107 protein-coding genes, 2 pseudogenes and 4 other annotated features (2 of these 113 cut by a window edge) are annotated in these 115,343 nt (G+C 36.8%); of the genes and pseudogenes, 90 read left to right on the top strand and 19 right to left on the bottom strand.

What is annotated here, in order from left to right:
- On the bottom strand, positions 1-371 hold the start of the coding sequence (locus tag EJN90_RS02895; protein WP_227872603.1) for a BglG family transcription antiterminator. It extends 1,114 nt beyond the left edge of the window; 371 of the gene's 1,485 nt are visible here — the first part of the coding sequence; it begins with the start codon at positions 369-371; its stop codon lies off the left edge, out of view.
- Positions 372-419: 48 nt separating this feature from the next.
- Positions 420-917 carry a kinase gene (locus tag EJN90_RS02890; RefSeq protein ID WP_126108792.1) on the bottom strand — a complete coding sequence of 166 codons (498 nt, stop codon included), beginning with the start codon at positions 915-917 and terminating at the stop codon, positions 420-422.
- 194 nt (positions 918-1,111) lie between these two features.
- Here EJN90_RS02890 and EJN90_RS02885 point away from each other — a divergent pair, with 194 nt between their 5' ends.
- From EJN90_RS02885 to EJN90_RS02705, 37 genes are all read left to right on the top strand, one after another.
- On the top strand, positions 1,112-1,708 hold the full coding sequence (locus tag EJN90_RS02885) for a ribonuclease H1 domain-containing protein (RefSeq protein WP_126108791.1): 597 nt from the start codon (positions 1,112-1,114) through the stop codon (positions 1,706-1,708).
- A 43-nt stretch (positions 1,709-1,751) separates the two neighbouring features.
- On the top strand, positions 1,752-3,563 hold the full coding sequence (pepF, locus tag EJN90_RS02880; protein WP_126108790.1) for an oligoendopeptidase F: 1,812 nt from the start codon (positions 1,752-1,754) through the stop codon (positions 3,561-3,563).
- 212 nt (positions 3,564-3,775) lie between these two features.
- The gene (locus EJN90_RS02875) at positions 3,776-4,354 is read left to right on the top strand and encodes a histidine phosphatase family protein (protein WP_126108789.1); all 579 of its coding nucleotides are present in this window, start codon (positions 3,776-3,778) and stop codon (positions 4,352-4,354) included.
- 30 nt (positions 4,355-4,384) lie between these two features.
- Entirely contained in the window at positions 4,385-4,816 is a 432-nt protein-coding gene (locus EJN90_RS02870; protein WP_126108788.1) for a MerR family transcriptional regulator, read from the top strand.
- A 31-nt stretch (positions 4,817-4,847) separates the two neighbouring features.
- On the top strand, positions 4,848-5,696 hold the full coding sequence (locus EJN90_RS02865; RefSeq protein WP_126108787.1) for an aldo/keto reductase: 849 nt from the start codon (positions 4,848-4,850) through the stop codon (positions 5,694-5,696).
- 130 nt (positions 5,697-5,826) lie between these two features.
- Positions 5,827-6,513 (top strand): phosphatase PAP2 family protein, encoded by a 687-nt coding sequence (locus EJN90_RS02860; RefSeq protein ID WP_126108786.1) that lies wholly within the window; start codon positions 5,827-5,829, stop codon positions 6,511-6,513.
- A 234-nt stretch (positions 6,514-6,747) separates the two neighbouring features.
- Complete coding sequence (locus EJN90_RS02855; RefSeq protein ID WP_227872561.1) at positions 6,748-7,089, top strand: ArsR/SmtB family transcription factor; 342 nt, start codon at positions 6,748-6,750, stop codon at positions 7,087-7,089.
- Positions 7,067-8,146: an ACR3 family arsenite efflux transporter gene (arsB, locus tag EJN90_RS02850; protein ID WP_174919246.1), complete on the top strand. Its 1,080-nt coding sequence runs from the start codon at positions 7,067-7,069 to the stop codon at positions 8,144-8,146. Before EJN90_RS02855 ends, arsB begins: the two co-directional genes overlap by 23 nt.
- Before the next feature lie 389 nt (positions 8,147-8,535).
- Positions 8,536-9,459, top strand: a complete 924-nt coding sequence (gene cysK, locus EJN90_RS02845) for a cysteine synthase A (protein ID WP_126108784.1) — start codon at positions 8,536-8,538, stop codon at positions 9,457-9,459.
- Between the two features lie 161 nt (positions 9,460-9,620).
- Positions 9,621-9,870, top strand: a binding site (T-box leader).
- Between the two features lie 43 nt (positions 9,871-9,913).
- Complete coding sequence (locus tag EJN90_RS02840; protein ID WP_126108783.1) at positions 9,914-10,363, top strand: GNAT family N-acetyltransferase; 450 nt, start codon at positions 9,914-9,916, stop codon at positions 10,361-10,363.
- Between the two features lies 1 nt (position 10,364).
- Positions 10,365-11,333, top strand: a complete 969-nt coding sequence (locus EJN90_RS02835; RefSeq protein WP_126108782.1) for a glutathione S-transferase family protein — start codon at positions 10,365-10,367, stop codon at positions 11,331-11,333.
- A 17-nt stretch (positions 11,334-11,350) separates the two neighbouring features.
- Positions 11,351-12,319 carry a glutathione S-transferase family protein gene (locus tag EJN90_RS02830; RefSeq protein WP_126108781.1) on the top strand — a complete coding sequence of 323 codons (969 nt, stop codon included), beginning with the start codon at positions 11,351-11,353 and terminating at the stop codon, positions 12,317-12,319.
- Between the two features lie 2 nt (positions 12,320-12,321).
- Positions 12,322-13,335 carry a glutathione S-transferase C-terminal domain-containing protein gene (locus EJN90_RS02825; protein WP_126108780.1) on the top strand — a complete coding sequence of 338 codons (1,014 nt, stop codon included), beginning with the start codon at positions 12,322-12,324 and terminating at the stop codon, positions 13,333-13,335.
- The gene (locus EJN90_RS02820; RefSeq protein ID WP_126108779.1) at positions 13,332-14,168 is read left to right on the top strand and encodes a transporter substrate-binding domain-containing protein; all 837 of its coding nucleotides are present in this window, start codon (positions 13,332-13,334) and stop codon (positions 14,166-14,168) included. Before EJN90_RS02825 ends, EJN90_RS02820 begins: the two co-directional genes overlap by 4 nt.
- Before the next feature lie 13 nt (positions 14,169-14,181).
- Complete coding sequence (locus EJN90_RS02815; RefSeq protein ID WP_126108778.1) at positions 14,182-14,922, top strand: amino acid ABC transporter permease; 741 nt, start codon at positions 14,182-14,184, stop codon at positions 14,920-14,922.
- Positions 14,919-15,677 carry an amino acid ABC transporter ATP-binding protein gene (locus tag EJN90_RS02810; protein WP_126108777.1) on the top strand — a complete coding sequence of 253 codons (759 nt, stop codon included), beginning with the start codon at positions 14,919-14,921 and terminating at the stop codon, positions 15,675-15,677. The genes EJN90_RS02815 and EJN90_RS02810 overlap by 4 nt, the downstream gene beginning before the upstream one ends.
- 15 nt (positions 15,678-15,692) lie before the next feature.
- On the top strand, positions 15,693-16,118 hold the full coding sequence (locus EJN90_RS02805) for a GNAT family N-acetyltransferase (RefSeq protein WP_126108776.1): 426 nt from the start codon (positions 15,693-15,695) through the stop codon (positions 16,116-16,118).
- A 16-nt stretch (positions 16,119-16,134) separates the two neighbouring features.
- Positions 16,135-17,307 (top strand): amidohydrolase, encoded by a 1,173-nt coding sequence (locus EJN90_RS02800; protein WP_126108775.1) that lies wholly within the window; start codon positions 16,135-16,137, stop codon positions 17,305-17,307.
- 242 nt (positions 17,308-17,549) lie between these two features.
- The gene (locus EJN90_RS02795; RefSeq protein ID WP_126108774.1) at positions 17,550-18,464 is read left to right on the top strand and encodes a LysR family transcriptional regulator; all 915 of its coding nucleotides are present in this window, start codon (positions 17,550-17,552) and stop codon (positions 18,462-18,464) included.
- Positions 18,465-18,651: 187 nt separating this feature from the next.
- On the top strand, positions 18,652-19,092 hold the full coding sequence (locus EJN90_RS02790; RefSeq protein WP_126108773.1) for a MarR family winged helix-turn-helix transcriptional regulator: 441 nt from the start codon (positions 18,652-18,654) through the stop codon (positions 19,090-19,092).
- A gap of 24 nt (positions 19,093-19,116) precedes the next feature.
- A complete protein-coding gene (locus EJN90_RS02785; protein ID WP_126108772.1) occupies positions 19,117-20,853 on the top strand; it encodes an ABC transporter ATP-binding protein in 1,737 nt (578 codons plus the stop codon).
- A gap of 4 nt (positions 20,854-20,857) precedes the next feature.
- The gene (locus tag EJN90_RS02780; RefSeq protein WP_126112227.1) at positions 20,858-22,726 is read left to right on the top strand and encodes an ABC transporter ATP-binding protein; all 1,869 of its coding nucleotides are present in this window, start codon (positions 20,858-20,860) and stop codon (positions 22,724-22,726) included.
- A gap of 216 nt (positions 22,727-22,942) precedes the next feature.
- On the top strand, positions 22,943-23,653 hold the full coding sequence (locus tag EJN90_RS02775) for an EAL domain-containing protein (protein WP_164543987.1): 711 nt from the start codon (positions 22,943-22,945) through the stop codon (positions 23,651-23,653).
- Between the two features lie 63 nt (positions 23,654-23,716).
- Positions 23,717-24,826, top strand: coding sequence for a GGDEF domain-containing protein (locus EJN90_RS02770; protein ID WP_126108770.1), 1,110 nt, complete (start codon positions 23,717-23,719; stop codon positions 24,824-24,826).
- Positions 24,827-25,241: 415 nt separating this feature from the next.
- Entirely contained in the window at positions 25,242-25,661 is a 420-nt protein-coding gene (locus tag EJN90_RS02765) for a type IV pilus modification PilV family protein (RefSeq protein ID WP_126108769.1), read from the top strand.
- On the top strand, positions 25,609-26,079 hold the full coding sequence (locus tag EJN90_RS02760) for a PilW family protein (protein ID WP_164543986.1): 471 nt from the start codon (positions 25,609-25,611) through the stop codon (positions 26,077-26,079). Before EJN90_RS02765 ends, EJN90_RS02760 begins: the two co-directional genes overlap by 53 nt.
- A gap of 1 nt (position 26,080) precedes the next feature.
- Positions 26,081-27,589: a PilX N-terminal domain-containing pilus assembly protein gene (locus EJN90_RS02755; RefSeq protein ID WP_126108767.1), complete on the top strand. Its 1,509-nt coding sequence runs from the start codon at positions 26,081-26,083 to the stop codon at positions 27,587-27,589.
- 14 nt (positions 27,590-27,603) lie between these two features.
- Entirely contained in the window at positions 27,604-29,229 is a 1,626-nt protein-coding gene (locus tag EJN90_RS02750; protein WP_126108766.1) for a GspE/PulE family protein, read from the top strand.
- A gap of 12 nt (positions 29,230-29,241) precedes the next feature.
- Positions 29,242-30,258: a type IV pilus twitching motility protein PilT gene (locus EJN90_RS02745; protein WP_126108765.1), complete on the top strand. Its 1,017-nt coding sequence runs from the start codon at positions 29,242-29,244 to the stop codon at positions 30,256-30,258.
- An 18-nt stretch (positions 30,259-30,276) separates the two neighbouring features.
- Complete coding sequence (locus EJN90_RS02740; RefSeq protein ID WP_126108764.1) at positions 30,277-31,482, top strand: type II secretion system F family protein; 1,206 nt, start codon at positions 30,277-30,279, stop codon at positions 31,480-31,482.
- A 99-nt stretch (positions 31,483-31,581) separates the two neighbouring features.
- On the top strand, positions 31,582-31,932 hold the full coding sequence (locus EJN90_RS02735; RefSeq protein WP_126108763.1) for a prepilin-type N-terminal cleavage/methylation domain-containing protein: 351 nt from the start codon (positions 31,582-31,584) through the stop codon (positions 31,930-31,932).
- Between the two features lie 59 nt (positions 31,933-31,991).
- Positions 31,992-32,735, top strand: a complete 744-nt coding sequence (locus EJN90_RS02730; RefSeq protein ID WP_126108762.1) for a prepilin peptidase — start codon at positions 31,992-31,994, stop codon at positions 32,733-32,735.
- A 40-nt stretch (positions 32,736-32,775) separates the two neighbouring features.
- Positions 32,776-33,771: a type IV pilus biogenesis protein PilM gene (pilM, locus tag EJN90_RS02725; RefSeq protein WP_126108761.1), complete on the top strand. Its 996-nt coding sequence runs from the start codon at positions 32,776-32,778 to the stop codon at positions 33,769-33,771.
- Between the two features lies 1 nt (position 33,772).
- Complete coding sequence (locus EJN90_RS02720) at positions 33,773-34,312, top strand: hypothetical protein (protein WP_126108760.1); 540 nt, start codon at positions 33,773-33,775, stop codon at positions 34,310-34,312.
- Positions 34,309-34,869 carry a hypothetical protein gene (locus EJN90_RS02715; RefSeq protein WP_126108759.1) on the top strand — a complete coding sequence of 187 codons (561 nt, stop codon included), beginning with the start codon at positions 34,309-34,311 and terminating at the stop codon, positions 34,867-34,869. The genes EJN90_RS02720 and EJN90_RS02715 overlap by 4 nt, the downstream gene beginning before the upstream one ends.
- Before the next feature lie 273 nt (positions 34,870-35,142).
- A complete protein-coding gene (locus tag EJN90_RS02710; protein WP_164543985.1) occupies positions 35,143-35,685 on the top strand; it encodes a helix-turn-helix domain-containing protein in 543 nt (180 codons plus the stop codon).
- Between the two features lie 27 nt (positions 35,686-35,712).
- Positions 35,713-36,351 carry a cysteine hydrolase gene (locus EJN90_RS02705; protein WP_126108757.1) on the top strand — a complete coding sequence of 213 codons (639 nt, stop codon included), beginning with the start codon at positions 35,713-35,715 and terminating at the stop codon, positions 36,349-36,351.
- A 211-nt stretch (positions 36,352-36,562) separates the two neighbouring features.
- On the opposite strand, the gene EJN90_RS02700 is transcribed toward EJN90_RS02705, so the two are convergent.
- A complete protein-coding gene (locus EJN90_RS02700; RefSeq protein ID WP_126108756.1) occupies positions 36,563-37,207 on the bottom strand; it encodes an HD domain-containing protein in 645 nt (214 codons plus the stop codon).
- Between the two features lie 948 nt (positions 37,208-38,155).
- On the opposite strand from EJN90_RS02700, the gene EJN90_RS02695 reads away from it, so the two are divergent.
- From EJN90_RS02695 to EJN90_RS02675, 5 genes are all read left to right on the top strand, one after another.
- A complete protein-coding gene (locus EJN90_RS02695; protein ID WP_126108755.1) occupies positions 38,156-38,593 on the top strand; it encodes a hypothetical protein in 438 nt (145 codons plus the stop codon).
- A gap of 135 nt (positions 38,594-38,728) precedes the next feature.
- Positions 38,729-39,181, top strand: coding sequence for a MarR family winged helix-turn-helix transcriptional regulator (locus EJN90_RS02690; protein WP_126108754.1), 453 nt, complete (start codon positions 38,729-38,731; stop codon positions 39,179-39,181).
- An 18-nt stretch (positions 39,182-39,199) separates the two neighbouring features.
- Positions 39,200-39,718, top strand: coding sequence for a GNAT family N-acetyltransferase (locus EJN90_RS02685; RefSeq protein ID WP_126108753.1), 519 nt, complete (start codon positions 39,200-39,202; stop codon positions 39,716-39,718).
- A gap of 452 nt (positions 39,719-40,170) precedes the next feature.
- Positions 40,171-41,205 (top strand): ROK family protein, encoded by a 1,035-nt coding sequence (locus EJN90_RS02680; RefSeq protein ID WP_227872560.1) that lies wholly within the window; start codon positions 40,171-40,173, stop codon positions 41,203-41,205.
- Positions 41,206-41,223: 18 nt separating this feature from the next.
- The gene (locus EJN90_RS02675) at positions 41,224-42,081 is read left to right on the top strand and encodes an AAA family ATPase (RefSeq protein ID WP_126108752.1); all 858 of its coding nucleotides are present in this window, start codon (positions 41,224-41,226) and stop codon (positions 42,079-42,081) included.
- Positions 42,082-42,479: 398 nt separating this feature from the next.
- Here the strand turns inward: EJN90_RS02675 and EJN90_RS13840 are convergent, their stop codons facing one another.
- The 4 genes and pseudogenes from EJN90_RS13840 to EJN90_RS02665 form a co-directional block, all read right to left on the bottom strand.
- Positions 42,480-42,620 carry a hypothetical protein gene (locus EJN90_RS13840; protein ID WP_164543984.1) on the bottom strand — a complete coding sequence of 47 codons (141 nt, stop codon included), beginning with the start codon at positions 42,618-42,620 and terminating at the stop codon, positions 42,480-42,482.
- Positions 42,621-43,221: 601 nt separating this feature from the next.
- Complete coding sequence (locus EJN90_RS02670; protein WP_265415847.1) at positions 43,222-43,929, bottom strand: site-specific integrase; 708 nt, start codon at positions 43,927-43,929, stop codon at positions 43,222-43,224.
- Positions 43,912-44,160: pseudogene (locus EJN90_RS14165) on the bottom strand (tyrosine-type recombinase/integrase); the annotation flags it as partial. The pseudogene EJN90_RS14165 and the gene EJN90_RS02670, both read right to left, overlap by 18 nt.
- 15 nt (positions 44,161-44,175) lie before the next feature.
- On the bottom strand, positions 44,176-44,370 hold the full coding sequence (locus EJN90_RS02665) for an Arm DNA-binding domain-containing protein (protein WP_126108750.1): 195 nt from the start codon (positions 44,368-44,370) through the stop codon (positions 44,176-44,178).
- Positions 44,371-44,510: 140 nt separating this feature from the next.
- Here EJN90_RS02665 and EJN90_RS02660 point away from each other — a divergent pair.
- The 3 genes and pseudogenes from EJN90_RS02660 (at position 44,511) to EJN90_RS02650 (ending at position 54,019) form a co-directional block, all read left to right on the top strand.
- Positions 44,511-45,473, top strand: a pseudogene (locus tag EJN90_RS02660) (IS256 family transposase).
- A gap of 271 nt (positions 45,474-45,744) precedes the next feature.
- Entirely contained in the window at positions 45,745-46,287 is a 543-nt protein-coding gene (locus EJN90_RS02655; protein WP_126108749.1) for a hypothetical protein, read from the top strand.
- 229 nt (positions 46,288-46,516) lie between these two features.
- On the top strand, positions 46,517-54,019 hold the full coding sequence (locus EJN90_RS02650) for a pullulanase (protein WP_126108748.1): 7,503 nt from the start codon (positions 46,517-46,519) through the stop codon (positions 54,017-54,019).
- A gap of 303 nt (positions 54,020-54,322) precedes the next feature.
- On the opposite strand, the gene EJN90_RS02645 is transcribed toward EJN90_RS02650, so the two are convergent.
- On the bottom strand, positions 54,323-55,066 hold the full coding sequence (locus tag EJN90_RS02645; RefSeq protein WP_126108747.1) for an ATP-binding protein: 744 nt from the start codon (positions 55,064-55,066) through the stop codon (positions 54,323-54,325).
- Complete coding sequence (gene istA / locus EJN90_RS02640) at positions 55,059-56,300, bottom strand: IS21 family transposase (RefSeq protein ID WP_126108746.1); 1,242 nt, start codon at positions 56,298-56,300, stop codon at positions 55,059-55,061. The genes EJN90_RS02645 and istA overlap by 8 nt, the downstream gene beginning before the upstream one ends.
- A 63-nt stretch (positions 56,301-56,363) precedes the next feature.
- On the opposite strand from istA, the gene EJN90_RS02635 reads away from it, so the two are divergent.
- The 4 genes from EJN90_RS02635 to EJN90_RS02620 all read left to right on the top strand — a co-directional run bounded on the left by EJN90_RS02635 (position 56,364) and on the right by EJN90_RS02620 (position 59,524).
- Positions 56,364-56,804, top strand: coding sequence for a hypothetical protein (locus EJN90_RS02635; protein WP_076765049.1), 441 nt, complete (start codon positions 56,364-56,366; stop codon positions 56,802-56,804).
- Between the two features lie 455 nt (positions 56,805-57,259).
- Positions 57,260-58,618, top strand: coding sequence for an MATE family efflux transporter (locus EJN90_RS02630; protein WP_227872559.1), 1,359 nt, complete (start codon positions 57,260-57,262; stop codon positions 58,616-58,618).
- A 286-nt stretch (positions 58,619-58,904) separates the two neighbouring features.
- Positions 58,905-59,174, top strand: coding sequence for an AbrB/MazE/SpoVT family DNA-binding domain-containing protein (locus tag EJN90_RS02625; RefSeq protein WP_164543983.1), 270 nt, complete (start codon positions 58,905-58,907; stop codon positions 59,172-59,174).
- Positions 59,174-59,524 carry a type II toxin-antitoxin system PemK/MazF family toxin gene (locus EJN90_RS02620; RefSeq protein WP_126108744.1) on the top strand — a complete coding sequence of 117 codons (351 nt, stop codon included), beginning with the start codon at positions 59,174-59,176 and terminating at the stop codon, positions 59,522-59,524. The genes EJN90_RS02625 and EJN90_RS02620 overlap by 1 nt, the downstream gene beginning before the upstream one ends.
- 278 nt (positions 59,525-59,802) lie before the next feature.
- Here the strand turns inward: EJN90_RS02620 and EJN90_RS14095 are convergent, their stop codons facing one another.
- On the bottom strand, positions 59,803-60,369 hold the full coding sequence (locus tag EJN90_RS14095; RefSeq protein ID WP_179950343.1) for a sugar O-acetyltransferase: 567 nt from the start codon (positions 60,367-60,369) through the stop codon (positions 59,803-59,805).
- 11 nt (positions 60,370-60,380) lie between these two features.
- On the bottom strand, positions 60,381-61,115 hold the full coding sequence (locus EJN90_RS02610; RefSeq protein ID WP_126108742.1) for an SDR family oxidoreductase: 735 nt from the start codon (positions 61,113-61,115) through the stop codon (positions 60,381-60,383).
- Between the two features lie 123 nt (positions 61,116-61,238).
- Here EJN90_RS02610 and EJN90_RS02605 point away from each other — a divergent pair, with 123 nt between their 5' ends.
- From EJN90_RS02605 to EJN90_RS02550, 12 genes are all read left to right on the top strand, one after another.
- Positions 61,239-62,129, top strand: coding sequence for a LysR family transcriptional regulator (locus EJN90_RS02605; RefSeq protein WP_126108741.1), 891 nt, complete (start codon positions 61,239-61,241; stop codon positions 62,127-62,129).
- A 107-nt stretch (positions 62,130-62,236) separates the two neighbouring features.
- Entirely contained in the window at positions 62,237-64,012 is a 1,776-nt protein-coding gene (locus tag EJN90_RS02600) for a sensor histidine kinase (protein ID WP_126108740.1), read from the top strand.
- Positions 63,990-64,700, top strand: coding sequence for a LytTR family transcriptional regulator DNA-binding domain-containing protein (locus EJN90_RS02595; RefSeq protein WP_126108739.1), 711 nt, complete (start codon positions 63,990-63,992; stop codon positions 64,698-64,700). Before EJN90_RS02600 ends, EJN90_RS02595 begins: the two co-directional genes overlap by 23 nt.
- Before the next feature lie 136 nt (positions 64,701-64,836).
- Entirely contained in the window at positions 64,837-66,318 is a 1,482-nt protein-coding gene (locus EJN90_RS02590) for a carbon starvation CstA family protein (RefSeq protein WP_126108738.1), read from the top strand.
- A 335-nt stretch (positions 66,319-66,653) separates the two neighbouring features.
- Positions 66,654-67,334, top strand: coding sequence for a response regulator transcription factor (locus EJN90_RS02585; protein WP_126108737.1), 681 nt, complete (start codon positions 66,654-66,656; stop codon positions 67,332-67,334).
- On the top strand, positions 67,324-68,373 hold the full coding sequence (locus tag EJN90_RS02580) for a HAMP domain-containing sensor histidine kinase (protein WP_126108736.1): 1,050 nt from the start codon (positions 67,324-67,326) through the stop codon (positions 68,371-68,373). Before EJN90_RS02585 ends, EJN90_RS02580 begins: the two co-directional genes overlap by 11 nt.
- A gap of 58 nt (positions 68,374-68,431) precedes the next feature.
- A complete protein-coding gene (locus EJN90_RS02575) occupies positions 68,432-69,274 on the top strand; it encodes a DegV family protein (RefSeq protein ID WP_227872558.1) in 843 nt (280 codons plus the stop codon).
- A 357-nt stretch (positions 69,275-69,631) separates the two neighbouring features.
- On the top strand, positions 69,632-72,460 hold the full coding sequence (locus EJN90_RS02570) for a sigma 54-interacting transcriptional regulator (protein ID WP_164543982.1): 2,829 nt from the start codon (positions 69,632-69,634) through the stop codon (positions 72,458-72,460).
- 191 nt (positions 72,461-72,651) lie between these two features.
- Positions 72,652-73,143, top strand: coding sequence for a PTS sugar transporter subunit IIB (locus tag EJN90_RS02565; protein WP_126108734.1), 492 nt, complete (start codon positions 72,652-72,654; stop codon positions 73,141-73,143).
- Positions 73,144-73,154: 11 nt separating this feature from the next.
- Positions 73,155-74,129, top strand: coding sequence for a PTS sugar transporter subunit IIB (locus EJN90_RS02560; protein WP_126108733.1), 975 nt, complete (start codon positions 73,155-73,157; stop codon positions 74,127-74,129).
- 24 nt (positions 74,130-74,153) lie between these two features.
- Complete coding sequence (locus EJN90_RS02555; protein WP_126108732.1) at positions 74,154-74,954, top strand: PTS mannose/fructose/sorbose transporter subunit IIC; 801 nt, start codon at positions 74,154-74,156, stop codon at positions 74,952-74,954.
- 19 nt (positions 74,955-74,973) lie between these two features.
- Positions 74,974-75,912: a PTS system mannose/fructose/sorbose family transporter subunit IID gene (locus tag EJN90_RS02550; RefSeq protein ID WP_126108731.1), complete on the top strand. Its 939-nt coding sequence runs from the start codon at positions 74,974-74,976 to the stop codon at positions 75,910-75,912.
- A gap of 99 nt (positions 75,913-76,011) precedes the next feature.
- On the opposite strand, the gene rpoN is transcribed toward EJN90_RS02550, so the two are convergent.
- Complete coding sequence (rpoN, locus tag EJN90_RS02545; protein WP_126108730.1) at positions 76,012-77,310, bottom strand: RNA polymerase factor sigma-54; 1,299 nt, start codon at positions 77,308-77,310, stop codon at positions 76,012-76,014.
- Positions 77,311-77,472: 162 nt separating this feature from the next.
- Between rpoN and EJN90_RS02540 the strand changes: the two genes are divergently transcribed.
- The 5 genes from EJN90_RS02540 (at position 77,473) to EJN90_RS02520 (ending at position 81,056) form a co-directional block, all read left to right on the top strand.
- Positions 77,473-78,282, top strand: coding sequence for an aldo/keto reductase family protein (locus EJN90_RS02540; RefSeq protein WP_126108729.1), 810 nt, complete (start codon positions 77,473-77,475; stop codon positions 78,280-78,282).
- A 362-nt stretch (positions 78,283-78,644) separates the two neighbouring features.
- Positions 78,645-79,088 (top strand): glycoside hydrolase family 3 protein, encoded by a 444-nt coding sequence (locus tag EJN90_RS02535; protein ID WP_126108728.1) that lies wholly within the window; start codon positions 78,645-78,647, stop codon positions 79,086-79,088.
- Between the two features lie 189 nt (positions 79,089-79,277).
- The gene (locus EJN90_RS02530; protein ID WP_126108727.1) at positions 79,278-79,952 is read left to right on the top strand and encodes a hypothetical protein; all 675 of its coding nucleotides are present in this window, start codon (positions 79,278-79,280) and stop codon (positions 79,950-79,952) included.
- A gap of 2 nt (positions 79,953-79,954) precedes the next feature.
- Entirely contained in the window at positions 79,955-80,512 is a 558-nt protein-coding gene (locus tag EJN90_RS02525; protein WP_126108726.1) for a hypothetical protein, read from the top strand.
- Positions 80,513-80,720: 208 nt separating this feature from the next.
- On the top strand, positions 80,721-81,056 hold the full coding sequence (locus EJN90_RS02520) for an ATP-binding protein (protein WP_227872602.1): 336 nt from the start codon (positions 80,721-80,723) through the stop codon (positions 81,054-81,056).
- 609 nt (positions 81,057-81,665) lie between these two features.
- On the opposite strand, the gene EJN90_RS02515 is transcribed toward EJN90_RS02520, so the two are convergent.
- On the bottom strand, positions 81,666-82,517 hold the full coding sequence (locus EJN90_RS02515; protein WP_227872601.1) for a DegV family protein: 852 nt from the start codon (positions 82,515-82,517) through the stop codon (positions 81,666-81,668).
- A gap of 444 nt (positions 82,518-82,961) precedes the next feature.
- On the opposite strand from EJN90_RS02515, the gene EJN90_RS02510 reads away from it, so the two are divergent.
- Both EJN90_RS02510 and EJN90_RS02505 read left to right on the top strand, forming a co-directional pair.
- The gene (locus tag EJN90_RS02510) at positions 82,962-83,735 is read left to right on the top strand and encodes an HAD-IIB family hydrolase (RefSeq protein WP_126108723.1); all 774 of its coding nucleotides are present in this window, start codon (positions 82,962-82,964) and stop codon (positions 83,733-83,735) included.
- 135 nt (positions 83,736-83,870) lie between these two features.
- Positions 83,871-85,025 carry an AI-2E family transporter gene (locus EJN90_RS02505; RefSeq protein ID WP_126108722.1) on the top strand — a complete coding sequence of 385 codons (1,155 nt, stop codon included), beginning with the start codon at positions 83,871-83,873 and terminating at the stop codon, positions 85,023-85,025.
- Between the two features lie 360 nt (positions 85,026-85,385).
- Here EJN90_RS02505 and EJN90_RS02500 read toward each other — a convergent pair whose 3' ends face one another.
- Positions 85,386-86,651, bottom strand: coding sequence for an HdeD family acid-resistance protein (locus tag EJN90_RS02500; protein WP_126108721.1), 1,266 nt, complete (start codon positions 86,649-86,651; stop codon positions 85,386-85,388).
- 80 nt (positions 86,652-86,731) lie between these two features.
- Entirely contained in the window at positions 86,732-87,307 is a 576-nt protein-coding gene (locus EJN90_RS02495; protein WP_126108720.1) for an alpha/beta hydrolase, read from the bottom strand.
- 43 nt (positions 87,308-87,350) lie between these two features.
- Between EJN90_RS02495 and EJN90_RS02490 the strand changes: the two genes are divergently transcribed.
- Entirely contained in the window at positions 87,351-88,295 is a 945-nt protein-coding gene (locus EJN90_RS02490; protein ID WP_126108719.1) for a VOC family protein, read from the top strand.
- A gap of 205 nt (positions 88,296-88,500) precedes the next feature.
- Here the strand turns inward: EJN90_RS02490 and EJN90_RS02485 are convergent, their stop codons facing one another.
- Together EJN90_RS02485 and epsC are read right to left on the bottom strand one after the other, a co-directional pair.
- Complete coding sequence (locus tag EJN90_RS02485) at positions 88,501-89,334, bottom strand: MetQ/NlpA family ABC transporter substrate-binding protein (RefSeq protein WP_126108718.1); 834 nt, start codon at positions 89,332-89,334, stop codon at positions 88,501-88,503.
- Positions 89,335-89,454: 120 nt separating this feature from the next.
- Positions 89,455-89,698 (bottom strand) — a binding site (T-box leader).
- Between the two features lie 77 nt (positions 89,699-89,775).
- Positions 89,776-90,303, bottom strand: coding sequence for a serine O-acetyltransferase EpsC (epsC, locus tag EJN90_RS02480; protein WP_126108717.1), 528 nt, complete (start codon positions 90,301-90,303; stop codon positions 89,776-89,778).
- 238 nt (positions 90,304-90,541) lie between these two features.
- Positions 90,542-90,769 (top strand) — a binding site (T-box leader).
- An 82-nt stretch (positions 90,770-90,851) separates the two neighbouring features.
- On the opposite strand from epsC, the gene EJN90_RS02475 reads away from it, so the two are divergent.
- The 16 genes from EJN90_RS02475 (at position 90,852) to EJN90_RS02400 (ending at position 111,622) form a co-directional block, all read left to right on the top strand.
- Positions 90,852-92,054, top strand: a complete 1,203-nt coding sequence (locus EJN90_RS02475) for an argininosuccinate synthase (protein ID WP_126108716.1) — start codon at positions 90,852-90,854, stop codon at positions 92,052-92,054.
- 2 nt (positions 92,055-92,056) lie between these two features.
- The gene (argH, locus tag EJN90_RS02470; RefSeq protein ID WP_126108715.1) at positions 92,057-93,382 is read left to right on the top strand and encodes an argininosuccinate lyase; all 1,326 of its coding nucleotides are present in this window, start codon (positions 92,057-92,059) and stop codon (positions 93,380-93,382) included.
- Between the two features lies 1 nt (position 93,383).
- Positions 93,384-93,601: a binding site (T-box leader), on the top strand.
- A gap of 230 nt (positions 93,602-93,831) precedes the next feature.
- Complete coding sequence (gene argB / locus EJN90_RS02465; RefSeq protein WP_227872557.1) at positions 93,832-94,725, top strand: acetylglutamate kinase; 894 nt, start codon at positions 93,832-93,834, stop codon at positions 94,723-94,725.
- Positions 94,706-95,914: an aspartate aminotransferase family protein gene (locus EJN90_RS02460; RefSeq protein ID WP_227872556.1), complete on the top strand. Its 1,209-nt coding sequence runs from the start codon at positions 94,706-94,708 to the stop codon at positions 95,912-95,914. The genes argB and EJN90_RS02460 overlap by 20 nt, the downstream gene beginning before the upstream one ends.
- 2 nt (positions 95,915-95,916) lie before the next feature.
- Positions 95,917-96,453, top strand: coding sequence for a GNAT family N-acetyltransferase (locus EJN90_RS02455; protein WP_126108714.1), 537 nt, complete (start codon positions 95,917-95,919; stop codon positions 96,451-96,453).
- Positions 96,453-97,499, top strand: coding sequence for an N-acetyl-gamma-glutamyl-phosphate reductase (gene argC / locus EJN90_RS02450; protein WP_126108713.1), 1,047 nt, complete (start codon positions 96,453-96,455; stop codon positions 97,497-97,499). Before EJN90_RS02455 ends, argC begins: the two co-directional genes overlap by 1 nt.
- A gap of 29 nt (positions 97,500-97,528) precedes the next feature.
- A complete protein-coding gene (argF, locus tag EJN90_RS02445; RefSeq protein ID WP_126108712.1) occupies positions 97,529-98,533 on the top strand; it encodes an ornithine carbamoyltransferase in 1,005 nt (334 codons plus the stop codon).
- 734 nt (positions 98,534-99,267) lie between these two features.
- Positions 99,268-99,894 (top strand): GntR family transcriptional regulator, encoded by a 627-nt coding sequence (locus EJN90_RS02440; RefSeq protein ID WP_126108711.1) that lies wholly within the window; start codon positions 99,268-99,270, stop codon positions 99,892-99,894.
- 109 nt (positions 99,895-100,003) lie between these two features.
- On the top strand, positions 100,004-101,191 hold the full coding sequence (locus EJN90_RS02435) for a quaternary amine ABC transporter ATP-binding protein (protein WP_126108710.1): 1,188 nt from the start codon (positions 100,004-100,006) through the stop codon (positions 101,189-101,191).
- A 2-nt stretch (positions 101,192-101,193) separates the two neighbouring features.
- The gene (locus tag EJN90_RS02430) at positions 101,194-102,912 is read left to right on the top strand and encodes an ABC transporter permease/substrate binding protein (protein WP_126108709.1); all 1,719 of its coding nucleotides are present in this window, start codon (positions 101,194-101,196) and stop codon (positions 102,910-102,912) included.
- Between the two features lie 90 nt (positions 102,913-103,002).
- The gene (locus tag EJN90_RS02425; RefSeq protein ID WP_126108708.1) at positions 103,003-103,851 is read left to right on the top strand and encodes an aldo/keto reductase; all 849 of its coding nucleotides are present in this window, start codon (positions 103,003-103,005) and stop codon (positions 103,849-103,851) included.
- A gap of 423 nt (positions 103,852-104,274) precedes the next feature.
- A complete protein-coding gene (locus EJN90_RS02420) occupies positions 104,275-106,353 on the top strand; it encodes a copper-translocating P-type ATPase (RefSeq protein WP_126108707.1) in 2,079 nt (692 codons plus the stop codon).
- A gap of 540 nt (positions 106,354-106,893) precedes the next feature.
- Entirely contained in the window at positions 106,894-107,859 is a 966-nt protein-coding gene (locus tag EJN90_RS02415; protein ID WP_126108706.1) for a glycosyltransferase family 2 protein, read from the top strand.
- Positions 107,859-108,278, top strand: a complete 420-nt coding sequence (locus EJN90_RS02410) for a GtrA family protein (protein WP_126108705.1) — start codon at positions 107,859-107,861, stop codon at positions 108,276-108,278. Before EJN90_RS02415 ends, EJN90_RS02410 begins: the two co-directional genes overlap by 1 nt.
- Positions 108,279-108,280: 2 nt before the next feature.
- Positions 108,281-110,947 carry a YfhO family protein gene (locus EJN90_RS02405; RefSeq protein ID WP_126108704.1) on the top strand — a complete coding sequence of 889 codons (2,667 nt, stop codon included), beginning with the start codon at positions 108,281-108,283 and terminating at the stop codon, positions 110,945-110,947.
- 96 nt (positions 110,948-111,043) lie between these two features.
- On the top strand, positions 111,044-111,622 hold the full coding sequence (locus EJN90_RS02400; RefSeq protein ID WP_126108703.1) for a YdhK family protein: 579 nt from the start codon (positions 111,044-111,046) through the stop codon (positions 111,620-111,622).
- 113 nt (positions 111,623-111,735) lie between these two features.
- Here the strand turns inward: EJN90_RS02400 and EJN90_RS02395 are convergent, their stop codons facing one another.
- Complete coding sequence (locus EJN90_RS02395; protein ID WP_126108702.1) at positions 111,736-112,338, bottom strand: hypothetical protein; 603 nt, start codon at positions 112,336-112,338, stop codon at positions 111,736-111,738.
- Between the two features lie 251 nt (positions 112,339-112,589).
- On the opposite strand from EJN90_RS02395, the gene rpsN reads away from it, so the two are divergent.
- From rpsN to EJN90_RS02375, 5 genes are read left to right on the top strand one after another with little or no spacing between them, the layout of a single operon-like run.
- Entirely contained in the window at positions 112,590-112,859 is a 270-nt protein-coding gene (rpsN, locus tag EJN90_RS02390) for a 30S ribosomal protein S14 (RefSeq protein WP_126108701.1), read from the top strand.
- 26 nt (positions 112,860-112,885) lie between these two features.
- Entirely contained in the window at positions 112,886-113,908 is a 1,023-nt protein-coding gene (locus tag EJN90_RS02385) for a CobW family GTP-binding protein (protein ID WP_126108700.1), read from the top strand.
- Between the two features lie 11 nt (positions 113,909-113,919).
- A complete protein-coding gene (locus tag EJN90_RS13835; RefSeq protein ID WP_164543980.1) occupies positions 113,920-114,042 on the top strand; it encodes a putative metal homeostasis protein in 123 nt (40 codons plus the stop codon).
- Between the two features lie 17 nt (positions 114,043-114,059).
- Entirely contained in the window at positions 114,060-114,227 is a 168-nt protein-coding gene (rpmF, locus tag EJN90_RS02380; RefSeq protein WP_126108699.1) for a 50S ribosomal protein L32, read from the top strand.
- A complete protein-coding gene (locus tag EJN90_RS02375; protein WP_126108698.1) occupies positions 114,224-114,607 on the top strand; it encodes a hypothetical protein in 384 nt (127 codons plus the stop codon). The genes rpmF and EJN90_RS02375 overlap by 4 nt, the downstream gene beginning before the upstream one ends.
- Positions 114,608-114,865: 258 nt before the next feature.
- Here the strand turns inward: EJN90_RS02375 and EJN90_RS02370 are convergent, their stop codons facing one another.
- On the bottom strand, positions 114,866-115,343 hold the 3' portion of the coding sequence (locus tag EJN90_RS02370) for a GntR family transcriptional regulator (RefSeq protein ID WP_164543979.1). It continues 224 nt past the right edge of the window; 478 of the gene's 702 nt are visible here — the last part of the coding sequence; its start codon lies off the right edge, out of view — the gene reads right to left on this strand; the stop codon is at positions 114,866-114,868.

Below are 115,343 nucleotides of genomic sequence, written 5' to 3'. Positions count from 1 at the left end.
ATTTCTTGGATGGTTCGGATTAATGTTGATTTACTCGTATATAACTCGCTCGCCAGTTCAACAATCGTTTTTTCTTCGTTAAAAAATAAAAACTCTAATAACTGGAATGCTAGACTTTCTTTTAAGGTAGCTTGATAAATCACTTCTAGATTCAAGTTAGAAGGAAAAACGAGACGAATACCTTGGTTAGAAGTAAAGAGAATTTCATCCTGAAACAAGTCTTTTAAGTCAGCAATATCCTGCTTTAGAATCCGTTCCGAGCATCCTAATTCATTAGCTAAGGAAGAAATGGTCATCCAACTATCTTTAAAATATAGAATTTCAAGTAATGTCAAATGTCTGTTTTCTCTTTTTTCCAAAAGATGACGCATCAATTGCAACAACCCCTCTTTGTTATTAATAAAATATCGAACTACCTTTTACTTTCCTAAATCTTCTAAGATAAGGTCTACAACCTCTTCTAGCGTAGAATTTTTCGTAATAATCCGTTCGTTTGAAACACCTAAATAATCTTTTTCGTTCCACCAACTCCGCATTTCTTTTTCTCCAAATTCATTAACTTTCGCTCGGTTGCTATGTCTGATGAGTGTTTCATCGAATGGGATATCAAAGTAGTAAACATAGGCATTTTGTTCGAAAATATTTATTAACTCTAATAACATATTTTTGTATCTTTTATTGATTAAAATCCCCTCTACAATCACAAAGGGGCATTTCCCTAACCCATACTCTGCAATTTGTTTGATTAGTTCGATGGAGAGATTTCCCTCTCGGTCAGGAACCTTAAGCATGTCTCTTCTGATCATATCTTGAGAAACAAGCAAAGTATTTTCACCTAATACTTTTTGCAATTTGGAAGCAGTTGTCGTTTTGCCACTTCCGGAGTTGCCACGCAAAATAATCAGTTTTGAAATCATATTTTCAACTCCTATTTGATGTATACGGTTTTAGTGTCATTATTTATTATACATATAAAGTACTCGGGATTTAAAAAAATAGTTAATAAATGTATCTTTATAAGAATGAGAATCACTTATCCTTTTAACTACATAGACATTTTCAACTTGTTTCCGTAAAATAAAAATTAGTGAAGCAAAAGAAGGAGAATAAAATGGCAAGTAAATTTTATGCAGTAAAAAAAGGACGTAAACCAGGAATCTATCATTCATGGCCGGAAGCACAAAAGCAAGTAGCCGGCTTTTCAGGAGCTCAATTTAAATCTTTTACAACAAAAAAGGAAGCTCAAGATTTTATAGAGCCACCAAAAGAAGAGGCGATTGACTGGACGGCAGATGATACAATTGAAGCATATGTAGATGGTTCTTTTGATCGTATTTCTAACCGGTACAGTTATGGCGTGGTCATGGTAAAAAATGGCGAGGTTGTCGAAACTTTTTATCAAGCTGGTAGTGATTCCCGATATGTAGAAAGTTTTCAAATAGCAGGAGAAGTATTTGGTTCAATTGCAGCAATTCGGTGGGCAATTCAAAATGGTTATAAAGCGATTAATGTTCGCTATGACTATATGGGAATCGAACAATGGGCAACTGGAATGTGGAAAGCCAATAAAGCTGTCTCCCAAGACTATATAAAGCAATTTAAAGAAGTAGCGCCACAAATTACCGTTCGCTTCAAAAAAGAAAAAGCCCATACAGGTGTTACCTATAATGAATTAGCAGATCAACTAGCAAAAAAAGCATTGCAATAAAAGAAATACAAAAATCGTTATTCAGGAAAGGAAATTTAGTTACATGACACAAAAGATGAGAAAACGAAATGAAGTCGAGGAAGAAATGAAATGGGACCTCGCTGCTTTATTCCAAAATAAGGCAGAAAGTAATCAAGCTCTTGAAGAAGTAAGACAAGATATTGAAAAATTTAATGAAAAATACAATAATGATTTGAAGGATGTCTCATCGATTCTATCCGCAATAAAAGATTATGAAAAGATACTGCAGGCTGCAGGGAGAATTTCTCAATATTCGTATTTGCCTGTATCAGCAGATATTACGGATACAGAAGCAATGAACTACTCACGCACTATCCAAAATGAGATTGCTAAAATGAGTGCTTCCCTCAGCTTTTTTGAATCACAATTGACAGCAGCAAATGAAACTGTTTTAGATCAAGTTGCGGAAGAAGAACCGTTATTTGCTGCTTATATCAGAAAAATCAAAAAAAGAAAAAACATGCAATTAGATCCTGCGGTTGAGAAAGCACTCGCGCAACTGGGACCCGTTTTAAATGCTCCCCAAGCTATCTATGAACAAGCACGCTCAACAGATATGGATTTTGGCACGTTTGTAGTGGATGGAGAAGAGTACCCATTAAGTTATGTATTGTATGAGGATTATTATATGTATCATCCTGATATGAATATTCGCCGATCGGCTTTTAAAAAGCTGTCAGAAGTAATGAGTCAGTATCAAAATGTGGTGGCAACTGCCTATTACACCCAATTACAGAAAGAAAAAACAATTGCTAGTATGCGTGGGTTTGATTCGATTTTTGATTATTTACTGGAAAATCAAGAAGTAGACCAAGAGCTTTATCACCGTCAGATTGATTTATTGATGAAAGATTTTGCACCGGTTATGCGAAAATTTATTACACATGTAAAAGAGGAAAACGGTCTGGACCAAATGTATTACGCTGATTTGAAAATTGATTTAGATTCAGATTACTCACCGACTGTTACCATAGACGAATCGAAAGAATTGGTAAAAGAAGCGTTGGCCCCTTTGGGAGAAGACTATGTGGCATTAATTCTGCGTTCTTATCCTGAAAGATGGGTCGATTTTTCTCAAAATATCGGTAAGCGTTCAGGTGCATTCTGCTCAACTGCTTATGGTAATCATCCTTATATTTTGATGTCTTGGGCAGGACAATTGTCTGATGCTTATACTTTATTCCATGAATTAGGACACGCAGGCCAAGGGATTCTATCGAATGAAAACAATTCCATGTTGGGAGCACGTCCTTCACTTTACACGATTGAAGCACCGTCTACTTTCCATGAATTATTATTAACCAACTATTTGAAAGAGAAAAGTAATGATGCTCGAATGGAACGGTCAGTTATTTCGAAAATGATTTCAAAAACTTACTTTCATAATTTCGTTACTCATTTATTAGAGGCCGCTTATCAAAGAGAAGTTTATCGTTTGGTTGATGCTGGTCAAAGCTTTGATGCAGCGAAATTAAGTGAACTCAAAAGAAGTGTCTTAGAAGAGTTTTGGGGAGATTCAGTAGAATTAGAAGAAGGAGCCGAACTGACCTGGATGCGTCAAATCCACTATTACATGGGCCTCTATTCTTATACATATTCTGCAGGTCTTACGATAGCTACTCAAGCGTTCTTGAAAATGAAAGAAGAAGGACAACCAGCAGTTGATGGATGGTTAGAGTTTTTAAAACTAGGCGGAAGACATATACCGGCTGAAGCGACTATCGTTGCAGGAGTCGATATTACTACAGAAAAACCTTTACAAGATACGATTCAGTATCTGGACGAATCCGTGAATCAAATCATTGCGTTGAGTAAAGAGATCAGTCACGAATAAAAATAAGTATGCGAACAGGAAAAGACTTTATTTAGAAGTCTCTTCCTGTTTTTTTAAGGATTTTATTTATTAAGGCAATTGGCTATAATATTTTCCACCATATCTTTATTAAAGAGGTTATTTCAAAAAACATTTACTTAATACTTGCTATGAAGTCCACTCCATAGTTTATGATAAAGATATAGTTAAAAATAAGTATGGAAGGAGATAATATGAGGAGAGTTTTATATTTAATGAGACATGGAGAAACGCTGTTTAACCAGCAAAAGAAAATCCAAGGGTGGTCTGATTCCCCATTAACAGAAAAGGGAAGAAGACAGGCAATGATTGTGAGGGAATATTTTATTAAAAATAAAATTAACTTCGATGGCGCTTATTCGTCCACTTCTGAACGAGCATGTGATACCTTAGAGCTGGTAACAGACAGAGATTATAGAAGAATCAAAGGATTAAAGGAATGGAATTTTGGAACAATGGAAGCTGAACATGAATATTTGAATCCACTTTTACCATATGAAGATTTTTTTGTAGCTTTTGGAGGCGAAGGGGAGTTGGCCTTTAGAGAAAGAATTTCAAATTCCTTGGTAAAAATAATGAAAGAAGACCAGGGCGAAGTAATACTGGCAGTTTCTCACGGAGCTGTGTTACGCCAATTTATGAGACAATGGGCACACACAAGCAAGGTTGATCAAAAAGAACGTTTGGGAAATTGTTGTCTTCTGAAATTTGAATTTATGGATGAAGCTTTTAAGCTTCTTGAGATTATTAATCATGACTACTCAGCGCTATAAAGTATAAGTTATGAGCGAGGTGTTTGAGAAATGAACAGTAAAGATGTTGCGAAAATGTTTGGGATAACAGTAGACACCATTCGTTACTATGAACGTGTGGGGGTTATCCCACCAATCGAAAGGGAAGAAAACGGCTATCGTATTTATACAAAGAGAACATTAAATTGGATATTTTTAGCTAAAAGTTTACGTAACGCTGGTTTATCAGTAGAATCTTTGATTGAGTTTGCGTCTCTTTCACAAATGAAAGGAAACAGACGATATGCTCAAAAACAAATCTTAAAAGATCAGTTACAAGAAATTGATGAAAAAATCGATGAGATAAATAAAACGAGAGAATTACTTCAATACAAAATTGATACCTACGACGAGCATATTGCGCTTTTTGAAGCAGGTAAACTGTCTGATGATCAAGTAGAAGAATTATGGAAAATGAAACATTTCAAAAATAATGAAACATAACGTTCATGAATACTCATTGGAGGGAAATAATATGCAAAAAGTAAGATTGAATAACGGAGTGGAAATGCCTATTTTAGGATTTGGCACTTTCCAAATACCAGATAACGAAACAGAACAAGCTGTAATACAAGCCATTCAAGCCGGCTATCGTCATATCGATACAGCTCAGTCCTATATGAATGAAGAAGCTACTGGTCTTGGAATTGCAAACTCGGGTGTAGCACGAGAAGAATTGTTTATTACCACTAAAATTTGGATAGAAAATACCTCTTATGAAGGCGTCCAAGCTTCTTTCCAACGTTCATTAGAGCGGCTAGGTCTTGATTATGTTGATTTGTTACTGTTGCATCAACCGTATAATGATGTGTACGGTGCATGGAGAGCTATGGAAGAATTGCAAAAAGAAGGAAAGATTAAAGCAATTGGCGTGTCAAATTTTGCTGTGGATAGAGTGGTGGATTTAGCACTGTTCAATGAAATCACACCACAAATCAACCAAATTGAAATCAATCCGTTCCATCAACAAAAAGAGGTCATTGACGCATTAAGACAAGAAGAAGTTGTCCCAGAAGCATGGGCACCATTCGCAGAAGGAAAGAATAATATTTTCCAAAATGAACTTCTTTCCGAAATCGGGAAGAAGTATAACAAATCGGTTGCACAAGTCATTATTCGCTGGTTAGTAGAACAAGATATAGTTGTGCTTGCGAAAACGGTTAGTCCTCAACGAATGAAAGAGAATCTGGATGTCTTTGATTTTTCCTTAACGAAGGAAGATAAAGAACAGATTTCTACGCTGAATATCGGAGATAGTCAATTTTTCTCTCATTCAGATCCGAAAATGATTAAAGCGCTGGCTAGCAGAAAAATAAATGTATAGATTGTAGTAAAAGAAGGTCTGTGGGGCATGGGAAAATGTCACAGACCTTCTTTTTGCGATCAAAAGTGTTGCAAATACTGAACAATCATTTATGATTTAATAATGAAACATGATGAAGGGGGATTAGAGAGTGTCAATAAAAAGAAATAATCATATCATTAATTTTAGCAAAGGGTATTTAATTATCGGAATCATATGTAGCTTAATTTTTGGAATCACTTGTTTTTTAATTCAGACTAATTTTCAGCCCCTTATAAATATGGAACAAAGTTTAATGGAATCATTTCAAAAAACATTTAATTATCCACAAATGAATTATGATGGAGAATTTTTACAAACTTTTATGACTTTTTCAGCAACGCTGGGTAATCCGATTGCTTATATAATAATTACTGCTACTTTTGCACTGGTTCTCTTTATCAATAAATTTAAAGATTTATCTCTCTGGTTTCTGGGAGTCATTTCAACGGGCGGCCTCCTAGGAGCAGTAATGAAACGAATCTTTCAACGCCCCCGACCAATGGGACATTTAATCCAAGATAAGGGATTTTCTTTTCCAAGTGGTCATGCTATCGGTAGTACTCTTTTCTTTTTAACGATTCTTTTAGTTTTTATTCCATTAATAAAGAATAAGGGGATTAGGATTTGTATAAGTATGCTGTCTATTGGTTTATGGGCAGCTATATTATTTTCACGTCTTTACTTTAATGCACATTATTTGGGCGATCTCATAGCAGGTATTTCTTTTGCTTCTTTTTGGGTATTAGCAGGGCTGTATGTATATAACGTCACTTCGAAGGAGAAGTCAGCTAAATAAAGGGAAGTTTAAGCAGATTTGATTTGTTGGTTCTATCTGATTAAGAATACTTTTCAACTTCTAGTCCATTTTCGATGGAGATAAATTTATATTCTTGACACTAGATAGATAATCTTCTATATTTAGATAGAAGATTATCTATCTAGTGGTTTTTATATGAAATTATTTTTATCGTTCTGTAGATTGAATTAGAAAGGGAGATATAAAATCGACTATACAAATTATGCAAAAGTGATGAAAGCAATGTCCGAACCGAAACGAGTAAAAATTTTAGATTTATTATCTTGTGGAACGTTATGCGCTTGTGATGTGTTGAATCATTTTGATTTTACGCAGCCCACTCTATCACATCATATCAAAGTACTGGTGGAAGCAGAACTTGTAACAGCAGAAAGGAAAGGAACCTGGCACTACTATTCAATCAAGAAAGATAGTGTGGAGCAATTGCTTTCTGATACAAAGATCTTATTTTCTTCGGATAAGCACTGTATCTGTGTGACGGAAGAAAATCAAAAAAAGGATAACCAACATATAGAGTTATTGGAGGAGAACGATGAAAAAGAATACATTAAATAAAGAAGTAGAAAATACAAAAAGCAGTATGAGTCTTTGGGAAAGATATTTAACTGTCTGGGTAGCTCTCTGTATGTTTGTAGGAGTTCTGATTGGCCGCTTTCTTCCTACGGTTCCAGAAACTCTGAGCAAGTTTGAATACTTCAATGTTTCGGTACCAACAGCGGTTTTAATTTGGTTGATGATTTTTCCAATGATGTTAAAAATTGACTTCACTAGTATCCTTAATGCGACTAAGAAGCCAAAAGGATTATTTTTAACTACTACTGTTAATTGGTTGATTAAGCCTTTCACTATGTTCGCTATTGCATCCTTTTTCTTCTTAGTTGTATTTAACAATTTTATTGGGCACGAGCTAGCTCGCGAGTACATTGCAGGAGCAGTGCTTCTTGGTGCTGCGCCGTGTACAGCAATGGTATTTGTCTGGAGCCACCTCACCAAAGGGGACGCGGCCTATACTCTTGTTCAAGTTTCTATAAATGATATTTTGATATTAGTTTTATTTGCGCCGATTGTAGCTTTCTTATTAGGAATCGGAAATGTAGATGTACCGATGGATACGCTGCTGTTTTCAACTTTACTATTTGTAGTTGTACCACTTGCTTTGGGATTCATAACCCGTAATGTAGTTGTGAAAAAGAAAGGGATAGAGTATTTCGAACACATCTTTTTAAAGAAGTTTGATGGAGTTACGATTGTAGGATTATTGCTTACTTTAATCATTATTTTTTCTTTTCAAGGAGAAAGGATTTTGAATAATCCCTTCCATATCCTATTAATTGCTGTTCCGTTGATTATCCAAAATCTTTTTATTTTCTTTATCAGCTACGGTGGAGCGAAAGCGTGTCGCCTGCCATTCTCTATTGCAGCGCCAGCTGCTATGATTGGGACCAGTAATTTTTTTGAGCTTTCTGTAGCGGTTTCTATCTCACTATTTGGTTTAGATTCAGGAGCAACGCTGGTTACAGTAGTGGGAGTTTTGGTAGAAGTTCCCGTCATGCTGCTTCTAGTTAAAATAGCTAATAGCACTCAGCATTGGTTTAAAGGATACGAGTATTAAGGGAAATATAATAAGAAGGAGGAAGGCGAAAAAGCTTTCTCCTTTTTTGATCGAAAATTTTGTCTTATAGCAGAAATTGTAAAGTACAGAAATGAAAAGAGCTCTGTATTTTAAAAATTCCCGAAAAAACAAAGTACAGCAACAAATAGAGCCCTGTACTTTACAAAATAGAGAAAAAGTAAAGTACAGCATCGAAATTTGCTTTGTATTTTAAAATAGGGCAGAGGATAGTAGAATACTGTCTTAATTTTCTAAACAGTCATAGAAAGAATTAATGGCTAGCCATTATAATTACTAATAATAAGAACGGTTACATTCATGTTATAATGTTAGCTATATATTAAAAAAATTCAGTAACCGACTTTCAAAAGAGAAAAGGGGAATAAACAATGGTAAAGATAGTAGATAGCATTCTAGAATTAACAGGAGACACACCAATCGTGAAGTTAAACAAAGTGGTTCCAGAAGGCGCTGCGGATGTCTATGTAAAATTAGAGTCCTATAATCCAGCCGGGTCAGTAAAAGATCGTATTGCATTAGCGATGGTTGAGCAGGCAGAAAAAGATGGCTTATTGCAACCAGGCGGAACAATTGTAGAACCTACATCTGGAAATACAGGTGTTGGATTAGCTTTTGTGGGAGCGGTAAAAGGATATAAAGTTGTTATTGTATTGCCGGACACATTTTCAATCGAACGCCGTAAATTGATTCAAGTCTATGGAGCAGAACTGGTATTAACACCAGGAGCGGACGGAACAGTGGGTGCTATTAATAAAGCTACGGAATTGTCGGAAGAAAACGGCTGGTTCATGCCTCTTCAGTTTGATAATTTGGCAAATCCAACCATTCACAAGAATACAACAGGGAAAGAAATTGTTGAGGCATTTGGAGAAGATGGAGTAGATGCATTTATTTCTGGAGTTGGTACTGGCGGAACGGTCACGGGTGCAGGTGGAGTGTTGAAAGAAACATATCCAGATATTGAAATATATGCAGTCGAGTCAGCAGAATCTCCTGTATTATCGGGTGGAAAGCCCGGTCCGCATAAGATTCAAGGGATTTCAGCAGGATTTGTCCCAAAAGTTCTGGATACAGAAATTTACCAAGAGGTATTGCAAGTTACAGCTGATGAGGCAATCGAAGTTGCTAGAGAAGTAGGCAAGTCAGAAGGAATTCTAGTCGGTGTATCGGGTGGTGCTGCGATAAAAGCAGCAATCGACATCGCTAAAAAATTAGGAAAAGGAAAGAAAGTTCTAACAGTTGTTCCTGATAACGGTGAGCGTTACTTATCAACGGTTTTATACGATTTCTAAATGAGAAAAGAGAAGAAATATGGGTTACGCCATATTTCTTCTCTTTTTTTGATTCAGGCTTATCTATAAGAAAAATTAATAGATGATGATAAAATTTATCAATTATCATTATTTTCTAATCAATGCTATTCTAGTATTCAACTAAAGAAATGAAATATCAAAAGAATGCATTGATAAGATAAGTAGTTTTGTTCGTTTGCAAAGAGAGTCTATGTTTGGTGCGAATAGATGAAAGGAACAAGAAGAAAATGGTCTTTGAGCAATCAATGGCAAGTGTGGTTACATGAGCTATTGACGGTAGTACCCGTTAAAAATACTGAGTATAAAGCATTTTTTGTGATGTACTTAATGAGGTTGTTTCTGTGAAGAAGCAATAAATGAAGGTGGTAACACGGAAAATCCGCCCTTCTCTATGAAGATAGAGAAGGGCGGATTTTTTTGGAGGTGATTTTTATTGTTGGAAATTTATGTTGTTGACCAAGTCTGGCAGTTGGCTCTTGTTTATGAAGTTCGGAAGGAAACGTTTGTTGTTGGACAAGGAATTCCCATTGAACTTGAATTTGATGAAAAAACTGGCAAAACGTATCAGTATGTTTTGCTTGCAGAGAAAGGTAACGGTATAGGAACAGCGAGGATCAACACCACCCACTCAGACTTTGCAAAAATTGAAAGAGTCGCAATTGTTCCTAAATTTCAATTCCAAGGATATGGCAGAAAATTGATAGAAGCGGTAGAAGAAGTGATTCGGACACAAGGATACGAAAAAATTGTAATTACAAGTCAAGTGCAAGCTAGAGGATTTTATGAGCGCTTGGGTTATCAAGTGAATGAAAGTATCAAATTGGAATCCAGTATTCCTACTATTTATACAGAGAAAAATTTGAAAAAGATAGGAGCACATTAAAATGGCAGAAAAGATAAAAGTTATTACAGTTGCTACTACAGAGGATGCCCATGAAATATCAAAAGAAGGTGCATTCGTTCGCCAAGGAAATCATTTCGATACCCCATTTGGAGACGGACCAGGAGATTTACCGGTAGAAGCAGGTCGCTATCGACTGTTGGTGGCTGGAATTTGTCCTTGGGCACATCGTTCCATCATCGTTCGTGAGTTACTTGGCTTGCAAGATGTTATCAGCGTGGGTACTGCAAGTCCAATAAGAACAGACAAAGGTTGGGAGTTTTCGTTAGATGAAGGCGGAGTTGATCCTGTACTGAATATTCGCTATCTACCAGAAATTTATGCACAAACGGATCCAACTTATGAAGGACGGGCAACAGTACCAACAGTTGTCGATGTAAAAACAAATAAAGTAGTAAATAATGATTACTTTAAATTGACGAATTATTGGGAAACAGCTTTTAAGAAATTCCATAAAGAAGGCGCACCTGATTTGTATCCTGAAGAATTACGCGATGAGATTGATGCTTTTAACGAAATTTTATTTCATGAAGTGAATAATGGAGTATACAAAGCTGGTTTTTCTAAAACACAAGAAAAATATGAAGAAGCTTATGATGCTCTGTTCGCTAGGTTGGATATATTAGAGGAACGATTGTCTACACAACGTTATTTATTTGGAAACAAGATTACCGATGCTGATGTTCGTTTTTATGTGACACTTGTTCGGTTTGACGTTGCATACTATTTAGTGTTTAAGACAAATCGCAATCGGATCATTGATTTTCCAAATATCTGGAACTATGCGAAAGATCTTTACCAAACACCTGGCTTTGGTAATACAACTGATTTTGATGCAATAAAGAAAGGCTATCAATTGGGAAATCATGGTAATAATCCCTATGGCATTGTCGCAAAAGGGCCAGAGATTTCCATTTGGAATGAACCACATGACCGTCATCGATTTGAATAAACGGAGGAGGAAACTCAATGAGTGCAATAAAAACTGTTGAGATAGAAGCGAACGGAAAATACAATCGACAAAAGAATCAGTTCCATACTCCTTTTGGAGAAGGACTAAATGAGTTGCCTGTTGCACCAGGAAAATATCGTATTTTATGGTCAGCAGTTTGTCCTTGGGCTCATCGTTTGATTATTGTCCGCAAGTTGCTTGGGTTGGAATATGTCATCAGTGTCGGCGAAGCTGATCCATTACGCCCGCCATTAGATCATATTGATTGGGCATTTACATTAGACGAAAATCATCTAGACCCTCTATTGGGAATTCAATATATCAGTGAAGCCTATTTAAAAGCGGATCCACATTACAAGGGAAGGCCAACTGTACCTGCCGTTGTCGATATGGAAACAGGAAAAGTGGTGAACAATGACTATCATGAATTAACGTATCAATTGGAGACAGCATGGTCGAAGTTTCATAAAAAAAATGCCCCAAATTTATTTCCCGTAGAGCTTCAGGAGCAAATTCGGCAATTAAATGAGCGTATATTTCATGATATTAATAATGGCGTTTATAGAGCTGGGTTTGCTCGATCGCAAGAGGCCTATGCTGAGGCATATGATGGTGTATTTCAATGTTTGGATGAATTAGAAGAACGTTTGGCTACACGACGATATCTATTCGGCAATCAACTAACCGATTCAGATGTTAGGTTGTATGTTACCTTAGCAAGATTCGATGTTGCGTATTATACCGCATTTCGAGTAAATCAAAAACGTATTAAAGATTATCCAAACTTATGGGCTTATGCTCGTGATTTATACCAGACACCAGGTTTTGGTGACACAACTAATTTTGAAGCAATTAAAAAACATTATTTTTTATCGACAACAATCGATGCAGAAAGTACTGTTTCGAAAATTCTTCCAAAAGGACCATCCTTAGAGGATTGGAATATGGCACATGGTAGAGAAAAATTAACTAGAAAAGAGGAATAAATATGGTACAAGAAGTTCGGGAAAGGCCAAGCGAATTAGTAAATGAAATTGATGAAAAGGGGTATTTTCATCGTCAGAAAAATCATTTTGACACGCCCTTTGGATCAGGAAAAGAACACAATCCAGTTGAAGCTGGACGATATCGTTTAGTTTGGGCAAAGGGATGCCACTGGTCGAATCGTGCATCGATTGCCATTGAGTTATTAGGACTTCAAGATGTCATTAGTGTAAATTTAGTAGGCAGAACGCCCCGTGAAAAAGATCTAGGATGGGAATTTGTTTTTGATGAAGGAAACAAGGATCCCGTTTTAGATGTCCAATTTTTAAGCGAACTATATGCTAATGCAGATCCAGAGTATAAAGGTCGTGCTACGGTACCAGCAGTCGTGGATGTAAAAACGAAAAGAGTCATCAACAATGACTATGTCTGGCTAACAAATTATTTTGAAACAGAATTTCGTCCTTTTCAAGCACCAGATGCACCGGATTTGTATCCGGAAGAATTGCGGGAAGAAATCGATGCATATAATGATTATCTATTCGAACATGTGAACAATGGCGTTTATAAAGCAATGTTTGCTCAATCTTTAGAAGCATATAATGATGCATACAATAACTTGTACCAAGCATTTGATGAGATTGAAGAGCGCCTAGAAAACAATCGGTTTCTATTCGGTGATTATGTAACGGATTCAGATATTCGTTTATTTGTAACGTTAGCGCGTTTCGATACTCGTTACTTTAAAAACTTGGGTCCAATTCGCAATCGCATTGTGGACTTTAAAAATATCTGGGGATATGCCAGAGATTTGTATGAGATTCCGGCTTTTAAAAACAACACTTATTTTGCTGATTTAGCAAAGAGCACAGAAAAGCCAAAGTCAATTTTTATTGATTACAACACCCGTTTTTGGGACAAAATTGATTATGAAACCTTATGGAACCAGCCACAAGAACGTTATTTATTAAGTAAGACTCCTAGTGAAAAATTCAAACGGAATGAGGAAGTCAAATGAAAAAGAATCAAATAGTTAAAACATTTTTAACTCTTACAGGAGCGTTGCTCTTAGCAGCTTGCGGAAGTACAAATGCTGCAGAAACGAGTGAAGAAAGCAGCAAAGAAAAAATTGTTATTGCGACTTCTGGTGCGCCAAAACCCTTTACTTATGTAAATGAAAATGACGAGCTGGTTGGTTATGATATTGAACTTGTAGAAGCGGTATTTGAAAAAATAGATAAATATGATATTTCTTTTGAAAAAGCAGAGCGTGCTTCTGTATTATCTGGTCTTGATACAGATCGTTATCAAGTAGGAGCAAATAATTTTGCAAGTAATGATGAGCGGAGAGAGAAATACATCTTTTCAGACGCAATTTTCAAAAATCAATATGTGATTGCAGTGGCAGAGGAATCAACAGAAATTAATAATTTCAATGACCTTGTAGGCAAATCAACAGAAGTATCACCTGGTTTGAATTATGCCACGGCTTTGGAAAAGTATAATGAAGAAAATCCAGATGCACTCATCGACATTAATTACTCTGAAGCAGAACTGTTAGTTGTTTTACAAGGCGTTGAGAGTGGTAAGCACGATTTTCAATTGATTGATAAAGCGATGGCTTCTTTGTTTATTGAAGAACATGGCTTAAAATTAAAGCTAATCGAATTGAGCGAAGAAGACTCATCTAGAATCGGTGCTCCTTACAGTTATCTGTTAATTAGTAAAACAGATGATGGTGCAGCTCTTGTAGAAGAAATCAATGCAGCTTTAAAAGAAGCGATTGAAGATGGAACAATTACTGAGATTAGTGAGAAATATTTTGGAGAAGACTTTGCACCGAAAGAATAGGAGTAGGGATTAAATGGGAAAAATATTTGATTTTGAAACGGTTCTTACTTCGATTCCAAGGTTATTGGTATATTTGCCGATGACCTTGGAAATTACTATTTTATCGATGTTACTTGGACTGTTACTAGGTTTATTGATTGCAATCGTAAAGATGAATAAAATACCCGTGCTATCACAGATATTTGCTGTATTTGTATCTTTTGTACGAGGGACACCATTAATCGTACAATTGTATTTGTCCTACAATGGAATTCCATTATTGTTAAAATATTACAATTATAATAATGGCACAGATTTTAATATTAATAATATTCCTTCGCTGCTTTTTGTGTTAGTGACATTTGCGGTTAATGAAGGAGCATATAATTCAGAAAATATTCGTGGAGCACTGCAATCGGTTAATAAGGGGCAAATCGAAGCAGCACAATCTTTAGGGATGACTTATCCACAAGTGTTGGCACGCGTGATTATACCAGAGGCATTTGTAGTAGCTTTGCCAACTTTAGGAAATACATTAATCGGACTGTTAAAAGGAACATCATTGGCCTTTGTTTGCGCGGTTGTGGAGATGACAGCGCAAGCTAAAATTATTGCTGGTGCTAATTATCGCTACTTTGAAGTTTATTTGGCACTAGCAGTAATCTACTGGGGAGTAACGATTATGATTGAACAATTAATCCAGTTTGTAGAAAAGAAAATTAGTATTCCGGACAACGTTCAGCTACGAGCAAGAAAGGCGGGAGATTGGTTATGATACAGATTAAAAACTTAACAAAAACATTTCATCAAAATACGGTGTTGAATGATATCTCATTTGATATTTTGCCGGGACAAGTAGTGGCGATTATTGGTTCATCGGGTGCTGGGAAATCAACTTTGTTACGCTCGCTTAATTTCCTTGAGCAAGGAGAGTCTGGTACGATTCAGCTAAATAATTTCCACTTAGATATCGCCCAAGCAAAGAAAGTTGATGTTTTACAATTGAGAAAATTAACGGCAATGGTTTTTCAGCAGTTTAACCTTTTTCAACAGAAGACAGCTTTAGAAAATGTGATGGAAGGATTAGTGATTGTAAAAGGTCTTCCTAAGCAAGAGGCAAAAGAAATTGCAGAGCAACAGCTGAAAAAAGTTGGTATGATTGAGCGGGCAGACTTTTATCCAAAACATCTTTCCGGCGGTCAACAACAACGTGTAGCTATTGCACGTGCTTTAGCAATGCAACCAGAATTATTACTACTAGATGAACCAACCTCTGCACTTGATCCGGAATTAGTAGGCGAAGTTTTGGATACCATAAAAAAAGCGGCAAAAGAAGGAAACACCATGTTACTAGTATCTCACGAAATGAATTTTGTGCGTAAAGTTGCTGACCGTGTCCTATTTTTAGATCAAGGGAAAATCATCGAATCCGGCACTGCTGAAGAAGTCTTTGAACACCCAAAACAAGAACGAACCAAGCAGTTTTTGTCTACTTATTATCGAGATCATATTCATAAACTTGCTATTTAAGGAGACGAAGAGAGTATGGATTTTCAAGTAAAACGAAACATACAAGACATCAACTGGGCGGAAGTAAATCAGCTTTTAAAAGGATTTGGATTGACTAATCACACGGTTCTGGAGACAAAATTTGTCTTTGAACATAGTCAGGAAGTGGTATTTATTCTCTTGGATAATCAGCTGATTGGGTGTGGACGTGCACTGACTGATTATATTGCTCAAGCGGCGATCTATAATATCGCTGTTGACAAGGACTATCAAGGACAGGGAATCGGAAAGTTTATTATTAAGACGTTTGTTGATCATCTTTCGAAATGTAACATTACATTGTATACTCATCCAAACACGGTTAGCTGGTATAAACAGTTAGGTTTTGAATCTATGAAAACAGGAATGGCGATTTATCATGAGAGTCATATTGAAGAACTAAGAAAAATGAATTTTGTGTAGGAAAGGATTTGAAACAGTGAATGTATCAGAAGAATTGTTAGCAGAAATCATCTCGATTCGTAAAGATATTCATCAATACCCAGAACTTTCTGGAGAAGAGTATCGAACGACGGAAGTCATCAAGTCATTTTTGAAAGAAAGAAGTATTCCCATTCTTCCATTGGATCTAGCAACAGGTGTAGTAGCGGAAATCGGGAAAGAAGGACCCGTTATTGCATTACGTGCAGATATTGATGCTTTACCAATTACAGAAAGTACACAATTATCTTATCAATCAAAAGTACAAGGAGTTATGCATGCGTGCGGGCATGATTTTCATACTGCATCACTTTTAGGAGCAGCTGCTATTTTGAAAGAACGAGAAGAGAAGCTGAAAGGACGTATTCGCTTAATCTTTCAGCCGGCAGAGGAACAAAATCTTGGGGCCAGACAAGTGATTGAAGCAGGAGCTTTAGAAGGTGTAGAACAAATCATTGGCTACCATAATAAACCGGATTTACCAATAGGAACGATAGGACTCAAGTCTGGACATTTGATGGCGGCAGTTGACCAATTTGAAGTGATTATCACAGGCGTTGGTACGCATGCAGCTGCCCCGCATAATGGGAATGATCCTTTAGTAACCGCAAGTCAAATTGTGACAAGCTTACAAACTATTGTGAGTCGTCACGTTTCTCCCCTAGATACGGTGGTGGTCAGTGTTACAAAAATTGATGGTGGAAACACATGGAATGTCATTCCAGAATCAGTTGTTTTAAAAGGAACGATTCGAACATTTAAAGAAGATATTCAACAAAAAACGAAACAGCTTTTTGAACAAATTGTAACCGCCTATGCTGGAGCAGTAAACCAAAAAAGTGAGATTATTTGGATACCGAGCCCTCCTTCTGTCCATAATGATTTAATATTAACCGAACAAGTAAAAGAAGCAGTTTCGATTTTTGCAGATATTGTCGAGCCTGAAGTAACGCTTGGAGGAGAAGACTTTGCTTTTTATCAACAGGAAATACCTGGAATCTTTGCTTTTATCGGGACAGGTGCCCCCTATGAATGGCATCATCCCAATTTTTTAGTTCAAGATGAGGCGTTGGTATACGCAATTCAATATTATCTCTATTCTGCAACACATATCATTAATCATCTGAAAGCAACTTCTAAAAAAAGACTTACAGAAGAGGCTCTCCATTGACAATCTCAAATACTATGCTAAGATAAATCTAATCAAATTCTAATGTCGAGGTGAACAAGATGGCAAATGAACTTATTTCTATAAATGAATATGCAGTTGCTGCTAACATGATGTGTATGTGCCATCATGTTCTTTGGCGAGTCATTAGATAAGTGTACTGTATACAAATCTAACTTAGCCAAGGGACTCGATAATTTATTTATCGGGTCTTTTTGTTTGTTAGAACCGAAGAGGGTGGAATAATGAATATTCAACAATGTCGATATGTCGTAACGATTGCTAAAGCTGGGAGTTTTAGTGAAGCAGCAAAACAATTATTTGTGACACAACCAAGTTTATCCAGTGCTATTAAAGATTTAGAAATTGAATTAGGTGTTCGTATATTTTTACGCTCGAAATCAGGGGTTCGATTGACAGAAGAAGGCAGTGATTTTCTCGTTTATGCCAATCGTATTTTGGATCAAGTGAACTTATTAGAAAAACGCTATCGAACGAATTTCAAGAAGGATTTTACGATTACAACACAACGGTATGATTTTTTATCTCAGCCTTTTTTAGAAGTAATCGAACAATTTAAAGATGACTATCAGAATTTTCACTTAGTAGAAACAACTACTCAAAAAAATCTAGAGAGTGTCCGAGACTTCAAAAGTGAATTAGGCATTCTTTATATAGATGAAGGGAATCGCCGTGTATTAGAACGTTATTTTCAACAAGAAGGATTACAGTTCGAGCCATTAGGAGATTTTCAAACACAAATTTTTTTACGACAAGATCATCCACTTGCAACAAAAAATGAAATCACACGCCAAGATTTATGGGATTATCCACAAGTTCGATTCAGTCAAGAAGAACAAAGCGCACCTGATTTTAATGAAGACCCGATTGAAGCTTACGAATCACAACCGGTCATTTATACCAATGATCGAGGAACGCTTATGAATTTGCTGTGTGAATCAGATGCTTACGCTTCTGGTTTGGGGATTGTAGATGGATTCATCAATCAACACATCGTTTTGAAACCGTTAGTGGACGCAACTACTCACACCCTGGGAATTGTCACGAATTCAAAACGTGCACTTACACCCATAGCAAAGCTGTTTATGGAAAAAGTAAAAGTGACTTTATTGAGAAGAGAGTGTGTCATCATAAAATAGAAAGAGTCACTAAAATTGAATTTACTAACAAGAGAGAGGAGCTAAATACAGCTTCTCTCTTCTTAATTAAAGAGTTTTGAAATAAGTACATTTTTAAAGGAAAGAATACTATCTATTTATTCTTTTTTTTGCTAATATAGTTACCTGAGGTAATTATGTTAGGTAATTTGTTTGAAAGGAGATTGAAATGAATAGTAAACTGTCGGATGACTATATTCATGCTTGCATGAGCGCAAAACGTACGACACAATTTTTACCTGAACCGCCCGCTGAATTACAAAAAAGACATGTGCATATCATTAAAATTTGCCATGATTTATCACTCAAACTAGATGAAGTAAGAGTGAGCGATGTTGCTGTAGCAATCAATGTGACACTCCCAAGTATTACAAGAAATATAACTACTTTGGAAAAAAATGGGTATTTACGAAAAGAAGAAAACAGCAAAGATAAGCGAGTAGTAAATATTGTATTAACTGATAAAGGACTGGCTTTATACAAAAAAGATGTCCATGACTTCCATAAAAGAAATACTGAGCTGCTGGCAGAAATTCCCGAAGAGGATATTCAAATCACAATAAAAACAATCCACAAAATTTATCATTTGATGGAACAAGAATATATATAGAGTAAGAAGGAGAGAATGCAATACATGTATAAAACAATCGTGAAATCATTACGGCAATATAAGAAGCCGTCTTATTTAACCATGCTTTTTATGGCATTGGAAGTTTCAACGGAAATATTTATTCCTTTTCTAATGGCAAAAGTTTTAGATAAAGGATTATTAACAGGTGATATCCAATACGTATTAAAAATAGGTTCTTTAATGTTTGTCATTGCCTGTCTATCAATGCTGTTTGGTGTTTTGGGAGGAAAGTATTCATCAGATTCAGCAGTTGGTTTTTCCACCAACCTACGCCAAGACATCTACAAGAATATTCAAACTTTTGCATTCGATAACATTGATAAGTATTCATCCTCGAGTCTGATTACTCGTTTAACCACGGATATCTCTAACATCCAAATGGCCTTTCAAATGATTTTAAAAACCATAATACGAGCGCCTTTTATGATTGTTTTTGCCTTTATAATGGCGGGTTATACGAACTTTAAACTAGCGTTAAATATCTTGTTAGTAGTACCTATTTTAGGAATCGTACTAATAGGGCTCGTTTATAAAGTCCATCCTTATTTTATTAAAGTTTTTAAAAAGTATGATCGCTTGAATAGAACAGTACAAGAGAATATCAACGGAGTCCGAGTAGTAAAATCATTTGTTCGGGAAGAAAAAGAGATTGAAAGATTCAAAGATTCATCGGAAGATATCAAACGTCTTTTTATGAAAGCAGAAAAAATTATTGCCTTAAATTCACCTGTTATGCAGATTGCTATTTATTCTACTTTACTATTGGTGTACTGGTTCGGTGCAAGATATGTGGTGGGCGGAAGTATGACTACTGGTGAGTTGACGAGCTTCATTACTTATATGATGCAAATTCTAAATAGCTTAATGATGATTTCCATGATTTTTGTCATGATTGTTATTTCAGAAGCATCGGTAGAGAGAGTTGCGGAGGTTCTTACAGAGAAGGCATCTCTTACAAATCCGGAAAATGCTGTGACAACGATTGAAAATGGCGATATTGAATTTAGAAATGTTCAATTCAAATACAATCTACTCTCTGAGGAAGCTGATTTGGATAACATTAATTTAACAATTCGTTCCGGTGAAACAATCGGAATCATCGGTGGAACGGGCAGCGGGAAGAGTACGCTGATTCAATTGATTCCAAGATTGTATGATACAACTGAAGGTGAAGTGTATGTTTCGGGACGTAATGTAAAAGAATACGATCTCGTTACTTTACGGGATCAAATTGCAATGGTTCTGCAAAAAAATGTGCTGTTTTCGGGTACCATTAGTGAAAATTTACGATGGGGTGACCAAACAGCATCTGATGAAGAAATAAAGCGCGTTGCTGAGTTAGCGCAAGCAGATAGTTTTGTTGAAGCATTTCCAGATGGTTATGAAACGCAACTGGATCAAGGAGGAACGAACGTATCTGGCGGCCAAAAACAAAGATTAACGATTGCCAGAGCATTGTTGAAGAAACCAAGGATTTTAATTTTAGACGATTCAACAAGTGCAGTTGATACAAAAACCGATGCGTATATCCGACGTTCATTCTCGCAAGAGATTCCAAATACAACAAAAATTATTGTTGCGCAGCGTATTTCTTCCATTCAAGATTCAGATCGAATTATTGTATTAAATGAAGGGAAAATTGATGGAATTGGAACGCATGAAGAATTGTTAGGAAATAATGCGATTTATAAAGAAGTATATGAATCTCAAGTAAAAGGAGGGACAATCATTGAAGAATAAACCGATGAGTAAAGCAACCGTAAGTCCCTTGAAAATATTAAAAAGAATCCTTTCTTATGCAACAAAAGAATACAAGTTACGTCTAATCGTTGTTGTTGTCAGTATTTTAATCAGTGCAGGAACAAATGCAATTGGAATCAGTTTTACAAAAGTATTGATTGATGATTATATTGCTCCGTTAGTTTTACAAGAAAATCCTGATTTTTCTAACTTAGCTCGTGTAATTGGGTTGATGGCAGGATTGTATTTAACCGGAGCACTGTTCACCTATGTTTATAATCGTTCCATGGTTACAGTAGCGCAAGGCATATTGAAAGATATTCGTGACGAAATGTTTGAACATATGGAAACTTTACCGATACGCTATTTTGATAGCAATGCTACCGGAGATATCATGAGTCACTATACCAATGATATCGATACATTGAGACAGATGATCAGTCAGTCTGTTCCGCAGACTTTCTCTTCCTTTATTATGATTCTATCTATTGTAATTGCGATGTTTATTATTAATGTTCCAATGACTCTATTTGTTTTAGTGATGGTTGGATTGATGGTCTATGTGATTCGTTTCTTAGGAAGCAGGAGTGGTCGCTACTTCTCTATTCAACAATCTGCATTGGGAGCTTTAAATGGATATGTAGAGGAAATGATTGAAGGACAAAAGGTTGTTAAAGTATTTAATCATGAAGATGAAGCAATTGCTGATTTTGATAAGTTGAATGAGGATTTAAGGGAGAATGCAACAAAAGCAAATACTTATGCAAATATATTAATGCCAATTATGGGGAATATCGGAAACTTTACTTATCTATTAACAGCAGTAGTGGGTTCAATTTTTTCTATTACAGGCGTTACGGCATTGACAATTGGTAGTATTGCTTCTTTCGTACAGTTCACCAAGAGTATCACGATGCCCGTTTCTCAGATTTCGCAACAATTTAATGCGATCGTTCTTTCGCTGGCAGGAGCACAACGGATTTTCCAACTATTGGATGAAGAACCAGAAGAAGACACGGGAACGATTGAATTGGTGAATATAAAGAAAAATCTTGATGGTGAAATTGAAGAAGTAAGTGAACGGACAGGACATTGGGCTTGGAAAAAGACTTCGGACAGTGCTATTAACTATATAGAACTGACTGGAGATGTTCGCTTTAAAGATGTGACATTTGGTTATAATGAGAACAAAACAGTTCTCCATAGCATTAGCTTGTTTGCTAAACCAGGGCAAAAAATCGCCTTCGTTGGAGCAACAGGCGCTGGAAAAACAACCATCACGAACTTGATTAATCGTTTTTATGATATTCAACAAGGAATGATTACTTATGATGGGCTTGATATCAAGGATATCAAAAAAGATGATTTAAGAAAATCACTTGGGATTGTCTTACAAGATACGCATTTGTTTTCAGGAACAATTAAAGAAAATATTCGATACGGAAGATTGGATGCAACGGATGAAGAAGTTGAAGCAGCGGCAAAATTAGCAAATGCAGACTTTTTTATCAAGCAATTACCACACGGCTATGATACAGAATTGACCGGAGATGGCGGGTCGCTATCACAAGGACAACGCCAATTGTTAGCAATTGCCAGAGCAGCTGTCGCAAATCCTCCTGTATTGATTCTGGATGAAGCTACTTCAAGTATCGATACAAGAACAGAGGCAATTGTTCAACGCGGGATGGATGCATTGATGGAAGGACGAACGGTATTCGTTATTGCTCACCGACTGTCCACCATCCGAAATTCAGATGCAATCATGGTAATGGAACAAGGTAGAATTATTGAAAGAGGAAATCATGATGAACTGATTGATCAAAAAGGAGAGTACTATCAATTATATACCGGTGCGTTTGAAATGAGTTAAATAGAAAAAAGGAAGAGCTGGGATTAATCTCAGCTTCTTTCTGTCTTTCTATGAAATTAGTCTTTTTTCGAAAACTAAACTTAAAAAAGTAAAATTTGAACCGATTACTATAGTATGCGGTATGTTTTACTATCTAAAGATACAAAACAATTTATTGAATGCTGCTAAAAGAATCTCCTTCATCCGAAGGCTTTATAGAAAGGAAAATATACTATTTTGAGTTCAAATGCGATAAAAGAAAAGATAGATGATTTGTATTTTGTTTTTCAACCTATCATCCAAGCTGTATCTTCACTAGAACAAGATGTATGTTCTTATGAAGTCTTATTACGATCAAAAGAAAATTCTTCCTTTCCTTTTGAACTATTTATGACGTTAATAGCAGATGAGGATAGTAATGAATTGCTATTAGAACAATACACTGAGATGGTATATGATTATATGGAAAGAATACCAAATGCTGACTTATCACTCAATCTACATCCTCAACAACTAACTTATGAGTCCACTTGGGAGTTTTTAAAATCGATTCAAATGTATAGTGACCGGATCACGATTGAATTTACCGAGTTTCCACCAGAGGATTATACTAGAAGAGTTTTTTCAACAAGACAGTGGATGAACCAAATCAATGAAATGGGTTTTACAATTGCATTGGATGATGTAGATTGTGGTCTGAATAGTATGCAATTTGTCATGGAACATATTGATGTCCTCTCTAGTATAAAGTTTTCAATCCTGCCTTTTCGAAAGATGAATAGAAGTACATTGCTTCATTTTCTGAAGGGATGGATAGAAATAGCCAGGCACCATCAAGTCAAGCTGGTAGTTGAAGCAGTAGAAGATGCAGAACTAGCTGCTAAGTTACACGAGATGGGCGTTATTTTTCAACAGGGCTATTTTTGGGGGAGAGGAAGAAGGCTGTAAAAAATATTAGTTGCTGCTATGCAAGGCAGCACTGGAAAATAAGTTTTTGAACGGGAGTTTGTTATGTTCGCTAATATCATTGCTAATATCGCTGTTATCATGATTCCAATATATCTCTATTATCGTATAAATAGCGGAGTGTCGGATAAAGAATTTTTTACTAGAAAAGAATTTTTTCTGTTTATACTAGTAGAGACGATTCTCGGCATCGCGCTATTAGAATTATCGATCTTTTTTATGGGAGCATATCTTGATTTTCGACCTTTGCTTTTTAGTATCTCCATGATATACCTAGGCTGGAAGATTACCATTCCAAGCATGCTGCTAGTTGAAATTGTTTATCTCTATTTTACGATGGACAAAAATCCTCTGATAGGAGTACTTGGCTGCCTTTTTCTTGCTCTATCGATGTGCGCAATCAAAAAGATAGCTGAAAAGAAATTCCAATCATATGGTCAATTAATAGCTTTAGTTACCTTTAATTTAATAATCACAGCTATAAGTAGCTACTTCTTTCTACAAAATTTGGATCAAACATTCTTATTTTATCTTATCATCTCCATTTTTGGTTATGCGATGATAACTGCTTTATATTTTATGATGGATGATTTACGGATTTTGCGTGAAAGAACAGATTATGATTATCTAACACATTTGTTAAATGTACGAAAATTTAAGGAACGGCTAAATAAATTGGAAAACAATCGTCAAACGGATATGAGCGTAGCTGTATTGGATATTGATTGGTTTAAATCATACAACGATCGGTACGGACACGATGCTGGCGATAAAATCCTATGGGGGATTGCCCAAGTTTTTTCTGCTTATTCGACAAATAATACAACTATATATCGTATTGGTGGAGAAGAATTTGCGATTATTATAACAGGTCTATCCCTGAAAGAAGCAGAATTAGCTGTTGCGGATATAATGGACAACGTTGTCAATCGGCCGATTCCAATCAATCGGCACCATACCATTTCTGTTACCCTTTCAGTGGGATTGGCCTATGCACGGGAGGACGAGAGTTTTCATAAAGTATGGAAACGAGCTGATAGTGCCATGTATAAAGCGAAGAATAATGGACGCGATCAGTTGTATGTCAGCGATAGAAATAATGATAAATATGTGAACCCCGATGATATCATGTCAACGCAGGAAATTAACTCCTAATGGCAGTTGGTTATCTATAATCAGCAATAAATATTTTTAAAGGATACTTTCATTTTGTGAAGGTATCTTTTTTTATTTACAAAATGAAAAGAAGTGTCTTTTATTATAAAAAAGTTATAAAAACTTTAAATAATTTTAGTGTAAGGTGAGTAATAAAAACACAAATAAACAAATGTTAATAAAATATGTCCTATTTTATCTTGTTATTTCTTTAGCAAGCGCTTTATTGTAATTAAATAAGACAATATTTTTTCAAACCGATGTTTCCAGCAATATACGTGAAACAAAAGTCATTGACAGTTTGCCGGTGTGATAATATAATTATATTTGACGTTTTTAATAAAATTGAATCAATAAAAAGAAATGGAATTATCAAATTATAAGTAAATATTATTCTTCAAGAAGGAAGAAAACGATGAAATATAATTATGGAAAATCTCCTATAACTATTACCAAAGATGAGTCAGGAATGACATTGGTCGAAGTACTGGCTTCTATTGTTTTAATCTCATTGATTGTAACCACATTCCTATCCTTTTTTATTCAAGCATCAAAGACAAATAATCAAACGAAGGATGTTAATTTTGCAACTTTTATTGCACAGGCTGAACTAGAAGAGCTCAATCAATATACAAAAATTGAAGACATTGATCTGGATGAAAACGGCGAAATTGTAAAAACAAGTCCAGAGAACGACTTTACAATTAGAGTAAAGATAACGAAATTACCAGATATTAATCTTTACAACGCATTTGTAACTGTAAGGAAGGGAGAGAAAACCTATGCGCAGATGGAAACCTATCTCACGCTTGAGAAGCAAGATGCTGGAGATTGATTTAGTCGAGGAAGAAGGGATGACACTCGTTGAATTGTTGGCTAGTTTGACCCTCTTATCAGTAGTCATCTTACTTGTAGGATCGATTCATATCTTCGGTCAGAAGCAGTATGTCAAGCAAGCTTCTGAAGCAAGTCAGGCCAATGAGTTATCAGCAGGTTTATCTTCAATGTCTAGGGAATTACGCGGGCTATCAGCTGATAAAGTAGCAATTGAAGAAGGGGCAATTTATGTAGATGGCACAATCCTTTTTGAATTAGTCGGTAATCAAATTATTTCAAAAGGAACAGCAATCATTGCGGAGAACATCGAACGTTTTGGCTGCGAAAAATCTGAAGATGGTTCCTCAATTGAATTGACACTCATGGGTGAAAATCTAGAAGAATATGTGACCATGATTTACTTTAGAGGTGAGTAAGGTGAAACGAAAAAGCACAGTTGTATCTGGCGAAGAAGGCAGTGGATTAGTTTTGACCTTAATGGTTCTATTGGTGCTATCGGTTTTGGGAGCATCGATTGGCGTTCTGACGTTGGGAAGCTTCCGCTTGAGCGATATCAACCGAGATGATACTTCTGCTTATTATATTGCCGAGGCTGGTGCGAAGAGAGCGTATGAAGATGTTTATGTCCAAGTGTTAGCTGAGTATCACAATGCTCAGACAGAAAACTCTTTTTATAACAATGTAAATTCTGTTATATCTTCCATAGATGGAGAAGTATACCAAGATTTTGAAACACAATTTGGTGATTCTCCTGAAGTTGCTATAGAAATAAAAGCTGGCGCGAATCCACAAGAATATATCATTCAGTCGACCGGAATAATAAATCGGAAAAAAAGGGTAGTAGAGAAAAAAATGACTGTAAAGTGGTTTGATAAAGATAGCGGGGGCAGTTTGCCTGAACTTCCTAAAAATGCATCCTTATTGGCAGATAAAAAAATTAATTTGCTAAATGGTACTTTAATAGGGAACGCCTATATCAGTTCTAAGGATAAGAATTCAGTAAAGTTGGCAGGAGGACAAGGAGGAAATCAAGCGACTATTTTTTACCCAAAAGGAGTCAGCTATGAAGATATGTTAGATGCTTCTGAAATATACGCCCCTACTCAAGCATTTACACAGATGGACGTAACGATTCCATGGACAGATTATAGAAGTATTTTAGCAGCAACAGTAGAAGCTAAGATACCCATTATTGAAGAAAAGTTAGATGATGAAGTTAGAAGTATTGATGATTGGAATAGCTATAATATTGTGAAAGATGGAAGTATTTATTTAAATAGTTATATTGCTGATGAGTATAACTTAGTTTTAAGGTCAGATATCTACGTTCCTAAAATTGATATTGATTCAGGTAAAACTCTAAAGATAAATCCTAATGGTGGTAATTATATAATTCTTGTTGATGATTTGTCAGTTCTTTCAGGGAATTTAGATATTGTGGGAGAAGGCAGTGTGATGATTATAGTGACAAATTCAATTCAGTTTAACCAAGCATCTTTCATTAATCAGTCTGGAAGAATTGATCAACTATTACTTAAATATACTGGAGATTCACCTAATTTCAGTGACATCACCTCCATAAGAGGAAATATTGTATCGGTAAATAATAATGCGAATATTACTATAACGAATTCAAGTATTAACGGAGTTTTTTTAACGGATAACCCGACTGTCAGTTATACAGGTGGAAATAAAGGAAGGTCCTCAAATATGGTAATGATAGCACCGAATTCTGATGTCATATTAGAATCAGGATACAATATCGACGGAACGATTATTGCCAACAGAGTTACTTTGAATGGGGGAGGCCAATTGAGATACAAAGAAATTGACACATCTAGCTTTACTTCTGGGTCGTCAAATGGTGGCGTTGAAGTATCTCCCGAAGATATAATAAGTTCAGAACCAATTGTAGAAGCAAAGTAAAAAGGGGTGAGGATATGGCAGCTTTCGAAAAGAAAAAATTAGGGGATTTGTTGAAAGAAGCGGGACTCGTAACGGAAAGCCAAATCATGGAAGTCCTTCAACAAAAAAAGAAAGAACAAAAGTTAGGAGATGCTTTGGTTGAACAAGGCTATATAACAGAGAAGCAGCTCCTGGATGTACTGGAGATTCAGCTGAAATTAGAAAGCGTCTCGCTCTATCAATACCCAATAGATGTTTCATTAACGGATTTGGTAACGAAAGATTTTGCAAGATCGAAGTTATTGATTCCGATTAGAAAAGAACAAACACGTTTAGTAGTAGCGATGAATGACCCGCTGGATTTTTATGCAATTGAAGAATTAGAGTTTTCTACTGGTTACATTGTCCGCCCGGTAATTGCAACAAGAGATGACTTATTGCAGACCATCAACCGCTTGTACGACTCTGAAGAAGTTTCAATTGAATATGTTGAAGGTGAAGATGCTCCGGCCGTAAAAGTCTTTAATCAGTTGTTGGAGACAGGTGTGTCCTTGAGAGCTTCTGATATTCACTTAGACCAAGCTGAACATCACGTTATGGTGCGCTACCGTATCGATGGCTTGCTGAAAAGTGAACGTCCTTTACCAAAATTATTGATGAATTCTTTAGTGGCGCGTATCAAGATTATGGCTGGTTTGAATGTTACAGAGACAAGATTACCACAGGATGGGCGGATTAATACCAATGTTTTAGGAAAAAAAGTAAACCTGCGTATTTCAACATTACCAACCGTATATGGTGAAAAAATCGTTATTCGTATTTTAGATATGTCAAATGTTTTTAAAAAAGTGGATGATATCGGGCTGGAAGAGAATATTCTAGCCGATTACAAGTCATTGATTAAACAACCATCGGGATTGATTTTACTGACTGGTCCAACTGGTTCAGGAAAAACATCTACTTTGTATGGATCAATCAACGAATTGAACCATTCTGACAGCAATATCATCACTATTGAGGATCCGGTTGAATATCAGTTAGAAGGAATCAACCAGGTTCAAGTTAATAGTCAAATTGGGCTAACTTTTGCAGCTGGATTAAGATCGATCTTACGTCAGGACCCTAACATTATTATGGTGGGGGAAATCCGAGATAAGGAAACGGCAGAAAATAGTGTTCGTGCCGCTTTGACCGGCCACCTGGTTTTTAGTACTTTGCATACCAACAGCGCAATCGAAGCAGTTCCGCGTTTGCTGGATATGGGTATAGAGTCTTACCTCATTGTTTCTGCTTTAAGTGGTGTCGTGGCGCAACGTCTAGTAAAAACGATTTGTAAGGACTGTGAGTATACACGACCGGCAACGCTTGTGGAGAAAGAAATATTTGAAAGACGAAATCAAACAATCGAAGAGCTGACAGTTGGAAAAGGCTGTGACGCTTGCCGGCATACGGGATACCGTGGTCGGATGGCCATTCATGAGTTAATTGTTATGACAGAAGAAATGAAACAGCTGATGATGAACCGCGCTTCTATTCAAGAACTTAAGAAGTATATTCGAGATAAAGGAACACGATTTTTAATTGATGATGGTTTGATCAAAGTAAAGGCTGGAAAGACGACTCTTGAAGAAGTTCTGCGGGTTGCATCAACTGATGAGTAGAGGAAAAAGTTTATGAGACAACTAGATGAAATACTAACAGATGCCTATCACAAGAATGCCTCAGATGTCCATCTAGTAGCTGGATCACCGCCCATATTTAGGATTAATGGTGAATTACTTTCCCAAAAGAATAAAAAACTTACTCATGATGTAACAAAATTATTTGTTCAAGAAATTTTAACGGCAGATATGCAGGATATTTTGGAGGATAAGCGCGAGCTCGATTTTTCATATGGTATTAACGGGATTGCTCGTTTTAGAGTAAATGTCTTTTATCAAAGAAGTTCACTTTCACTAGCTTTTCGAATTATTTCAACGGAAATTCCAACCATTGAAAGCCTGGGGATTCCAGCGATTACCAAAGAGTTAGTTGAAAAACCTCATGGGTTATTTCTAGTAACAGGTCCAACAGGAAGTGGCAAAAGTACTACACTGGCATCGTTAATCGATTATATGAATCAAACAATGACCCGGCACATCATTACATTAGAAGATCCGATTGAATACTTACATGCTCACAAAAAATCGATTATTGAACAAAGAGAAATTGGTTTTGATACCCTCTCTTTCAAGAGTGGTTTGCGAGCGAGTCTAAGGCAAGACCCTGACGTTATTTTAGTGGGGGAATTGCGAGACCTAGAGACAATTTCTACGGCAATAACCGCATCTGAAACAGGTCATTTGGTGCTGGGAACCTTACATACTTCAAACGCAATCGGGAGCATTGAAAGAATGATTGATGTTTTCCCGGCTGAACAGAGAAGTCAGATTAGGATGATGCTGGCGAATGTTTTAATTGGGGTCTTATCGCAACGATTGATTCCAACTATCAAAGAAGCAGGACGGACAGCCGCGACGGAAATGCTGATTAATAATAGCGCGGTTAAGAATCTAATCCGCAGTGAAAAAATGCATCAGATTCAAAATGTTCTGCAAACTTCAGCCAGCCAAAGTATGCATACCATGGAAATGAGTATTAGCCGACTGGTAAAAGAAGAGAAAATTAGCCGATTTAATATAGATATTTAGCTGAAGGGAGGGAAACCAATGGCTGTATTTGCTTATAAAGCCAAGACAAAAGAAGGGAAAATTATGCGTGGAAAAATCGAAAGCTTCAGCAAAAAAGAAGCTTTGGATGAGTTGCGCCTGATGAATTTAATTGTCTTTGAAGTGGAACCGTTAAATACGATTTTGAATATGGAAATCAATCTGCGAGCAAGTCTGAAAATGAAAGACTTTATTGTCTTTCTAAGGCAGTTCTCTTCCTTAATCAGCTCAGGTATTCTGCTTGTTGATGCCATTGACCTGCTGAGAGACCAATCGACTAATCTTCTATTGAAAAGAGTTTTAGAAGATTTATCGATTGACGTCAAGGAAGGTTTGCTTTTGTCAGATGCTATGAAGAAACATCCAAAGATTTTTCCAGACTTGTTGATTCATATGATCCAGTCGGCTGAAGTGAGTGGGCAATTGGAAGAAGTATTGAACCAAATGGCCACTTACTACGAGAAGCAATATCGGATTAAACAAAAAGTCTCCACTGCTATGACTTATCCAATGGTTGTTGGTATCTTAGCCTTGTTGATTACCTCCTTTCTGCTTGTGTTTATCGTGCCTATATTCGGTGATATGTTTGCTTCCATGGGAGAAGAATTACCAGCCATAACACAGTTTGTTTTGACGATGAGCGGTTGGTTCCAAAATTATTGGTTCCTGATTTTATTGTCAGTAGCGGGTATTGTTATAACGTGCAGCTACTTAAGTAAGCAGGAGAAAACAGCTTATTATTTTGATTATATGCAATTAAAGATTCCGGTTATCGGTGTATTTGTCCAAAAGACATTGTTGGCTCGCATGACGCAAACCTTGAGTTCTTTGATCAATAGCTCGGTTCCTATTTTACAAGCGCTGGATGTAACTAGCCAAGTTGTTGGAAATCGGGTCGTAAAGGATGTTTTACTGGCGGCGAAAAAAGATGTTGAGCAAGGCGAATCCTTGGCGAAGCCTATGGACAGTCACTGGTTCTTTCCGAACTTGATTATCCAAATGATTCAAGTTGGAGAAGCCAGTGGATCCTTGGATGAGATGCTGAAAAAAGCATCAGATATCTACGACCAAGAAGTTGAAGAAGCTTCAGAAAAACTTCAATCAATGATTGAGCCCATTTTGATCATTTTTCTTTCGGGCATAGTCGGCGTAATTGTTTTATCCATAGTTGTTCCAATGTTTGGAATGTTTGAAAGCATCCAATAGTTGGAATAAAGTTAATCTGATGTAGATAACCTTTTGCCGGTCAAAAAGATGATTGGCAAAGTTAAATATCTAAAAACAAAAAAGATAGGGGAAAAAGAAATGAGAAATAGAATGAAACAGTTGTTGAACAAAGAAGATGGATTTACGTTGGTGGAACTATTAGGGGTTATTGTTATTTTAGGACTTATTATTGCGATTGCGATTCCAGGAATCGGTAAAATTGTAGAGAATGCTAGAGAAAAAACAGCAGATGCGCAACAAGAGTTAATTTTAGATGCGGCTCAACTGTATTTTCTTCAAGAAGGTGATAATGCAACAAGCGTTACTGTAGAAACGTTGATTGAAAAAGATTATTTAGAAGATAAACCTGGCCTTTCCGATAATGAAACTGTGATAACTCAAGAAGAAGCAAAAAGTGGTAAATTGACAAACAAAGAATCTGGCAATTAATTTGAAAAAAAGCAGGAAAGACTCCGTCTGGGGTCTTTCCTGCTATATAGGAGATTTTTATGTGTGAAATAACAACTTTTATTTTTTTCATATACGGTATTATATTTGGTTCATTTTTTAATGTTGTCGGCCTGAGAGTCCCTAACAACAGTCTGTTTTCGCCAACACGGTCTTATTGTGATACATGCCAGCGTACGTTGACATGGAAGGAACTGATTCCAATAGTGTCATATATTTTTCAAAAAGGAAAATGCCGTAAATGCAAGGAATCAATTTCAGCTATTTACCCCATTATGGAACTAACAACCGGACTGTTGGCAGCTTATACTTTCTATCGTTATGGTTGGAGCAGGGAACTCCTTTTCGGATTAGTTCTGATCAGCTTAGTTGTTCCATTAACAGTATCGGATCTGGCTTATAGAAAAATACCCAATAAGATTCTACTGTTTTTTTGTCCATTATTTTTGTTGTTAAGAATGGATGATTTCGTGCAGGCCTTGCTTGGAGCAACAGTTGCTTTTGTTATCCTTTTTCTAGTCACGTTGTTATCGAAGGGGGGAATGGGGGCAGGAGACTTAAAGTACTTTACATTACTGGGATTCATTTTCGGAACCTATCCGTTTTTGCTCCTATTTTTCTTATCAACTCTTTATGGTGCTGTGGGTGGAATCATTGTGATGGCAGTAAAAAAGAGTGGGAGAAAAACAAAAATTCCCTTTGGTCCATTCATTGGCTTAGCTGCACTAACCGTTTTTTACTTTGGCGAAGGAATTATTCAGTGGTATCTTGTTCTGCTTAGCTAAGTTTTCTTGACAATTGAAATTCTGACCACGGAGGTAAAACATGATATTTAAGAAGAAGCCGATATTATTTTTTGAGTTTTTAGAAAGACGAATTCGATACATAGCCGTGGATTCCCAATCACATTCAATCATTGAAAAAGAAGAAATTCTATTCGACACAGAGATTGTTTACGAAGGAAAAATTATGAATCCATCACTCGTTGTGAATCGTTTAAAAGCGCTTGTGGCAGAGAAAAAATGGAAAAATTCAAGAACTTCCATACTTCTGCCTGATGATTTTGTCATTATAAGAGAAGAAAAAGTTCCTTCTCAACTTACTCCATCCGAGATAAGAGACTATATTCGCTTACATATGAACCATTTGATTCGCACCCCTTTTAAGCAGACGAATTTCCATTTTGAAGTGTTAGAAAAAGAAGCAACAGAACAGACAATCTTGCTGATGCTCTATTCAAATGAGGTCATTATGCAATATGAATCGTTATTAGAAGATGCGGGCTTAAAGCCGGTTGTTGCTGATATTTCCTCTTTAAGCCTCTATCGAATTATCGAAAAACAGCAAGAAATCGGATTGGATGAAGAAAAGCATGTGCTTGTTTTACAATGGAGCCCTGTTAATAATTGTATGAGTGTGTTTCATCAAGGAATGCCAAAGTTTATTCGTCATTCACGGTCTGCTCGTCTTACGGATTTGTGGAATGTGACCAAAGAGGGCGAATGGAAATGGAAAGGTAGCGAAGAGTCCCTTCATGAAACCATTAGCGACATGTTGGATATCTTAGAACGTTTTCTGGAGTTTTATCGGTATTCGGTTATGGACGGAAAAGAAGGTGTAACGGATATTTTTTTATCGGGAGATTTTCCTAATATAAAAAATTTACAACACCAGCTCTCCAAACGTTTTTATCTTCCGATTCATGAACTAGGTATTTCTGAAGAAGTCGGGGCTGCCTTTCTTCCATTATATGGGCTATCTTTGAAGGAAAAGAAAAATGTAGTTCAAGCATTGAAAAAAGGGAAAGGGGAGAAAGACTAGTATGTTTGAAGTCAATTTTTTTGAAAAGAAACAAAGAAACCTTCTTCCTCACTTAATGAGCGGAATTTTTGCGATCCTTTTTATTGCGATGGGAATTTATTTTTTCCTTTCCTATACTCACTATGTCCAAACAGACGAAACAAATAAAAATTGGCTTCGGGAAGAAGCAGATCAATTAGCAATTTCTCGCCAGATGGAAAAATATGATCAACTAACGAAACGATTGACAGAAAATAAAGCAATATTTGAAGGAAAACAATATCCAATGAGTGGGGTAGTCAGAGAATTAGCCGCTCAAGTTCCTAATGAAGAAAAATCTATTTCAATATTTGGCTTGAATGAATCAAATCAAGCAACATTAGTTCTTGAAAAAATGTCTATTGACGAAATATCTGAAACAATCAATCGATTCAATGAGCTTCCGTATATTAAGAATACACATTTGATTCGTATCGAAAATCAAACCTCCGAACCAGAATCTCTCGTCGAATTAAGAGTAGAACTGGATGAAGAAATTCTGCGAGAGGAGGTTCGTCCATGAGACTAAAATGGGACCGATTATCTATATCCCTCTTGCTCATTTTCGTGATTGTCCTTTTGAGCGTGTTCTTTTACGGGAATCGATATTTACTCAGTCCAATAAAAGAGCAGGCGGATCGGACAACAAGACTGGTAAACGAGCAAAAAGAGTTAATGGCTCTGTATCCCTCGGAAGAAGCGCTGCTTGAGGAATACCAAGAATACTATGAAGAAACGTGGAATTTTTTACCTGAAGGAGAAATGGTTAATCAAGAAATCGTTGCTTTAGAGAAACTTGCCACAGAAGAAAAGGTAGCTTTAAGGCAAGTTTCACGTGTTAGTGAACCTCAATCAATCGAAGAATTGGATGAGAGCTATATGAAAAGCGGCTATCAGGTAGAAATCAGCAGTGATAATTCTGAAAATATGCAAAATTTAATTGAACGTCTAATGGAATTTGAGCGTATTTGGAATATATACTCCTTTAACTTCGAAAAAAATGGAGAGAATGGCTACCAAGGAGCCTTTATCTTCGAATTATTTTATCACATAGAATCAGTTCCGCGGAGTAAAGAATAATAATTGTATTGTACCTTTTTGAATGAGGAGATTGTTTGTGTGAAGCTATGAAGATTTTGGGCTCGTGTCCCATTTTTTTCTTCCTATAGCTACAAGCAATCGCCTATTTTTTAGTAAATAAAAGATTTATTTTAAAAATAGTTCAGCCAAAAAGCAAAGACCCTATTCAAACAGGGTTCTTCTTTAATCTCAGTGGTTAGGACTTCTTGTTGACTTCATTGTTATCAAAATGATAATATTATCATAAAGATAACAATGAAGGAGAAATTATTGATGGAAATAAAAAAATTATTACAATGCATGAAAAATCCCATAAAGTCTCAAATAGTATTGAGTTTATACCAACACCCCGTTTTAACCCCACAAGAGCTTTTAGAACTTAATGATTCTATATCCCAAGCGACTTTATATAGAACTTTAAAAAAAATGGAAGAAGAAGAAATTCTAGAAGTTGCCTCCAAAACTCAAAAAAGAGGGGCTATCGAAAAAAGTTACAAATTAGCGGAATCCATGTTGAATTTTGGTAATTCAGTTATATCATTAAACGACGGGGATGCTTATGCAAAGATGTTTTCTGATTTTGTTACCGAATTATTAGTAGAGTTCGACAATTATTCTAAGCAAGAACCTATTAACATTGCCGAAGATGGTTCAGGATTTAGTGCTGTTCCTATTTATGCAACGACTGATGAACTAGCAGTATATGGGAAAGAAATAAAAAAAATCTTAGAACCAGCTTTCAAAAGAACCAATCCTGAACAAGATTTACATACTTTTGCAACAATAATTACCCCTCCAGGAAAGGAAAAAAAGTAAAAGAAACAAAAAGAAGGAGAGAAAAAAATGTTTAAAGTCTTGTTATCTATTGTAGGAGTGTTGCTGATAATTGGGGGGATTTTTGGATTTAGAATTTATAAACTGTCAAAAATAACTACTGGAGAAAAGATAGTAGAAAATTCGCGTCCTAAGAGTGCGTTATTAGTTCTTGATATTCAAAATGATACATTGGGAATTAAAGAATACGGCAATACAGATTCTTTAATGAATAATATCAATTCTGCAATTACGTATGCAGAAAATAATCATATTGATATTCTTTATTTAACACAAGGTTTTTCCAATCCTATTGATAAATTGCTGTCTGGAGGATTATATAAAAAAGGTTCAGTTGGTGCAGAATTGAGCAGTCAACTTCGTGTATTATCTCCACATATTTTCAGCAAAGAAAAAACAGATGCATTTTCTAGCAATGAATTAGAAGAATATTTGCTAAAAGAAGGTATAACTACTCTTTATCTGATTGGGGCAGATGCTTCTGCCTGTGTATATAAAACCGCACTGGGAGGAAGAAATAGGGGATATGAAGTGATCGTTTTAAGCGATGCTGTTTTTTCAATTAATGATACATTTCTTGATAGAGCCCTTGCTAATTACAAGAAAAATAAAATTAAAACACGTGTCTTGTCAGAGTTTATGAATTAAAAAATTGGTGAAGAACGTGGAAGTATAAATAAATAAAAAATCTACGAATACACAAAATAACAGAAACATTATTCACTTTACGCTGTCTCATATAGGACTCTCAATATGACGGTGTAAAGTGAATGATAAGGGTCAAATAAATTGAGAAATTCATGTGTGCTCCTGCGAGAGCGTTGGGCTGAAATTCCTTAGTGCTAATCGACAGATAAGTTTATAATGCAAGTCGACGTATTTCTTTTTGATAGATTTCGTTGCAAATTTTTTCAAAATCATTTTTATTCCGTAATAGGTAATGGATGTGATTTAGTTTATTTACATTTTTAGAATAATTCAGCCAAAAAACGATTCCGCTATCTGGTCCATATTTTGTATTCATATACTCGTATGCTTCTTTAATCAGTGTCGATTGGGAAGTGATTTTTTTCTTTTGGACTGCATACTGCATGGTTCTAATAAGAATACGTTCAAAGTCGATATCTCGATCGGCTTCAGAAATAATCTTTCCGTAAATAGAACGCGGCTCATAATCAATCGAAGCACGATGATCCTCGATTGCTTCTCCAATTATTTTTATTTCATCCAAACTAAAATAAGTCCTCATATATTCATCAGACTCGAAAATTTCTTTCGACTTTACTTCATGTAATTTTCTACCGTAAAGCATACCAATATCATGAAAGGCAGCAACTGTATAAACCACATCTTGGTTCACTTGATAGCTGGTCATAATTTCAAAACTATTTTGGATAACTTGTTCAACATGAATGCTTGAATGACTTTCATCAAGTAAATCATATTGAGGAATAATGTGTTGCTCGATATATAATTGTAACTCTTTGTTAATAACATCACTCAATGGACTAGTGCACAACCTTTCTATACATTGCTTCTCTGTCTTTTAGTTGATACTCTAATTGCTCAATATAGTATTCTGTAGTTTTCATTTTATTCATTTCAATCGATTATACTATATTCAAATATTTTCACATAATTTATTCTTCTGTTAGATACTAGTTGTAAATGAAGCAAGGGTGTTTTTGAGTGTTAACTGAAATATTGAGTATACTTGAACTAATTGGTTTAGGTTAAATAGAAAACTGTACTAATGATTTACTATTTCAGAGAAATTAAAAGAAGCTTATGCTGGCATATAAACATTTAAGACTGAAAATGAGTGATATATTGCTAAAGAGATTAATCATGATGAAAAGAGAAGGAAACTGAAATTCATTTTCTTCTCTTTTTAAAGTATTTTTTTGTAGCTCTCATGAGTTATAATTGTATTGAAAAACAAAAAATAAATTAAAAAAATGAACTATCACTTCCTCTATACAAAATTCATATGAAAAGTTTTCTCGTTCAACCGATTTGGTTTCCATCCTAGTTAATTTAAGGATGACTTACAAGCTTCTCTTTCATTTAGCCAGCGTCAGCAACACAGCATCTTACTTCGTCTTGTTTCGCACGAGCTATATCGATTTTCTAGTGGTCATAGATTTCTCAAGAACCTCTTATTGAGCGGTTCTCCTTACCGAACATTTTGGGGTTTTAGGCAAACTTCCCCTTGGCTCTGTCTAGTTTTTTTGTGAGGAGTATTTAAATATATTATTGGATATGTAAAACACCGTTTGATAAACTTTCGTATTAGAGAGTTTTACATACATTTATCTTGTAGTACTCATAGCTTCCTAACTATTTTGATTGTACTAAGATGACTCGTTCATTAATTTCTTTTGAAGAGAACAATTTCCAATATTTATAGTAAGATATATAAATAGTAATAAAAACTAGGAAGGGACAAAAAATGAACATTCAATTATTTTTACTGGATAATGCTTATATATATTTGCTGATTATCTTTATTTGTACATTCATCTACTATGTTGCATTAAAATTAAAAGGTTCTGGTTCACAGTTAGTGGTTGTTCTTGGTTTTCTTTTTGTTTTTATTATCTTTTTCTTTTTAGGAGGCACGATCCCATTTTTTCAGTGGAGGTATTCAGAAGGATTAGGCCGAGTGATGTTTACAGGATTCTTGATAGCTTTTGTTTGTTCATCGCTTGTCTATCTGCTAGTGAGGAAACAAAAGATTCTTATCCATTCTCTTGAGCTTGCACTACTGATTCTTTTGTATGTCGGATTAGTACGATTGTACAACCACGATCTTCTGATGACGATCATTCAACTTTCACTAGTCTCTTTGTTTCTGATGAAAAACAAACAAATCTATGAGGCGAAATAAAATAAAAAATTGAAACTGTTAGATGAAATATATGTCCTATTATTTCATTTAACAGTTTTTTTGTTAGTTTATTTTTGTTGTATTTGCAACAAAAATAACTTAAAATAAGTAAAGAGTATGCGAAGGAGGTAAGTTGTGACTAAGATATTAAGAGAAATCGGAATGATTGCTAGAGCGTTGGACTCAATCGCAAATATTGAGTTCAAGGAATATGATTTGACACGTGGGCAGTATTTATATCTTGTGCGGATTTACGAGAATCCAGGAATCATTCAGGAAAAATTAGCAGAAATGATTAAAGTAGATCGGACGACTGCTGCGCGGGCGATAAAAAAATTAGAAACGAATGGTTTTATTGAAAAACGATCTGATAAAGAGAATAAAAAAATCAAAAAGCTTTTCCCAACAGAAAAGGGAAAGGAACTTGCCCCCTATATTATAAAAGAAAACAACTACTCGAATGAAGTTGCTCTACAAGGTTTATCGCAAGAAGAAGTGGCCACCCTAGCTTCTCTTTTAGAAAAAGCACGGAAAAATGTAGAAATTGATTGGGAACAAGTAAAGAAAGGCCATAAACGAAATTACTAAGAGAAATGAGGGTCATTCATGACGATTGAACTAAAAAAATGTACGATAGAGGATTTACAAGCTTTACAAAAAATCAGTATTGAAACATACCGCGATACTTTTGACGAACACAACACCGAAGAGAATATGAAAGCCTATCTAGATAAAGCGTATAACGTACAACAACTAGAAAAAGAACTACTTACGAAAGATACATTCTTTTACTTTTTGTACGATGAGAATCGATTAGCGGGATATTCAAAAATTAACATCAACCAAGCACAGACAGAAAAAAGAACGGCAGATTCCTTAGAAGTAGAGAGAATCTATATCAAGCCTCTTTTTAAAGGAAAAGGATTTGGCAAAATGTTAATAAATAAAGCAATTGAACTTGCTCAAAAAAATAGCAAAAATAGTATTTGGTTAGGCGTATGGGAACATAATTCTCCTGCTCAAGCTTTTTACGAAAAGATGGGCTTTACCCGAACGGGTGCTCATTCATTTTTCATGGGTGATGACGAACAATTAGATTTTATAATGACGAAAAAATTAAGTTAAATGAAGAAAACTGAAATAAGAGGTTAACACCACTAAGAAAGAAGACGAGCAGATCAAATGCTTTTCTTCTTTTTTTATTTCATATAGTAAGGCAGTCTTTGAGCACCACTGAATGAAATTAAAGTGGAATTTCATTCAGTGGGAAGCTTTTTAATAGTCTACTAGACGAATAAGTGCTATTTATTCGTTTAGTGAGAGGAAATCGTACTTTGACTAGAAGAATAAATGAAGTTAGTTCCATTTTAAAGCTGAAATTTCTTGAGGATGTATCAGATCGCTTAAGGTAAAATTAAAATACACTTCATTATTTTGATAACACTAGCTCGGAAGTTGTGATGATAAGCAATGTTACAAAAACTTGCTCGGTATTAAAAAACTTCTTCGCTTTTTCAAGATTGAAATTGGATAATCATCCAATATGCGCGAAAATATTGATATAATGAGAAACAAGTATGGTAAATATTTTAAAGTTTAGCTTTTATAGTTCGATTATTGAGGAGGAAAATATGTATTACTGTGGGATTGATCTGGGCGGGACCAATATTAAAGTCGGTATCTTCGATCAGGAATTTAATCAAGTATGTGAAATTAGAAAGAAAACCAATGAGCATTTAGGACCGAAAGTAGTTATTTTTACTATTGTTGAGGCAATCCACCAAGCAATACATACTATGGAATTATCTGAAAAGGATTTGTACTCAATTGGAATGGGTGTTCCAGGAATCATGGATATTGAAAAAGGAATATCTATTTTCTCTCCCAATTTTACCGATTGGTCAGATGTTCCGATTATTCAAGAAATAAAAGCACATATAGATGTGCCAATTTTTATTGATAATGATGTCCGTGTGAATTTATACGGCGAGTGGTTTTTTGGTAAAGGGAAGGGGAAGGAAAACCTGGTCTTGTTAACGATTGGAACTGGCTTGGGTGCTGGTGTGGTAGTAAATAATCAGGTTTTGTATGGAGCCAAGAATAGCGCTGGCGAAGTGGGACATATGAACGTTGTCATCGGCGGACGAGAATGCAAATGTGGAAGCAAAGGTTGCTTAGGACGATACGTGTCTGCGAGAGGGATCCAGAGGACTTTTATGGAAAAAGTGGAGCATCGTGAAAGTATTGTGACAAAGTGGCTTAACGATGATTACTCTTTACTGACACCGGAAATTATTTCTAAAGGGTTCGATAGTGGAGACGCAGTATGTGTGGAGGTTTTTCAGGAGAGCGGAGAGTTTTTAGGATACGGCTTAAAAAATATCATGAACCTTTTTAATCCAGAACGCATAATCATTGGTGGAGGTGTATCAAAAGCTGGAGACAGGTTATTGAACAGTGCCAAAGAGATTGTATCTAACCATGCTTTGAAGGTTTCTCAAACGGCTTGCGATATCGTGATTGGTGAATTAAGTGACTTTGCTGGAGTTATTGGCGCGGCTGCGTATGGTAAAATGAAAGCTGAACAAGGAGAGTTAAACGAGCTGATTTAAACAGGAAGGAGTCTGGTTATGCGATATCTACAATCTATCACCTTTCCTGACCGAGAAAGAGAATTCGATTTTTTTATCGAAATCAAGCGAACGGTCTATGATTCATTTTATCCTTTTCAAATTCTGTCTAAGCACCGATTTGAAAGAATAGATTTTGAACCGATTACCTTATTATATGGTGGGAACGGTTCCGGGAAAACAACAGCATTAAACATTATTGCAGAAAAACTGGAGCTGCAACGAGATTCCAACTTTAACAAATCAAACTTTTTTTCAGATTATCTTTCTTTTTGCGATGTGGAATTCGAACGAGCGATCCCTGGTCATAGCAGGATTATTACCAGTGATGATGTGTTTGATTATATTTTAAATGTTCGTTCCTTGAATGACGGGATCGATTCAAAACGTGAAGACTTATTCGAAGAATATTTAGAAGTGAAGCACTCAAAATTTCAAATGCGTTCCCTGGAAGATTATGAACAATTACGAAAAGTAGTCTTATCAAGAAGCAAGACCCAATCACGTTATGTGCGCAATGAATTGATGGATAATGTTCGAGAATTTTCAAACGGTGAAAATGCCTTCCATTACTTTACCAATAAGATCGAAGAAAACGGGCTCTACGTATTGGATGAGCCAGAAAATAGCCTGTCTCCCGCCAGACAATTGGAGCTGATGAAATTCATTGAAGATTCAGCCCGTTTTTTCGGCTGCCAATTCATCATTTCAACTCATTCACCTTTCTTCTTAGCCATTCGTGAAGCAAAAATCTATGATTTGGATTCTGATCCAGTTGATGTAAAAAAATGGACCGAATTAGAAAACGTCCAGGCTTATTATCAATTTTTCAAAGAGCATGGGGATGAATTTGAATAGTTTAAAAATGGAGAAGGGAATGGGACAAAAGTCGTTGCAATCTTCAAAAATTTAGAGCTTGACGAGCTGGATCAAATGGTCGATAGAATTATGTAGCAGTCTTGGAACGAGAATGAGTTAGTTCCAAAGTTTAGATAGAAGAATAAGATGAAGCTCCTGCCCGTAACCGGACAGGAGCTTTTCGTTGTAGACTAGAGAATTATAAGTTCAGCCATCAATGTCTAGCTCCCAAGTCCTGCCCTAGTGAAAAAAAGATAAATTTGCCCCATTGCGCGCTTCGCTGCTCGCTAACGCATATCATTCGACTAACCCGCTGAAGCGTGAAGTCTCCTGACAATTCAGGGTCAAATTTCCTATTTTTTCATAGGTCAAGGCGGACTTGTTCGCTTTTCTTACTATTATTCATTAGCTAAAAATGATAGAATCTCATTTTCAGTTGTCAGAATGAGTGAGGGAATCGTAAAACCATCATCATACTTTCTTGTTCCGTAAACCCCTGTCACTTCTATTTTGGGGTCTGTAAAAATTAATTCGACCATGTAGGAAGTACACATTTTTTATATTGTGTAGCTTCCTTCCCATTTTTGTGGGTTTGTTTGGTCAGATAAAATAAATGTCTCAACTCCATAATAGCTTTACTAAGCATTGCTAAGAGCCTTCAAACTCCGGTTTGAAGGCTCTTTTGCTTTTTACACTTTGTTAGCAAATGCTATAAACGATTACCATTTCCATTACTAGTAGAAAAAGGGTAATGGTTTTTGATTTGTCTGTTGAGACGGCGTTTCTAAGATGATTTCAAGTTGGTTGGTGCATAGTTGCTCGTTAAAATCTTTCGGAATCGCTGTCATATAAACGTTCATGAACGATTTTTTTTAAAAATCAGGTGATTAAGAATTATAACCAAGAATAATTGTCCAATACAAAGTGTATATCGAAACCAGTGCAATTACTAAACCTATAATCATATTGAGTAAGGATGAGATTTTGCTTTGTTTACGTATTTTTCTTCCACTAACTATAAGCAAAATTCCCCCAATTAAAAAAATAAGTTCGAATAATAATACAGGCCATCTGAGCTCTATTGCTCGTTGTATCAAGTCCATAAGACGTCTCCTTTATTTAATATTTTATAACTAGTCATTAATTTTCCATAAACTTCGCAAATTTATCTGCGGTATCTTTCTTCTCTTCTTTTGTGACATGAGCATAGATATTTATTGTTGTTTGAATATCCGTGTTCCCTAGACGAGCCTGAACATCTTTTATTGAAGCTCCCATAGAGAAGAGGACACTACAATGCGTGTGTCGCAACCCATGAACGGTAATTTGTTTGAGTCCATTACGCTTTTGCACATTTCTCATACGGTCATTCGGTACGTTAATAGAATAAAAGTTATTTCTCGTATTCGCAAAAATATGTTGATCGGGTGTATTTGTATTAAAGCCAAGTTTCAGCATGAATTGAGCCTGATACATCTTCCACTGCTTTAAAAGCTTCATCGAATCATAATCCATATCAATTACTCTTCGACCGTTCACTGTCTTCGTAGGTTGCACGATAATCTTGTTATTTAAGCCTCTAGTGAGTGTTTCGTTGATATTGAGTGTAGATGTATCAAAATCAATATCGGACCATTTAAGAGCCAATAGTTCTGATTTACGAGCACCGCTATAAGCTAATAATCTGAAATAGGTATACCAATTCAATTCTAAATCTTCTTTTACATAATCTAAGAACTCGTTTAATTCTTCTTTGCTATAGAAATTCTCAAATTCACTTTCTTCAATCGTTTCAATCCGTTTTGGAATTGTCACTTTATCAAATGGATTGCTGTCGATAATATCCATTCTTAACGCATAATCAAACACACGATTTGCATAATTCTTTATACGTCTATAATTGACTAGCTTATCACGCCACTTATTTAATTCAGACTGGCAATGATCAGGTTTTATTTCACGAATGTTCATCCCATCAAAAGAGGGGACAATGTGATTTTTGAAGTCACGCATCGTTTTGTTGAGTGTGGACTCTTGAACGTTATCTATATATTCAGATTCTAACCACAAATCATAAACATCGTTAAAGGTACTTCATTTCCTCTGAGATGGAAAACCATTTTTATGAAAATCATTAATTAATCTTGCTTCAGCAATTTCTGCTTCTTTCTTCGTTTTAAAGCCACTTCGTTTACGATAAACATCTTTATCTGTGACTGGATCCACCCCAATGTAAGAATGAAACATATATCGAGTGTCGCCATTTTTTAAACTGTATTTCTTTATCATTATTATCTTTTCCTTTCATTCACGCACACGCCTATGCTTTATGAAAGAGAGTGTAAAATATTTTGTGTAAATAGAAAAAAAGAAGTCCCTTCTGTAGAATAGAGTTACCACAACACATTCACAGAAAAGAGGATTTCCATATGAACGATTTTACTACAGAAATTCTAAAGACTCTAGTGAACAAAGGCGATTTGAATGAATTATTCCGTGTCCATTTGGAAAAAGCTGTCAATACGCTTCTCAAAACGGAGTTAACGGCTTTCCTCGATTACGAAAAGTACGATCGCATTGGTTTTAACACGAGTAATTCTCGCAACGGCTCCTATGACCGTACGGTCAAGACCGAGTACGGGGAACTTCATCTCCAGATTCCACGCGACCGCAACGGCGAGTTCAAGCAACAGACTGTTCCTGCTTATAGACGGACGAATGATACCTTAGAGGAGACCGTCATTCACCTCTTCCGAAAAGGTATTACCATGTCGGAAATCGCAGACTTGATTGAGAAAATGTATGGGCATCACTACACGCCCCAAACCATGTCCAATATGACTAAATCATTTACGGAAGAAGTCACTTCATTTAAGGAACGTGAGCTTCATGACCGTTATGCCGCTATTTATATGGACGCAACCTATATCCCTTTAAAGCGGAAAACCGTCGCCAAGGAAGCCATTCATATCGCAGTTGGCATTCGCCCGGACGGTTCAAAGGAAGTCTGTGATGATTTTAAAATGGTGTATCAAGCGTCATCTAAAAAGGCGGCATGGGAAGCTCGTGGTGCTTTTGCGGAAAAATGGAAAACCAGCTATCCAAAAATGGTGGAATCGATCCTTTCGAACGATTACCTGCTCACTTTCTATGATTTCCCATTAGCCATACGCAAGACTATTTACTCTACGAACGTGATTGAATCCTTTAATAAGTAAATCAAGAAATACAGCCACCGCAAGGAACAGTTCCAAAATGAAGAGTCGATGGAACGTTTCTTAGTCTCGTCTTTTGATACTTACAACCAAAAATTCCTAGGTCGCAGTCATAAAGGTTTCCAACAGGCCGAAGGCGAGCTCGAACAAATGCTGAGTCAACCGATGGAGAATTAGAAACAATCTACAGTAGGGAAGAACCATTTACACAAAATTATTGACGCTCCCGATTAATACTTAATCAAAGTTTATACAATAACTTTAATTAACTATTTATATCAAGCCATCTAAAAAATTATTAACTAATGGAATACATAGTTCTGAACTTCCCATTTAAATAATGCTGAGCATAAATTATTTTAAGAATTCATTTTAGCCCTTTATAAAAGGTATGAATTATTCAGGTTAATATTATAATCTTAAAATTTTGAAAAATTAGGAGAATAAAATGAATTGGATTGAAATTCTAAATTTAGTGATATCAATATTTGCAATAGGTGTTTCTGTTTACTCTATTTATTTAACAGATCAAAATAGACAGAAACAGCAAAATTTAGAAAAAGAAATGCAAGATAATGAGTTCAGATTTTCTAGAAGAAAAGTTTGGTATGACAAACAAAATATCATAATAGATACTACTCTAGAGAAAATTACAGAAATTAATGGAAATCTCTTAAGAATCAGAATGCTAGTTAGGAAACAGACCAATCAAGATGGTAATCTTAGTGAAATTGACCAAGAAAGATTACGTAATTACCTTCATACTATTGATAATCATATTGATTATATCTCTGCAAAAAAGCATTATTTCCCCAAAAAATTTGATAAAAATATTGAATCCATCATTGATTCAACCAACTTTTTATTTTCAGAATTAGGTGACAATACGAAGTTTAATGAAGATGAAGTAAAGTTACAGCTAATAAATATCAGTGTTGAAACCGAATTTTTGATTGAGGAAATTCGGAATAAATTCATTGAAAGAGAATAGTTTTATTATTTTATAATTTAAAACCATTACCATTTTTGGAGTAGTAATGGAAATGGTAATGGTTGGTAATGGTTTATAGCAATTGTAAGCAAAGCTTTAGAATTAAAAAAATATAAAAGCCCTTGAAAGTGTAAGCGATTTCTGATACATTTTAAGTGCAACCGGTTTCACTTTATTGCGTTTTTTATTGCGTAATTATACACATCAAATTAATTAGGAGGAAGAAATATTGTCGAATAAGATTAGGTACAAAGTGTTCTCTTATCTAGCTTCAATGATTATGCTGCTGAATGTTATTGTTCCAGCCATTATACCCATTCAGGTTATGGCCCAAGAAGCTACGGAGAATGTCGCGCAAACGATTTCGATAGATGCGAAAAAAGACGATTGGGAAGGAATCGATCCAATTGAACCGTCAGTTGAGGAATTTGATGAGTCTCTTATTGGAAACTTACATTTACACAATGATGATGAGTTTCTATATTTTTGGGTAGATGCAAATAATATTCCAAACTGGGGTGACGATGGTCACTACTTGAATCTCGCATTGCAGGTAAATGATGAGGATTCAGAAAATAGTGGGAATCCTTGGGCGTCGAAGTTTAATTATTCAGGAATGGATAATAAACCACAATATCAACTATCTTTCAGAATCAAGAATGATACAGAAGTTAATTGGGTACAGTTTAGTAAAGCGAATAAAGAAGGCTTTGAAAAAGTACTAGATTCTGAAGATCTCGAAGGTGCTGAATTTAGCGTTAATCGTGAAGTCGGTTTTGAAGGGAAAATACCTTTAGAGCACCTGGACTTAAAAAACGATGATGCTGTCAGTGTACATGCTGTCTTAACAGGTAATAACGATGGACATGGTGCTTTTGATGTTATTCCGAAAGTTGACGAAAATCACATCGATTCTACTACAGATGGTAAAGAAAATTCAGATATACAGTCTACTTATACGGCACCTTATACGGTTGTCATTTCAGAAGGGGTTGAGGTTCCAGAAACTCCAGTAGTTCCTGAAGAACCTGAAGTACCGGAGGAACCTGAGACTCCAGAAGAGCCCGGAGAAACAGAGGAGCCAAAAGAAGACGAATCAGAAATTAGCGATTTACCGGCAATTGAAGAAGGACATTTCCGTCTACACTTCGAAAAATTATTGCACGAAACACCCTCCCAAAATGGTCTTTGGTTATGGGAAGATGTTGAAACACCGTCATCTAGCTGGCCAACTGATGCAATGTCATTTGGTGAAGCAACGAAAACAGAGTACGGATATGCTATCGATATTCCGTTAGCTGAAAATCCAGAACAAATTGGGTTCTTAATCAATTCACTTCAAGGCGCATCAGGTCAAGTAGATAATATGTTCGTTGATATCCTCACACCTGAAATGAAGGAAGCTTGGGTTACTGCAGAATATGAGATATTCCCTTATGAACCATTAAAAATAGAAAACACCATCCGAGTGAACTATTTAGGTAGTGACTATGAACAATTAGGTTTATGGACTTGGGGGGACGTAGAGGCAACAACAGATGGTTGGCCAAGTGGAGCGCATGATATGGCCTCAGGTGGTCGTTATGGTGCTTACTATGACTTACCAATCAAGGCAGACGCGTCATTAGTTCAATTCCTATTTTTAGATAAAGCTGGTGATGCTCAAACAGGTGATTATTCATTAGATAAATTCGACCACACGCAAATATTCTTACGCGCAGGGGACGATACAGTTTATACGAATCCATACTTTGCGAGTGAAGTTGGTATTGTAAGTGCTGAAATTGTAGCGGCTGACCAATTAGAAATTGGTTTTCACTCATTAGAAGGCGTTACAGAAGAAATGATTCGAGAAGGCCTGTCATTACTCAATTCAGACGAAGACATTGATCTATCAAATTATACAATCACAATGGATACAGAACGTAATGTTGTCATCTTAGAAGGCGCATTTGATTTTGAACAGGGTGCCTATAAAGTTATTTATAACCAACGCAAGATTTTAGTAAACGTTGGATGGCGCTTGAAAGATTCTCTTTATGCCTATGATGGCGAATTAGGCTTAGTTTTCGGTGAAGACGGTACGCCAACACTGAAATTCTGGTCGCCAAGTGCGAATAACGTAAACGTTATTTTATACGATAAAAATGACCAAGATGAAATTGTTAAAAATGTTGAAATGACAAAAGGAGACCGTGGTGTTTGGGCAGTCGAATTAGACGATTCAACAACTGGTTTATCAGATGTCACAGGTTACTTCTACCACTTTGAAATTGATCGAGGCGGAGAAAAAGTTTTAGCTCTTGATCCTTACGCTCGTTCAATGGCGCAGTGGGATAATGAAAGAGAAGGTCAGAACTATATTGGGAAAGCAGCAATTGTAAACCCAAGAGACATTGGTCCTGATCTAGACTTTGCAAATATTGAAGGATTTGAAAAGCGTGAGGATGGTATTATTTATGAAGTGCACGTTCGTGACTTTACGTCAGATCCTACTATCGCAGATGACTTAACAAGTCAATTTGGTACATTTGCGGCGTTTGTTGAAAAACTAGATTATATCGAAGATTTAGGAGCGACTCACGTTCAATTATTACCAGTGATGAGCTACTTCTTCGCGGATGAGTTTAACCGCCATGAACGTATGCCGGAGTATGCGGCAAGTGGAACCAATTATAACTGGGGTTACGACCCGCAAAGTTACTTTGCGTTAACGGGTATGTATTCAGAAGATGCAGCGGACCCAGCGAAACGTATTGAAGAATTCAAGAACCTAATTAATGAAATCCACAAGCGTGGTATGGGTGTTATTTTAGATGTTGTTTATAACCATACAGCTCGTGACTACATCTTTGAAGACTTAGAACCAAACTACTACCACTTTATGGAAGCTGACGGTACGCCGAAAACGAACTTTGGTGGTGGCCGTTTAGGAACAACTCATGAAATGGCTCGTCGTGTATTAGTCGACTCAATTACTTACTGGGTTGAAGAATACAAAGTAGATGGATTCCGTTTTGACATGATGGGTGACCACGATGCGGAGTCGATTCAAAAAGCTTATGACGAAGCAGCAGCGATTAACCCGAATATTCTAATGATTGGTGAGGGGTGGGTAACATACGCTGGAGATGACGGCGATAATGTACAACCTGCTGACCAACAATGGATGAAAGATACAAAAGCAGTTGGATCATTCTCTGACGAAATGCGTAATGAATTAAAATCAGGATTTGGTAGTGAAGGTGAGCCACGTTTCTTAACCGGCGGAGCTCGTTCAGTTGAAAGTATTTATAACAACTTAACAGCCAACCCTGGAAACTTTGAAGCGGACGATCCAGGCGACGTTGTTACATATATTGCGGCGCATGATAACTTAACCTTACATGACGTTATTGCACAATCGATTCAGAAAGATCCAAAAAATCACCAACAAGAAATTCACGAACGAATTCGTTTAGGAAACTTGATGGTTCTAACGGCCCAAGGAACACCATTTATTCATGCCGGACAAGAATTTGGACGAACAAAACAATTTAGACATCCAGACTTTAAAACGACTGTACCAGCAGATCAAATTCCAGATAAAATTACTTACATGGAGGATACAGACGGAAACCCGTTTGAATATCCATACTTTGTGCATGACTCGTATGACTCGACGGATGCGGTAAACAAGTTTGATTGGAACATGGCTACAAACACAGCAGACTTCCCGATCCATACAACAACTCGTGCTTATACAAAAGGGTTAATCGAGTTAAGAAGAAGTACGGATGCATTCAGCAAAGGGACAATGGCGGAAATTGATGACATGGTTTCGTTTGTTAGAGTACCTGAAATCAAGAAAACAGACTTAGCAATTGTCTACCGCGCAACAGATTCAGCAGGTGATACTTACTTTATTTTAATCAACTCTGATGATAAAGAAAGACATTTAACGATTCCATTTAATTTATCAGATGGTGAAATTATAGTGGATGCTGAAACAGCAGGAACAACTACGATTGCTAACCCAGAAGGCATTTCAGTTGATGGAAATGAAGTCGTACTAGATGCTTTATCTGCAGCTATTATTCGTGTAGACGAGTTAGTTCCAGTTGAAGTAGAGTCCCCATCAAGTGTTGAATCACCAGTAATTAATGAAGATGGCACCGTGACATTTAGCTATGAAGGTGACGAAACAACAGAGACTGTCAATGTTGCTGGGAGCTTTAACGGTTGGGAAGCAACTGCCTTCTCAATGGAAAAAGGCGAGGACGATGTTTGGTCAGTTACGGTTGACGTAACACCAGGTGTTTATGAATATAAATTCGTTGTGAATGGTGATAACTGGATAAACGATCCAGCTAACGATATAATCGCTGGTAACGATGGAAATAACCAATTAATCCTTCCAGGTTTAATTATCGAAGGAGATAAGGACGTTGAACCAGGTGCTACTGTTACATTAACAGCCACTTATGTGAATGACGAAGGCGAAAAAGAAGTAGTAGATGCAGACTTTGCATTAGCAACTGAAATCGCTGGTGTTACAATCGCTGGCAACAAGGTAACGATTTCGGAAGATATTTCACCAGCAACTGAAATTATAATTGATGCTACTTTTGATGGAGATAAAGCAACGCACACAATCTTTGTCGTAGGTGAAATGTATGAATATACAATCAACTACATGCGTCCAGATGGGCAACAAGCGGATTGGGGCTTATGGTTGTGGACGGCAGATGTCGACGGAAGTGCTTATGCATTTGGCGAAGAATCAACAGGTGGTTATGTACAATCAACTGTGAGCTTTGCTTCAGATAAATTGAATTTAATTACTCGTTTAGGAAACTGGGACTCTCAAGAAGCAGATCGAGTGATTACGATTCCAGAAGGTGAAAAGTCTGTTGAGGTTTGGATTGTCGGTGGAAACCCAGAAGTTTACTACTCACTAGATGATGTTGAATTATTAGATCAACGCTACATCGAGTTAACGTATGTTCGTAAGAATAATGACTACGAAGACTGGAATTTATGGGTGTGGGGAACAGGCGTTAAAGATGACGAGATTCTCTTCGATGAAATTACAGACAAAGGTGCCGTTGTCCGAATCCCAGTTGGTTATTTAACAACTGAAGTAGGTTTCAAGATTCGTAAAGGTGACTGGGTAGAAGAAGATCCATTTAATGAAGACCGTTATATTGAAATTCCTATAGGGGAAATGATTTCAAAAGTAATAATCGAAGAAGGAAAAGGTGAATATTTTGCCGTTCCATCTATCAATGGTCCAGTTTTAGAAGATGGGAACGCTACATTCTTCTACCGTGATCCAGAATTATTCTTGGCAAGTGAAATGGATAAAATCGAACAAGTACAATTAAGCATTACAAAAGAAGAAACAGCGGATGCCGGTGCGTTTGCAACATTTATGCGCAACATCGTTGAACTATTCCGAACAAATGCGAATACAGAAGTGTATGATATGACGTATGACGCAGTAAACGAATACTATGTTCACACGATTGAAGACATTGAAGTAGGGAACTACGACTATACGTACCTTGTTACTATCGATGGCGAAACAGAAGAAGTTGCAGATCCATATAACACAAACGAAGATGGTCGCTCAACATTATTATTTGCGCAGCCGACTGTTACAGCTGAAACATCGATCAATCCAAAAACTATTTCATACAATGAAAATGCAGTGGTAACGATTGATTCAGAAGTATCAGATGACTATGAGTTAAGAGCAGCTTATATCGACTTAACGCCAATAGGAGGACCAGAACGTGTCGCGATTAACACAGAACTCATGGAACATACCATAGCTGTTAAAAATACGATAGAACCAGGTGTGAAAACATTAAATATCGTATTAGTAGACGAGTTTGGTAATCGACACAATTCAACAGTCGATGTAGAAGTGAAGTCACGTCAAATTAAAGACGATGCAGACTTTGATTGGGATGAAGCACGAATTTACTTCATGCTAACGGATCGATTTAGTAATAGCGAAAAACCAGAAGGTATGCCATCAAATGAACTATCTGAAAGCTACCATGGTGGAGATTTCCAAGGTGTTATCAATAACTTAGACTATCTAGAAGAACTAGGCATTAACACAATCTGGATAACACCAATTGTTGATAATATTGACGATGGCATGGAAATGGCCAATGGTGAAGATCGATACGGTTACCATGGTTATTGGGCAAAGGATTTCACAAAAATTGATGAGAATCTTGGTGACAAAGAAACATTTGCTACACTGATTGATGAAGCGCATGATCGTGGTATGAAGATTATGGTTGATGTGGTGTTAAACCATGCTGGCTATGGTATGAATAACGCTGACCAATTTGAGGGTATGATCCGTGAAAACCCAGTAGCGACTGATGATATTCTTGGAGAATTAGATGGCTTACCTGATTTTAAAACAGAAGATCCAATAGTTCGTGATCGAATCATTCAATGGCAAGTTGATTGGATTAAAGAGCTTGATAAATTTACGACAAAAAATAACAACACAATTGATTATTTCCGAGTAGATACAGTGAAACACGTAGACAACACAACTTGGAATGCATTCAAGAATGAAATTACAAGAGAAAAACCGGACTTCAAGATGATTGGAGAATGGTATGGGGCAAGTGTGAATAGTACAGGTGATCAACTAAGAACAGGTCGTATGGATTCTCTTCTAGACTTTAACTTTAAAGGACAAGCAGAACGATTCATCAACGGAAATATCTCTCAAGTTGAAAAAGAATTGTCAGACCGAAATGGTAAGATAGATAATACTGCTATGTTGGGTCAATTCTTAAGTAGTCATGATGAAGATGGATTCTTATATAGTCTAACACAAGGTGAAAATGCCCTTACAGAAGAAGAGGCTAGAAACAAGTTTAAAGTAGCCGCTGCCCTTCAAATTACAGCTAAAGGACAACCCGTTATTTACTATGGTGAAGAACTTGGACAATCAGGATTAATGCATGATGATTCAGTTGGTAGATATTACGACGAGAACCGTTACAATCTTGATTGGAGTATTGCAAACGACGATAACGATATGTTAATGCACTACAAGAAACTATTAAATATTCGTGCCGACTACTCAGATGTCTTCTCAAAAGGAACACGTCAACATGTAGCTGGAACAAACGAAACAGGCTACTCAGTGTTTGCTCGTACGTACGGTAATGAACAAATATTTGTTGGGTTAAACACGAATGAAGATGCAGTAGAATCAACATTTGCAGTAAACTCGACAAGTAGCGCAAGAGTTTCAACGTTTGCACTAGGATTAGCGGCTGGTTCAGAAGTTATTGATGTATATAATGACGTAACTTACGTAGTCGCAGCAGATGGTACAGTAACGATCGACATCCCTGGGAACGCGGATGGCGGTACAGTTATCTTAGTTGCAGGTGATACGGTTGAAGAACCAGACGGATCGGACACAGATGATTCAACTGAAGAAGACGCAGCTACAGACAGTGAAGAAGACGCAGCTACAGACAGTGAAGAAGACGCAGCTACAGACAGTGAAGAAGACGCAGCTACAGACAGTGAAGAAGACGCAGCTACAGACAGTGAAGAAGACGCAGCTACAGACAGTGAAGAAGACAATTTACCTTTTACAGGAAAAACAAACGATCTAATGGTTTCAATCATTGGATTAGTCTTCATCGGAAGTGGAGTTGCGTTAGCATTTACGTTTAAGAAAGACGAAAGAAAAGAATAGAATACTATTAATTAAATGAATGACTCCCCTTTGAAGCAGAAATGCGGATGAGGGGATTTTTTTTGTTAGAGAGAAGTTGGACTAGGTAATATCCTAATCTATTTCGAAATAAATCATTATAGCCAAGAATATAATGACCAAATTAAAAATAGAGACATCAGACTGATTATTACGCGCCTTCAGGCCCACCTATCCACTCTCTTGAGTCTTTGGATATCCAATTGGAGTCCGCTTATACGTGCTTTGAGTCCAGCAAAATAGCCATGCCAGTTTCAGCATAGCTATTTTAGGTGATTTTTCTATTTATTGTTGATTGAAGGAATGGTGTTCGCACATATTTAGCTGACCGGTGTCATACCAAACCGCATTATGAACGATTCTGTCCATTATCGCGTCCGCATGGACACCGCCACCTAGTCTTTGATGCCAATCCGATTTTCTAAATTGTGTACAATAAATAGTGGAGCCGGAATCGTATCGACGCTCAATAATCTCAAAGAGAAATTTTAAATCTTCTTCCAATAAGTCATCCAGTAACCATTCGTCTATAATAAGCAAACCATAATTGGAAAACTTTTTGATGAGATTCGTTACGCCTTTAGGTTTGAGGGTCGCTTCATCTCGCTCGATTAATAGATCAGGGAGGCGGACATAGCGCGTTCGAATTTCTTGTTTACAGGCCTCCTTGCCTAAAGCACAAGCTAAGTATTTTTTTCCTGAACCTGTAAACCCTTGGAAAATAACATTCTGTCGGTGATTGATGTAATTGCAGGTTGCCAGTTCTTGAAGGGTTTGACGGTCAATCTCGCGTTTTTCATAGTGGATTGAAGCAACATCTGCGTCTTGTATTCGGAACTTGGATCGTTTAATTAATCCACTTACTCGTTTATTGTATTTTTCTTGGTAAAGGTAATCGATGGATATCTGTAGGCGTTCGTCAAAAGGCAAGTGTCTGGTATCCTGATCCATTTCTTGCATCTCTAATGTATCTACAAATTCGCTTAAGTCTAATTGTCTTAATTTGCGTACTGTTTCGTTGTCAATCATTGATATCTCCTCCATAGTATTCTGGGCCTCTCACAAAACCTAGGGTTTCTTTTTGGGCACTTTCTGCTTCTTCTAAAATCTCTTTATTATTGGGGTTGTTTAAAATGGTGTTTAACTGACGATACCTTGGCGAGTGAAGTCGTTCTAAAGCAATTTGACATGCTTTCTCTAAGGCTTCATTGGAGTGTTTCTTTGATAGATTTAAAACAGACAAACAAGACTGATACCCTTGTTCTTTGAGTTGTAATCTCTCAAAAATACGTTGAATTACTTTATAAGTAAAAGGACCAATCGTTTGTGCCCAATTTAGTAACCTCTGTTCGTTCCATTCTAGTCGATTAAATTGATCTGGCAGGTGTTCAGGTAAGGTTGAAAAGGTATATTCTTTATAGGTGGGAAATCGTTTGTGAGTAGCAATTCGTTCATTTTGATAATAGATTTCAAGAAAATGAGCGGTTACTTTTAAATCCACTTTCTTTTTTACATATTGGTAGGGGCAGGAGTAGTTGTTTTTTTGAAAGGTAATATGGCAATCGAGTTTAACGGTTCTTCCGTAAACCCACTCAGCAATTTCATAAGGGATTGAAGGCAACGGTCGGAGTTTTTCCTGTTCTGTCTCTGTGAATATGAGCCGTCGGCTTCCTTCACGTTTCTGAAAAGGTTTGGCATTATAGAACTCCAGTTTTTCACGAATAGCTGCCTTTAACTCGCCCATAGTCGTAAAGATTTCATTTCGCAGTGGAGCAATCACGGCCATGGCTATTTTACCAACTGCGCCTTCTACAGCTGCTTTCTGTTTTGGTTTACGTACTTGAGCAGGCATGACAGCCATTACGTAATGATTGGCTAAAGACTCATACTGCTCATTTAAGACAATATCTCCTTCTTTTGGATGGCTGATCACACCTGTCTTTAAGTTGTCACTTATAAGCCGGATAGTCGTTCCGCCAAAATATTCAAACATGTTTATGTGGCAACGAAGCCAAGTGTCGCTTTTCATATCAAGTGTGGGTTCTACATAGGTGTATTGACTGTAAGGCAGGGTTCCTACAAAGAGGTAAACAGTTATTAATTCACCGGTGTCAGTATCGAGCAAATCCATGGTTGAGCCGCTCCAATCGACTTGAATCGATACACCGGGTTTATGTTTTAAGTGATTCGTCAAGCGGTATTGATCAATATGTCTTTGATAGTCTTCACAAAATTTAGTGTACCCAACCGGAGGCTGACCCAAAAGTCTCTTTTATTTGATTACATTGTGGATAAATAAAATATAAAACGAAAGGAGTTTTCCACAGTGGATAACTTTGAGAAAAATATGATAACAATAAAAGAGCTTCAACTGAGCCAATTGTTTTTATCGCATACGAAGATTGTGAAAATAAATGAATGGTTTTCGTCTGATTTGACGAACTTTTCACCAATCACGATTCATTCCTTTTCGTGGAGTGAAAAACCAGTCCTCATCGACGGCCATACACGAGCCTTTGTAGCGGCCCAAAATGGCATTCAAGCGTTACCTTTTATCCTAGAAGAGGACGTTATCTCTGACGATTTAGAAAATCTGTATCACCAATGTGTGGAGTGGTGTAAAGTGGCACAACTCCACGAGATTCTTGATTTATCGACTAAAATTATTTCGCAAGCAGAATATGAAGATTGTTGGATTGGCTGTTGTGAGACATTTTTGGCGAAGCAGGATAAATCGCAGGAACCTCTTAGTGACTCAACTATTTGAGGGGGCTCAACTGAACCCCCTCATCTCTTTGAAAATCAATCATCATCTGGTATCGTTCCTCAGAAGGAGTATGCTCGTTATTTTCTGTAAGAATAGCTCCTATTTTATCTGTGATTCCTTTCATGACCCATTCGATCTGAACTGTTTCCTGCTGTCTGAATTGCACTGCATCCAAACAATATAAAAACAAAGTGACTCATCGATAGAATCAACACGATTATTTTTCACGAAATCAATCCTTTCAACCAAGCAATTATTATGATAATTAGCTATAATAGATAGAAGAGTAATCTTATAAAAATGACAACGCTTTCTGTTTTGCTGTACGATTTAAACAATCTTTTTGAATGAAAATAAATTTGAAAGGAATGCGTTGCATCATTGTGAGTTTCTAGCTGACAAACTTATATTTGAGATTTGTAATAAAAAGGTTTAGTAAAAAGGAGATTTTATTTTTGGCAAAAGGTGAATTGGCAGACGAAAAATTATTATTTAGTCCTCAAGCTTTGAGGAAATTAATTGTCCCTTTGATTTTTGAACAGGCACTTGCTTTATCGATTGGTTTCTTTGATACGATGATGGTCGCTTATGCGGGGGAGCAAGCCGTATCTGGAGTTGCTTTAGTAGACAGTGTCAATTTCCTGGCGATTAACTTTTTCTCTACTGTTGCGGCCGGGGGAGCCATTATTGTAGGTCAGTATCTAGGGAAAAAGGAAAGCAAAATGAGTAAGCATGCAGCAAAACAGCTATTTTTGGTTGTTGCCTTTATTGCTACTCTTGTAGCAGTTATTTCTCTTGTTTTTAACCGCCAGATTTTACAAACTTTATTTGGAAATGTGGAGGCGCCCGTTATGGATAGTGCCGTCACTTATTTTTACGTAACAGCTGCTTCGTTTCCATTTTTAGGCCTTTTTAATGTATCTGCTTCATTGCTAAGGGTGATGGGCGATTCTAAAAAAGCAATGATTAATGCACTTATCATGAATGTCATTAATATAGTAGGAAATTCTATTTTTATTTATATTTTCAAATGGGGTGTATTTGGAGCCGCATTATCGACTTTAATCGCAAGGGTGATTAGTTCCTTCTCCATGATGTATGTGTTGCGGAATCCTAAATTGCCTGTCTTTATAAGTTCTTACAATCCACGCGATATTGATTTTAAAATGATAAAAAGAATTTTGCGAATCGGGATTCCGAATGGTTTGGAAAATAGTATTTTCCAAATTGGGAAAATTATTATGACAGGATTAGTGGCGACGTTCAGTACTGCCTCCATTGCAGCACACGCAGTGGCAAACAGTTTAACTGGATTAGAAATTATACCGGGTGCTGCCATGGGACTTGCTATTACTACCGTCGTTGCTCGCTGCGTCGGAGCAGGGGAATATGAGCAAGCTAAGTATTATACAAGACTATTGATGAAAAAAGCCTATTTATACATAATTGTGCTTAATATTCCGATTCTGTTTGTATTAAAGCCGGTTTTGAATTTTTATAGCCTTTCGCCAGAAGCGATCAATCTGGCTTTCCAAGTCATGATTCTTCATGGAGTAGCTGTGATGTTGATTTGGCCAGCCTCTTTCACACTTCCAAATGCACTGAGAGCAGCAGGAGATGTTGTTTCAACGATGTACGTATCGGTATTCTCAATGTTTGTCTTTCGTGTAGGATGTAGTTTTCTCCTTGCTTATGTTTTTGATATGGGGCTAATGAGCGTTTGGATTGCGATGATTGTCGACTGGACTTTCCGCTCCATTTTCTTTGTAATAAGGTGGCGTTCCAATAAATGGCAACGGTATTCGATAATATAACAAAAACAACTTATAAAACATAATAAGAAAAGCGGACAAGTCCGCCTTGGCCTATGAAAAAATAGGAAATTTGACCCTGAATGAGCAGCGAAGCGCGCAATGGGGCAAATTTATCTTTTTTTCACTAGGTCAGGACTTGGGAGCTAGACATTGATGGCTGAACTTATAATCCCCTAGTCTATAAAAAAATTCAATGAAATTTCTATATTAAATGAGCTCTTTATTCCTTACATTTCCTTACTTTGTGATATAATATAAGTAAATAATCGATTAGGAGATGAGGAAATTGAGGACAAAGAATAAACCACTTATCTACGCAAAAATGACTTCAAAGAATCAAGTTACAATCCCTAAACAAGTAAGGGAAATCTTACAAGTTGATTCTCATGACGAGCTTGAATTTGAATTGCAGGATACTGGGGAAGTTTTAGTAAGAAAAAGAGAAGATTCAGATAACTTTTGGAATAAAGTAGCAGAACTTCAAGAAAAGTATGATGTTGTGGAAGAAAAAGAGCTTTATTGGGGGCCAGATGTAGGAGCGGAGGAGTTTGATTAATGTTTAATTTTAGACAAGGAGATGTTATGGTAATTGATTTGAACCCAACAAAAGGAGTAGAAACTCAAAAAAAGAGGCCATGTGTAGTCGTCAGTAATAACCATTACAACCGCCATCTGAACACAGTCATTGTGGCTCCTATCAGTAGTTCCGAAAAATATACAGAAGAATATTATTCTCAATCACCTTTTTTTATTCAGATACCAGATAATGATATTGTTCATGGCACAATTCTTTTGCAGCATTTACGCAGTATAGATCCAAAAGCAAGAACAAAGAGTGTAGTTTTATATCAGCTTCCCAAAGAAATTATTGAAAAAATGAAAGCTGTCGTGCATCATTTTTTCTGACAAAAAGGAACTAAATTAGTAAAGCAGAAAGAAAACATCCTCTCAAAATAGAGGATGTTTTGATTTTAGAGTATAGTTTGATAAATTTTTTCTAGCATCAATGTCTAACTAGCAAGCTCTGGCCTCACATAAAAAAGAATATTCTATTCTTCACACTAATTTTTGAAAGTGCAAGGTTAGACTGGAAAAAAAGACTTGAACCTACCAGTTTTTTTAAAAGTGTAAGCTTGGGCTAATAAAAAAGCTCTGAAGCTACCAAAATCACATTGTTTCAGTACTCAAGTCCTTGGTATTTTTTTAATCAGCTTGGCGGGTACACCACCAAAAATAGAATTGGGAGGAACATCCTTTGTCACGACTGCTCCTGCAGCAATAATAGAATTCTCTCCAATCCGAACGCCAGGCAAAATAGTCGCATTAGAACCAATCCACACATTCTTTTCAATGATAACGGGTGAAGAATAGGTTGTATTTCTAGTTTCCAATGGGATCCCATGATTCAAGGTTGCTATGGTAACATTCATCCCAATCTGACTTCCATCTCCAATAGTAATGCCGCCTCGATCTTGGAAAGAACAACCAGTGTTAAAGAAAACATTCTTCCCAATACTGATATTTTTTCCAAAATCAGTATGAAAAGGTGGGAAACACATGAAAGAAGAATCTACTTCTTTTCCAGTCAATTCACTAAAAACTTCAACAATTTCTTCTCTTGTATGAAAGGAAGTATTTAATCTCATTGTCAATTTCTGAGCCTCTTCGCTGCATTGAACTAATAAGTTATGAAGATCGTCTCCAACAGAAATAGGATAACCTTGCCTGCAATATTCAATAAAACTTTTCATATCCACTTTTTTCACCCCCTTTGTTTAGAAGCTCGTATAATCATATCACTAATCGATACTTCAGCAGGAGTATCGATTGCGTAGACAACGGCTTTAGCGACATCAATTGATTGCATGCCAATTTCCTTTTGAAGCTTTAAAATTTGATTCGAAGAATCTTTATCTGAAATAGATTGATAAAGTTCGGTATCGGTTGTTCCCGGTGAGATGAGGGTTGATTTGATATTATTGTCGATTTGCTCCTGTCTGAGACCCTCCATAATTGCCCGTACTGCGAATTTGGTACCGCAATAAACAGCAGAATTTGGATAAACAACATGGCCGGCAACAGAGTCAGTAGAAATAATGTGACCCGATTTCTGTTGGATCATAGCAGGAAGAACCGCGCCAATTCCATATAAGACACCCATTATATTAGTATCCAGCATAGCTTTCCATTCATGCACTTGTTTTTCTTCTAAAGGAGCAGTAGGCATAATTCCAGCATTGTTAAACAAAACATCAATTCGTCCAAATTTATCCCGTGCCAATTTTGCCAAAAATTCAATGTCCGCTTGTTTTGTAACGTCAGTAGTTTGATAATAAATTTCTGCTTGAGGGTATTTCTCTTTGATGGCTTTTAATCGCTCCACTCGACGAGCTCCTAAGACGAGCTTCGCTCCTTGTTCAGCCAATAAGGATACTGTTGCTTCTCCAATACCACTGGAAGCTCCGGTAATCATAACAACTTTGTTCTTAAGACTCATTTAAACTCCTCCTCAAAATATATCCTTTTCAATGTCTATTATAAGCTGTTACAATAGATGAAACTAATACCTATAACAAATATCCAGGCATGCTTAAAAGTTATAGGAAGAAAGGAGAATAAATTGGAATTAAGAGTAGTGCAGTACTTCATTGCTGTAGCGACAGAGAAAAGTATTTCATCTGCTGCAAAAGCGCTACATCTTTCTCAGCCAACTTTATCACGGCAATTGAAAGAGCTGGAGGAAGAATTGGGCGTTTCGCTGTTTCTCAGAGGAAATCGCGAAATAACACTGACGGAAGAAGGCGTTTATTTTCTAAAAAAAGCAAAAGAAATCGTGGAATTGGTCGATAAAACGACAAATGATTTTAGTAGAAATTCGACAGATATTAGTGGCGAAATTTTTATTGGTTGCGGAGAAACAGAAGGTATGCGGATGATTGCGAAAACGTTAAATAAACTTCAAAAACAATACCCAAATATCCGTTTCCATCTATATAGTGGTAATTCTGACGATATTTCAGAAAAATTGGATAATGGTTTATTAGACTTTGGAATTTTTATTGAGCCTACCGACAAGAATAAATACAATTATCTAAAACTTCCTTATCAGGATCGCTGGGGTGTTCTGATGAGAAAGGATAGTCCATTAGCAGAAAGGGCAGAAATTCAGGCTCAAGATATTATCGAACAACCACTTCTAGTTTCTCGCCAAAGCATGGTTAATAATGAAATATCAGGCTGGCTAGGAAAAGATGTTGATACAATCAATATTGTGGGAACTTACAATTTAATTTACAATGCAGCAATTATGGTAGAAGAAAAGATTGGGATTGCTCTTTGTTTAGATAAGTTGATTCCCGTAAAGGACAATCATGAACTTTGTTTCAGGCCTCTCTATCCTTCTTTAAAAGTGAACTTAAATATCGTTTGGAAAAAGAATGAAGCTTTTTCATTAGCAAGTAAAAAATTTTTGGAACAACTAAGAGAAGATATTGCAAAAGATACTGAATAGATTTAAGAACAATACTTTAAAGAAAAGGAGGAGAATTCTTCAATAAAAGACCACTCTTTTGATTTATTTGGTGTAGACTGATAATGAAGAGGAAGGAGGGAATAAGAATGTTTTCATTGTTTGTTTTAATGCTTGAACGTGGCGGACTCATTATTATCCTTGCCTACTTGTTAATTAATATTCCCTATTTAAAAAATGTATTGGTAAATCGTTATCAAATGAGTGCAAAACTAAAATTAATCATCCTCTTTAGTTTATTTGTTTTTATTTCAAATTTCACGGGTGTTGAAATCAGTCAAAATCAAATGATTGAAAATCAATTTGTAACCGAGCTTTCTGCAGGTTCTGCTCTAGCTAATACACGAGTGTTAACGATCGGTGTTTCTGGTTTGATTGGGGGATCCTCGGTAGGAGTAGTTGTTGGGCTTATTTCGGCGACTATGCGTTTTTTCCAAGGGGGAAGAGATGTTCATATTTACATGATTTCTTCTATCCTCATTGGACTGTTTTCTGGCTATTTTGGCAGTAAATCCATGAAAAAGAATATGTATCCTTCTGCTTCTGAAGGTTTGGTTTTAGGTGTTCTAATGGAAGCAATTCAAATGATTTGCATCTTTATTTTTGGAAGTGATTATATAGAATCATGGAGTTTGATCCAATTCATTGCCTTGCCTATGATGTTGACAAATAGTATTGGTACGGGGATTTTTATGTCCATTATCGAAACGACCTTGCGGCAAGAAGAACAAACCAAAGCCGTACAAACACATGATGTGTTGCAACTGGCAAATCGAACCATGCCTTATTTTCGTTCTGGATTGAATAAAGAATCCTGTGAAAAAGCAGCTCAAACCATCCAACAATTTATGAAGGTGGATGCAGTGAGTATAACAAATCAAGAAAGAATTTTAGCTCATGTCGGCGCAGCAAGCGATCATCATATTCCAACTACTGAGATACTGACAGAATTGTCTAAAAAAGTTTTACAGACTGGGGAAATCAGTGAAGTGCATTCGCAAGAAGAGATTGGATGCAACCATAGTGGATGTCCGTTAGAAGCTGCTATTGTGATTCCATTAAAATCGAAACAGAAAACCGTCGGAACGTTAAAAATGTATTTTACAGATAAAAACAAGCTCACATTCGTTGAGCGTCAGTTAGCAGAAGGTTTAGGAAATATATTCTCGCAACAAATTGAATTAGGAGAAGTAGAATGGCAAAGCAGATTGCTGCAAGATGCAGAAATCAAATCACTTCAATCTCAAGTGAATCCACATTTCTTCTTTAATACGATCAATACAATTTCTGCATTGATTCGCATCGATAGTGAAAAAGCTCGTTCATTACTGATTCAACTAAGTAATTTTTTTCGTTCTAATTTGACAGGCGCTAGAACCAACTTAATCCCATTAACGAAAGAACTAGAACAGGTAGAAGCCTTTCGAACATTAGAGGAAGCTCGTTTTCCTGATCGTTATCAGCTAGAAGTTCAATATGATAAAGAACTGGAACAAGTTTTACTACCACCATTTTTGATCCAGGTTTTAGTAGAGAATGCTTATAGGCATGCGTTCAAGGGGAGAAAAAAAGACAATCGAGTTTTAGTATCTATTCGGCGTCAAGGAGAGTCTATTCGAATCAGCGTCCAAGATAACGGGGCAGGGATCACACCTGAAGTTTTAGGGAAATTAGGAAAAGAAATTGTACATTCAGAAAAAGGGTCGGGATCAGCCATCGAGAACTTAAACAAACGGTTGCTTAGTTTATTTGGAGAAAATGCTCAATTACAATTCGAATCGACGCATAAGGGAACAACCATATTCTGCGTGATTGGTCGCCGTGAAATAGAGGAGGAAAAAGATGCATACGCTAATCGTAGATGATGAACCTTTAGCAAGAAATGAATTAACTTATTTATTGAAACAGTGTCCTGAGATTTCTTCTATAAAAGAAGCAGATTCTATAGACGAAGCAATCAGCATATTAATTCAGCATAAAATTGAGCTGGTTTTCTTAGATATTCATTTAACAGAAGAGAGCGGACTAACCCTGGCTAACAAGTTAAACCAGTTACAACAACCACCTATCATTATTTTTGCGACAGCTTATGACGAATATGCGGTTCAAGCATTTGATTTGAACGCTAGAGATTATGTTTTGAAACCTTTTTCGTTAGATCGGATTCAGCAAGCAGTAAAAAAGGCTGCTCAGACTTCTCAAAAAATAACAACACCCATTGTAGAAGACATTATTCCCATACAAACAGAAGAACGAATTTTTCTATTGAAAATTTCTTCTATAATAGCGGTAAGCATCTATCAAGGGGAAGTACATTTAGATACAGAAGAAAAAACATATACAATCCATGACACTTTGAATACTTGGGAAGAAAAATTAAGCGGCCATCCTTCCTTTATTCGAGTACATCGCTCTTTTATTATTAATAGCACGAAAATAAGGGAAATTCAACCTTGGTTTAACCATACTTATCAACTTACCATGGTAAATCAGATGAAAGTACCAGTGAGTCGTTCGTATATGAAAGCATTTAAGAAAAAAATCGGCTTATAAAAATGAATTTCAGAACTACAGGCGTGCATCTCAGCCTGTAGTTTTGTTATTTCAGCAGAAAACAGTCTCTTTGAAGCGAAATATGAGTAAAATAGCAGTATAAATTGAAAGGGGATTCATAAAAGGAGGAGAAAGAATGATTACTTTAATTGGCGGGATTGCATTATTGCTTTTAGGATATTTTACATATGGGAAGTACATTGAGAAAAATTTTTCGATTGACCCTAGTCGAAAAACTCCTGCAGAGGTACTGAAAGACGGCTATGATTTTGTACCGATGTCAAAAGGAAAGAACGCTATTATTGAATTATTAAATATTGCAGGAACTGGACCGATATTCGGACCTATCATGGGTGCTTTATATGGACCAGTTGCTTATATATGGATTATTGTCGGATGTATCTTTGCGGGAGCTGTCCACGACTACATGTTGGGGATGATTTCTTTAAGAAATAACGGAGCTCACTTGCCGGAGTTGGCCAGCAAATATTTAGGTAAACCGGTCAAGCATGTGGTAAACATTTTTACGATGCTATTATTGATGCTTGTAGGAACCGTATTTGTTACTTCACCAGCTAATTTGATTGACAGTATTACGCCGAACTGGTTAGGATTGGGCGTAATTGTTGTGGTAATTTTTGTGTATTACATTATTTCTACTATTTTACCGATCGACCAAGCATTAGGAAAAGTTTATCCATGGTTTGGAGCGATTTTGATTATTAGTACAATCGCTATTGGAATCAGTTTACTATTTAGCGGCAGCCCTATTCCAAATCTAACCATCAACAATATTCAAAATTTCCATCCGGGTGGATTAGCCATTTTCCCAGCTATTTTCTTTACCATTTCTTGCGGAGCATTATCCGGTTTCCACGCTACCCAAGCGCCTATGGTATCAAGAACCAGTACGAATGAAAGAGAAGGTCGCTTTACTTTTTACGGTATGATGATTGCTGAAGGAGTCATTGCTATGATTTGGGCAGCAGCATCAATGAGCTTATTTGACGGTCAAACATTAAGTCAAATGATTGATGCCGGTACAGCTTCATTAGTCGTTAACGAAGTGTCTATGATGTTATTAGGGAACGTATTCGGTACTGTAGCCATTATTGGAGTTATCGTACTGCCAATATCATCTGGTTTATCGGCTTTTAGAAGCTTGCGGACGATATTAGCTGATTACTTAAACATCAAGCAAGATACAATGAAAAAAATCTTGATGGTCACAATTCCCTTGTACCTCATTTCCTTTGCATTAACCAATGTTGATTTCAATATCTTATGGAGATATTTCAACTGGGCAAATCAGGTAACAGCTGTGATTTCCTTACTCGTTTCTACGCGTTATTTGTATCTAAAAGGAAAAAATTATTTGGTCACGTTACTGCCAGGAGTATTCATGCTGTACGCAGTAGTGGTTTATATTTTAAGTGAACCCATTGGATTCCGAATGGGACTGACAGTGATAACATTTATCGTTGCCTTGATTATTTCAGTAGGGATCTTGATGCTATTCTGGACATCAGGCAAAAAACAAAAATTATCAGTTGATCCAGATGGAGAGCTAATCAATGATCAGTTGCCAATTGGAACTTTTTCTTCAGAAGGTATTTAACTCATCAGAATAGAATAGCCATAAAAGGAAGTTAGGGAGAGATTCTTAACTTCCTTTTTTTATAGACTAGGGGATTATAAGTTCAGCCATCAATGTCTAGCTTCCAAGTCCTGACCTAGTGAAAAAAAGATAAATTTGCCCCATTGCGCGCTTCGCTGCTCATTCAGGGTCAAATTTCCTATTTTTTCATAGGTCAAGGCGGACTTGTCCGCTTTTCTTATCGCAGGATACATTTGTGAATACAAGAGGAAACCACGTAGAATATCATGATAAATAACGAGCTGCTATGGTACTATCATAATAAAGAACCAACAAAGATTAAAAAGGAGAATAAAATGAATAAAATTCTCATCATTGAAGACGATTTAAACCACTTGGAACTATACAAATCATTTTTACTTCAATCGCAATTTAAAGTAGTGACAGCACAAAATGGAAAAGAAGCTTTAGAGATATTAGATAAACAAGCAGTTGACTTGATTATTACCGACGTCATGATGCCTGAAATGGATGGTTATGAATTCTCAGGCTTGCTGCGAGAAGCAGGTGATGAAACGCCGATTTTGATGATTACCGCTAAGGATACATTTGAGGATAAGAAAAAAGGCTTCCGGATCGGTATTGATGACTACATGGTAAAACCAATTGATGTCAATGAAATGGTTCTTCGTGTAGAGGCATTGTTACGGCGTGCAAAAATCCTTCATGAAAATGAATTAAGAATGGGCAATACGACCCTTTATCAAGAAACTTTGCAAATAGAAGAGAATGACAATAGGATGGAACTTCCTCAAAAAGAATTTCAATTACTATATAAGTTATTGGCATATCCAAATAAAATTTTTACTAGACAACAATTGATGGATGAAATTTGGGGATATGATTCCGATTCTGATGAGCGAACAGTTGATGTACACATTAAAAGACTGCGCGATAAATTGCATAAAAATATTGATTTTCAAATTGTGACGGTTAGAGGGCTTGGATACAAGGCGGTTCAAAATAATGAAAAATAAAATCAAATCAAATTTGTGGCTATATTTTTCCTTGGTTGTTTTTGCTTTAATACTCGTTTCTGCATCTGGAATTGCCTTGATTTTATTAATCGCGACTTACTTTGATATCATTCCAAAAGAAGGAGGGACCGTTTATTTAATTATTTTTATTGCTTTGTTTATTGCGATTATTAGTAGTGGTATCTCTTCCATTGTCGGCAAGAAATTCTTACAGCCAATTATTGAACTGAGAAAAAGCATGAAACGGGTGGCACAAGGAGATTTTTCTGTTCAAATTGAGGAAAAAGAAGCTGCCGGAGAGGTACAAGAATTGTATTCGGATTTCAATTTGATGGTAAGAGAACTTAGCGGAATCGAAACCCTGCGAAATGATTTTATCTCAAATGTTTCACATGAATTTAAAACACCCATTGCGACCATACAGGGGTATATTCAGCTTCTTCAAAATAAAAATATTACAGAAGAAGAACGAGATAGCTATTACAAACGAATTTTTGAAGGAAACCAGCAGCTGGCTACCTTGACAGATAACATTCTAAAGTTAACCAAATTAGAAACGCAGAGTATTGGCTATGAAGAGAAAGACTTTCGTTTAGATGAACAAATACGAGAAGTTCTTTTATTCTTACAACCAAAATGGGAAAAAATGAATGTAAATTTGAATATTCAACTAGATAAAATAATTTATTCTGGGAGTGAAGAATTGCTTTATCAAGTGTGGTTGAATCTATTTGAAAATGCGATTAAGTATAATAAGGAAAATGGAGACATCGTAGTAAATTTACAAGATGATAAATGGAATATCCTTGTGGAAGTGAGTGACGCGGGGATTGGTATTGAAGAAAGAAATTATGGGAAGATATTCGAGAAATTTTATCAAGAAGATAACAGTCGAAAGACAAGTGGGAATGGTCTGGGGTTGTCATTAGCTCAAAAAATTGTTGAACTTCATCAGGGAACGATAGGAGTAAAAAGCAAAAAAGAACTTGGAACAACCTTTACGATTACTTTGCCAAAACAAATATCGAGTTCATTATGAGTTCACATAAGTAGGATATAGTCATTTACGCATAGAGAATTCAAAAGGAGTTTCGTAAATGATTAGAATTGTAACAGACAGCGCTGCTGATATTACACTAGCAGAAGCAGAAAAATTAGAAATCGAAATTGTACCGTTAAAAATTACCTTTGAAGGAACAGAATTAAAGCAAGAGACGGAAGCGGATTATGATGAATTTTTCGAAAAGCTAAAAGTTGCTTCAGAACTTCCCATTACCAGTAGACCGTCACCGAATCAGTATATCGAGATTTTCAAGGATGCTGAGAAAAAAGGTCAGGAAGTCTTGGTCTTGACGCTATCAAGTGGTTTGAGCGGCACATACGAGAGTGCAGTACTGGCACAAAAAATGTCTACTTACAAAGAACATATCCGAGTAGTAGATACAAAACAAGCGATTCTAACACAGAGAATGCTTGTCGAATATGCTTTAAAATTAAGGGATAGTGGAGAGAATCTTGAAGCAATCGTGAACAAAATAGAAGATGTCAGAGAACGGATCGTTGTTTGTGGAGTCGTTGATACGTTGAAGTATTTAAAAATGGGTGGAAGAATTCCGAAAAGTCTAGCATTTATTGGAGAGACCTTGAAGATAAAACCCGTTATTATTTTGGAAAATACAAAGTTAAGAGAGTTAGCGAAGAAGCGGGGAACTGCGGCAGGTAAAAAACGTTTGTATCAAGAATTCGAAAAAGAATCAGTAGATCCTTCCTTTCCAGTCTATTTTGGTTACACATTAAATCGTAAGCAAGGACAGGAATTCATGAAGGAGACGGTTGAGAAATATCGATTAGCAGATGCAAAATTATTTCCCGTTGGAAGCGTAATTGGAACACATGTTGGGCCGGACTGCCTTGCGCTTGCATTTGTAAGAGAAAAATAGCTAGCTTTGATACTGTTCTAACTCAGGAACGCTACTGCGCCTTCTTAACAGAAATCGTGAAACAATAAGAAATGAAAGAGCCGGTATAAGCTAAATCGGTTCTTTTTATTTTGCTCAAATATTGTAAGAACATGTTTTCCATCCAGTGAAGCTTATTCTGAGTCCTCACTGGATGAAATAAGCATGAAATTTCATCTAGTGACCAAAAATGAACTTCTCACTAGACAAAAAAGCCTTTTACGGACTTATTTATTTACTATCAACAAGCCATTTCCTTATTCAAGTATTTTAATGCTTGCACGAATATTTTTAGTGTATACTATAAAAAAGATACAGTTTATAGGGAGTGAATACACTTTGAATCGGATTGATCATATTTTTTACTATATTAAAGAAGCGACGGATACGCTAACCGAAATGGACTTAGAAATGGGCCAGGGAGTTACAACGAAAATGGTAGCGGATTCGCTTCAGATTCAACGGAGTAACGTTTCCAAGGACTTGAATCAGTTGGTAAGAGAAGGCAAATTAGGGAAAACAGAAGGCCGTCCCGTTCGTTATTTTACGATAGCGAAAGGACCCCATCAACCGCTCACAAAACACGTTTCAAGTTACAAAGAGAGACCGATTAAACAAAATAAACAGCAGACAGAAAAATCAAGCATAGAAGATGTTTTTCGAACAATGATTGGTGCTAACAGCAGTATGAAAAATGCAGTCGATCAGGCAAAAGCCGCGGTTCTATATCCGCCAAAAGGTTTGAATACCTTGATTACCGGTCCAACTGGCTCTGGAAAGACTTATTTTGCTCATGCGATGTTCCATTACGCCCAAACGAACCACATTATCGATGAAGAAAAAGAATTGATTGTTTTTAATTGTGCTGACTATGCGAATAATCCCCAGTTGTTAATGAGTCATTTGTTTGGATACAGTCAGGGTGCTTTTACTGGAGCGACCGCGTCCAAAGATGGACTGATCCAACAAGCGGATCAAGGGATGCTTTTCCTGGATGAAATTCACCGGTTGCCGCCAGAAGGGCAAGAGATGATTTTCTATTTTATGGATACTGGAATGTACAGTCGGTTGGGAGAGTCCGGCAAAACACGTGCTGCAAATGTTCGAATTGTCTGTGCAACGACAGAAGATCCAAAGTCGACATTTTTGGATACCTTTATGCGACGAATTCCAATCATGATTCAATTGCCATCCTTCAAAGAGCGTTCTGTTAGCGAACAACTTGATTTAGTGAAACTGTTGGTAAGTCTTGAGGCAACTCGCATTCAGAAAAAAATCACTCTTACGGAAGATGTTGTGAAGGCCTTGATTGCCAGCGTGGGTTATGGAAATATTGGCCAGCTGAAATCAGGTATTCAACTGGTTTGTGCCCGTGGGTTCATGAATCAATTTGGACAAGAGCAAATTGATCTGACTGCTCGAGATTTACCTGAATCCATTCAAACTTATTTGGTTGGGAAATCTTCTAATAGCAGGTACCGATCTGCCTTATCGAAAATAACAGAAGCACAGATTACCGTATATCCAAATGAACCCTTTTACCAAGTCAAAACGGATGCCTATGAACTGCCTTATAATTTGTATGATATTATCGGAGATAAAGCCACATTATTAGAAGAAGAAGGATTGGACCAGGAATCGATTAATCAATACATTTCAACTGATATCAATGTTCATCTAAAATCTTTTTATCGGAACCACGGTTTTTCTTTTGAGACGGATTCGCGTTTGGCGGAAGTTGTTTCCAAAGAAGTCATTCAGTTTATCCATGAAGTATCGGGGGATATTGAAAAAGCATTGAAGACGACATTTAAGCAAAATTACATTTACGCGATTAGTTTACATATTAGTTCGCTGCTGAATAAAATCCAAATCGGGGAGATCCGAAGTTTAAATGAACGTATTAAAGAAATGGCTGTCACGTACACGACCGAAATTGAAGTGGCGACATTCCTAAAAGAACGGATTGCAGAGTTCTTTCAGGTGGAGGTACCGGAAATTGAAATCTACTATTTAACAGTATTACTGGTTTCCCTTCAAGAGGAAGAAGTGAGCGGCCGGATTGGTGTCGTCATTGTAACTCATGGAAATTCTACAGCGACCAGCATGGCGCAAGTGGCTGAAGAATTGCTTGAGTTAAGCGGGATTATTGCAGTAGATATGCCACTCGATATGTCACCGATAGAAATATATGAAAAGGTCAAGCAAGCGGTTATTCGAGCAAATGAAGGAAGTGGGGTTCTTCTCATGGTGGACATGGGTTCCCTGACGACCTTTGAAGAAAATCTGACAAAAGAAACGGGCATTCATGTTCGTACGATTGAGATGGTTTCGACACCTATGGTACTTGAAGCTGCTCGTAAAGCTTCGTTGGTGGATGCTGATATTGATCTCCTGCATGAAACACTTGATCGTTTTAATGGCTATTCAAGTGCAATGGTTGAAAAAGGAACCAAATTTCAGGAGATGCCGAAGCCGCCGGTAATGATTGCTATTTGTGCAACAGGGGAAGGGACCGCCCAAAAATTAAAAGAAATTATCGAAAAACCTTTAGCAAAGCAAAAAGATAATCAGTTGAAAGTCTTGACGAGCTCGATTCCTGATTTAAATAAGAATATAAAAATTTGGCAAGATCGCTATACGATTGTCGCAACGACGGGGATTGTAGATCCAAAACTCTCCGCACCTTTTATTCCATTGGAGAATTTCATTGAGAAAGATGCAGAAATCTTGCTGGGAAAAATTAACCACTTGACGAAAGTTCAACCGATGCAAGCAATTGAGGACAGCGGATCTGCAAAACGTTTGATTCATAATTTCTTGGAAGAACATTATACATTTTTGAATGCGAAAAAATTGATACAGCCGATTTGGGATTTTGTTGAAGAATGTGGACAACTACGGACACATCCAGAATCAGGCTATGCTTTCCATATCAATTTAGCCTTGCATCTAGCAGGCGTGATTGAGCGTCTTGTTCATCAAGATAGCTTATCAAATGTTGACTCACAGAATAATATCGAAATAGACCCAGAACTACTTCAAGTAATCAAAAAATTCGAAGGTACACTTGCTATACATATTCCAAAACCAGAATATGCTTATATCGCTTATTTCATTAAAAAAGAGAAAAGTATGTTGGAAGATATCGATACACTATTGGAGTAAATAATAAAAAAGATACACTAATACCGCAATGTATTAGTGTATCTTTTTTGTGTATCGATAAGAACCGTTGTTTCAAGCGCTTTTGACCTTTTTAAAATTGGCACGCTTTTTGCATATAGATAAGTGAAGGATACATATTGGTCCTGAGTTTATAAGGAAGGAGAGTCTATACGATATAGAAGGAGAATAAAATGGACATTCAGTTACTACGGATTGACGATCGACTGATTCATGGGCAGGTTGCGATAACATGGGCAAAAGATACGCGTATTAGTCGTATTATCGTTGTCAGTGATGAAGTAGCCGCTAATCCAATCCAAAAAGCATTGTTGAGTCAGGCAGCACCTCCAGACGTAAAAGCACATGTAGTTACACTGGACAAACTTATTGAAGTTTATTTTCATCCCCTGTTCTTAAATGTAAAAGTCATGCTCTTATTTACCAATCCCGCAGACGTTGTATCGATTTATAAAAAAGGGGTTTATTTTAACACCGTGAATATTGGTGGTATGAAATTTACAGATGGTAAGACAATGGTGACGCACTTTATTTCGGTAGATCAAAATGATATTGATGCCTTTCAGTACTTGGATTCCCAAGATATTGAATTAGAAATCAGGAAAGTACCGAGTGATCGGAAACAAATGTTGATGGATGTATTAAAAAAAGGAAATCATATTTAGGAGGGAAATGGATGGTTGGAATTATTTTAGCAAGCCATGGAGAATTTGCCGAAGGTATTCTTCAATCGGCTACGATGATTGTCGGAGAGCAAGATAATATCGCAGCGGTAACCTTGCTTCCAAGCGAAGGCCCAGATGACATACGACAAAAAATTGAAGAAGCAGCCACTAGTTTTGAAACAAAAGAGGTGTTGGTTTTAGCAGATTTGTGGGGAGGAACGCCATTTAATCAAGCAAATACCTTGTTTGACCAAAATCAAGAACAATGGGCTATTGTTGCTGGTTTGAATTTGCCAATGTTGATTGAAGCAATTACTTCTCGTTTTACAATGGAAAAATCACATGATATCGCCAAAGCAATTGTGTCAGTAGCAAAAGAAAATATCAAGGTGAAACCAGAAAGCTTGTATGAAGAGCCAAAAGCAGTTCAAGCAAATAATGGACCCAGACAGTCATTGCCTGCAGGAACCGTTGTCGGCAGCGGGAAGATTGATATTGGTTTAGCTCGGGTAGACTCACGTTTGTTACATGGACAAGTTGCAACAGCATGGTCGAAAGACGTGAAACCAACACGAATAATCGTTGTATCAGATGAAGTTGCTAAAGACGAATTACGTAAATCGTTAATCACGCAAGCAGCGCCTCCAGGTGTTAAAGCGAATGTTATTCCAATCGATAAAATGATTGAAATATGGAACGATCCCCGCTTTGGAAAAACTCGCGCATTGCTATTATTTGAAAATCCAACAGATGTTTTGCGAGTGGTTGAGGGCGGTGTGGGTCTGGAAGAAATTAATATCGGTTCCATGGCGCATTCAGAAGGAAAAGTTATGGTTAATAATGTGCTTTCTGTCAATAAAAAAGACGTAGATGCTTTGACTGCATTACGCGATAAAGGATTAACGTTTGATGTTCGAAAAGTTCCTTCAGATCAAAAGAAAAACTTATGGGACTTGTTAAAAAAAGCAAATTTTAATAGTAAGTGAATGGAATAAGGAGGGATTGTAAAGATGGATATTATTATGGTTATTTTAATACTAGTCGTAGCATTTTTTGCTGGAATGGAAGGGATTTTGGATGAATTCCAATTACACCAACCAATTGTGGCAGCTAGTTTAATTGGTATTGTTACGGGGAAACCCTTAGAGGGACTTCTTCTTGGTGGAACTTTGCAATTGATTGCATTAGGGTGGATGAATATTGGTGCCGCAGTAGCACCAGATGCGGCTTTAGCTTCGATTGCTTCAGCTATTTTAGTAACAGTTCACGGCGCAGGAATTTCAGAAGGAATTGCTTTGGCTATTCCGCTAGCAGTTGCTGGACAAGTTTTAACAATGTTTGTTCGTACAGTAACAGTGGCGCTTGCTCATGGTGCTGACAGAAAAGCAGAAGAAGGATCATTCCGCGGAGTTGAAATGTATCATATTGGTGCTTTAATGTTACAAGGGTTGCGTATCGCAATTCCGGCAGCGATTGTCTTGGCAGTGCCTGCTGAAATTGTAACAAATGCATTGAATAGTATTCCAGATTGGTTAACTGGTGGTTTAGCTGTTGCAGGTGGATTTATCGTTGCAGTGGGTTACGCAATGGTTATCAACATGATGGCAACACCAAAATTGTGGATGTTTTTCGCACTTGGTTTCGCAATTTCTGCAGTTGGCGATTTGAACTTGATTGCAATGGGGATTATTGGGGTTGTACTTGCATTGCTTTACTTACAATTTTCACCTGAATTCAATCAATCTAGCGGCGGTGGTTCTTCCAATAGCGGAAGCGGCGACCCACTTGACGATATCTTGAACGACTACTAAAAAGGAGCGATGATGAATAATGACTGAAGATAACTATAAATTAACTAAAAAAGACCGTTTGAAAGTCTTTTGGAGAAGTCAGTTCCTGCAAGCATCTTGGAACTTTGAACGGATGCAAAACGTAGGCTGGGCTTATGCAATGATTCCAGCGCTTAAAAAATTATACAAAACAAAAGAAGACCGTTCTCTAGCCTTGAAACGTCACTTGGAGTTCTTTAATACTCATCCATACTTAGCTTCACCAGTATTAGGGGTGACTTTAACCTTAGAAGAAGAAAAAGCAGCAGGTCGTGAAATCGATAATGCAGCCATTCAAGGGGTTAAAATCGGTATGATGGGTCCTTTGGCCGGTGTTGGTGACCCGATTTTCTGGGGAACACTTCGGCCTGTGCTAGGTGCTTTCGCAGCATCGCTGGCATTGAGTGAAAACTGGATGGGTCCAATTATTTTCTTCGTAGTTTGGAATGTTATTCGGATGGCTTTCCTATGGTACTCACAAGAGTTTGGTTATGTTCAAGGTGGTAATATCGCACAGAACTTAGCTGGCGGTTTGATGCAAAAACTAACACAGGGAGCTTCTGTTTTAGGGATGTTTATCATGGGGGTACTGGTGCCGCGATGGACAAACATGAACTTCCCGATGATCTTGAGTAGCGTGGCTGTTGATGAAAGCGATATGGTTGATTTTGCAGCTGTTGCTGAAGCAGCTAACGAAGGAGTACTGTCTGGCGATATGTTGCGTAACGTTGTTGGTGAAATCCAAGCAGGATTAAGCATCGAAGCTCAACAAGTAACTACACTGCAAAATACACTTGATTCACTTCTGCCAGGTATTGCACCACTAGGATTAACACTTCTATGTGTTTGGTTATTACGTAAGAAAGTAAGTCCAATTACAATTATTTTTGGTATCTTCGTAGTTGGTATTGCTGGTTATGTATTAGGAATATTTGGTTAGTTTATAGAAGTAAAGACCGATTAAGCTGAAACGATGCTACTGTTTGTTGTTATAAGAAAAAAGACTATCCCATCCACATAAAATGAGATGGGATAGTCTTTATTTGATTTTTCGATCCGTTGAAGAAGGAATTTGCAATTGTTTCCGATATTTGGCGATGGCTCTGCGAGAAACTGAAATCCCTTGTTCCTTCAGTAAAACTTCCAACTTTTGATCGGAAAGAGGATGTTGTTTATCTTCATTTGTAATTAAAGTTTGTAATACCGTTAGGACATCTTCACGAGTTTGTTCGCCATTTTCCATACGACGTGACAAGAAAGATTTTAATTCAAAAACTCCTCTGGGTGTTTGGATAAAAGTTTCTCGAACGGTACGACTGATGGTAGACTCACTTAAATGACAAATTTTGGCTAAGTCATTTAATTGAAGTGGTTTCAATCTATTTTCTATGTTCATGAAAAATTCCTGTTGATACATAATAATTGCCGTACCGACTTTTAAAACCGTTTCTTTTCTCTTCAACAAACTGGACTGAAGCTGATCAAACTCCTGTTTTTTCATTTGAACATAAGCTTGAACCTCTTTATCATCAACCGTTTTCATTTCATTTAAATAAGAAACGTTCAGTGTAAGCAACGGTGTTTTGTATCGTGTTTCTTTCATAACAAGCTCGCCATTGACAATCTCCACCATCAATTCTGGAACGATATAAGGAACGGATTTGTACCGTGATTCAAAAGATTCCGCAGGGGAAGTCGAGAGACGTTGGGCAAATTGATAAACAGCTTCAACTTCTTCCAGTGGTACATTATAGTGGGCAGCAATTTTTTTCCAACGCTTATGGACTAAGTCATCATAGTGTTCTTCTAAAACTAAATAAGCAATATCGGGTGCGAAATCCATACGCTCCGTCTTAATCATCAGACATTCTTGTAATGAACGTGCGCCAATACCTGCAGGATCAAGTTGTTGCAGTAAAGTGAGACTATCTAACAGCTCTATTTCGGTGGCAGCCGTTTCCTCTTGCGCTTCTTTGAGCGTTTTTGTCACGTAACCTCGTTCGTCTAGTTGCTCTACCCACCAAAATAGTAACTTACGTAATGGTGTATCGCGATATAGCAGATAGATTTGTTCTTGTAAAAAATCATATAGCGAAACGTGGTAAACAGAAGTCTGTTCGATGATCGCAGAAACATCGTTAGTGGAAAGGTTTTTTGCCGAAAGTTTTAATGGTTCAGTAAGATTCATTTCAATGAATGGATTACCTAATAAAACACTATTTAAATAGGTAGATAATTCCATTCGATTTAATTGAAGCATTTCCATACCTTGAACCAGATTAGGAATAAACGTTTGTTTTTGAGCTTGCTTCTGAATGTGTTGCTGATTAAACTCCATATTCAACCCTCTTTTCTATCTTCATTTTATCATAAGAGGCTGGCAAAAAGAATTGCTAGGCCTGTCGTGGTTCAAGCAAAGCCTTTCAAGTTGCACATAAGTTCATGGTATAATAGAAAATAGTAATTAATGACACATTTATCCAATGGAGGGATTTGCAAAATGGAATTTGTTAAATTAAACACGGGCATTCAGATACCAATTGTAGGAAGCGGAACAAACACGTTTGGAAAAGAAGACGGTGATTATAGCGGCAAAATCAATGGTGACACAACGGAATTGATTCAAGCAATCAAAGCTGGTTACCGACATTTCGATACCGCGATTTCTTATCGAAATGAAAGCGTTGTAGGCGACGCTATTAAAGAAAGCGGCTTTGAACGTGATGATTTCTTCTTAACATCCAAAATACCCGGAAGACCGGAATACACCAACAGCGAAAAAGCCGTGATAGAAGCGGTTGAGTCGAGCTTGAAAGCGTTTAGGACAGACTATATTGATTTGTATTTAATTCATCATCCATGGGAAAATCTAGAAGAGATTGTTTCAGTATGGAAAGTTTTGGAGCAATATGTTGATCAAGGGACCCTTAAAGCAATCGGAGTTTCGAACTTTGATGAAGCTCAATTAAGCCACCTATTGCAACATGCACGCATCAAACCAGCTGTAAATCAAATAGAATCACATCCAGGGAAATGGAATCATGAAATCATTCATTATTCCTTAGAACAGGGAGTGATTCCAGAAGCGTGGGGACCATTATCCAGAACAGACGATGCAGCAAAAGAAAAACTAACCAAAATAGCTAATAATTACAAGAAGACTTGGGCGCAGGTAATCCTGCGTTACCAAATCGAACGAGGCGTAATTGTTATTCCAAAATCACACAATTCAGAAAGGCAAAAAGATAATCTGGCAATTTTTGGTTTTAGTTTAACGGAAGAAGAGAAAAACGAGATTGCAGCATTATAAACGAAAAGGTTGAGGCGTAAGCCTCAGCCTTTTCGTTTATCTTGTAATATCGCATAGTAGATTAAACTGACTAAAAAACAGTTTATGCAACAAAAGCAACCAGTTTTGAAAGAAAAGTATGTGGGCGCTTACAAGTTGGGTACAATGTAAATGTAAGAAAAGCAAATACTCATTGGAATATTTACTTAATCTTAGCTGGGTATAAAAATCTATTTTTCCTTGATTAAGAAAAATGGGATTCAGTAACAGCAAGCTTTGTATAACACTAAGATTTAGAATGGAGTGAGTCGTTGTATAAAATTTTGGAAGGCTGTTAATGAGTGTCTGATTGACAGGATATATATTTGTGAGGAGGAAGTTTTGTGAAAAATAAAAATTTGAGAATTGTAGCAACGATTGTCAATCTATTATTAATTGTACTACTTATTGTTGGTCACTACTACGCAGGAAGGTATTCTCAGGTTATCTCAACCTATTTAGGTCATGAGACAACTAAGGTTATCACTTCAGATGAAGAAATAGATTCTGAATACTATAAATCAGACTTTTCAAGCCAAGAAGAAGCAATCGAATATAGTGAAATGGTCACTCATGAGATTGGAAAAGAATCGATTGTATTATTAAACAATAATAATTCAGTGCTGCCATTATCGAACGATGAAGTAAATATAACTGTATTTGGGCAGAATTCTGTTGATTTTGTTTATGGTGGTGAAGGTGCAAGTTCTATGGACAAGTCAAAAGCGATTCCATTAGAAGAAGCTTTATCATCAACAGGATTTAATGTCAATCCAACATTGCTTTGAATTTGCCCAAAATTTATAACAACACTTTATATACCAAAAGCTCGAGGAATTCACATGTGGAAAACATGGAAGCCTCGAGCTTTTTGACTGTCCACAGCAAAAATCTGTGGACAAAATGCACCCTGTTGCGTGTTATAATTGATTCACCACAAAACAAAAAAACAGAACAGGAACTGAGGTTATTTTACCATGAATTCTACAGAAATCTACCAAACAAAACGAAATATATTTACTTATGCGGATAAGTTGACCAAAGGTCTCCCAAAACCAAGAAAGAAATTCTACAGCGATATTTTATTTGGGATGTCTAAATCTCAAAGTACGTTGTTATCAAACATCGCTCGTTCATTGGAGGAGGACATTGATTTGATCTACACCATCAAACGGTTATCCCGCAATGGGTTTGAGAGCGACGATTTGAACCAGGTCCATCAAAACTATTTACATACCGTCAAAACAGCGATCCCGGATGATCCTTTAATCATTGTGGACGAATCCGATATCATTAAGCCGTATGCCGAGAAAATGGAACATTTGTCCCTCGTGCGGGACGGCTCCAAAAATGTCATTGAAAAAGGGTATACCACCATCAATTTCTCGATGGCTACCCCGAAAACGAAACACCCCATCCCACTCTATAATCATCTCTATTCTTCTCGGGAAGAACTCTTCCAGAGCCAGAATTTCGAAATAGCTAAAGGCTTTAATACCGTCCATTCTTTTCTGGGAGGAAAGAAAGCCACTTTTGTCATGGACCGAGGGTATGACAGTAACGCGATGTTCCAGTATGTGCACAACATCGGTCATTTCTTCGTGACCCGATTGATGGACACGCGTACCTGCTTCACCGAAATCGACGGATAAAGGTGCCTGACCTAGCGAAACGCCGCAAAGGAAAAATCAATTTCAGAACCGAAATCCAGGGAAAAGAGTATAACCTGAAGGTTAGCCATATAAAGGTCGAACTGCCGGTCTTAAAAGGCACGCCCCTCAATATGATTGTTGTTTATGGCTACGGTGAAAAACCGATGAAGCTGTTAACCAACCATGCCGTCAAAAGCAAGGAGGATGTCCTTCGCATTCTGAAAGGCTACATCACCCGTTGGCGAATTGAAGAGCTGTTCCGCGTCCAAAAAGAAGAATTTCATTTGGAGAAAACCCGAACGATGACGTTAAGCTCGATGCGAATCTTGTATACCATCATGAACTGCATCATTGGTCATTATTCCCTTTCCATCGAAAAAAACACCTGCCACACACAGGTCGTCCTTGCACGTGCCCGCCCCTCCAATGCGTTGGCAAAAATAAAGTTCTATCTTTATCGATTCATCCGAGGGGTCAGCAAGATTCTTTCCTATGATACCGCAGGTATCAAATACTTCCATCGGATTGAACAGCGATCAAGTCAACTGTCTTTGTGGTGAATGGCGAACTTAACTATTTTTTTAACGCGCTGAAAAGGGCGTTCTATTTGTGTGTCTTCTTACAGTGTTTCAAAGAAATTCATACCAGTGTCCCATTGTCTTCCTCCTACATGCTCGATTTAGAGGCTGCCCTGACGTAAAAAAGGGCAAATTCAAATGTATATCAAACCAAATTAATTTTACTTGTATGGCTGAAGGCTCGTTGCTTGTGGGTATGGACATTATGGATTTAACGAGTTTATTTGGTAACGCTATTGATAATGCTATCGAGCATGTTCAGAAAATTGAAGATAAAGATAAGCGATTAATTACGCTTAAATTAACGAGTAAAGGGAAAATGGCAGTCCTTCGAGTTGATAACTATTGTATTGATGAATTAGATATGGTGGGTGATTTACCTAGAACATCTAAAAGAGATAAGGAAAATCATGGGTATGGATTGAAAAGTATCCAGTATATTGCAAAAAAATATAACGGAAATACGACTATTAATTTAGAAGATAATTGGTTCACTTTAAGTGTCGTTTTTCCAATCATAAAGTAGCGTGAGTATTTGCTCGCGCTTTTTTTAATAGACTAGGGGATTATAAGTTCAGCCATCAATGTCTAGCTTCCAAGTCCTGACCTAGTGAAAAAAAGATAAATTTGCCCCATTGCGCGCTTCGCTGCTCGCTAACGCATATCATTCGACTAACCCGCTGAAGCGTGAAGTCTCCTGACAATTCAGGGTCAAATTTCCTATTTTTTCATAGGTCAAGGCGGACTTGTCCGCTTTTCTTATAGTTGGCTTTCTATATTTTTCGATAGCAGAGCAACGCCATCTAATAACCGTTTAGAGAGCAAAAAGCAGGTTGTTCAAAAACCGCCTTTTCCTGAAATTTAGATAAAAACTGACCTAACTGCTTGGCAGATAGCAAGTACCACTCCTTTCCTTAAAAATACAGACGGTTGTATAATTAAATGACGAGAGTGGGAAAAAAGGCGTTCAGCCCCGAATCACTGGAGCGAATAAGCGCAAGATGGTTGCAGACCATCTGAGCATGATTCGTGAAGTGGACGTCGGGGCTGCCTTTTTGAGCACATTTACGCTACATTATTCGGGTATAGGAAAGAGGCTGGGAGTTTTTTCCCAGCCCCGTCATTTTTAAAATAATTAATGTATTTGTTTAAAATACTGTAATGCAATGCAGCCCAATCCAGTATGAGAGCTGACAGTCGGCACGAGGTCAATTAATTCAATGCTTGACTTTGGAAAGAGGTTTTTAAGCATTTCAACAACGTCCTTTCCTTTCTTTATATCATCAACATGCGCAACCACAATATGGTATTGCTCAGGTTTTTCTTTTATTTCTTTCATCATTTCGTCCAATACAAATTGAATGGCACGCTTGAAGGTGCGTAATTTTTGTACGACCTCGATACGTCCTTTCGTTTTCAAATTTACTTCCAATACAGGCTTGATTTTGATGAGGTTTCCAATAATGGCACTAGTTGAAGAAAGCCTTCCTCCTCGCGCAAGATGCATCAAGTCGTCTGGAATGAGGATGGTGTTAGCGTGAGCGACTACTTCCGCAAGCGTCTCTTTTATTTTTTCTATTTCTACGCCTTCATCATGCAATGACTTGGCAAGCTTCAGAAGATAAAACTGAATAACAGCGGTTGTCCCAGAATCAAAGTGATGAAAGGTAAGGCCCAAACTAGCAGCTGCCGTGTACATAGCATTTGTTGTGCCGCTTAAACCCGTACAAATTGGAATCGCAAAAATATCTGTATATCCTTTTTCTTTTAAAGATAGAAATAACGCTTCGATATCTGCCATGACTGGCAATGAAGTAGTAATTCCCTGATTCTTTTGCAATAGCTTGTATACTTCTTCGTAAGAAATATCTTCAAATTCTTTAAAGCTCGCTTGATCAGTTATTAATTGCAGAGGAACACTGTAACATCCAAGTGCTTCCATTTCTTCTACCGATTTTCCGGTTCCGCTGTCTGTAACAAATGCCATTTTCTTCAAATTTTTTTCCACCTTTTTAATAAATAGTCTGTCAATAAAAGATTGCTATAACGTTTCTGCTGTGTTAATGAAATGTTAGTATGGAATCAAGTGATCCCTCGTATTAACGATTGTACAAACTTCATCAACATATTCTTCTACTATCATTTTTTGAAAATTAACTTTTTTCTATTTTATTATGAAATCTTCTGACCCATACTGGAGAAATTTCTCGCTTTATAAAGGGAGTTCGCTACTTTTATCAAATTCTCTTCTTTCTATATGATATCAATTGTTTTTCCTCTTTTCCAATTTATTTTAAAGTTGTCTTACGAAAGAAGAAGGTTTAATCCTGATATATTTATGATTGTTTTTTCAAAAGCAGGTGAATGTGCTATTATGATTTGACGTAAGTAGTACAGGAAGGTAAAAAAACGATAAAAGAGGCATAATGAGATGAAGAAAAAATATTTCTTTTTTGATATAGATGGAACACTAACTGACAGAGCGACCAATCAAGTAATTTCAAGCGCACGAAAAGCACTGGAACAACTGCAGAGAAATGGCCATGAAGTTGCTATTGCGACTGGCCGGGCACACTATAAGGCTCGAAAGGTAATGGAAGACTTATCTTTAAAAAACATGGTGTGTTCAGGCGGTGCTGGAATTGTGGTAGATGGAAAACTGATTAAAAACAGCCCATTAGAATTGGAGAAAGCTAAAGAAATTATCCTTCAAGCAGAAGAATTAGGATACGGAATTTTACTGGCCTTGGATGATTCGATAAATGTATACGCGAAAAACAATCGTTTCAGAGAAGTAGTGGGCGATCGAAAAGAACCAACGGAATATGTGATTGATACTCAACTAGATTTTACTGCTTTAACAGAAGTTTTAAAAATTTACCTTGCAATCCCAGACAATGAAGAGCACTTACTCGATAAAAAAGATTTATTAGGAAATCTACGCTTTGTTCCAGACTATCTCATGTTCCAACATGATGATAAAAAGCGAGGAATCATAGACATGATGAACATATGGGAAGCTCCGATCGAAGATGTGGTTGTATTTGGAGACGATTTGAATGATTTAGTCATGTTTGATCCTGCATGGATGAATATTGCGATGGGAAATGCAGTAGAAGGTCTGAAAGCAAAGGCCGATTATATAACCGATCCAAATATTCATGATGGTATTTATAAAGCCTGTAAAAAATTTGGTTGGATCTGATAGAAGTAGGGAAACGATTAAGGACTTATCTGGTTGTACTTAATTTTGGATAATTAACCAAATAAGGATTATATTTGCCTTCAAAACTGATACAATGAATATGTATTTCAAAAAAACGGAATATGGGGATGAAAAATGAATAAAAATAAACTAGATATAAAAATACTTTCTTACCTATTAGTTATCTTTTTCTTGATGCTATTATATAGCTACTTTGATTCTTTTATTGGTATGTTTCAATTATTAATTGATGTGATGAAGCCACTGTTTATAGGTGCATTGATGGCGTTTCTTCTAAACATCATTGTGGTTCGATTGGAAAGATCCATCTTATCGAAATTAAAAGAAAAATATCCAAAATTAAGTAGAGCGATTAGTATTCTTTCTTCTATATTAATTGTTGTTGCAGTTATATATTTGATTATTAATTTAATAGTTCCACAAGTTGCTACAATTGTCACGAGACTCGTGAGTGGAATTCCGTTGCTGTTGACGCAAGTGCAGGATTTTATTCTGGAAAGTGATACCGAATTTTTAGTAGAACTTGTAGGAGATAATCTTGTTTCAGACTTTAATAATCTAGCACGGCAAGCAATTGATTTTGCGACAAATAGCGTGAATCAGTTACTCACCTCTTCCATTCAGATTATTGGAGGCGCCACAAGTGGAATATTCACCTTTGTTATTGCATTTTCATTTGCGATGTATATTTTAGCAACAAAGGAAACAATCAAACAGCAAATCAGAATATTGGGAACAGCGTTTTTACCAGCAAAGCTATATAAACAAGTTGCCGGTCTATTGTTGATTACGAATCAAACATTCGCCAACTTTTTTGTTGGACAAGTTACAGAAGCAGTTATTTTAGGGACCTTATGCATGATTGGAATGACAATTTTCCGATTCCCTTATGCTCTTGCCATTGGCTCTTTTATGGGATTTACCGCATTAATTCCAATGTTTGGTGCCTGGATAGGAGCTGCAGTCGGTTTTGTATTGATTGCTTCACAGAATCTGACACAAGCACTTGTGTTTCTTGTCTTCATTATCATTTTACAGCAGTTAGAGAATAACTTGATTTATCCAAAAGTAGTTGGTACAAGTATTGGCATCCCAGGCATGTGGGTATTAGTAGCTGTTACGATTGGTGGCGGAATAGGAGGAATTGTTGGGATGCTGTTAGGCGTTCCAGTTCTTGCGACTATCTATCAAATTATTACTCTTATAACCCGTAAAAGATTGAGAGACAAACAGAAATTGGAGGAAAGTACTGTTGTTTCTAGTGAATAGTCCTTCCTAATGTTTTTTAGGAAAACGACTTATGAAGAATGATTTGATTTTTATACCATAATGAATGTGCGAAACGAAATAAAATTTGTTTCATTAGAACAAAAAAGCCAGTCCTATGATTAGGATTGGCTTTTTTATAGACTAGGGGATTATAAGTTCAGCCATCAATGTCTAGCTCCCAAGTCCTGACCTAGTGAAAAAAAGATAAATTTGCCCCATTGCGCGCTTCGCTGCTCATTCAGGGTCAAATTTCCTATTTTTTCATAGGTCAAGGCGGACTTGTCCGCTTTTCTTACATGAGCTGGACTTGCCGGCTAGACATAGAAGGCAGATTTTTTTCATGAAGATGATAAAAATTAATCAATTATATATCTGTTTTGAAACGACCAACATTCTATTCGAAGCATATTCTTTATTTAGGTAATCAAAATAGGTTCCTGGCGATATCAAACCATTTACTTTATCGATACCAGCTCCACCGACTACATAATCTACAAGCTTGACACAGTTAGATCCTAGAACAAAATAGCTTTTAAAACTTCCTTTTTTGAATTTATAAAATTTACTGGGAACCCTGTGATGAAGTTTTGCAGAGTAACTATCGTTTTCGCCAACAAAAGCAGGTGGATTCCATGGAATTGTCTGTTCATTAATTAATGATAAACGCTCTCGAACAGCTTCTTTTTGTATCTCTGTCAACCGAAGTCCAAAACCAAATAGAGTTTTGTTGCTTTCTTGTATAGCAAAGGGGATATAGGTCTCTCTTTCAGCAAAAAACAACACACCATCGCCAACCGACTCAAAAAGCCGTAAGCTATCCGCATCGTAGTTTCCATATGAAATACAAATTCCATCAAAGTATAAATCAATATGACCGATTGCTCCAAATCCCTTTTCGGTAATATGAACAAATATCTCCAAATCATAATCGTTTTCGTCCTTACTCTCCATATAATCAGGAATCGCATCAATTTCTCGGTCAGCATCTACTTGCAAAAAAGAATTGACATCGTTGAGTACAATTCTGGGAATCAATGCTTCAATAAATACCGGCAGAGTAAAGCGAATCCTTCGTTTTAATTTTTCTTTCTGAGAAGGAGGTGTGATTTCTCTCGCAGCATCACCCAGCAAGGTTAAGCTGTAAAGAATAAAGTAAATCGAAATAAGGTTCATCACAAAAGCACTGTATAAAAAAGGCGAAAAAATTAACAGTCCACCGATTATAAAATAGATCAAAAACATAATAAGGGATCGGTAGCGACTCATAACATTATTGCGAAGAGCTAGGATGTAAGTGATACAGTGAACGGTACCTAAAACAAGAAAATAGATTCCACAAATAAATCCAAAAATAGAAACGGGTAAATTTGGATAAAAAAGAATAACAATCCCAATACCACTTTCTAAAATGGCACGAGAGAATGATAGTTGCAGCTCTTTTTGAGTTCGTTTATTTATAAAAATTCGAAGTATGTTTAATATGCCTGTTGCCGTGATGCTTATCCCAACTAATTTAAAGATTAACTGAAGAGCAAAGGTCCCGTTATGAAAAAGCAGAAGACCCGTTAGTAGTAAAAAAAGCCCGGTAAAAAACTCATAGCTTGCGTTCATTTTTCTTTTATACATTGGTTCACCTCATCGGTATACTCATTTTCTAGAAAAAATGTGACAATCAATTTCATAGAGTAGACTAGCGATTTTCACTATCATTTCCCTAGAAACTCTTTCACTTTTTCAATCTCAGCCACTGTGATTTCATGACCGGTATCCAATAATAGAGATTCTGTATTCGGAAATACTTCCTTTAATTTTTTAGCAAGACGAAGTCCATCAGCTGGAATCGATAAGGTATCTGTTGCACCAATGGTTAGGAAGATGCGAGTAGTAGACCCTTGACTAAACTGATAATTTAAATTAGAAGGGTGTAATAAAATAACTTGATTCGCTATGTCAGGTCGTTGCTCCAGAATTCCTAAGATGAAATTCGCACCATTCGAATGACCTAAAAAAGTGGATGTTGCATTCTTTGGCTTGATAGAATCCCATAGTTCCAGGAAGGCTGTTACTTTTGCATCAAAATCTTCACGGTTTAAAGAACCGTTTTCGAGTGGTTTGAAATAGCGGCGTTGTTTGCCTGTACCTTCATCGCCTAAAAAGCTGATGATGGATGCATAGGGATCAATGTCACCTGCTTGTTCCAAACGATTGTATTCGTTACCGCCTGTACCGTGGAAAAGTACAAAATACTCGTTTAGATTGCCAGGTATGGTAAGATATTCCATAAGAAAACCTCCAATAAAGAAATGTAGGGATGTGTTGAAATCCATGAATAAATCAATTATACACCATGTTTCAGTTATAAATCGAGATGTGAGTAAAACCTATGAATTCTATCATGATATCTTAGGATTAAGCTTATTGCTTAAAACAGTTAATCAAGATGACATCAGTATGTATCATTTATTCTTTGTTAATAAAGACGGTCAACCGGGTACAAATTTTACTATTTTTGAAATGCAAGATGGAATGGACCGAAAGTTTGGAACAAACGGGATCGAGCGTATCGTATTTGCGGTACCATCTGTTGAATCTTTGTATTTTTGGGAGAAATACTTGAACGAGTTGGACTTATTTAACTGTGAAATTGAAGAGTATAATGATTCAAAAATCTTGCGTTTTGAGGATTTTGACGGAGTGCAGTTAGGTTTTGTACCCGCAAGATATGACAGGAAAGTCTATACCGGCAAGGGAACAGAAAAGATTCCCGACGAGCATGCGATTATTGGCTTTGACTCCGTTCACCTGCGTGTGCGTTATCCAGAGGCTTCAGCCATATTATTTAAACAGTTTTTTGACTTGTCTATAAGCAAAACGTTGGATGATGAAGTAATGGTTTTATCAAGTGAAAATACCTTTTTAAATCAAGAGATTCATTTAATGGAAGATAAAAAATCTCCATTAGAAGTGATGGGGATTGGCGGTAGTCACCATCTTGCTATCACGGTCCAAGATAGAGAAGAGCTAGAAGAAATTGATGCTAAAATCAATGAGCGAAATTTTAAAAGTTCAGGAATAAAGGATCGTGAGTTCTTCCAATCAACTTATTATCGGGAGCCAAATAATATCTTGATAGAAGTTGCAACACTTGAAGGACATGTGCCAAAAGTGGACCACGAAAAGTATGCTTCCTTTGATGAAATCCCTTTGCAATTACCAGAATTTCTAGAGGCGCGAAGAGGCTTCATTACAGACAATTTAAAACGGTTGTAGGGGGGTAGAAAATAAAACAACCTATCCAAAGAAAATAACATGATTAATTTCACATAATGAGAGTTCTTCTATGGAAATTGGTTGAACTTGAGGGAAAATCCGGCGGGAAATAAAAAAAGAAGCAAATTGAGAAAAGTCATTGACTCATTCTCAACTTGCTTTTTTTGAAAGCTGGATTCAGATCAGAAAAAGGAAGTCCGAATACTTAGTTCGTTAATTCTTCTGGAATAAACCAATAGTTATCGGTATTTACTTCTTCCATTCGTTCTAAAAATTCGTCCGAACGATAAGCTTCTACAATAGCATTTGCCCATTCTGTTTCAGCATTTTGTTCATCAACAACAGCGTGTAAAATTAAATGAGGCAAAATATCTTCATTCAACAAGCTGTCATTTGAACTCATTCCTGCAGCATAGAGCATGCTTCCGGGAATGATTCCATAATCCAAATCATCTAGAGAACGAGGGATTTGGGCAGAACTCATTTCCACGATTTCTAACTGATGCGGATTTTCTACAATGTCACTTGTTGTTGTTTGCATTGCCTCTACGGATTCATCCAATGTAATCCATCCGGCTTTTTCTAAAAGTAGGAGAGCACGTGCTGCATTGGAAGCATCATCGGGAATACCAACTTGGTCGCCATCTTGAACTTCTTCAATGGATGCTCTCTTTTCTGAATACATACCAGTTGGTACAGTCGGAATTGGCGTAATTGCTACAAGACTTGCATCCGCTTCAGTATTGAAATTATCCATATAAGCAGTATGTTGATCTACGTTTACATCAACTGCGCCTTCTTGAAGAGCAACGTCTGCCGATCTTAAATCGGAAAACTCAACTGCTTCAACGGTATAGCCTTTGTCTTCTAGGATCGGGACGATATCATCTAAAAATAACTCGCTATAGGGACCAGGAGAAGTTCCGACAATGATGTTTTCTTTTGCTGCCGCTGCTCCATCCGAGTCATTTCCGCCACAAGCTGTTAATACCAATGTTGATAAGGCTAAGATTGCTAATGAAAATTTCTTTTTGTTCATGTTCGATTCTCCATTCACTTTGTAATTTTTTAATACTAAACCGCTAATTATCTCAGTCCTTTCTGCATATTATGTTGACGGAAAACAAAAAAAGCCCCTAAACACAGGAAAATACCTGTCTTTAAGGGCAAAGAAACATCTTTACGGTTCCACCTTAATGTGAAAAAATCAATTTTTTTTCACGCTCAATCTGGTACGGATAAAAAAATACCAGTTTGCTGTAACGGGCAACCCCGACATCATCTAAAAAATTCAATGATGGGACTCCAAGATGCACTTCCAAACATCAAAACAAATCCTTTCTCACCAACCGGACTCTCTTTATTGCTTTTTCTGTCTGTACTTTTCTTTTCAACGTCTTTTAAATATTGAATACAATATAGCAGAACAATGATTCTATGTCAAAGCAAATTCTAATTGTTATTTAATTTAAAATTCATTTTAATTGCGTTTTATAATCTTAGCAGGAATCCCCACCGCTGTTGAATGAGGCGGAACATCTGTCAAGACAACAGCTCCGGAACCAATTTTGCTGTTATGACCAATTGTTACATTACCGAGAATTGTTGCTCCAGCACCGATTTCTACATCATTTTCGATAGTAGGATGGCGTTTGACTCCTTTTTCTTTACCCGTTCCTCCAAGGGTAACGCCGTGATAAAGTTTTACGCGTTCACCAATGATTGCTGTTTCGCCAATCACCACCCCCATACCATGATCAATAAATAAATAATTACCAATAGTCGCACCAGGATGAATTTCAATACCGGTTTTGAATTTTGCTCGTTCGGACAGCCATCTCGCATAGGTATATCTTTTTTTCAAATAATGTTTATGTGCGCGTTGATGTTTTTTTAATGCCTTGATACTTGGAAAGAGAAAGAATGCTTCCCAGACGCTTTGGCATGAAGGGTCTTGCTCATAAATATAGATTGCTTCATTTTTCCACTTTTCAAACCATTTTATCATCGTAAATACCTGAAGAGAGCTGCCTTTATCCTGACTAGAGGAGAGTACGGTGACATCCTTCTTTTCCTTTCTCAATAGAATTAATCAAACTTGTTGTCTATAGATTGTAATACAACTTTGATAAAATAACTATCTATTTCAAAGTGATTTTTAAATAAAGTTAAAATAAAATGAATAAATAGTTGACTTACTTATTTGATTCTCATATAATACTTTCAAATCACAAAATTAAATAAAGAAAAAATCAATGATAAAGAGAGTAGATTAGATTATTTTTCTCAAGCGAATTGGGGTAGAGTGGAAGCCCAGTAGAAAAAACTAATTGAAGCGCACTTTATCGATGAAGAAGTGAACGGTTAGTAGCTTCTTCCGCAGATCTGGCGTTAACAAAATGAGGTGGATATGTCTATGAGCATGTCAACTAGAGTGGTACCGCGGATTAATATACCTTTAACCCGTCTCTTGCATATATGTGAGGGGCGGTTTTTTTGCGTTTCAAAATAGCTCCCTTCCAAATAAAAAAGTAAATAAAAAAAGGGGAATGTCTTATGTCTAAAGAAAAAATTGTATTAGCTTACTCAGGTGGATTGGATACATCGATTACGATTCCTTGGTTAAAAGAAAATTACGATAGTGAAATCATTGCTGTGTGTGTAGATGTCGGCCAAAAAGAAGATTGGGATGCAGTAGAGAAAAAAGCAATCGCTTCTGGTGCAAGTAAATTTTACTGTCCACACGTTGCAGATGAGTTTGCAGCAGATTTTATTTATCCAGCAATCTCTGCAAATGCGAAATATCAAGGAACCTACTTACTGGGAACTGCACTAGCTCGTCCGCTGATTGCAAAAAAATTAGTGGAAATTGCTCATCAGGAAAATGCGACAGCAATCTGTCATGGTTGTACTGGAAAAGGAAATGATCAAGTTCGTTTTGAAATGGGAATTGCGGCATTTGACTCCGAAATGAACGTCATTGCTCCTTGGCGTGAATGGAATATCAAATCGCGTGAAGATGCGATCGACTATGCGAATAAAAAGGGTATTCCCATTACTTCTACAAAAGAAAAAATTTATTCAGAAGATGAGAATTTGATGCATATCAGCCATGAAGGCGGCGATATTGAAAGTCCTGCTAATGCAGTAAATTATGCAGACATTCTACATATCACAAATGCACTTGAAAATACCCCTGATGAAGCGGAAGTAGTAACCATCACTTTTAACAAAGGACGTGCAACAGCTGTAAATGGTGAAGCATTGAAGCCGTCTGAAGTAGTCAGCACATTGAATACAATCGCTGGAAAACACGGCATCGGCGTTCTTGATTGGATCGAAGATCGTACAATCGGTATGAAATCACGTGGTATTTATGAAACACCAGGAGGCACGGTACTTCTGGAAGCACATGAGCGTTTGGAGAGTTTAACGCTGACAAAAGAAACCATTAAATTAAAAAAATATATTGGACTTGAACTTGCGGAGCTCGTTTATAACGGCCAATGGTACTCGCAAGCAAACTTAGCCATTCAAGCATTGATTAATCAAACGCAGGAATACGTGAACGGTGAAGTACAAGTTAAATTGTATAAAGGAAATATTTTGCCGCACAGCATCACAAGCCCAAATGAATTATTCGATGCGGATGTCTCTGGTTTTGGAGAAGACGACTTGTTTGACCACCATGATGCGAAAGGATTTATTAATATTATTACTCTGCCAACGAAAATTCAAAAGAGAAAAGGAATGATTTAATTATGGGCACACTCTGGGGTGGACGTTTTCAAGAAGCCGCATCCGATCTTATGCAAGAGTTTAATGAATCATTCTCGATCGATAAACGTTTATGGCAGGAAGATATCACAGCAAGCATCGCTCATGTAACCATGCTTGGGGATTGCGCTATTATTACAAAGGAAGAAAGTCAATTATTACAGACAGAACTTCACGAGCTTTATCATGCCATTGAGGCGAATCCTGAGTTATTAAGCGGGAATTACGAAGACATCCATAGTTTTGTGGAAGCGAAGATGATTGAAGCTTGTGGTGACACTGGTAAAAAAATGCATACTGCTAGAAGCCGGAATGATCAAGTAACTGTGGATATGAAGCTTTATGTTAAAAAGAGCTTAAATGAATTAAAAGAATTCGTTTTACAAATGATTCAAGCTTTCGAAGAAAAAGGAAAGGCGGTGGACGCTCTTATGCCAGCCTATACGCATTTGCAACGTGCACAAATTGTTCCTTTTTCCTATGTGTTAGATGCTTATGCAGCGATGTTTGAACGCGATGTAAAAAAGATTGAAGACAGTGTGGCTTTGCTTGATGAGAATCCACTCGGTGCAGGAGCACTGGCTGGAACTACTTATTCAATTGATCGTCAGCAGACGACTGACTTATTGGGATTCGCGAGTGTCCAAAGAAATACTTTGGACAGTGTCAGCAATCGGGATTTCATTATTGATGCATTGCAATGTTTCTCAAGTTTGATGATGCATATGAGTCGCTTTGCGGAAGATTTCATTATTTATTCCAGCCAAGAGTTTCAATTTGTAGAGTTGTCGGATCATTTTTCAACGGGAAGCAGTATGATGCCGCAAAAGAAAAATCCCGATGCTCTGGAATTGATTCGTGGAAAAGCAGCAAAAGTCATTAGTTTGCTAAATGCGATGTATGGGACAATGAAAGGTCTGCCTCTGAGTTATAACAAAGACATGCAAGAGGATAAAGCGATTTATTTTGAAGGGTTGGACACAACCGTCGCATGCGTTAAAATTTTAACAGGAGTAACGACTGAGCTGAAAGTGAATGAGAAAAGACTACAAGAAACGATTCACGAAGGATACCTAAATGCTACTGAATTAGCAGACTATTTGGTTCGTAAAGGTATCCCTTTTAGAGAAGCACATGAGATTGTTGGTCAAATGGTCTTGTATGCCATCGAAAAAGGTAGTCAATTACATGAGTTAAGCTTTGAAGAATTGACGTCATTTTCTTCGGTTATTGAAGAAGATATTTATCATGAATTACATCCTGAAACTATTTTACAACAAGGAATTAAAAAGGACATGCTAAACAAGTAAATACAAGTCGATGACAAAGAGAGTAGTTTATCTAGTTATTAGCAGCGAGATAAGGCAGAGTGGAAGCTTATCAATAACAGTTAAATGAACCGCACTTTAGAGACTAGTTAGTGAACGGTAGTAGCTAACTTCGCAAGCTGAGCGATAAAGCAGATTGAGTGGATAGGCTTAGTAGGTCTATCAATAAGAGTGGTACCGCGGGAACAGCCCGTCTCTATTTTAGGATAGAGGCGGGCTGTTTTTCTCTAAAATAAGAGAAAATGTTTTATTCATCCAGTGAGAGCTGTTTCTAAAAATCACTAGATGAATAAAATAAGTAATCTCATCTAGTGAGTAAATTTTAAATTTACCACTGGAAGAAATAAGGCGTTTATTTCATCTAGTGAACGAAAAAAATAATTCGACTAGATGAATCAAGCGCAAATTCAAGTTATATAAGACAAGGAGGAATGAAAGAATTGATTATTACAGCTGATGATAGAGCAGAGATATTAATTGACAGCTTAGGTTATATCCAAAAGTTTCATAATAAGATTGTTGTAATTAAGTATGGTGGAAACGCTATGTTAAATAATGAATTGAAAGCTTCCGTTATTAAGGACATTGTTCTTTTAAAGTATATTGGTATGAATCCTGTAATTGTTCATGGAGGGGGACCAGAAATTACCCAATTAATGGAATTAAAAGGAATCCATACAGAATTTGTTAATGGTCTGCGCGTAACAACGCCCGAAACGATGAAAGTAGCCGAGATGGTATTGACGGGGAGTATTTCTCCTGAAATTGCCTCTTTGTTTAATGCGAATGGCGTGCCTAGTGTCAGTATGAGTGGAAAAGATGGTAAGACAATCCTAGCCAAACAAAAAGATCCGGCTCTAGGATTGGTTGGCGAAGTTACTCAGATTAACACAGAGTATATCTTCAATTTGATCGAAGGAGGATATTTGCCTGTTGTTTCACCAATTGCATATGGAGAATCTGGAAGCAGTCTGAATATCAATTCAGATGAAGTAGCCAAACATTTAGCAACGGCTCTTGGCGCAGACAAATTAATTTTAATTACAGACGTGGATGGGGTACTGGCTGATCCCCAAGACAACAAGAGCCTTATTTCACGTTTGACACTAACCGAAATAAAAGATGCAATCAAAAGCGGAGTCATCACAGGCGGAATGATACCTAAAATGGATTGTTGTACAGGTGCAATTGAAGGCGGGGTAACCAGATGCCATATTATAAATGGTACAGTGCCTCATTCTATCATCATTGAATTATTCACCAAAGATGGTATTGGCACAATGGTAACAAATGAGGAGGATATTTATGAAAATGGAAATCGATAAACTATCCGTTATTCAAACAGCTAATCATAATTTGATGAACACATATGGTCGTTTTCCAGTTGTTTTTGTGGATGGATATGATTCAACGCTGATTGATTCTGAAGGAAAAGAATACACTGATTTCTTAGCTGGAATTTCTGTTACAAATTTAGGTTACAGCAACCCAAAAGTAAAAGATGCGATTATTCATCAAGCGAATACAATTATTCATACATCAAATAATTTTTATATCGAGCCGCAAGTAGCACTTGGAAAATTATTATGTGAACATTCCTTTGCATCAAAAGCTTTCTTTTGTAACTCAGGGGCAGAAGCAAATGAAGGTGCAATCAAGCTGGCACGGAAAAGTGCCTATCTCAAGTACGGCAGTGGAAAAAATGAAATTGTTGCAATGAAGGGATCATTCCACGGAAGAACCTTGGCAACCTTAAACATCACCGATAATGAAGCCTATAGAGAAGGTTATGGACCTCATCCAACGGGTTTCCTATTCACGCCATTTAATGACATTCAAGCACTTGAAAAAGTAGTCGGTAAAAATACTGCAGCCGTTATTGTAGAACCATTGCAAGGAGAAGGGGGGATTCATCCCGTTAATCTTGACTTTTTAGCAAAAGCACGAGAATTAACAGAAAAGTATGACTGTGCCCTTATCTTTGATGAAATTCAATGCGGAATGGGTCGTACTGGAAAGTTGTTTGCCTACGAACATTATGAAATCGAACCGGATATTATGACATTGGCGAAGGCACTTGCGAATGGCATACCGATCGGCGCTATTTTAGCAAAGGGAGATTATGCAGAAACATTTGCACCTGGTAATCATGGGACCACTTTTGGCGGCAATCAGATGGCGACGGCTGTAGGGAAAGCGACCCTTCAAGAAATATTGGAGAATAATTTAACGGATGAGGTTTACCGGAAAGGTCAGTACTTGAAAGCCAAGTTACAATCTTTGCAAGAAGAATTTGACCTAATAAAAAATGTTCGAGGTTTGGGTTTATTGCTAGGAATGGAATTGAATATCCAAGGAAGTGAAATTGTTAAAGAGATGTTAGCAAAGAGCTTCATTATTAATTGTACACAAGGAAATATATTACGTTTTATTCCACCGTTTACCATTACTGAAGCAGAGATAGACGCTATGGTTCTAGCACTAAAAGGTGTTTTAGAGGATAAAGGGGTGTAGATTTGAAAATACGTCAAACAACTTTTTCTGATATGCCAGATTTATTAGAAACTTTTGATTATGGGAGAAAGCTTCAAAGGGCGCTTGGCAATTACTACCAATGGCGTAATGGAGAACCCAACCAAAGCGTATTAGAACAAGATATTCGTGATGGAACAAGTTATGTTTGTGTGATTGATGAACATTCTAACTGTGATTTACCCATTGGAACGATCGTCGCCACTTTTTATTTATTGAAGGGAGAAAATGCTATCTTTAAAACTCTTAAAGACGGCACGTGGCTAAACCCATCTCCTTATGTAACCATTCACCGTATGTGCACAAACGGAAAAATAAAAGGTGCCAGCCAATTTTGTATGAAATGGATTATTGAACGCTATGACAATATCCGCATTTATACCCATGATACAAATAAACCAATGATTCATGTAATCGAAAAATATGGTTTTTCCTATTGCGGCAATATCTATCCGCCAGATGGAGAGCCAAGAAATGCTTATCAATATGCAGCGGACAATCAAATAAAGGAAGTGATGTAGTGGTAAAAGTAGGAATACTAGGAGCAAGTGGTTATGCAGGTGCAGAACTTGTACGATTATTGGTGCAAAGAGAAGATGTTGAGATTATTTTTGTGCATTCCAATAATTATGCAGAAATACCTTTTTCAAAACGTTATCCTCACTTGAAAGAAGTATTTGACAGCGAGTTTTCCGCAATGAACTTTGAGAATAATGAGTATTTTGATCAGGTTGATGTTTTATTTTGTGCCTTGCCTCATGCAAAGTCACAGATTGCAGTGAAATCTGCATTGGAAAAAGGGTTGAAGGTCATTGATTTGTCAGCGGATTTTCGTTTGAAGGATGCGGAAGTATATGAAGAATGGTATCAAACGAAGCATCAAGTTTCCGAAGCATTGGCACAAGCAGTTTATGGAATTCCGGAAATAAACCGGGAAGCTATAAAAGATACGAACCTGCTTGCAAATCCAGGGTGTTATCCGACTTCCATTATTTTGGGACTGTATCCACTATTAAAAGAAGGCTATACGACAAATGAAACCATCATATCTGATTCAAAATCAGGTATTTCTGGAGCAGGGCGTGGTTTAAAAGATGGGAATTTGTTCACTCAGGCTACAGAAACCATTCAGCCATATGCGGTCGGTTCACATCGTCATACGCCTGAAATTGAAGAGCAACTTTCATCCATTAGTGGAGAGAAAACAAGTCTTATGTTTGTCCCTCACTTAGCACCGATGCAAAGAGGCATTTTATCCACCATTTATATTAAAAATGAACGGAATTTATCGGAAGACCAACTTCTAGCTCTATACAATCAGTATTATGAAGAAGAAAAATTCGTACGTGTGTTGGAAAAAGGAGAAACGCCGACTACCAAGGCAGTTAGCGGATCAAATTATTGTGACATAGGATTAGCAGTCGATACACAATCAAATATGATTGTTATTATGTCCGTTATTGATAATTTAATCAAAGGAGCAAGCGGACAAGCAATTCAGAATATGAATCTGATGCTTGGTTTGGATGAAACAACAGGGTTAACGCAAGCGCCGATTTGGCCATAAAAATAAAAGAAAAAATAGGGAGTGTTCATATGTTTCAAGGAAAAAGCTTTTTAAAGGAAATTGATTTTAGCAGTGCCCAGTTAGAATATCTTATCGACTTTGCCATCCATCTGAAGGACCTAAAGAAACGCGGCATTCCACATGAATATTTAAAAGGACAAAATATTTGTTTATTATTTGAAAAAAATTCTACTCGTACAAGAGCTGCTTTTACTGTAGCAACAAATGATTTAGGGGCAGCCCCTGAATTTTTAGGAGCAAACGATGTCCATTTGAACGCAAAGGAATCCGTTGAGGACACAGCTAAAGTACTGGGTAGCATGTTCGATGGGATTGAATTCCGTGGCTTCAGTCAAGAAGTGGCAGAAGATTTAGCAAAATATGCAGGCGTTCCTGTCTGGAACGGTTTGACAGATGATTGGCATCCCACACAAATGATTGCGGATTATATGACTTTGAAAGAAGAGTTTGGAAAACTAGCTGGATTGAAACTAGTTTATTGTGGCGATGGTCGTAATAATGTTGCCAATAGCCTACTCGTTACAGGAGCAATCCTTGGAGTAAATGTGACGGTTGCTGCTCCAGAAAGTTTATTCCCAGAGCCAGCCTTAATCGATTTAGCAAAAGGATATGCGGAAAAATCCGGAGCAACTATTGAAGTAACAGAAGATGTGGATGCGGCGGTAGTGGATGCAGATGCTTTGTATACCGACGTATGGGTATCAATGGGAGAAGAGGATAAATTCGAAGAACGCATCAATTTGCTGAAAAAATATCAGATCAATAAAGAATTGACAGATAAAATTGAGAAAGAGTATATTTTCTTGCATTGTTTACCAGCCTTTCACGATGCAACAACCAGTTATGCAAAAGAAATCGCAGAGAAATTTGGTATGGCAGAAATGGAAGTAACGGATGAAGTCTTCCGCAGTCAGCAAGCACGTCAATTCCAGCAAGCAGAAAATCGGATGCACTCAATCAAAGCCATCATGGCCGCAACTAATGGAAATCTCTTTATCCCGGAAATAAAATAATTTAAAAGTTTGCTTGGTGTAAACGCAGATCAAGCAAGTTTTTAATAGACTAGGGGATTATAAGTTCAGCCATCAATGTCTAGCTCCCAAGTCCTGGCCTATTGAAAAAAAGATAAATTTGCCCCATTGCGCGCTTCGCTGCTCGCTAACGCATATCATTCGACTAACCCGCTGAAGCGTGAAGTCTCCTGACAATTCAGGGTCAAATTTCCTATTTTTTCATAGGCCAAGGCGGACTTGTCCGCTTTTCTTATAGTAAAAGGTTCATAGTTCAGCGCACGCTTGCCAACTATTCTCAAGTTTCAGCTTATAAATTTTGATATATTTACAGAAACAGATGTTCAAACAGGATCTTGAGGCTGAAGATCTTTATTTTCAAAAAATAACGATGTTCAGTAGGAAATTTAACGTTGAAGATCTTTATTCTAAAAAAATAAAGATCTTCAGGCTGTAAAATGAGCTTGAACATCTTTACTTTAGATTAGTGTACTATAAAATTTGCTTTCTACATCTGGCTCCCAAATCACTTGCTTAGTGAAAAAAATTTAACTCATTGCATGCTACTCATTAGGCCCCAATTTCTTTTTTTCATAGGACAGTTCAGTCTTCTCTCGCTTTTTTAATTGGCAAAGAGTCCGATTGTTTATTTTGATGAATGCTAAATGAGTTTTGCCTTTCTTTCTTCTTCGTTGTACAATATTTTACAATGAAGAAGTTGAAAGGGACATGTAGGTATGAAAAATAAAGTGGTTAAACCATTGTATCAGCAGGTTGCATTAAATCTTGCTCAACGTGTTGCGGAAGGCTATTATGCGGAAGGTGAAAAGCTACATACACGTTCAACGATAGCGAAATCTTATGACATCTCGCCAGAGACAGCTAGAAAAGCTGTGCAAGTATTGGATGACTTAGGGATTATGGAATCTTATCATGGTAGCGGCACATATGTGGCTTCGAGAGAAAAAGCTCAAACCTATGTCCGTCAATTCCAAGATGTTCAAACAATTGAAAATATGAAAAGCCAAATACTGGATAGCGTTGAACGGCAACAAAAAGAATGGAAAAACTTTTCCCAACTTTTAGATGATGTGATTACGCAGACGAGACAATCATACACGCTTAATCCATTTATCCCTTATGAATTAGTGCTGACAAAGGAAGCAGCCCATTTAGATCAAACCGTTGCAGATTTAAATGTTTGGCAAGAAACGGGAGCTACCATTGTTGCACTTATGCAAAATGAAAAATTACTATTATCACCAGGACCTTATGCAAAGTTAAATGAAAATGATACGATTTACTTTGTAGGGAATGAGTATTCACTGCAATATATGCGTAATTTTTTCTATCCCAAACCTTGACGCTCAATTAAAAAATTGGGCGTTTTTTCTTGTCAAAAGTGACTGTGTGTGCTAAGTTAGTATGGTCACTTTTCAGAAAACAGAAATGAAAACAAGGAGTGTGTAGATTTTGGCGAAAGTTACAGTTAAAAATCTAACAAAGATTTTTGGTAAAAAAACAAAACAAGCCCTACAAATGGTTGCACAAAATAAAGACAAAACTGAAATATTAGAAGCAACAGGAGCTACTGTAGGTGTCAATAATGTTAATTTAGAAATCAATGAAAATGAAATATTTGTTATTATGGGGCTATCAGGAAGCGGAAAGTCTACTTTAATTCGTTTATTGAATCGTCTTATTGAACCGACAGCCGGTGAAATTTACATTGATGATGAGAATATTGCAAAGTTAGGTAAAGAAGATTTACGAGAAGTGCGTCGTAATAAAATCAACATGGTTTTCCAAAACTTTGCACTTTTTCCACATCGAACGATTCTGGAAAACACTGAATTTGGATTAGAAATTCGCAACAAAGATAAAGCTGAGCGAACAGAGCGAGCGGAACAAGCTTTGGATAACTCAGGATTATTATCTTTCAAAGATCAATATCCAAGTCAACTTTCCGGTGGGATGCAGCAACGTGTTGGCTTAGCTCGCGCATTGGCAAATGATCCTGAAATTTTGTTGATGGACGAAGCTTTTTCAGCATTGGATCCATTGATTCGTCGTGATATGCAAGATGAGTTGATTGAATTACAAAAAACCGTTCATAAAACAATTATTTTTATTACTCACGATTTGAATGAAGCGTTACGGATTGGGGATCGAATCGCAATTATGAAAGATGGCGTCATTATGCAAGTAGGAACGGGTGAAGAAATCCTTACCAATCCTGCAAATGATTATGTACGTGATTTTGTTGAGGAAGTTGATCGTTCGAAAGTTCTCACTGCAGAGAATATTATGGAACCTGCTATTCGAGCAAATATTCATAGTGACGGTCCAAGTGTTACATTAAATAGAATGCGCCAAGAAGGCATTGATTTGTTAATGGCTGTAGATAAAGATCGACAACTGGAAGGATACATTGCTGCTGATGATTTATTAGAAGCGAACCGTCAAGAAAAATCATGGGCTGATGCCATCAATAAAAATGTGACCCGAGTTGATAAAGACACACTGGTCGCTGATTTATTCCATACAATGAATGAATCACCAGCGCCAGTTGCAGTAGTTGATGATAATCAGCTTCTTGGTGTTATCCGAAGAGGAACGATTAGTGATGCTTTAGCAAAAACAAATGAGGTGAGTAAGTAGTCATGGATTTTTTACAAATGCCATTGCCAGTTGCTGAATTGGTAGATGGATTAACGCGATGGTTAACAAATACTTTCTCTGGATTATTTAGTTTTATACAAATGATTGGGGAAGCAATGATGAATGGAATGACTGGAGTACTGCTAATGTTCCCTCCACTTTTATTTATCATTTTATTAACAGTTTTTATGTTTTTTATGTCTCGCAAGAAAATTGGTTTAACGGTATTTACCCTGGTTGGATTGTTGTTTATCTACAATCAAGGTTTATGGAATAATTTAATGAATACTGTCACCCTAGTGATTGCAGCGAGTTTGATATCCATTGTTATTGGGATTCCACTCGGGATTTTGATGGCGAAGAACAAAATCGCTCTTGATATTATTACTCCGATTCTTGATTTTATGCAAACTATGCCAGCTTTTGTTTACTTAATTCCAGCAGTTGCTTTCTTCGGAATTGGTATGGTTCCTGGAGTATTTGCTTCTGTAATCTTTGCCTTGCCTCCCACTGTACGTTTTACGAATTTGGGAATTCGTCAGGTTCCAACTGATTTAACAGAAGCATCCGAATCATTTGGAAGTACCGGATGGCAGAAATTATTTAAGTTAGAATTGCCTCTAGCAAAAGAAACGATTTTTGCTGGAATCAATCAAACAACTATGTTGGCATTATCAATGGTTGTTACTGCATCTATGATTGGAGCACCCGGCTTAGGAGAAGGGGTCCTGACTGCTTTACAACGTGCTGAAATTGGCAGTGGATTCGTTAGTGGTGTTTCTTTAGTAATCTTAGCGATTATTATCGACCGCATCACACAGAACTTGAATCAACCGCGAAGAGCATTAAGTCCGGCAAAAGCAAAACAAAAAAGACGTGTAACACTCATCGGAGCTGTTACTGCGATTCTATTGATTCTTGGTGGATCTGTATACTTTGCTGTGACACAAGACAGCAGCAAAAATGTCAGCTTAGCGAGTATGCAATGGGATAGCGAGATGGCTTCTGCAAATGTAGTAGCGGAAGTATTAGAAGATTTAGGATATAATGTTTCGATTACTTATCTTGACAATGCCGTTATGTGGAACTCAGTTGCAACTGGAGAATCCGATGCAACGGTAGCACCTTGGTTGCCGACAACACAAGGTGCTTTATATGAGCGCTACGGAGATCAGATGATGGACTTGGGTCCAAACTTGATTGGCGCTCAAAACGGCTTGGCTGTACCGACTTATATGGATATCGATTCGATTGAAGATCTAACAGACGAAGCTGGTAAAAATATTGTTGGGATTGAGCCGGGCGCAGGAATAACTGAATTGGCTCAACAATTGCCACAAATCTATGATAATCTGAGTGATTGGAAGATTGGTACTTCATCAACAGGAGCTATGACAGTAGAACTTGGTCAAGCAATCGAAAATCAGGAAGATATTATTGTTACCGGTTGGACGCCGCACTGGATGTTCGCCGATTATGATTTGAAATTTTTAGAAGATCCGTTGAATGCGATGGGCGAGATAGAAGAAATCAGAACCTTTACAAGAGATGGATTTGACGAAGATATGCCAGAAGTTTATCAAGTACTTGATAATTTCCATTGGACTGTTGAAGATATGCAAAGCGTCATGCTAGATATGAGTGAAGGCCTTGATCCAAAAACTGCTGCTCGTAATTGGATTGAAAGTAATCCGGAAAAAGTAGCCGAATGGATTGAGTAAAAACAAGGGTTATTACTTTGATATTTCACTCAGCTTGTTATACTAAACGTGTAGGTAGATGAGCAAAGATCCAGAAAGGATGATGGAGAAATGCATAAAAAGATACCAAAAGTTACGTTGAATGATGGAAGCAAGCTGCCAGCTGTAGGATTAGGAACTATTTCGTTAAAAGGTGCAACAGGAGTCAATGAGTTGTTAAGCGCATTTAATCTTGGTTATCGCTTGATAGATACCTCGACAAATTATGAAAATGAAGGAACGGTCGGAGAAGCAATTCGACGTTCTGGAATCCCGCGCGAAGAATTTATCATCAGTTCTAAATTGCCGGGAAGCCATCACGCACATGATGAGGCTATTTTGATGATTCAGGAACAGGCATATCGAATAGGTTTGGATTACTTTGATAAATATTTAATTCATTGGCCTAATCCAAAGGTTGGTATGTATGTAGATGCGTGGAAAGCATTGATTGATGCACAAAAATTCGGTTTGATTCGAACGATTGGCGTTTCGAATTTCCTTCCAGAACATCTGGATCGTATAATAGAAGAAACGGGTGTAACACCAGCAACCAATCAGATTGAATTACATCCTTACTTCAATCAAGAAGAGCTGCGTGAATATCACGCGAAAAAGGGAATCATCACAGAGTCATGGAGTCCGTTCGGAAGAGAAAAAAATGACGTTTTAGAAGATGAAACGATTTTAGCGATTGCAAAGCAACATAAAAAGACGGCGGCGCAAGTCATTGTCCGTTGGAATATTCAATTAGGAAACTTGCCAATTGTAAGGTCTGGAAATCACGAGCATCAAAAAGAAAATTTAGCTGTTTTTGATTTCGAATTATCACAAGATGAAATGAACCAGATTGCCAAATTGACAAAACCAGATGGACGGATTGAAGATCAAGATCCAGCAGAATACGAAGAGTTTGTTTAAAATAAGTCCCGAAGAATTTGTATGTAAAATTCTTTGGGGCTTTTTTTGTATACTAGGGAATTATAAGTTCAGCCATCAATGTCTAGCTCCTAAGTCCTGGCCTAGTGAAAAAAAGATAAATTTGCCCCATTGCGCGCTTCGCTGCTCGCTAACGCATATCATTCGACTAACCCGCTGAAGCGTGAAGTCTCCTGACAATTCAGGGTCAAATTTCCTATTTTTTCATAGGCCAAAGCGGACTTGTCCGCTTTTCTAATAGTCAGCAATAAAACTGCTTTTTCTCAAAACAGAGAAAAGAGAAAGTATCATACGGAAAATAATTCTATGTTTTCTTAGAATCCATGCGAATGATTTGACATCTTCTATAGCTGTGTTAAACTAAAATAGAGCTTACGTTTACAGTTGTAAACGAATTAAGGAGGAATTAAATTGAAAACAAAAGAAAAGAATCATGATCACCAACATCACGACCAACATCATCACGCTAATCATGAACAGCACGAGGGACACCGTCACACTAATCATCATGAAGAACATGACCATCATAACCACGAAGGCGGACATGAGCATCATCATCATCATGGCAACTTTAAGGAAATTTTGCTGAAATCATTGCCATTGGGAATTCCAATTTTAATTTTATCACCGATGATGGGAGTGACCTTGCCATTCCAGTTTACGTTTCCGTACTCAGATATTTTGGTAGTAATTTTATCAACCATTTTACTGGTTTATGGAGGGAAGCCATTTTACCAAGGAGCGTTAGATGAATTTAAGCAAAAAGCACCGGGCATGATGGCATTAATTACGTTAGGAGTCTCCGTTTCTTATGTTTACAGTGTTTACGCAGTCATAGCCTACTACCTAACCGGCGAACACGTAATGGATTTCTTCTTTGAGTTCGCTTCGTTAATCTTAATTATGCTTTTGGGACATTGGATTGAGATGAAAGCAGTTGGTGATGCCGGAGATGCCCAACAATCTTTGGCTGAATTATTGCCCAAAGATGCTCATGTAGTGTTAGAAGATGATTCGATTGAAACGCGTTCCATTTCCGAACTACAAGTGGGTGATGTAGTTCGTGTACAGGCAGGGGAAAATATTCCAGCAGATGGGAAAATTGTTCGCGGGGAATCAAGGGTCAATGAAGCTCTCTTGACTGGAGAATCGAAACCAATAGAAAAACAAAAAGGTGACGAAGCGATTGGTGGTTCAACAAATGGAGAAGGTGTTTTGTACATTGAAGTGAAAGAAACAGGAGACAAATCCTTTATTTCTCAAGTGCAAACATTGATCAGCCAAGCAAATAATCAACCGTCACGGGCAGAAAATATGGCAAGCAAAGTTGCTGGCTGGTTGTTTTATATCGCTGTAATAGCAGCAATAATTGCGTACCTGGTATGGATATTTGTTGCAGATATTGAAACGGCCGTTTTATTTACCGTAACGACATTAGTCATCGCTTGTCCTCATGCACTCGGTTTAGCGATTCCTCTTGTCGTTGCGAGAAGTACAAGTCTGGGAGCAAGTCGGGGACTATTAGTGAAGAATCGAGAAGCATTGGAGTTAGCTAAAAAAGCCGATATTATGGTTCTGGATAAAACGGGTACTTTAACAACGGGCGAATTTAAAGTGTTAGATGTTGGAGTAGTTAATGATCAATATTCAGTTGATGAAATTACCGCAATAATGGCTGGACTAGAAGGTGGATCCAGTCATCCTATCGCCCAGTCGATTGTAAAACATGCAGAAGAGAAAAGTATTAAAGCTGTTAACTTTGATGAAATGGAAGTCATTTCAGGAAGTGGTATTGAAGGCAGGGCAAATGGCAAGCACTATCGTTTGATTAGCCAAAAAGCTTATGGAAAAGATTTAATGATTGAAATTCCAAAAGGTGCTACTTTGAGTGTTTTAATAGAAGATGATAAAGCGATTGGTTCGGTAGCTTTGGGAGATGAATTAAAAGAAAGCAGTAAAGAATTGGTTGAAGCTTTAAAATCATATGGAATTGAACCTCTAATGGCCACGGGAGATAACGAAACTGCAGCACAAGGGGTAGCAGAAGAATTAGGAATTAATTATCGCGCTAGTCAGTCCCCACAAGATAAATATAACTTGATCGAACAACTAAAAAATGAAGGAAAAACGGTCATCATGGTTGGAGATGGTGTAAATGATGCACCTTCGCTTGCTCTAGCAGACGTTGGAGTTGCGGTTGGAGCAGGTACACAAGTGGCTCTTGATTCCGCAGATGTTGTTTTGACCCAATCGGATCCTGGAGATATCGAGTCATTTATTGAATTAGCCAATAAAACAACGCGAAAAATGAATGAAAATCTACTTTGGGGAGCGGGTTACAACTTTATCGCGATTCCATTGGCCGCAGGTGTTCTAGCACCAATCGGCATTTCAATAAGCCCGGCAGTTGGAGCCATTCTGATGTCTCTATCTACTGTTATTGTAGCGATTAACGCCATGCTACTGAAACTAGACAAGAAATAAAATTTTTAATACGCAAAATAGAGAGTGGGAAAAAAGGCGTTTAGATCCGAATCACTGGAACGAATAAGCACAGGATGGACGAAGACCATCCGCGCATGATTCGTGAAGTGGATGTCGGATCTGCCTTTTTGAGCACGTTTACACCACTATTATTCGTTAATACTAGAGGGCCGGGAATTTTTTCCCGGCCCCTTTTTATGCCTTCAATGTCTCCGGGACTATCCTATTTTTCTTATTTTGGAGTTCATCAGGTAAAAGGAACTATTAATTTGCCTGCTTTGCCTGATAAAATCAATTTATCAAGGAAAGTCTTGATTTTTATCGTCACTTTTCCCTGATAAGTAATCGATATCAAGGAAAGCCCGCATTTAAATACCTTGTTTTCCCTGATAAATTTCCCAAATTCTTCTAGCTTTATTTTATTTTTGTGAGTCAGAGTAAAATTTTCTGAGTTCATAAAACAAACAGCTGTGAAACCTCTGAAATTAGACGGTAGTTTTTTTCTTCGGTATAATTTCTATAAGAGGGGAGAGCAAACGTATGAAGAAAATAACCATTTTAATTCCAGCTTATAATGAAGAAGAAGTATTGCCGCAATTAATGGAACGGTTAAATAAAGTGACGCGTTCAATTCCTCAATATGCATTTGAATATTTATTTATTAATGATGGAAGTTCTGATCAAACATTAGAAATTTTAAAAAAACAGAAGATACAGGATTCAAGAATCCGTTATATGGATCTGTCTCGTAATTTTGGGAAAGAAACTGCTATGTTGGCTGGTTTTGACAACGCTAGAGGTGATGCAGTGATTATTTTGGATGCAGATCTGCAACAACCGCCAGAAACAATTCCGGAAATGATACAGTGGTGGGAGCAGGGGTATGAAGATGTCTACGCAATCCGTAAAAAACGTGATGGTGAAACACGTCGAAAAGAATGGACCTCCAAAATATTTTACAAAGTGATCGACAAAATGTCTCCTACAAAAGTCTATCCTCAAGCCGGCGATTTCCGATTGCTGGATCGAAAATGTATTGATGCATTGAAGCAAATCCGCGAAAATGAGCGCTATACAAAAGGGATGTATGGCTGGATTGGTTTTAAGAAAAAAGAAATCCAATACGTTGCAGATGAAAGGGCAGCAGGAGTGACTAAATGGAGTTGGTCAAATTTATTTAAATTGGCGATGGATGGCATCACTTCTTACAGTACTGTGCCGCTAAAAATTTGGTCTTATATTGGTTTCTTTATTTCTTTTATCGCTTTTCTTTTTTTAGCATTTGAAATTGGAAAAACATTTTTGTTTGGAACAGATGTTGCTGGATATCCTACTTTGTTGGCAGCGATTTTATTTCTAGGGGGAATTCAGTTGATTTCATTAGGTGTGATCGGTGAATATTTAGGAAGAGTCTTTGTAGAAACAAAAAGAAGACCTCCCTATTTTATTCGAGAAACTTCTGAAGATGAGTCAATAGAAACGGATGATAAGGATGGAATAGAATAATGAAGCAACTCAAGAAATTTTATATTCGTAATCAAGAATGGATTGATTATATTATATTTGGCGCGTTAACGACACTGGTAAACATTGTTGTCTTCTTTGTATTAGAGACTTTGATGAATATACCGTATTTAATTGCCAATGCTATTGCTATTATTTTATCTATTTTGTTTGCTTTTTATACGAACAAAAAGTTTGTCTTTAAATCAAAACCCGCTACTTTTAAAGAATCTTTTCGAGAATTTTATCTTTTTGTCGGTTTTCGTTTAGTATCAGGTTTTTTTGATATGGCAAGTATGTGGCTTTTAGTTGATATCTTATTTGTTGAAACCAATATGGCAAAAATACTTACTCAGTTCATTGTGCTTGTTCTTAATTACTTATTTAGTAAACTTATTATTTTTAAGCGAAATGAGGTGTAAGCATGGAAATGCAACCCATTCAAAAACGTACATGGCTTTTATACACCTTGTTTTTTATGGGAATGGTTCTATTTATTTATGGATACTTTATGATGACAGGTACTTCCTTTATCTGGCAAGGAGATGGCTTTTCACAGCATTATCAGCTGTTTTATGATTATGTAGGAAAATTACAAGGATTGCTGGCGGGAAATGGTTTTGCATTTTGGGATTGGACAATCGGTATGGGTGCTGATACCTTAATTTCTTATGGTTATTATGTAGTTGGGGATCCCTTCGTTTATTTAGGAATCCTTTTTCCTGAATCTTTACGTGAATTAGCTTATCATCTTCTACTTCTAGCACGTTTGTGGTGTATTGGAGCGAGCTTTTTATTTTATGCTCAAAAAATAAAATTATCTCATAAAGCAGGGGTATTGGGAGCGATCATGTACGCCTTCAGCCATTATGCAATTTATAATGTAACACGGCACCCTTTTTTTCTCTTGCCGCTCGTTTGGTATCCATTGCTTTGTTTAGGTGTAGAAAAAATATTGCGCAAAGAATCAGCTGCGCTTTTCACTGTTATGGTAGCAGTTAGTGCTATCGCAAACTTTTACTTTTTTTATAAATTAACCTTACTGGTGTTGTTATATGGTATGGTACGTTATGGTTTTTTGTATGGGTTTCATTCTTGGAGAGAAACCTTTCGAATGATTTGGCAATGTGTTTTATCGTATTTAATTGGAGTGATGCTTTCAGCTGTTATTTTTCTTCCGATAGCAGGAGGATTTTTAAATGCTTCTCGAAGTCCAGAAGGTACAGCCACTTCTCTACTCTATTATCCACTTGAATATTATGGGTTACTTCTAGTAAATTTTTTTACGCCAGGGTCTGCTTTCTGGACAGTGGGTGGCTTCTCTATTTTTACTTTATTTTCCTTGTTTTTTCTATGGAAGAGAAGGAGACACGATCCAGCTCTTTTGACTGTGTTGCTGATATTGGGAATCTTCACGCTCATGCCATTCTTTGGTTCCGTTATGAATGGATTCGCCGGTCCTTATAATCGCTTTACTTTTGCTATCCCTTTTTATCTTGCGATCGCTAGTGGACGTTTTTTGGAAGAACGAGAAAGAATGAAGAAAAAAGAATTTTACTGGATGAGCGGAGGCTTACTCTTTTTTACCATTTTGTATATCGCTGCTATGCTTGTTTATGGAGATTTATTAGTTTTCTCGTTACCGATAGTAATTGGTTGGATTTTGTGGAGCTTGTTGATTTGGGAGCATCGTGTAAAAAAGGGAAATGCTACGAATTTATTGCTTATTTTTGTTGCCATAAATATGGCCGGGAATGCAATGGCATTTTATTATCCGATTGGCAGAAATACCATGAACACCATGCTTGATTACGGCAAAGCAGAAGAGTCTTATGCAGACTTATTCGCTGGGTTAGAAAAAAATTTGCCACAAAATGAATGGTATCGAGTAGGGGTTACTTCAAGAGACAATCATGTGAAGAATCAATTTACGTACTTGAATTTGATGGGACTGAACTCTTACCTCTCAATTACGGATGGAGATATTTCTCAGTTCGCGGAAGAACTGGAAGTTGGAAGCTTCCAATTAATTCAGCCTCTTCGGAATGGGTTCGATGGCCATCGCATCGTGAATCATTTACTTGGAGTGCGCTTTATACTGACGAACCAAGAGAATGTGGCTTACCTTCCTGAAGGGTATGACATCATTCATGAGAAAGATGGTTATGTAGTTGCTGAAACAAAAAATGCCTATCCATTCGCATATGTAGAAAATACTTATCTTCCTTACTCGCGATTTGCGAAATTGAATCCCATTGAAAAAGAAGCTTTTTTAGCAAAGGGAATTGTTTTGGACGACGAAATTGAAATTGCAGGCTTGCACCTTTTTGATGAGGAGATAGGAGTCGATATTATTCCATTTGAAGTAGTAGAGAGGGAAAATTTGTCAGAACAAGAAGGTAATTCCTTTGAAGTTACAGAAGAGAAAGCACAAGTTACATTAAAAATGTTAGATTCTAAAGAATTAATTGGGAAAGAATTATTTGTTTACTTGGAAGGCTTACAATACGAACCATATGAAGATCATACTCTTTTAAATCAAGAAGATACAAGCTACTGGACAAGAGTAAAAATGGGCGATTTAGAAAAGAGTATTGGGCAATCCGATCAATACAGTTTTAGTTCTTATTTTCATCGTGAAACGATGCTTTTCAATATGGGATATGTGGAAGAAGTGGAAGATGAACTAACGATTCAGTTTGACGATACCGGTCATTACGAAGTGGAAAATGTGACATTGTATGCACTACCCGTATCACAAGAAGAAGATGAAAAAGTTGCTTCTCAAAAATGGGACAATGCATTAAAGCTACATACATTTGATAATGAAAGAATTGAAGGAATGATACAACAAGATAATCCCGGCTTGCTTGTACTATCGATTCCTTATACAAAAGGTTGGAAAGCAAGTATCAACGGCGAAAAAATTGATACAGTAAAAACGAATTTAGGTTTTATTGGTGTACCTCTTTCATCTGGTAAATCAGAAGTTGTGCTACAGTATCAGACACCCTTATTAAGAACCGGAATGTTGTTAAGTTTTATTGGATTCGTTTTACTAGTTTATAAGCATCGATCTCAATTGAAGTAAAAAGACATATGCTTTGCAAGTAATTAAATTTTTCGTTACACTAATTATAAGAAGTTTACAACTGTAAACAAATATGGTTAGGAGAGGGTTATTTTCATGAAATACAAGAAAAAAATTATTGGATTGGGAGCAATTTCCGCAGCCTTATTACTTGCCGCTTGTTCAACAAATGTTAATAATGAAGGAACATCAAGCGAGTCTGCAAGTATGTCTGATATGGAAAATCATGATATGGATGAAATGGTTCATGATGATTCCGGAGAAATACCAGAAGGATTAGAGAAAGCTGAAAATTCTACTTTTTCTGTTGGGGATGCAGTAATCATTCAACAGGGACATATGGATGGAATGGAAGGCGCAGAAGCTACGGTAGTAGGGGCATTTGAAACGTATGCTTATGAAATATCTTATGATCCTACTAATGGTGATCCACGTGTAGAAAATCATAAATGGATTGTTCAGGAAGAAATTCTAGATGCTGGAAGTGAACCTTTTGATCCTGGTGAGGAAGTCACTGTAGAAGCGAAACATATGGAAGGGATGGAAGGCGCAACAGCTATTATCGATTCTGTAGAAGAAACGACTGTGTATATGATTGATTATAAACCGACAACCGGCGGGGAAACGATAAAAAATCACAAATGGGTAACCGAAGAGGAAATAAAAGCTGAATAAAGGTAAATAGACTAGGACAAAAGTTATTTGTCCTAGTCTATTTATTATGTTATTGAGTTCGTTTTTCCTTAGCCGCACATCTTTTTCGACAGTTTTTTTCAAGATGATTGAAATTAATATTTTTTCTTTGGATGACGGTCTACTGATTCTGGATATTTCACAAGAAGTTCTTTACCTTCTGGAGTGATTTCGTACCCTCTAACTTTGACGAAAGGGATTAACTGCTCTTCGCTGATTTTTTCTTGAGCAAGTTCCATCAAAGCTGTTTTGTTTAATTTTGAAAAACCACCAATGTCGAATTGTTTTAAGATTGCTTTTAATTGAGCCGCATTCAGATGCTGCAATGACTCAGTAGCAGATAACTCTCTTGCATAAGCCTTCTCCAGCAACTCTTCAAGAGCTTGTTCCCCATTGATACCATAATTGTATTCAAAATACTTCGGATAACCGCTTATACTAGTAAAAGTTCCAAAATCAATTCTCCATAACAAAATAAGGTGGCCGGGCAGAATGTCTTCTTCGTATCGAATCATGTTTCTTTTAGGAACTAAGCTCTCAGATCCGATACGAACATCTTGTAGCCATTCTTCTAAATTTCGTTTGGGAGAAATGTATGGTACTTCTTCATAATCTTTATAAAGAAAAAGAACCTCTTGAACTTTTTCATTTGTTAAATCTAAATGGCTATTTTGCTTTTTAATATTATTTGTATTCATGTATAACACCTTATTTCTTATAGGATAATGTTGTTTTTTCTATTGTAGCGTGTATAACAGAAGGGATGCAAGCGAATAGTAAAATGGTTCTTATACTTGCAGTTTTTTAATTTGATGATTGACGGTATGTTTATCTGAATGAAATTTCATGTGTATTTTCATTGACAGTTAAAAGATGAGTTGTTATAATTCGTTTTATCTAAAACGTAATGATTACGTTTTATAAGAATGTAAAGAAGAAAGGATTCCATATGGCAAAAAAATCTAAAATAGCAAAATCAGCGAAACAAAAAGAGCTGATTGAAAAATTTGCAAATATACGACATGAATTAAAGGAAAAAGGTGATTATGAAGCATTAGCAAAATTACCAATTGATTCTCATCCCAATCGTCTCAAAAATAGAGATCGAATAGATGGACGACCGAGAGCGTATATGCGTAAGTTTGGAGTATCTAGAATTAAATTCCGAGAATTAGCGCATAAAGGACAAATTCCAGGAGTGAAAAAAGCAAGCTGGTAATCAAAGAACAGAAGGGATGAAGTAGAATGGGCATACCTGTGACAGTTGTAACCGGTTTTCTAGGTTCGGGAAAAACGACGCTCATTAATGAAATCATAAAACAGACAGAAATACCTGCTGAAGAAATTGTGATTATTATAAATGAGCTTGGTGAAGTAAATATTGATCACCAATTATTAATCCATGAGAAAGAAGAAATTTTCCAATTAAATAATGGATGTATTTGTTGTAATCTGAGAGCGGATTTAGCTTCTACTCTTCAAGCGATATTAGAAATATTGTCTGAACAAGAACGAACGGTCCAGAAAGTAATCATTGAAACTACGGGAATTGCAGATCCGCAACCTGTTATCCAAACCATTTATTTATCGCCTTTTCTTTCGAGTTACTTTTACATCGATAGTGTATTAACGGTCGTGGATTGCGTAAATTATCAAGCGAATTTGTCTGTTTACCCTGAAGCCTACAAACAAATATCAATGGCGGATCGTTTCATACTTTCAAAAGTAGATGAATCTTTTTTCACATCTGAAGAAGTAATAAAAAGTAATCTAGCAAAAATTAATCCTTTAGCAGATTTTCGAACGTTTTCACTAACAGAAAACTATCTGGAAAATGACTTTTTTGATTTACAACTTTTCCATGATCTGCCTGAAAAATTTAAAGAAACAGAAGCGCATTTAGCTCATGACCACCACGAACATGGCCATGAGCACCACCATCATGATCATTCTCATGAAGGATTTCAATCCATCTATCTAACTACGGATCAGATCCTTGATGAGAATCTATTTTGTATGTGGTTAGATTGGCTACTGGTGAATTTTAGTGGCAAACTCTATCGATACAAAGGAATCTTAAATCTAGCCAATCGAGAGGTTCCGATTGCTTTACAAGGTGTGAGTGTCCATTACCGATTTGAATTGGTAAATCAACTTACCAAGGAAAATATACAATCACAAATTGTATTAATTGGTAATGAATTGGATGTTAAGACAATCCATGATGCTTTTGAAGAACTAATTCAATTGTCTTATGTAAAAGATTAGGAGTGAAAAATGTGGAGAAACAAGATGTATCAAGTGCATACCGTCGATTAAAAAGCACGAATATAAAAACAAAAAAAAGAGCTTTAAAAATTATTCATGAACACAAAAGAAAAAAGCGTAAAAGTGAAAAATAATTAGTGGGAGGGTAAAAATGGCTGTACCAGCAAGAAAAACATCAAAAGCGAAAAAAAGATTACGTCGTATGCATAAGAAGCTAAGTTTACCGACGATTTCTTTTAATGAGGAAACAGATGATTATCAGAGAAGCCATCATGTATCTTTGAAAGGATATTATAAAGGAAGAAAAGTGATAGAATGAAGATTATTTATCCACCACTTGTAGAAGAGGGGTACCGTTATTGTTTGTCAAAAGGAGTTGCTACTACAAAAGAAGAAGTATTTTTGAACTTGGTAAAGCAGAATATTTTGCAAGAAAATGGACAACCCACAAAACAAGCGTTGGATAAGGGGTTTGTTCGTGAATTCACTGAAGATGAGAATCTTACTTATGGTGAATTTATAGCACTTTATCCTGCTTTTTCGGAGTATGATCCCTCTTATTTCCTTTTGATAGATGGATTTTGGGAAATGCATAGGACCCTTCAAAAAGAAATAATCAAGCAAATGAAGGAAAAAAAATTAACAGAAAAAGAAATAATGGAAATCTCGGCCTATTTCGAAAATCGGATAAATTTATAAATAAAAAAAAAGAGCATTTCAGCTCTTTTTTTTGTTGATTAAGTATTATATTTTTTAGGCTTCTATGTTGCGCATTCTCATACTCATACATATCGGTTATTCCCAAATACCGCTCAAACTTTTCTGAAGAATCTGGAGAAAAGTAGTTGTGCATATGTTAATCGTAATAGGACAATTGGTCTTCCACCTTCTATAACAGAGTATTTAAACCAAAGTATCTTGGCTTTCGGTTAATTTACTGTAAGAAATTCGTAAAAATTACTCTCCTTCAAGGTCAAAATATTCAGGAAAAGCATTAATTACTATATCCACATCCTTATCAAACATATCTAAATGAGCAACAATTTGTTCCCCTAATTCTTTTTTCTTTCCTTCTTTGATGAGAGTTACAATGTTCTCGTGTTCTTCAATAATTCCGTCCCAACTTAAATCTTTTAGCTCAATTCGCAAATATCGGTATCGATTCAAAGAAATATTCAGCATTTGCATCCATTCCCAGACATGTCTTTTGTTTGCAATTTGATAAAAAAATTCATGAAATTCCTCATCCAATTTGAAAAATATATCATGATTACCTGTATCCATATAATCATGCTGCATAGTCACTTTATAAGCTTGCTGAATGGTTACTTTGTTTTCTAATTCTTGAATTTCATTAGCTTTGATTTTATCAAAAGCCTCTTCTACAACTAATCGTTCAATATTTTGGCGAACAAAACGAGCTTCTTTTACTTCT

The organism is Jeotgalibaca ciconiae, from assembly GCF_003955755.1.
GTDB lineage: Bacteria > Bacillota > Bacilli > Lactobacillales > Aerococcaceae > Jeotgalibaca > Jeotgalibaca ciconiae.
Note: the sequence above shows the minus strand (reverse complement) of the source record. Positions and strands in the feature narration are given on the sequence as shown.

Bases quoted from the DNA above. Each gene is read 5' to 3' on its own strand.
- EJN90_RS02485 (WP_126108718.1), bottom strand. From the start codon at position 89,334: ATGAACAAAAAGAAATTTTCATTAGCAATCTTAGCCTTATCAACATTG.
- EJN90_RS02685 (WP_126108753.1), top strand. From the start codon at position 39,200: ATGACGATTGAACTAAAAAAATGTACGATAGAGGATTTACAAGCTTTA.
- EJN90_RS02410 (WP_126108705.1), top strand. From the start codon at position 107,859: ATGAAGCAACTCAAGAAATTTTATATTCGTAATCAAGAATGGATTGAT.
- EJN90_RS02560 (WP_126108733.1), top strand. From the start codon at position 73,155: ATGGTTGGAATTATTTTAGCAAGCCATGGAGAATTTGCCGAAGGTATT.
- EJN90_RS02500 (WP_126108721.1), bottom strand. From the start codon at position 86,651: ATGTATAAAAGAAAAATGAACGCAAGCTATGAGTTTTTTACCGGGCTT.
- EJN90_RS02680 (WP_227872560.1), top strand. From the start codon at position 40,171: ATGGTAAATATTTTAAAGTTTAGCTTTTATAGTTCGATTATTGAGGAG.
- EJN90_RS02825 (WP_126108780.1), top strand. From the start codon at position 12,322: ATGGTACAAGAAGTTCGGGAAAGGCCAAGCGAATTAGTAAATGAAATT.
- EJN90_RS02585 (WP_126108737.1), top strand. From the start codon at position 66,654: ATGAATAAAATTCTCATCATTGAAGACGATTTAAACCACTTGGAACTA.
- EJN90_RS02655 (WP_126108749.1), top strand. From the start codon at position 45,745: ATGAATTGGATTGAAATTCTAAATTTAGTGATATCAATATTTGCAATA.
- EJN90_RS02395 (WP_126108702.1), bottom strand. From the start codon at position 112,338: ATGAATACAAATAATATTAAAAAGCAAAATAGCCATTTAGATTTAACA.
- EJN90_RS02810 (WP_126108777.1), top strand. From the start codon at position 14,919: ATGATACAGATTAAAAACTTAACAAAAACATTTCATCAAAATACGGTG.
- EJN90_RS02405 (WP_126108704.1), top strand. From the start codon at position 108,281: ATGGAAATGCAACCCATTCAAAAACGTACATGGCTTTTATACACCTTG.
- EJN90_RS02870 (WP_126108788.1), top strand. From the start codon at position 4,385: ATGAACAGTAAAGATGTTGCGAAAATGTTTGGGATAACAGTAGACACC.
- EJN90_RS02595 (WP_126108739.1), top strand. From the start codon at position 63,990: ATGCATACGCTAATCGTAGATGATGAACCTTTAGCAAGAAATGAATTA.
- EJN90_RS02835 (WP_126108782.1), top strand. From the start codon at position 10,365: ATGGCAGAAAAGATAAAAGTTATTACAGTTGCTACTACAGAGGATGCC.
- EJN90_RS02790 (WP_126108773.1), top strand. From the start codon at position 18,652: ATGAATAGTAAACTGTCGGATGACTATATTCATGCTTGCATGAGCGCA.
- EJN90_RS14095 (WP_179950343.1), bottom strand. From the start codon at position 60,369: ATGAAAAGTTTTATTGAATATTGCAGGCAAGGTTATCCTATTTCTGTT.
- EJN90_RS02610 (WP_126108742.1), bottom strand. From the start codon at position 61,115: ATGAGTCTTAAGAACAAAGTTGTTATGATTACCGGAGCTTCCAGTGGT.
- EJN90_RS02710 (WP_164543985.1), top strand. From the start codon at position 35,143: ATGGAAATAAAAAAATTATTACAATGCATGAAAAATCCCATAAAGTCT.
- EJN90_RS02885 (WP_126108791.1), top strand. From the start codon at position 1,112: ATGGCAAGTAAATTTTATGCAGTAAAAAAAGGACGTAAACCAGGAATC.
- EJN90_RS02575 (WP_227872558.1), top strand. From the start codon at position 68,432: ATGATTAGAATTGTAACAGACAGCGCTGCTGATATTACACTAGCAGAA.
- EJN90_RS02705 (WP_126108757.1), top strand. From the start codon at position 35,713: ATGTTTAAAGTCTTGTTATCTATTGTAGGAGTGTTGCTGATAATTGGG.
- EJN90_RS02600 (WP_126108740.1), top strand. From the start codon at position 62,237: ATGTTTTCATTGTTTGTTTTAATGCTTGAACGTGGCGGACTCATTATT.
- EJN90_RS02375 (WP_126108698.1), top strand. From the start codon at position 114,224: ATGAAGATTATTTATCCACCACTTGTAGAAGAGGGGTACCGTTATTGT.
- EJN90_RS02460 (WP_227872556.1), top strand. From the start codon at position 94,706: ATGAAAATGGAAATCGATAAACTATCCGTTATTCAAACAGCTAATCAT.
- rpsN (WP_126108701.1), top strand. From the start codon at position 112,590: ATGGCAAAAAAATCTAAAATAGCAAAATCAGCGAAACAAAAAGAGCTG.
- epsC (WP_126108717.1), bottom strand. From the start codon at position 90,303: ATGATAAAATGGTTTGAAAAGTGGAAAAATGAAGCAATCTATATTTAT.
- EJN90_RS02675 (WP_126108752.1), top strand. From the start codon at position 41,224: ATGCGATATCTACAATCTATCACCTTTCCTGACCGAGAAAGAGAATTC.
- argH (WP_126108715.1), top strand. From the start codon at position 92,057: ATGGGCACACTCTGGGGTGGACGTTTTCAAGAAGCCGCATCCGATCTT.
- EJN90_RS02730 (WP_126108762.1), top strand. From the start codon at position 31,992: ATGTGTGAAATAACAACTTTTATTTTTTTCATATACGGTATTATATTT.
- EJN90_RS02750 (WP_126108766.1), top strand. From the start codon at position 27,604: ATGGCAGCTTTCGAAAAGAAAAAATTAGGGGATTTGTTGAAAGAAGCG.
- EJN90_RS02770 (WP_126108770.1), top strand. From the start codon at position 23,717: ATGTTCGCTAATATCATTGCTAATATCGCTGTTATCATGATTCCAATA.
- EJN90_RS02695 (WP_126108755.1), top strand. From the start codon at position 38,156: ATGAACATTCAATTATTTTTACTGGATAATGCTTATATATATTTGCTG.
- EJN90_RS13840 (WP_164543984.1), bottom strand. From the start codon at position 42,620: ATGGTCGAATTAATTTTTACAGACCCCAAAATAGAAGTGACAGGGGTT.
- pepF (WP_126108790.1), top strand. From the start codon at position 1,752: ATGACACAAAAGATGAGAAAACGAAATGAAGTCGAGGAAGAAATGAAA.
- EJN90_RS02875 (WP_126108789.1), top strand. From the start codon at position 3,776: ATGAGGAGAGTTTTATATTTAATGAGACATGGAGAAACGCTGTTTAAC.
- EJN90_RS02670 (WP_265415847.1), bottom strand. From the start codon at position 43,929: ATGGATATTATCGACAGCAATCCATTTGATAAAGTGACAATTCCAAAA.
- EJN90_RS02645 (WP_126108747.1), bottom strand. From the start codon at position 55,066: ATGATTGACAACGAAACAGTACGCAAATTAAGACAATTAGACTTAAGC.
- EJN90_RS02495 (WP_126108720.1), bottom strand. From the start codon at position 87,307: ATGGAATATCTTACCATACCTGGCAATCTAAACGAGTATTTTGTACTT.
- EJN90_RS02475 (WP_126108716.1), top strand. From the start codon at position 90,852: ATGTCTAAAGAAAAAATTGTATTAGCTTACTCAGGTGGATTGGATACA.
- EJN90_RS02415 (WP_126108706.1), top strand. From the start codon at position 106,894: ATGAAGAAAATAACCATTTTAATTCCAGCTTATAATGAAGAAGAAGTA.
- EJN90_RS02820 (WP_126108779.1), top strand. From the start codon at position 13,332: ATGAAAAAGAATCAAATAGTTAAAACATTTTTAACTCTTACAGGAGCG.
- EJN90_RS02665 (WP_126108750.1), bottom strand. From the start codon at position 44,370: ATGATAAAGAAATACAGTTTAAAAAATGGCGACACTCGATATATGTTT.
- EJN90_RS02430 (WP_126108709.1), top strand. From the start codon at position 101,194: ATGGATTTTTTACAAATGCCATTGCCAGTTGCTGAATTGGTAGATGGA.
- EJN90_RS02785 (WP_126108772.1), top strand. From the start codon at position 19,117: ATGTATAAAACAATCGTGAAATCATTACGGCAATATAAGAAGCCGTCT.
- EJN90_RS02425 (WP_126108708.1), top strand. From the start codon at position 103,003: ATGCATAAAAAGATACCAAAAGTTACGTTGAATGATGGAAGCAAGCTG.
- EJN90_RS02620 (WP_126108744.1), top strand. From the start codon at position 59,174: ATGTTTAATTTTAGACAAGGAGATGTTATGGTAATTGATTTGAACCCA.
- EJN90_RS02565 (WP_126108734.1), top strand. From the start codon at position 72,652: ATGGACATTCAGTTACTACGGATTGACGATCGACTGATTCATGGGCAG.
- cysK (WP_126108784.1), top strand. From the start codon at position 8,536: ATGGTAAAGATAGTAGATAGCATTCTAGAATTAACAGGAGACACACCA.
- EJN90_RS02555 (WP_126108732.1), top strand. From the start codon at position 74,154: ATGGATATTATTATGGTTATTTTAATACTAGTCGTAGCATTTTTTGCT.
- argB (WP_227872557.1), top strand. From the start codon at position 93,832: ATGAAAGAATTGATTATTACAGCTGATGATAGAGCAGAGATATTAATT.
- EJN90_RS02855 (WP_227872561.1), top strand. From the start codon at position 6,748: ATGAAAGCAATGTCCGAACCGAAACGAGTAAAAATTTTAGATTTATTA.
- EJN90_RS02505 (WP_126108722.1), top strand. From the start codon at position 83,871: ATGAATAAAAATAAACTAGATATAAAAATACTTTCTTACCTATTAGTT.
- EJN90_RS02745 (WP_126108765.1), top strand. From the start codon at position 29,242: ATGAGACAACTAGATGAAATACTAACAGATGCCTATCACAAGAATGCC.
- EJN90_RS02715 (WP_126108759.1), top strand. From the start codon at position 34,309: ATGAGACTAAAATGGGACCGATTATCTATATCCCTCTTGCTCATTTTC.
- EJN90_RS02590 (WP_126108738.1), top strand. From the start codon at position 64,837: ATGATTACTTTAATTGGCGGGATTGCATTATTGCTTTTAGGATATTTT.
- EJN90_RS02815 (WP_126108778.1), top strand. From the start codon at position 14,182: ATGGGAAAAATATTTGATTTTGAAACGGTTCTTACTTCGATTCCAAGG.
- argF (WP_126108712.1), top strand. From the start codon at position 97,529: ATGTTTCAAGGAAAAAGCTTTTTAAAGGAAATTGATTTTAGCAGTGCC.
- EJN90_RS02490 (WP_126108719.1), top strand. From the start codon at position 87,351: ATGAATAAATCAATTATACACCATGTTTCAGTTATAAATCGAGATGTG.
- EJN90_RS02795 (WP_126108774.1), top strand. From the start codon at position 17,550: ATGAATATTCAACAATGTCGATATGTCGTAACGATTGCTAAAGCTGGG.
- EJN90_RS02805 (WP_126108776.1), top strand. From the start codon at position 15,693: ATGGATTTTCAAGTAAAACGAAACATACAAGACATCAACTGGGCGGAA.
- EJN90_RS02740 (WP_126108764.1), top strand. From the start codon at position 30,277: ATGGCTGTATTTGCTTATAAAGCCAAGACAAAAGAAGGGAAAATTATG.
- arsB (WP_174919246.1), top strand. From the start codon at position 7,067: ATGAAAAAGAATACATTAAATAAAGAAGTAGAAAATACAAAAAGCAGT.
- EJN90_RS02550 (WP_126108731.1), top strand. From the start codon at position 74,974: ATGACTGAAGATAACTATAAATTAACTAAAAAAGACCGTTTGAAAGTC.
- EJN90_RS02440 (WP_126108711.1), top strand. From the start codon at position 99,268: ATGAAAAATAAAGTGGTTAAACCATTGTATCAGCAGGTTGCATTAAAT.
- EJN90_RS02510 (WP_126108723.1), top strand. From the start codon at position 82,962: ATGAAGAAAAAATATTTCTTTTTTGATATAGATGGAACACTAACTGAC.
- EJN90_RS02735 (WP_126108763.1), top strand. From the start codon at position 31,582: ATGAGAAATAGAATGAAACAGTTGTTGAACAAAGAAGATGGATTTACG.
- rpmF (WP_126108699.1), top strand. From the start codon at position 114,060: ATGGCTGTACCAGCAAGAAAAACATCAAAAGCGAAAAAAAGATTACGT.
- EJN90_RS02765 (WP_126108769.1), top strand. From the start codon at position 25,242: ATGAAATATAATTATGGAAAATCTCCTATAACTATTACCAAAGATGAG.
- EJN90_RS02830 (WP_126108781.1), top strand. From the start codon at position 11,351: ATGAGTGCAATAAAAACTGTTGAGATAGAAGCGAACGGAAAATACAAT.
- EJN90_RS02400 (WP_126108703.1), top strand. From the start codon at position 111,044: ATGAAATACAAGAAAAAAATTATTGGATTGGGAGCAATTTCCGCAGCC.
- EJN90_RS02720 (WP_126108760.1), top strand. From the start codon at position 33,773: ATGTTTGAAGTCAATTTTTTTGAAAAGAAACAAAGAAACCTTCTTCCT.
- EJN90_RS02385 (WP_126108700.1), top strand. From the start codon at position 112,886: ATGGGCATACCTGTGACAGTTGTAACCGGTTTTCTAGGTTCGGGAAAA.
- EJN90_RS02515 (WP_227872601.1), bottom strand. From the start codon at position 82,517: ATGGCATTTGTTACAGACAGCGGAACCGGAAAATCGGTAGAAGAAATG.
- EJN90_RS02530 (WP_126108727.1), top strand. From the start codon at position 79,278: ATGAATTCTACAGAAATCTACCAAACAAAACGAAATATATTTACTTAT.
- EJN90_RS02760 (WP_164543986.1), top strand. From the start codon at position 25,609: ATGCGCAGATGGAAACCTATCTCACGCTTGAGAAGCAAGATGCTGGAG.
- EJN90_RS02780 (WP_126112227.1), top strand. From the start codon at position 20,858: ATGAGTAAAGCAACCGTAAGTCCCTTGAAAATATTAAAAAGAATCCTT.
- EJN90_RS02890 (WP_126108792.1), bottom strand. From the start codon at position 917: ATGATTTCAAAACTGATTATTTTGCGTGGCAACTCCGGAAGTGGCAAA.
- pilM (WP_126108761.1), top strand. From the start codon at position 32,776: ATGATATTTAAGAAGAAGCCGATATTATTTTTTGAGTTTTTAGAAAGA.
- EJN90_RS02865 (WP_126108787.1), top strand. From the start codon at position 4,848: ATGCAAAAAGTAAGATTGAATAACGGAGTGGAAATGCCTATTTTAGGA.
- EJN90_RS02540 (WP_126108729.1), top strand. From the start codon at position 77,473: ATGGAATTTGTTAAATTAAACACGGGCATTCAGATACCAATTGTAGGA.
- EJN90_RS02580 (WP_126108736.1), top strand. From the start codon at position 67,324: ATGAAAAATAAAATCAAATCAAATTTGTGGCTATATTTTTCCTTGGTT.
- rpoN (WP_126108730.1), bottom strand. From the start codon at position 77,310: ATGGAGTTTAATCAGCAACACATTCAGAAGCAAGCTCAAAAACAAACG.